The sequence below is a fragment of the Parviterribacter multiflagellatus genome (assembly GCF_056863265.1).
Map to the genome: position 1 here is coordinate 1 of NZ_JBXPIZ010000005.1, position 108,619 is coordinate 108,619.

At 74.3% G+C, this 108,619-nt stretch carries 115 protein-coding genes, 2 tRNA genes and 1 riboswitch (1 of these 118 cut by a window edge); of the genes, 56 read left to right on the forward strand and 61 right to left on the reverse strand.

Going from position 1 to position 108,619, the window contains the following annotated elements; all coding sequences use genetic code 11:
• From AC1UE5_RS11505 to AC1UE5_RS11525, 5 genes are all read left to right on the forward strand, one after another.
• Positions 1-904: LytR C-terminal domain-containing protein (locus AC1UE5_RS11505; RefSeq protein WP_482923327.1), on the forward strand; the 904-nt coding region annotated here is incomplete at its 5' end.
• 16 nt (positions 905-920) lie between these two features.
• Positions 921-1,472, forward strand: a complete 552-nt coding sequence (locus AC1UE5_RS11510; protein WP_482923329.1) for a histidine phosphatase family protein — start codon at positions 921-923, stop codon at positions 1,470-1,472.
• A complete protein-coding gene (locus AC1UE5_RS11515) occupies positions 1,469-3,289 on the forward strand; it encodes a N,N-dimethylformamidase beta subunit family domain-containing protein (RefSeq protein ID WP_482923332.1) in 1,821 nt (606 codons plus the stop codon). The genes AC1UE5_RS11510 and AC1UE5_RS11515 overlap by 4 nt, the downstream gene beginning before the upstream one ends.
• Complete coding sequence (locus tag AC1UE5_RS11520; RefSeq protein WP_482923334.1) at positions 3,286-4,761, forward strand: O-antigen ligase family protein; 1,476 nt, start codon at positions 3,286-3,288, stop codon at positions 4,759-4,761. Before AC1UE5_RS11515 ends, AC1UE5_RS11520 begins: the two co-directional genes overlap by 4 nt.
• Positions 4,758-6,185 (forward strand): hypothetical protein, encoded by a 1,428-nt coding sequence (locus AC1UE5_RS11525; protein WP_482923336.1) that lies wholly within the window; start codon positions 4,758-4,760, stop codon positions 6,183-6,185. Before AC1UE5_RS11520 ends, AC1UE5_RS11525 begins: the two co-directional genes overlap by 4 nt.
• Here the strand turns inward: AC1UE5_RS11525 and AC1UE5_RS11530 are convergent.
• Both AC1UE5_RS11530 and AC1UE5_RS11535 read right to left on the reverse strand, forming a co-directional pair.
• Positions 6,128-7,201: a hypothetical protein gene (locus AC1UE5_RS11530; protein WP_482923338.1), complete on the reverse strand. Its 1,074-nt coding sequence runs from the start codon at positions 7,199-7,201 to the stop codon at positions 6,128-6,130. The two genes, AC1UE5_RS11525 and AC1UE5_RS11530, sit on opposite strands and share 58 nt — an antisense overlap.
• A complete protein-coding gene (locus AC1UE5_RS11535) occupies positions 7,201-7,512 on the reverse strand; it encodes a hypothetical protein (protein ID WP_482923340.1) in 312 nt (103 codons plus the stop codon). Before AC1UE5_RS11535 ends, AC1UE5_RS11530 begins: the two co-directional genes overlap by 1 nt.
• Before the next feature lie 48 nt (positions 7,513-7,560).
• Here AC1UE5_RS11535 and AC1UE5_RS11540 point away from each other — a divergent pair, with 48 nt between their 5' ends.
• Positions 7,561-9,015, forward strand: coding sequence for a lipopolysaccharide biosynthesis protein (locus AC1UE5_RS11540; RefSeq protein ID WP_482923342.1), 1,455 nt, complete (start codon positions 7,561-7,563; stop codon positions 9,013-9,015).
• Here the strand turns inward: AC1UE5_RS11540 and AC1UE5_RS11545 are convergent.
• Complete coding sequence (locus tag AC1UE5_RS11545; RefSeq protein ID WP_482923344.1) at positions 8,975-9,931, reverse strand: glycosyltransferase; 957 nt, start codon at positions 9,929-9,931, stop codon at positions 8,975-8,977. The two genes, AC1UE5_RS11540 and AC1UE5_RS11545, sit on opposite strands and share 41 nt — an antisense overlap.
• Positions 9,932-10,056: 125 nt before the next feature.
• Here AC1UE5_RS11545 and AC1UE5_RS11550 point away from each other — a divergent pair, with 125 nt between their 5' ends.
• Complete coding sequence (locus AC1UE5_RS11550; RefSeq protein WP_482923346.1) at positions 10,057-11,883, forward strand: methyl-accepting chemotaxis protein; 1,827 nt, start codon at positions 10,057-10,059, stop codon at positions 11,881-11,883.
• A gap of 20 nt (positions 11,884-11,903) precedes the next feature.
• On the opposite strand, the gene AC1UE5_RS11555 is transcribed toward AC1UE5_RS11550, so the two are convergent.
• On the reverse strand, positions 11,904-13,073 hold the full coding sequence (locus AC1UE5_RS11555; RefSeq protein ID WP_482923348.1) for a phytoene desaturase family protein: 1,170 nt from the start codon (positions 13,071-13,073) through the stop codon (positions 11,904-11,906).
• A gap of 46 nt (positions 13,074-13,119) precedes the next feature.
• On the opposite strand from AC1UE5_RS11555, the gene pdxR reads away from it, so the two are divergent.
• The gene (gene pdxR / locus AC1UE5_RS11560; protein WP_482923350.1) at positions 13,120-14,508 is read left to right on the forward strand and encodes a MocR-like pyridoxine biosynthesis transcription factor PdxR; all 1,389 of its coding nucleotides are present in this window, start codon (positions 13,120-13,122) and stop codon (positions 14,506-14,508) included.
• 96 nt (positions 14,509-14,604) lie between these two features.
• Entirely contained in the window at positions 14,605-15,474 is an 870-nt protein-coding gene (locus tag AC1UE5_RS11565; protein ID WP_482923352.1) for an NAD(P)H-binding protein, read from the forward strand.
• Here the strand turns inward: AC1UE5_RS11565 and AC1UE5_RS11570 are convergent.
• A complete protein-coding gene (locus AC1UE5_RS11570; protein WP_482923354.1) occupies positions 15,461-16,771 on the reverse strand; it encodes a PucR family transcriptional regulator in 1,311 nt (436 codons plus the stop codon). The two genes, AC1UE5_RS11565 and AC1UE5_RS11570, sit on opposite strands and share 14 nt — an antisense overlap.
• On the reverse strand, positions 16,657-18,117 hold the full coding sequence (locus AC1UE5_RS11575) for an MFS transporter (protein WP_482923356.1): 1,461 nt from the start codon (positions 18,115-18,117) through the stop codon (positions 16,657-16,659). The genes AC1UE5_RS11570 and AC1UE5_RS11575 overlap by 115 nt, the downstream gene beginning before the upstream one ends.
• A gap of 185 nt (positions 18,118-18,302) precedes the next feature.
• Here AC1UE5_RS11575 and AC1UE5_RS11580 point away from each other — a divergent pair, with 185 nt between their 5' ends.
• Together AC1UE5_RS11580 and AC1UE5_RS11585 are read left to right on the forward strand one after the other, a co-directional pair.
• Positions 18,303-20,135, forward strand: a complete 1,833-nt coding sequence (locus AC1UE5_RS11580) for a methyl-accepting chemotaxis protein (protein WP_482923358.1) — start codon at positions 18,303-18,305, stop codon at positions 20,133-20,135.
• A 22-nt stretch (positions 20,136-20,157) separates the two neighbouring features.
• Positions 20,158-21,243: a glycosyltransferase family 4 protein gene (locus AC1UE5_RS11585; protein ID WP_482923360.1), complete on the forward strand. Its 1,086-nt coding sequence runs from the start codon at positions 20,158-20,160 to the stop codon at positions 21,241-21,243.
• Here the strand turns inward: AC1UE5_RS11585 and AC1UE5_RS11590 are convergent.
• Complete coding sequence (locus tag AC1UE5_RS11590; RefSeq protein WP_482923362.1) at positions 21,240-21,659, reverse strand: Fic family protein; 420 nt, start codon at positions 21,657-21,659, stop codon at positions 21,240-21,242. The two genes, AC1UE5_RS11585 and AC1UE5_RS11590, sit on opposite strands and share 4 nt — an antisense overlap.
• 108 nt (positions 21,660-21,767) lie before the next feature.
• On the opposite strand from AC1UE5_RS11590, the gene AC1UE5_RS11595 reads away from it, so the two are divergent.
• From AC1UE5_RS11595 to AC1UE5_RS11605, 3 genes are read left to right on the forward strand one after another with little or no spacing between them, the layout of a single operon-like run.
• The gene (locus tag AC1UE5_RS11595) at positions 21,768-21,977 is read left to right on the forward strand and encodes a hypothetical protein (protein ID WP_482923364.1); all 210 of its coding nucleotides are present in this window, start codon (positions 21,768-21,770) and stop codon (positions 21,975-21,977) included.
• Positions 21,978-22,021: 44 nt separating this feature from the next.
• Positions 22,022-23,113, forward strand: a complete 1,092-nt coding sequence (locus AC1UE5_RS11600) for a glycosyltransferase family 2 protein (protein WP_482923366.1) — start codon at positions 22,022-22,024, stop codon at positions 23,111-23,113.
• The gene (locus AC1UE5_RS11605) at positions 23,113-23,682 is read left to right on the forward strand and encodes a sugar transferase (protein ID WP_482923368.1); all 570 of its coding nucleotides are present in this window, start codon (positions 23,113-23,115) and stop codon (positions 23,680-23,682) included. Before AC1UE5_RS11600 ends, AC1UE5_RS11605 begins: the two co-directional genes overlap by 1 nt.
• Here AC1UE5_RS11605 and AC1UE5_RS11610 read toward each other — a convergent pair.
• The 3 genes from AC1UE5_RS11610 to AC1UE5_RS11620 all read right to left on the reverse strand — a co-directional run bounded on the left by AC1UE5_RS11610 (position 23,679) and on the right by AC1UE5_RS11620 (position 27,027).
• Entirely contained in the window at positions 23,679-25,409 is a 1,731-nt protein-coding gene (locus AC1UE5_RS11610) for an N-acetylmuramoyl-L-alanine amidase (RefSeq protein WP_482923370.1), read from the reverse strand. The two genes, AC1UE5_RS11605 and AC1UE5_RS11610, sit on opposite strands and share 4 nt — an antisense overlap.
• A gap of 81 nt (positions 25,410-25,490) precedes the next feature.
• Entirely contained in the window at positions 25,491-26,189 is a 699-nt protein-coding gene (locus AC1UE5_RS11615; RefSeq protein WP_482923372.1) for a DUF3105 domain-containing protein, read from the reverse strand.
• 13 nt (positions 26,190-26,202) lie between these two features.
• Positions 26,203-27,027, reverse strand: coding sequence for an alpha/beta fold hydrolase (locus AC1UE5_RS11620; RefSeq protein ID WP_482923374.1), 825 nt, complete (start codon positions 27,025-27,027; stop codon positions 26,203-26,205).
• An 81-nt stretch (positions 27,028-27,108) separates the two neighbouring features.
• Here AC1UE5_RS11620 and AC1UE5_RS11625 point away from each other — a divergent pair, with 81 nt between their 5' ends.
• The 3 genes from AC1UE5_RS11625 (at position 27,109) to AC1UE5_RS11635 (ending at position 31,054) form a co-directional block, all read left to right on the forward strand.
• Positions 27,109-28,980: an RNA polymerase sigma factor gene (locus AC1UE5_RS11625; protein WP_482923376.1), complete on the forward strand. Its 1,872-nt coding sequence runs from the start codon at positions 27,109-27,111 to the stop codon at positions 28,978-28,980.
• 76 nt (positions 28,981-29,056) lie between these two features.
• Positions 29,057-30,103, forward strand: a complete 1,047-nt coding sequence (locus AC1UE5_RS11630; RefSeq protein WP_482923378.1) for a GGDEF domain-containing protein — start codon at positions 29,057-29,059, stop codon at positions 30,101-30,103.
• Positions 30,104-30,166: 63 nt separating this feature from the next.
• Positions 30,167-31,054, forward strand: a complete 888-nt coding sequence (locus AC1UE5_RS11635; protein WP_482923381.1) for an SDR family oxidoreductase — start codon at positions 30,167-30,169, stop codon at positions 31,052-31,054.
• Here AC1UE5_RS11635 and AC1UE5_RS11640 read toward each other — a convergent pair.
• Entirely contained in the window at positions 31,044-31,931 is an 888-nt protein-coding gene (locus tag AC1UE5_RS11640) for a haloalkane dehalogenase (protein WP_482923383.1), read from the reverse strand. The two genes, AC1UE5_RS11635 and AC1UE5_RS11640, sit on opposite strands and share 11 nt — an antisense overlap.
• Before the next feature lie 44 nt (positions 31,932-31,975).
• Between AC1UE5_RS11640 and tkt the strand changes: the two genes are divergently transcribed.
• A complete protein-coding gene (tkt, locus tag AC1UE5_RS11645; protein ID WP_482923386.1) occupies positions 31,976-33,943 on the forward strand; it encodes a transketolase in 1,968 nt (655 codons plus the stop codon).
• A gap of 5 nt (positions 33,944-33,948) precedes the next feature.
• On the opposite strand, the gene AC1UE5_RS11650 is transcribed toward tkt, so the two are convergent.
• Entirely contained in the window at positions 33,949-34,338 is a 390-nt protein-coding gene (locus tag AC1UE5_RS11650; protein ID WP_482923388.1) for a hypothetical protein, read from the reverse strand.
• 28 nt (positions 34,339-34,366) lie between these two features.
• On the reverse strand, positions 34,367-35,812 hold the full coding sequence (locus AC1UE5_RS11655) for a transglycosylase SLT domain-containing protein (protein ID WP_482923390.1): 1,446 nt from the start codon (positions 35,810-35,812) through the stop codon (positions 34,367-34,369).
• Positions 35,813-35,823: 11 nt separating this feature from the next.
• Here AC1UE5_RS11655 and AC1UE5_RS11660 point away from each other — a divergent pair, with 11 nt between their 5' ends.
• From AC1UE5_RS11660 to AC1UE5_RS11670, 3 genes are read left to right on the forward strand one after another with little or no spacing between them, the layout of a single operon-like run.
• Positions 35,824-36,627 (forward strand): DNA-methyltransferase, encoded by an 804-nt coding sequence (locus tag AC1UE5_RS11660; protein WP_482923393.1) that lies wholly within the window; start codon positions 35,824-35,826, stop codon positions 36,625-36,627.
• Positions 36,628-36,658: 31 nt separating this feature from the next.
• Positions 36,659-37,639, forward strand: a complete 981-nt coding sequence (locus AC1UE5_RS11665; protein ID WP_482923396.1) for an ATP-binding cassette domain-containing protein — start codon at positions 36,659-36,661, stop codon at positions 37,637-37,639.
• Positions 37,636-38,406, forward strand: coding sequence for an ABC transporter permease (locus AC1UE5_RS11670; RefSeq protein WP_482923399.1), 771 nt, complete (start codon positions 37,636-37,638; stop codon positions 38,404-38,406). Before AC1UE5_RS11665 ends, AC1UE5_RS11670 begins: the two co-directional genes overlap by 4 nt.
• Before the next feature lies 1 nt (position 38,407).
• On the opposite strand, the gene AC1UE5_RS11675 is transcribed toward AC1UE5_RS11670, so the two are convergent.
• Positions 38,408-39,430: a cache domain-containing protein gene (locus tag AC1UE5_RS11675; RefSeq protein ID WP_482923400.1), complete on the reverse strand. Its 1,023-nt coding sequence runs from the start codon at positions 39,428-39,430 to the stop codon at positions 38,408-38,410.
• Between the two features lie 92 nt (positions 39,431-39,522).
• Here AC1UE5_RS11675 and AC1UE5_RS11680 point away from each other — a divergent pair, with 92 nt between their 5' ends.
• Together AC1UE5_RS11680 and AC1UE5_RS11685 are read left to right on the forward strand one after the other, a co-directional pair.
• Positions 39,523-41,409 (forward strand): AAA domain-containing protein, encoded by a 1,887-nt coding sequence (locus tag AC1UE5_RS11680; protein WP_482923401.1) that lies wholly within the window; start codon positions 39,523-39,525, stop codon positions 41,407-41,409.
• A complete protein-coding gene (locus AC1UE5_RS11685) occupies positions 41,399-42,280 on the forward strand; it encodes a phosphotransferase (protein ID WP_482923404.1) in 882 nt (293 codons plus the stop codon). Before AC1UE5_RS11680 ends, AC1UE5_RS11685 begins: the two co-directional genes overlap by 11 nt.
• Here the strand turns inward: AC1UE5_RS11685 and AC1UE5_RS11690 are convergent.
• Genes AC1UE5_RS11690 through AC1UE5_RS11715 form a run of 6 tightly spaced genes read right to left on the reverse strand, consistent with a single transcriptional unit; the run spans position 42,228 to position 47,687 of the window.
• Positions 42,228-43,289 (reverse strand): sigma-70 family RNA polymerase sigma factor, encoded by a 1,062-nt coding sequence (locus tag AC1UE5_RS11690; RefSeq protein ID WP_482923406.1) that lies wholly within the window; start codon positions 43,287-43,289, stop codon positions 42,228-42,230. The genes AC1UE5_RS11685 and AC1UE5_RS11690 overlap by 53 nt on opposite strands.
• Positions 43,290-43,302: 13 nt before the next feature.
• The gene (locus AC1UE5_RS11695) at positions 43,303-44,514 is read right to left on the reverse strand and encodes a DUF418 domain-containing protein (protein WP_482923408.1); all 1,212 of its coding nucleotides are present in this window, start codon (positions 44,512-44,514) and stop codon (positions 43,303-43,305) included.
• Positions 44,511-45,128, reverse strand: coding sequence for a TetR/AcrR family transcriptional regulator (locus tag AC1UE5_RS11700; protein WP_482923410.1), 618 nt, complete (start codon positions 45,126-45,128; stop codon positions 44,511-44,513). Before AC1UE5_RS11700 ends, AC1UE5_RS11695 begins: the two co-directional genes overlap by 4 nt.
• A gap of 54 nt (positions 45,129-45,182) precedes the next feature.
• Entirely contained in the window at positions 45,183-46,679 is a 1,497-nt protein-coding gene (locus AC1UE5_RS11705; RefSeq protein ID WP_482923412.1) for a flavin-containing monooxygenase, read from the reverse strand.
• A 25-nt stretch (positions 46,680-46,704) separates the two neighbouring features.
• Entirely contained in the window at positions 46,705-47,070 is a 366-nt protein-coding gene (locus tag AC1UE5_RS11710; RefSeq protein WP_482923414.1) for a VOC family protein, read from the reverse strand.
• A 53-nt stretch (positions 47,071-47,123) separates the two neighbouring features.
• The gene (locus AC1UE5_RS11715) at positions 47,124-47,687 is read right to left on the reverse strand and encodes a TetR/AcrR family transcriptional regulator (protein WP_482923416.1); all 564 of its coding nucleotides are present in this window, start codon (positions 47,685-47,687) and stop codon (positions 47,124-47,126) included.
• Between the two features lie 59 nt (positions 47,688-47,746).
• Between AC1UE5_RS11715 and AC1UE5_RS11720 the strand changes: the two genes are divergently transcribed.
• Positions 47,747-49,531 (forward strand): ABC transporter ATP-binding protein, encoded by a 1,785-nt coding sequence (locus AC1UE5_RS11720; RefSeq protein WP_482923418.1) that lies wholly within the window; start codon positions 47,747-47,749, stop codon positions 49,529-49,531.
• Here AC1UE5_RS11720 and AC1UE5_RS11725 read toward each other — a convergent pair.
• Positions 49,512-50,585 (reverse strand): helix-turn-helix transcriptional regulator, encoded by a 1,074-nt coding sequence (locus AC1UE5_RS11725; protein WP_482923421.1) that lies wholly within the window; start codon positions 50,583-50,585, stop codon positions 49,512-49,514. The genes AC1UE5_RS11720 and AC1UE5_RS11725 overlap by 20 nt on opposite strands.
• Positions 50,586-50,673: 88 nt before the next feature.
• On the opposite strand from AC1UE5_RS11725, the gene AC1UE5_RS11730 reads away from it, so the two are divergent.
• The gene (locus tag AC1UE5_RS11730) at positions 50,674-51,423 is read left to right on the forward strand and encodes an SDR family oxidoreductase (protein ID WP_482923423.1); all 750 of its coding nucleotides are present in this window, start codon (positions 50,674-50,676) and stop codon (positions 51,421-51,423) included.
• A gap of 16 nt (positions 51,424-51,439) precedes the next feature.
• Here AC1UE5_RS11730 and AC1UE5_RS11735 read toward each other — a convergent pair whose 3' ends face one another.
• Complete coding sequence (locus tag AC1UE5_RS11735) at positions 51,440-52,801, reverse strand: hypothetical protein (protein ID WP_482923425.1); 1,362 nt, start codon at positions 52,799-52,801, stop codon at positions 51,440-51,442.
• Between the two features lie 2 nt (positions 52,802-52,803).
• Here AC1UE5_RS11735 and AC1UE5_RS11740 point away from each other — a divergent pair, with 2 nt between their 5' ends.
• A complete protein-coding gene (locus AC1UE5_RS11740) occupies positions 52,804-53,418 on the forward strand; it encodes a YncE family protein (protein ID WP_482923427.1) in 615 nt (204 codons plus the stop codon).
• Here the strand turns inward: AC1UE5_RS11740 and AC1UE5_RS11745 are convergent.
• The 5 genes from AC1UE5_RS11745 to AC1UE5_RS11765 are packed head-to-tail and all read right to left on the reverse strand — an operon-like array spanning position 53,375 to position 56,952.
• Positions 53,375-53,827 (reverse strand): hypothetical protein, encoded by a 453-nt coding sequence (locus AC1UE5_RS11745; RefSeq protein ID WP_482923429.1) that lies wholly within the window; start codon positions 53,825-53,827, stop codon positions 53,375-53,377. The two genes, AC1UE5_RS11740 and AC1UE5_RS11745, sit on opposite strands and share 44 nt — an antisense overlap.
• Positions 53,824-55,062 (reverse strand): molybdopterin-dependent oxidoreductase, encoded by a 1,239-nt coding sequence (locus AC1UE5_RS11750; RefSeq protein WP_482923431.1) that lies wholly within the window; start codon positions 55,060-55,062, stop codon positions 53,824-53,826. The genes AC1UE5_RS11745 and AC1UE5_RS11750 overlap by 4 nt, the downstream gene beginning before the upstream one ends.
• Entirely contained in the window at positions 55,059-55,685 is a 627-nt protein-coding gene (locus AC1UE5_RS11755) for a class I SAM-dependent methyltransferase (RefSeq protein ID WP_482923433.1), read from the reverse strand. Before AC1UE5_RS11755 ends, AC1UE5_RS11750 begins: the two co-directional genes overlap by 4 nt.
• Positions 55,682-56,311, reverse strand: a complete 630-nt coding sequence (locus tag AC1UE5_RS11760) for a TIGR04282 family arsenosugar biosynthesis glycosyltransferase (RefSeq protein ID WP_482923435.1) — start codon at positions 56,309-56,311, stop codon at positions 55,682-55,684. Before AC1UE5_RS11760 ends, AC1UE5_RS11755 begins: the two co-directional genes overlap by 4 nt.
• Positions 56,308-56,952: a glycosyltransferase family 2 protein gene (locus AC1UE5_RS11765; RefSeq protein ID WP_482923438.1), complete on the reverse strand. Its 645-nt coding sequence runs from the start codon at positions 56,950-56,952 to the stop codon at positions 56,308-56,310. The genes AC1UE5_RS11760 and AC1UE5_RS11765 overlap by 4 nt, the downstream gene beginning before the upstream one ends.
• Positions 56,953-57,054: 102 nt before the next feature.
• Here AC1UE5_RS11765 and AC1UE5_RS11770 point away from each other — a divergent pair, with 102 nt between their 5' ends.
• From AC1UE5_RS11770 to AC1UE5_RS11780, 3 genes are read left to right on the forward strand one after another with little or no spacing between them, the layout of a single operon-like run.
• The gene (locus AC1UE5_RS11770) at positions 57,055-58,086 is read left to right on the forward strand and encodes an NAD-dependent epimerase/dehydratase family protein (protein WP_482923440.1); all 1,032 of its coding nucleotides are present in this window, start codon (positions 57,055-57,057) and stop codon (positions 58,084-58,086) included.
• Positions 58,083-58,808, forward strand: coding sequence for a response regulator transcription factor (locus tag AC1UE5_RS11775; RefSeq protein WP_482923442.1), 726 nt, complete (start codon positions 58,083-58,085; stop codon positions 58,806-58,808). Before AC1UE5_RS11770 ends, AC1UE5_RS11775 begins: the two co-directional genes overlap by 4 nt.
• Positions 58,805-60,037, forward strand: a complete 1,233-nt coding sequence (locus AC1UE5_RS11780; protein ID WP_482923444.1) for a sensor histidine kinase — start codon at positions 58,805-58,807, stop codon at positions 60,035-60,037. The genes AC1UE5_RS11775 and AC1UE5_RS11780 overlap by 4 nt, the downstream gene beginning before the upstream one ends.
• Here the strand turns inward: AC1UE5_RS11780 and AC1UE5_RS11785 are convergent.
• Positions 60,029-60,101 (reverse strand) — tRNA-Ala (locus tag AC1UE5_RS11785). The two genes, AC1UE5_RS11780 and AC1UE5_RS11785, sit on opposite strands and share 9 nt — an antisense overlap.
• 110 nt (positions 60,102-60,211) lie before the next feature.
• Here AC1UE5_RS11785 and AC1UE5_RS11790 point away from each other — a divergent pair.
• Both AC1UE5_RS11790 and AC1UE5_RS11795 read left to right on the forward strand, forming a co-directional pair.
• Positions 60,212-62,017 carry a diguanylate cyclase gene (locus AC1UE5_RS11790; protein WP_482923446.1) on the forward strand — a complete coding sequence of 602 codons (1,806 nt, stop codon included), beginning with the start codon at positions 60,212-60,214 and terminating at the stop codon, positions 62,015-62,017.
• An 11-nt stretch (positions 62,018-62,028) separates the two neighbouring features.
• Positions 62,029-62,502 carry a hypothetical protein gene (locus AC1UE5_RS11795; RefSeq protein ID WP_482923448.1) on the forward strand — a complete coding sequence of 158 codons (474 nt, stop codon included), beginning with the start codon at positions 62,029-62,031 and terminating at the stop codon, positions 62,500-62,502.
• Between the two features lie 453 nt (positions 62,503-62,955).
• Here the strand turns inward: AC1UE5_RS11795 and AC1UE5_RS11800 are convergent, their stop codons facing one another.
• The gene (locus AC1UE5_RS11800; RefSeq protein WP_482924226.1) at positions 62,956-64,185 is read right to left on the reverse strand and encodes a Glu/Leu/Phe/Val family dehydrogenase; all 1,230 of its coding nucleotides are present in this window, start codon (positions 64,183-64,185) and stop codon (positions 62,956-62,958) included.
• 126 nt (positions 64,186-64,311) lie between these two features.
• On the opposite strand from AC1UE5_RS11800, the gene AC1UE5_RS11805 reads away from it, so the two are divergent.
• Entirely contained in the window at positions 64,312-65,079 is a 768-nt protein-coding gene (locus AC1UE5_RS11805; protein WP_482923450.1) for a helix-turn-helix domain-containing protein, read from the forward strand.
• Between the two features lie 133 nt (positions 65,080-65,212).
• Here AC1UE5_RS11805 and AC1UE5_RS11810 read toward each other — a convergent pair.
• The 9 genes from AC1UE5_RS11810 to lipB all read right to left on the reverse strand — a co-directional run bounded on the left by AC1UE5_RS11810 (position 65,213) and on the right by lipB (position 72,643).
• Positions 65,213-65,284 (reverse strand) — tRNA-Ala (locus AC1UE5_RS11810).
• Between the two features lie 30 nt (positions 65,285-65,314).
• Positions 65,315-65,734 (reverse strand): group I intron-associated PD-(D/E)XK endonuclease, encoded by a 420-nt coding sequence (locus AC1UE5_RS11815; RefSeq protein WP_482923452.1) that lies wholly within the window; start codon positions 65,732-65,734, stop codon positions 65,315-65,317.
• 27 nt (positions 65,735-65,761) lie between these two features.
• A complete protein-coding gene (locus AC1UE5_RS11820) occupies positions 65,762-66,628 on the reverse strand; it encodes a histone deacetylase family protein (RefSeq protein WP_482923454.1) in 867 nt (288 codons plus the stop codon).
• A 90-nt stretch (positions 66,629-66,718) separates the two neighbouring features.
• On the reverse strand, positions 66,719-67,894 hold the full coding sequence (locus AC1UE5_RS11825; RefSeq protein ID WP_482923456.1) for an acyl-CoA dehydrogenase family protein: 1,176 nt from the start codon (positions 67,892-67,894) through the stop codon (positions 66,719-66,721).
• Entirely contained in the window at positions 67,891-69,120 is a 1,230-nt protein-coding gene (locus tag AC1UE5_RS11830) for an acyl-CoA dehydrogenase family protein (protein WP_482923458.1), read from the reverse strand. The genes AC1UE5_RS11825 and AC1UE5_RS11830 overlap by 4 nt, the downstream gene beginning before the upstream one ends.
• Before the next feature lie 80 nt (positions 69,121-69,200).
• A complete protein-coding gene (locus AC1UE5_RS11835; protein ID WP_482923460.1) occupies positions 69,201-70,220 on the reverse strand; it encodes a D-alanyl-D-alanine carboxypeptidase family protein in 1,020 nt (339 codons plus the stop codon).
• The gene (locus tag AC1UE5_RS11840) at positions 70,217-70,939 is read right to left on the reverse strand and encodes a rhomboid family intramembrane serine protease (protein WP_482923463.1); all 723 of its coding nucleotides are present in this window, start codon (positions 70,937-70,939) and stop codon (positions 70,217-70,219) included. Before AC1UE5_RS11840 ends, AC1UE5_RS11835 begins: the two co-directional genes overlap by 4 nt.
• Positions 70,940-70,961: 22 nt before the next feature.
• Positions 70,962-71,945, reverse strand: coding sequence for a lipoyl synthase (gene lipA / locus AC1UE5_RS11845; RefSeq protein ID WP_482923466.1), 984 nt, complete (start codon positions 71,943-71,945; stop codon positions 70,962-70,964).
• On the reverse strand, positions 71,942-72,643 hold the full coding sequence (gene lipB / locus AC1UE5_RS11850) for a lipoyl(octanoyl) transferase LipB (protein WP_482923469.1): 702 nt from the start codon (positions 72,641-72,643) through the stop codon (positions 71,942-71,944). The genes lipA and lipB overlap by 4 nt, the downstream gene beginning before the upstream one ends.
• A 59-nt stretch (positions 72,644-72,702) precedes the next feature.
• Here lipB and AC1UE5_RS11855 point away from each other — a divergent pair, with 59 nt between their 5' ends.
• On the forward strand, positions 72,703-73,308 hold the full coding sequence (locus tag AC1UE5_RS11855; RefSeq protein WP_482923471.1) for a hypothetical protein: 606 nt from the start codon (positions 72,703-72,705) through the stop codon (positions 73,306-73,308).
• An 82-nt stretch (positions 73,309-73,390) separates the two neighbouring features.
• A complete protein-coding gene (locus AC1UE5_RS11860; RefSeq protein WP_482923474.1) occupies positions 73,391-74,236 on the forward strand; it encodes a hypothetical protein in 846 nt (281 codons plus the stop codon).
• A 10-nt stretch (positions 74,237-74,246) separates the two neighbouring features.
• On the opposite strand, the gene AC1UE5_RS11865 is transcribed toward AC1UE5_RS11860, so the two are convergent.
• The 6 genes from AC1UE5_RS11865 to thiE all read right to left on the reverse strand — a co-directional run bounded on the left by AC1UE5_RS11865 (position 74,247) and on the right by thiE (position 78,390).
• Entirely contained in the window at positions 74,247-74,930 is a 684-nt protein-coding gene (locus AC1UE5_RS11865) for a 2-oxo acid dehydrogenase subunit E2 (RefSeq protein WP_482923476.1), read from the reverse strand.
• A gap of 19 nt (positions 74,931-74,949) precedes the next feature.
• On the reverse strand, positions 74,950-75,204 hold the full coding sequence (locus AC1UE5_RS11870) for a hypothetical protein (protein ID WP_482923479.1): 255 nt from the start codon (positions 75,202-75,204) through the stop codon (positions 74,950-74,952).
• A 77-nt stretch (positions 75,205-75,281) separates the two neighbouring features.
• Entirely contained in the window at positions 75,282-75,824 is a 543-nt protein-coding gene (locus AC1UE5_RS11875; RefSeq protein ID WP_482923482.1) for a DsbA family protein, read from the reverse strand.
• A 7-nt stretch (positions 75,825-75,831) separates the two neighbouring features.
• Positions 75,832-77,208 carry a dihydrolipoyl dehydrogenase gene (lpdA, locus tag AC1UE5_RS11880; RefSeq protein ID WP_482923485.1) on the reverse strand — a complete coding sequence of 459 codons (1,377 nt, stop codon included), beginning with the start codon at positions 77,206-77,208 and terminating at the stop codon, positions 75,832-75,834.
• Between the two features lie 12 nt (positions 77,209-77,220).
• On the reverse strand, positions 77,221-77,754 hold the full coding sequence (locus AC1UE5_RS11885) for a hypothetical protein (protein WP_482923488.1): 534 nt from the start codon (positions 77,752-77,754) through the stop codon (positions 77,221-77,223).
• A gap of 3 nt (positions 77,755-77,757) precedes the next feature.
• Complete coding sequence (gene thiE, locus AC1UE5_RS11890; RefSeq protein ID WP_482923490.1) at positions 77,758-78,390, reverse strand: thiamine phosphate synthase; 633 nt, start codon at positions 78,388-78,390, stop codon at positions 77,758-77,760.
• Positions 78,391-78,395: 5 nt separating this feature from the next.
• Positions 78,396-78,504, forward strand: a riboswitch (TPP riboswitch).
• Between thiE and thiO the strand changes: the two genes are divergently transcribed.
• The 5 genes from thiO to AC1UE5_RS11915 all read left to right on the forward strand — a co-directional run bounded on the left by thiO (position 78,495) and on the right by AC1UE5_RS11915 (position 82,033).
• Positions 78,495-79,574, forward strand: coding sequence for a glycine oxidase ThiO (gene thiO, locus AC1UE5_RS11895; RefSeq protein WP_482924228.1), 1,080 nt, complete (start codon positions 78,495-78,497; stop codon positions 79,572-79,574). Its footprint overlaps the riboswitch before it by 10 nt.
• Complete coding sequence (thiS, locus tag AC1UE5_RS11900) at positions 79,571-79,780, forward strand: sulfur carrier protein ThiS (protein ID WP_482923492.1); 210 nt, start codon at positions 79,571-79,573, stop codon at positions 79,778-79,780. Before thiO ends, thiS begins: the two co-directional genes overlap by 4 nt.
• 10 nt (positions 79,781-79,790) lie before the next feature.
• Positions 79,791-80,579: a thiazole synthase gene (locus AC1UE5_RS11905; protein ID WP_482923494.1), complete on the forward strand. Its 789-nt coding sequence runs from the start codon at positions 79,791-79,793 to the stop codon at positions 80,577-80,579.
• On the forward strand, positions 80,576-81,052 hold the full coding sequence (locus tag AC1UE5_RS11910) for an ester cyclase (protein ID WP_482923497.1): 477 nt from the start codon (positions 80,576-80,578) through the stop codon (positions 81,050-81,052). The genes AC1UE5_RS11905 and AC1UE5_RS11910 overlap by 4 nt, the downstream gene beginning before the upstream one ends.
• Before the next feature lie 45 nt (positions 81,053-81,097).
• Positions 81,098-82,033 (forward strand): exopolyphosphatase, encoded by a 936-nt coding sequence (locus AC1UE5_RS11915; protein ID WP_482923500.1) that lies wholly within the window; start codon positions 81,098-81,100, stop codon positions 82,031-82,033.
• Here AC1UE5_RS11915 and AC1UE5_RS11920 read toward each other — a convergent pair.
• From AC1UE5_RS11920 to AC1UE5_RS11930, 3 genes are all read right to left on the reverse strand, one after another.
• Entirely contained in the window at positions 82,030-82,680 is a 651-nt protein-coding gene (locus AC1UE5_RS11920) for an SRPBCC domain-containing protein (RefSeq protein WP_482924230.1), read from the reverse strand. The genes AC1UE5_RS11915 and AC1UE5_RS11920 overlap by 4 nt on opposite strands.
• Positions 82,677-83,027 carry an ArsR/SmtB family transcription factor gene (locus tag AC1UE5_RS11925; RefSeq protein WP_482924232.1) on the reverse strand — a complete coding sequence of 117 codons (351 nt, stop codon included), beginning with the start codon at positions 83,025-83,027 and terminating at the stop codon, positions 82,677-82,679. Before AC1UE5_RS11925 ends, AC1UE5_RS11920 begins: the two co-directional genes overlap by 4 nt.
• Positions 83,028-83,092: 65 nt before the next feature.
• Positions 83,093-83,404 (reverse strand): EthD family reductase, encoded by a 312-nt coding sequence (locus tag AC1UE5_RS11930; protein ID WP_482923503.1) that lies wholly within the window; start codon positions 83,402-83,404, stop codon positions 83,093-83,095.
• A gap of 139 nt (positions 83,405-83,543) precedes the next feature.
• Here AC1UE5_RS11930 and AC1UE5_RS11935 point away from each other — a divergent pair, with 139 nt between their 5' ends.
• Positions 83,544-83,834 carry a winged helix-turn-helix transcriptional regulator gene (locus AC1UE5_RS11935; RefSeq protein ID WP_482923505.1) on the forward strand — a complete coding sequence of 97 codons (291 nt, stop codon included), beginning with the start codon at positions 83,544-83,546 and terminating at the stop codon, positions 83,832-83,834.
• Here AC1UE5_RS11935 and AC1UE5_RS11940 read toward each other — a convergent pair.
• On the reverse strand, positions 83,813-84,517 hold the full coding sequence (locus tag AC1UE5_RS11940; protein ID WP_482923507.1) for an endonuclease/exonuclease/phosphatase family protein: 705 nt from the start codon (positions 84,515-84,517) through the stop codon (positions 83,813-83,815). The genes AC1UE5_RS11935 and AC1UE5_RS11940 overlap by 22 nt on opposite strands.
• Before the next feature lie 13 nt (positions 84,518-84,530).
• Here AC1UE5_RS11940 and argF point away from each other — a divergent pair, with 13 nt between their 5' ends.
• From argF to rlmD, 4 genes are read left to right on the forward strand one after another with little or no spacing between them, the layout of a single operon-like run.
• The gene (argF, locus tag AC1UE5_RS11945) at positions 84,531-85,409 is read left to right on the forward strand and encodes an ornithine carbamoyltransferase (protein WP_482923509.1); all 879 of its coding nucleotides are present in this window, start codon (positions 84,531-84,533) and stop codon (positions 85,407-85,409) included.
• 10 nt (positions 85,410-85,419) lie between these two features.
• A complete protein-coding gene (locus AC1UE5_RS11950) occupies positions 85,420-85,761 on the forward strand; it encodes a c-type cytochrome (RefSeq protein WP_482923511.1) in 342 nt (113 codons plus the stop codon).
• Positions 85,762-85,772: 11 nt separating this feature from the next.
• Entirely contained in the window at positions 85,773-86,297 is a 525-nt protein-coding gene (locus tag AC1UE5_RS11955) for a hypothetical protein (RefSeq protein WP_482923513.1), read from the forward strand.
• Positions 86,298-86,339: 42 nt separating this feature from the next.
• Positions 86,340-87,701, forward strand: coding sequence for a 23S rRNA (uracil(1939)-C(5))-methyltransferase RlmD (gene rlmD / locus AC1UE5_RS11960; RefSeq protein WP_482923515.1), 1,362 nt, complete (start codon positions 86,340-86,342; stop codon positions 87,699-87,701).
• A gap of 172 nt (positions 87,702-87,873) precedes the next feature.
• Here the strand turns inward: rlmD and AC1UE5_RS11965 are convergent, their stop codons facing one another.
• Positions 87,874-88,410 (reverse strand): TetR/AcrR family transcriptional regulator, encoded by a 537-nt coding sequence (locus AC1UE5_RS11965; RefSeq protein ID WP_482923517.1) that lies wholly within the window; start codon positions 88,408-88,410, stop codon positions 87,874-87,876.
• Between the two features lie 73 nt (positions 88,411-88,483).
• Here AC1UE5_RS11965 and AC1UE5_RS11970 point away from each other — a divergent pair, with 73 nt between their 5' ends.
• The 3 genes from AC1UE5_RS11970 to AC1UE5_RS11980 are packed head-to-tail and all read left to right on the forward strand — an operon-like array spanning position 88,484 to position 90,908.
• Entirely contained in the window at positions 88,484-89,047 is a 564-nt protein-coding gene (locus AC1UE5_RS11970) for a DUF2867 domain-containing protein (protein WP_482923519.1), read from the forward strand.
• Positions 89,048-89,094: 47 nt separating this feature from the next.
• Positions 89,095-89,655, forward strand: coding sequence for an RNA polymerase sigma factor (locus AC1UE5_RS11975; RefSeq protein WP_482923521.1), 561 nt, complete (start codon positions 89,095-89,097; stop codon positions 89,653-89,655).
• The gene (locus tag AC1UE5_RS11980; RefSeq protein WP_482923523.1) at positions 89,640-90,908 is read left to right on the forward strand and encodes a hypothetical protein; all 1,269 of its coding nucleotides are present in this window, start codon (positions 89,640-89,642) and stop codon (positions 90,906-90,908) included. The genes AC1UE5_RS11975 and AC1UE5_RS11980 overlap by 16 nt, the downstream gene beginning before the upstream one ends.
• On the opposite strand, the gene AC1UE5_RS11985 is transcribed toward AC1UE5_RS11980, so the two are convergent.
• Entirely contained in the window at positions 90,905-91,465 is a 561-nt protein-coding gene (locus AC1UE5_RS11985) for a helix-turn-helix domain-containing protein (protein WP_482923526.1), read from the reverse strand. The genes AC1UE5_RS11980 and AC1UE5_RS11985 overlap by 4 nt on opposite strands.
• A 40-nt stretch (positions 91,466-91,505) precedes the next feature.
• On the opposite strand from AC1UE5_RS11985, the gene AC1UE5_RS11990 reads away from it, so the two are divergent.
• Positions 91,506-92,030: a GNAT family N-acetyltransferase gene (locus tag AC1UE5_RS11990; RefSeq protein WP_482923528.1), complete on the forward strand. Its 525-nt coding sequence runs from the start codon at positions 91,506-91,508 to the stop codon at positions 92,028-92,030.
• On the opposite strand, the gene AC1UE5_RS11995 is transcribed toward AC1UE5_RS11990, so the two are convergent.
• Positions 92,020-92,934 (reverse strand): NAD(P)H-quinone oxidoreductase, encoded by a 915-nt coding sequence (locus AC1UE5_RS11995; protein WP_482923530.1) that lies wholly within the window; start codon positions 92,932-92,934, stop codon positions 92,020-92,022. The genes AC1UE5_RS11990 and AC1UE5_RS11995 overlap by 11 nt on opposite strands.
• A gap of 52 nt (positions 92,935-92,986) precedes the next feature.
• Between AC1UE5_RS11995 and AC1UE5_RS12000 the strand changes: the two genes are divergently transcribed.
• Genes AC1UE5_RS12000 through AC1UE5_RS12010 form a run of 3 tightly spaced genes read left to right on the forward strand, consistent with a single transcriptional unit; the run spans position 92,987 to position 95,078 of the window.
• Complete coding sequence (locus tag AC1UE5_RS12000; protein ID WP_482923532.1) at positions 92,987-93,976, forward strand: M48 family metallopeptidase; 990 nt, start codon at positions 92,987-92,989, stop codon at positions 93,974-93,976.
• Positions 93,977-93,987: 11 nt separating this feature from the next.
• Positions 93,988-94,641 carry a ribose-5-phosphate isomerase RpiA gene (rpiA, locus tag AC1UE5_RS12005; protein WP_482923535.1) on the forward strand — a complete coding sequence of 218 codons (654 nt, stop codon included), beginning with the start codon at positions 93,988-93,990 and terminating at the stop codon, positions 94,639-94,641.
• The gene (locus AC1UE5_RS12010; RefSeq protein WP_482923537.1) at positions 94,638-95,078 is read left to right on the forward strand and encodes a PAS domain-containing protein; all 441 of its coding nucleotides are present in this window, start codon (positions 94,638-94,640) and stop codon (positions 95,076-95,078) included. The genes rpiA and AC1UE5_RS12010 overlap by 4 nt, the downstream gene beginning before the upstream one ends.
• A gap of 8 nt (positions 95,079-95,086) precedes the next feature.
• On the opposite strand, the gene AC1UE5_RS12015 is transcribed toward AC1UE5_RS12010, so the two are convergent.
• From AC1UE5_RS12015 to AC1UE5_RS12060, 10 genes are all read right to left on the reverse strand, one after another.
• Positions 95,087-95,281 carry a hypothetical protein gene (locus tag AC1UE5_RS12015; protein ID WP_482923540.1) on the reverse strand — a complete coding sequence of 65 codons (195 nt, stop codon included), beginning with the start codon at positions 95,279-95,281 and terminating at the stop codon, positions 95,087-95,089.
• A gap of 10 nt (positions 95,282-95,291) precedes the next feature.
• Complete coding sequence (locus tag AC1UE5_RS12020) at positions 95,292-95,957, reverse strand: hypothetical protein (protein ID WP_482923542.1); 666 nt, start codon at positions 95,955-95,957, stop codon at positions 95,292-95,294.
• 49 nt (positions 95,958-96,006) lie between these two features.
• Entirely contained in the window at positions 96,007-96,612 is a 606-nt protein-coding gene (locus AC1UE5_RS12025; RefSeq protein ID WP_482923544.1) for a uracil-DNA glycosylase family protein, read from the reverse strand.
• Between the two features lie 47 nt (positions 96,613-96,659).
• Positions 96,660-98,555, reverse strand: a complete 1,896-nt coding sequence (locus AC1UE5_RS12030; protein ID WP_482923546.1) for a PHP domain-containing protein — start codon at positions 98,553-98,555, stop codon at positions 96,660-96,662.
• A gap of 74 nt (positions 98,556-98,629) precedes the next feature.
• A complete protein-coding gene (locus tag AC1UE5_RS12035) occupies positions 98,630-99,760 on the reverse strand; it encodes an inositol-3-phosphate synthase (RefSeq protein WP_482924235.1) in 1,131 nt (376 codons plus the stop codon).
• A 141-nt stretch (positions 99,761-99,901) separates the two neighbouring features.
• The gene (locus tag AC1UE5_RS12040) at positions 99,902-100,492 is read right to left on the reverse strand and encodes a CDP-alcohol phosphatidyltransferase family protein (protein WP_482923548.1); all 591 of its coding nucleotides are present in this window, start codon (positions 100,490-100,492) and stop codon (positions 99,902-99,904) included.
• A complete protein-coding gene (locus tag AC1UE5_RS12045) occupies positions 100,489-101,271 on the reverse strand; it encodes a phosphatase PAP2 family protein (RefSeq protein ID WP_482923550.1) in 783 nt (260 codons plus the stop codon). Before AC1UE5_RS12045 ends, AC1UE5_RS12040 begins: the two co-directional genes overlap by 4 nt.
• A 56-nt stretch (positions 101,272-101,327) precedes the next feature.
• Positions 101,328-102,638 carry a hypothetical protein gene (locus AC1UE5_RS12050; RefSeq protein WP_482923552.1) on the reverse strand — a complete coding sequence of 437 codons (1,311 nt, stop codon included), beginning with the start codon at positions 102,636-102,638 and terminating at the stop codon, positions 101,328-101,330.
• 182 nt (positions 102,639-102,820) lie between these two features.
• Positions 102,821-103,273, reverse strand: coding sequence for a CAP domain-containing protein (locus tag AC1UE5_RS12055; protein ID WP_482923554.1), 453 nt, complete (start codon positions 103,271-103,273; stop codon positions 102,821-102,823).
• A gap of 116 nt (positions 103,274-103,389) precedes the next feature.
• Positions 103,390-104,214: an alpha/beta fold hydrolase gene (locus AC1UE5_RS12060; RefSeq protein ID WP_482923556.1), complete on the reverse strand. Its 825-nt coding sequence runs from the start codon at positions 104,212-104,214 to the stop codon at positions 103,390-103,392.
• Between the two features lie 22 nt (positions 104,215-104,236).
• Between AC1UE5_RS12060 and AC1UE5_RS12065 the strand changes: the two genes are divergently transcribed.
• The 5 genes in view from AC1UE5_RS12065 to grpE are tightly spaced (at most 53 nt apart) and all read left to right on the forward strand, a layout consistent with a single transcriptional unit that may run on beyond the window.
• Positions 104,237-105,139, forward strand: a complete 903-nt coding sequence (locus tag AC1UE5_RS12065; RefSeq protein WP_482923558.1) for a PfkB family carbohydrate kinase — start codon at positions 104,237-104,239, stop codon at positions 105,137-105,139.
• A complete protein-coding gene (locus tag AC1UE5_RS12070) occupies positions 105,121-105,768 on the forward strand; it encodes an endonuclease III domain-containing protein (protein WP_482923560.1) in 648 nt (215 codons plus the stop codon). The genes AC1UE5_RS12065 and AC1UE5_RS12070 overlap by 19 nt, the downstream gene beginning before the upstream one ends.
• 10 nt (positions 105,769-105,778) lie before the next feature.
• Complete coding sequence (locus tag AC1UE5_RS12075) at positions 105,779-106,288, forward strand: GNAT family N-acetyltransferase (RefSeq protein WP_482923562.1); 510 nt, start codon at positions 105,779-105,781, stop codon at positions 106,286-106,288.
• A gap of 53 nt (positions 106,289-106,341) precedes the next feature.
• Entirely contained in the window at positions 106,342-108,273 is a 1,932-nt protein-coding gene (dnaK, locus tag AC1UE5_RS12080) for a molecular chaperone DnaK (protein ID WP_482923564.1), read from the forward strand.
• 2 nt (positions 108,274-108,275) lie between these two features.
• Positions 108,276-108,619 carry the 5' portion of a nucleotide exchange factor GrpE gene (grpE, locus tag AC1UE5_RS12085; RefSeq protein WP_482923567.1) on the forward strand. The gene runs 247 nt beyond the window's last position, so 344 of the gene's 591 nt are visible here — the first part of the coding sequence; its start codon is at positions 108,276-108,278; the stop codon falls past the right edge of the window.

Here is a 108,619-nt window from a genome sequence, read left to right on the forward strand (position 1 = left end):
GCCGGCGACGCCCGGCCAGCCCGGCGCCACGCCGGCCGCAGGCGACGACGCGGCCGAGACCACCACGACCGGCCCGACGCCCGCCGGCGCGACCGCGAGCGGCGCGGGCACCGCGACGCCGGGTGCGCCCGGTGCGCCCACGCCCGGTCCGGATGCCGCCCCCGGCGCGGGCGCCGCTGCCGCAGGGGCCGGTGCGGCCGGTGCCGCCGCGGGCGCCGCAGCCGGTGGCGCAGCTGGCGGCCTGCCCCCGCGCACGCCCGCCGGCCGTCCTGGCGGCAACCGCCCCCAGGCGCCGCGTCCGGTGCCCGCGCAGGCCGCCCGCGCCACGCAGGCGTCCGCGACGCTCGGGCCGCGGAGCGACCACAAGGTCGAGCGGCGCAGCCGCCTCCCGATCTTCCTCGGCGCCGGCGCGCTCGTCCTCGTCGTGATCGTCGCGCTCGTGCTCGTCCTCGGCGGCGGTGACGACCAGCCCAGCAGCGCGACCGACACGCCGACGAACGAGGTCGTTCCGCCGCCTGGCGACGATGACACCACGACGACCAAGACGTCGGAGTCGACGCCGGTCGAGCCGTCCGAGGTCACGGTCGCGGTGCTCAACGGCACCACGATCGACGGCCTCGCCGGCCGCGTCGCGACGCAGATCGAGCAGGCCGGGTTCACCAAGGGAGCGGTGGCCACCGCGACCGACCAGACGCGCTCGGCGACGCTCGTCGAGTACGCGCCGGACCAGCGCGCCGCAGCCCGCAAGGTCGCCGAGGAGATCGGCGTCGACCCGAGCGAGGCGCTCGACGAGCTCAGCGACGCCACCCGCACCGTCGCGGGCGAGGGCGCCGACGTCGTCGTGACGGTCGGCTCGGACTACCAGGACGCCGGCGCGACCGAGGGCGCCGGGACTGGGCAGTAGGCGGGAGCCGCCCGTCGTGATCGCCCTCGCCAGGCACGGCGAGACGACGTGGAACACGGAAGGCCGGTTCCAGGGGAGCCTCGACGCCGAGGTCCCGCTCAACGAGCGCGGGCGCGAGCAGGCACGCGAGCTGGCCGAGCTGGCCGCCGCGCAGCAGCCGCCGTTCGTCGCGCTCTACGCCAGCCCGCTGGCCCGCGCCCGCGAGACCGCCGAGATCGTCGGCGCGCGCCTGGGCCTGACGCCGCGCTACGACGAGCGGCTCATCGAGAGCGACACCGGCGACTGGACCGGCCGCTACAAGGCGGACATCCAGCGGGACGAGCCGAAGACCTGGGCGCGGTACCTGGAGGCCGGTGACGACTGGGTGTTCCCCGGCGGCGAGTCGCTCGAGGAGCAGATGGAGCGCGTCATCGCCGCGCTCGTCGACATCACACAGGCGCACGAGCTGCCGGCGCTCGTCGTCTGCCACCGTGGCGTCATCCGCTGCGCCCTGGCCCACACCCACAAGCGCGGGCTCGACACCTACCACGAGTGGGTCATCCCGAACGGCGAGCTCGTCCGCCTGTGACCCGCCTCGCCCAAGGCGTCTTCGCCGCCCTGGTGGTCGCGACGTTCGCTGCGTTCTTCGTCGCCCAGAACCTCAAGACCAAGCCGAACGTCCTCGCGGAGCTGGGCGTGTCGGAGCGGGTCATCTCGCCCAACAACGACAGCCGCAACGACTTCGTCGACATCGGCGTCGTGCTGCGGCGCGACGAGTCGATCGACCTCACGGTCGTCGACGGGGACGGCGACACCGTGTTCACGCTGGCCGACGGGCGCGACGTCACGAAGGGCGAGCGCGTCACCGTGCGCTGGCGCGGGGAGCGCGGCGCCGGCGGCCGCGCGCCGGACGCGACCTACCGCGTCCGCCTCGGGCTCCGCCGCGAGGGGCGCTCGCTCGTGCTGCCGCGCGCGATCCGCGTCGACACCAGACCGCCCGCGACGCGGGTGCTGTCGGTCGGTCCCAACGAGGCGCCCGGGCCCGAGCTGCTGCCGAACCCCGAGGGCAAGCCCGCCGAGATCCGCTTCTTCGCGCCCGGCACCAAGGTCGCGGTCGAGATCTGGAAGACCGACGGCGCCGTGCCCCGCCGCGTCACGCCGCTCACCGTCCCGCCGCCGGACGAGTTCCGCAACGGCATCGCGAAGACCACGTGGGACGGCACGCGCCGCGGCCGCCCGGTCTCGCCTGGCACGTACGCGGTCGTCGTCCGCTCGCGCGACGAGGCCGGCAACATCGGCTGGTCGATCCCCGAGCGCACGCTGCGCCGCGGCGCGCGGCGCGGGGAGATCGCGCCCGGCCGCGGCGGCATCACCGTCCGCTACCTGGCGGCCGCGCCGCCGGTCCTCCCCGTGCAGGCCGGCAAGACGTTCACCGTCGGGGTCGACGCGCGCGGCGCCACGTACAACTGGAACGTCCGGCGGCTGGGCGAGCCCAACGCGAACACGCGCGGCCGGCGCGCGACCGGCGGCGAGCTCACGCGTGAGGTCCGCGGCGACGAGAGCGGCGTCCAGCTGTTCGAGGCGCGCACCCGCGACCGCGTCACGCAGGTCCCCATCGCGGTCGACGACCGGCGCGACAACCGCGTCCTCGTCGTCCTGCCGATGGCGACGTGGCAGGGCCGCAACGAGCTCGACGACGACGGCGACGGCCTGCCCAACACCCTCACCCGCGGCGTGCCCGTCCGGCTCAGCCGCGTGTTCTCCAAGGGCCTGCCCGAGGGCTTCACGGAGAACGAGGCGCCCGCGCTCCTCGCGCTCCAGCGGCAGGGCCTGCGCTTCGACCTCACGACGGACGTCGCGCTCGCCGCGGGCCGGGGCCCCAAGCTCGACGGCCATCGCGGGGTCCTGCTCCCCGGCGACGCGCGCTGGCTGAGCGAGGACGTCCGCCGCCAGCTGCGCCGCTTCGTCGTCAGCGGCGGCACGCTCGCCTCGTTCGGGACGACCTCGCTGCGCGCAGGCGTCCGCCAGACGCCGCGCCGCCTGCTCGACCCGACGCCGATCGCCCGCGCGGACCTGTTCGGCGCGCGGATCGACCCCGTGCGCAGCACGCCGGTCACGCTCACCAACCTCGAGGACGCGCAGTCCGTGCAGCTGTTCGCCGGTGGCGAGGGCCTGTTCCCGGACGTCGAGCGGTGGGAGGCCACCGCCTCGGTGGGGCCCGAGGCCGAGCTCCTCTCCACCGCCGTCACGGAGGCCGACGACCCGCAGCAGGTGGTCGTCGCCGCGCGGTTCGGCGAGGGCCTCGTGATCCGCACCGGCATCCCCGGCTTCGCGACCCGGCTGGGCACCGACCCGGCCTCCGCCGAGCTGTTCGGACGCATTTGGACGCTGCTGAGGGCCGGATGAGCACCGACGTCGATCCCATCCTCGCTGCGGGCGCGGTCGTCGCGGCGCTGCTCGCCGGCGGCGCGCTCGCGCTCGTCCTGCAGCCGCGCGTGCGGGCGCTGCTGATGCTCGCCGCGCTCGTGCTGACGCCGGTCCTGCTCCTCGCGGAGATCTGGGAGTCCGACCAGATCGAGACGCTGCGCGACCGGCCCGTCGTGGCGCTCGCCGCCGCGGGGGTGGGCGTCGTCGCGGTCGCGCTCCTCGCGCTGCTCCTGCACCGCAGGCCGATGCTCCTGCCCGTCCTCGCGGTCGCCGCGCTGCCGTTCCGCATCCCGATCGCGGCCGGCGGCGTCACCGCGAGCCTGCTCGTCCCGCTCTACCTCGTCATCGCCGCGGGCGTGCTCGCGTACGCGGTGCCGCGGCTCGGCGCCCGCGCGCCGGCCGAGGAGGAGCCGCAGGGCCGCTGGGTCCGCCGCCTGCTCGCGCTGGCGATCGTCCTCTACGCCGCGCAGGCGTCGTACTCGAGCGACTTCGAGCGCGCGCTCCAGCAGGTCGTCTTCTTCTACGTCCCGTTCGCGCTGCTCGCGACGCTGCTGTGCCGCATCACCTGGACGCGGACGATGCTCGAGCGCTGCCTGGCGACGCTCGTCGCGCTGTCGGTCGTGTTCGTCTCGATCGGCTTCGTCGAGTACGCCACGCGCCACATCCTGCTCAACCCGAAGGTCATCGCCTCGAACCAGCTCGAGGAGTACTTCCGGGTCAACTCGCTCTTCTTCGACCCGAACATCTACGGCCGCTTCCTGGCGATCGTGATGCTGCTGGTCACGGCGCTGCTGCTGTGGGACAAGCGCCCGCGCGTCACGGTCGGCTGCGGCGTCCTGCTGGCGTTCCTGTGGGCCGGCCTCGTCCTCACGCTGTCGCAGTCGAGCTTCACCGCGCTGCTCGCCGGCCTGGCCGTCCTCGCGGCGCTGCGCTGGGGGACGAAGCCCGCGGCGATCGCGGCGGGCGCGGTGCTCCTCGCGGGCATCGTCGTCGTGCTCGTCACGCCCGGGACGTTCGGGCTGGATCGCGACGCCAACGACGCGTCGAGCGGGCGGCTCGACCTCATCGAGGGCGGCCTGCGCCTGGCGGGCGACGCGCCGGTCGTCGGCCACGGCTCGGGCGCGTTCCGCCGCGAGTACCGCCGGCACGAGAACGCGACGGGCGAGCGCGCGACCAACGCGTCGCACACGATCCCCGTGACCGTCGCCGCCGAGCAGGGCGTGCCGGGCCTCGTCGTCTACCTCGCGCTGCTCGCCGCGGCGCTCGCGCTGCTCCTGCGCGACGCGCGCACGTCGATCGCCCGCGCGGGTGTCGCGGCGGCGTTCGTCGCGCTCGTCGTCCACACCCTGATGTACGCCGCGTTCCTGGAGGACCCGCTGACGTGGGCGCTGCTGGGCATCGGCGTCGGCCTCGCGAAGTGGCGGCCGGAGCGCGAGCTGGAGTCGGCATGAGCCGCCGCGCCGAGCTGCTCGGCGTCGGGGTCGTCGCGCTCGGCGCCCTCGCGTTCTTCCTCCTCGCGCCGACGTACCCCAACTACGACGCGTACTACCACCTCGTCTGGGGGCGCGAGCTCGTCGACGGCCAGGCGCCGACGCTCGAGGCCTACAAGGCGCCGACGCAGCACCCGTTGGAGATCCTCGTCGCCGCGGTGCTCGGCGTCGTCCTCGGGACGGACGCCGACCGCGCGTTCGTCCTCATCGCGGTGCTGTCGCTCGTGTCGCTCGGCTGGGCCGTCTTCCGCCTCGGCTGGCGGCTGTTCGGCGTGCTGCCCGGAGTCGCCGCCGCGTTCTTCACGCTGTCGAGCTTCTCGCTGCTGCTGCTCGCCGCGCGCGGCTACCGCGACATCCCGTTCCTGGCGCTCGTCTTCTGGGCCGGCGTGCGGGTGGTGGAGAAGCGCGACGACAAGGTCACGATGCTCCTGCTCGTCCTGGCCGGGCTCCTGCGCCCGGAGGCGTGGATCCTCGCCGGCCTGTTCGCGCTGTGGCGCCGCTCGATCCCGCTGCTGGCCGCATCGGCCATCGCGCCGCTGGTGTGGGCGGGCGTCGACCTCGCGGTCACCGGCGACCCGCTGCGCTCGCTGACCGGCACGAGCGAGCTGGCCGAGGAGCTCGGGCGCGAGCGGGGCATCGGCAAGGTCCCGGGCGCGTTCGTGACGTTCGTCGTCGACGCGCTGCGGCTGCCGGTCGCCGCGATGGCCGCGGCCGGGTTCGTGCTGGCGTGGAAGCGCATCGGACCGCGCAGGCTGATCGTCCCGCTGGCGCTGCTCGGCGCGGGCGTCGTGACGTTCGTCGGGACCGGCGTCGCGGGCCTGTCGATCCTCCCGCGCTACCTGACCGTCCCGACCGTCGCGCTGACGCTCTTCGCCGGCTACGCGCTCGCGGGCTTCGTGACGCTCCCGCCCGGCCGGACGCGGCAGCTGTGGACGTACGGCGCCGCGGTGCTGCTCGCCGGCGGGTTCGCGTTCGTCGCCGTGCGCGCGCACGTCGTCACGCGCCTCACCACCGAGCTGGCCTTCATCGACGGCACGCACCGCGACCTCGACGCGATCCTCCACACGCCCGAGGTGCAGGCGGGCGCGCGGTGCGGGCCGATCACGTTCCCCAACTACCGGCTCGTGCCCGACACGCGGTGGATGCTCGACCTCCCCGCCGGCCGTGTCGGCGCGCGCTCGGCCAAGCGGCACGAGCACGGCGTCGCGATCTTCGCCGTCGGCAACAAGTCGCTGCGCCGCTACGGCTTCGCGGACGGCGCGAGCCCGTCGACCAACGCGCCCGACCCGGGGTTCGCGCCGGTCGCGCGGCGCGGGCGGTTCGTCGCCTACGTCTCCTGTCCGGACGGCGCCGGGGCGTCGGCGGGCAGCTCGACGTCGAGCTGACGCAGCCGCTCCCACAGCGGCGCGTTGACCCGCTCTGGCGTCTGCTCCAGCGCCCACCCGCGCAGCTCCAGGTCCGGCCGCTCCCGGTCGCCCGCGTGCGCGAGCAGCGCCGCCGCGAACGCCTCGGGCCCGTCGGCGAACGTCACCGCGCGGTCCCACGTCCGCGCGCCCGCCAGCGACTGCATCACCGTGCGGCGGCCGACCTTCGCGTACTTGAGGATGCGGTAGGGGAGCGCCGGGTCGTTGAACTCGCTGCGCTCGAACGGGACGATCCCGACGTCCGCGGTGAGCATCAGCCGCGCCGCCTCCTCGTCGCTGCGGCGGCCGAGCCACACGAGCGACGGGTGCGCGCGACACGCCGCGTAGTCCTCGTCGCCCCGCATCTCGTCGTCGTGCCAGTCGCCGATGAGCAGGAGCACGAGCCGGTCGCCGAGCCGCTCGGCGACGCCGCGCAGCAGCGCCCAGTCCGTCCGCCAGCCGAGGTGCCCGAGGGAGAGCGCGACCACCGTGCCGGTCGGGTCGGGCGCCGGGAAGTCGCCCGCGGCCAGGCCGACGACGGTCGCCTCGCGCCCCGCCTCGCGTTCCAGCTCCGCCAGCCGCTCGCTCGCGACGAACGTCAGCGCCGCCTTCGTCGCCGCCTCGGTGTGCAGCGCCTCCAGCCGCTCGCGCAGCTTCGGCCCGGCGTCGTAGGCGTGCTCGTAGCGGTCCCAGCGGCCGTACCAGACCTCCGCCCGCGCCCGCTCGGACAGCTCCTTGGCCAGCGGCCACTGGAGCGGGTGGAACATCACGATCACCGCGGGGCGCCCCGGCAGCCGGCGCAGCAGCCGCCGCGCCTGGCCGCGCGCGAGCCGCGTCGCCCCCGCCGGCGGGACCCGGCCGAACGCGCCGTACGGCACGGTGCCGGGCTCCACGGCGACGACGCCGGGCGCGCGCAGCAGGTCCTGCGCCTGCTCGCGGAGGATGAACTGCTCCAGCGGCCGCGGGAGCAGCAGCACGGCGATCGGCCTGCGCGCCATCAGAGGTCGTCGACCTGGGTCGCGTACCACGTGTCGCCCTCGGCCTCGTAGTGCACCCGGCTGGGCAGCCGGTCGCGGGCGTGCAGCTGCAGGTGCAGCAGGTCGAGCTCGCGCGCGTCGACGGGACGCAGGGCGAACGTGATCTCGTCGCCTTCGGCGGTGCGCAGGACGAGCTCCTCTCCGGTCACGACGGTCAGGATGCCGTCCGCCGTCCCCGCCTCCACCGGCGCGCTGGCGGCGCCGTCCTCGTCCCCGCAGGCGACGGGCGCGAGCACGAGCAGCACGCAGCAGAGGGCGACGAGGGGCTTCACGGCACCCGCACGTATACCGTGCCCGCGCCGGATAGCGTGCCTGCGCGCATGGGCGCGCTCGTCAACCGCCTGCTCGCGTCCGGCGCGAGCTACCAGGCCTCCGCCGTCGTCTCCGCCGGGCTCGGCGCGCTGATGCTGCCGCTGTACACGCGGGCGCTCACGCCGGCCGACTACGGCCTCGCCGAGACGCTGCTCACGTACATCATCCTCATCTCGATCCCGCTGCGGCTCGGCCTGGGCGAGGCGTTCGTCCGCTTCTGGTACGAGGACGACGACTCCGAGCACCACCGGCGCGTCTCGCGGATCGTCTCCGGGACGGTCTTCATCACGACGACCGTGGCGGCGCTGATCGGCCTCGTCTTCGCGGGCGAGCTGTCGGAGCTGCTGCTCGACGAGCACGACCCGGTGCTCTTCGCCTACGGCCTGCTCGGGCTGTGGGCGTTCACGAACCTCGAGGTGGCCTACGCGCAGCTGCGGGTCGAGGAGCGCATGCGCGACTACCTGCTCGTCTCGCTGACCAACGTCTTCCTGACGATCGGGCTGACGCTCGTGCTGGTCGTCGGGTTCGACACCGGCGCCCACGGCTACGTGCTGGGCAACTACGCGGCATCGGCGGTCGTGCTGCTGGCGCTGTGGTGGAACCTGCGCGAGCGGCTCGGCTTCGGTTTCCACGGCATCAGGCCCCTGCTGCGCTTCGGGCTGCCCACGATCCCCGCGGACATGGCGGTCTTCGCGCTCAACGTCGTCGACCGGGCCTACCTGCTGCAGACGCAGGGCAAGGACGAGGCCGGCCTGTACGCGCTGTCGGTGAAGCTGGCGACGGCGGTGATCGTGGCGGTGCGCGGCTTCCAGCTCGCGTGGCCGCCGCTGGCGTACTCGATCACCGACGACGACGAGGCGCGGCGCTTCTACGCGGCGGTCACCACCTGGTACGTCGCGTTCACCGGCTTCTGCGTCGCCGGGCTGGCGCTGCTGGGGCGCTGGCTCGTGCGGCTGCTGGCGGCGCCGGAGTTCTACGAGGCGCACGAGGCGCTGCCTTGGGTGGCGCTCGGGTGGGCGTGCTACGGCCTGTTCCTCGTCTTCGTGGTGATCGCCGGGCGCGCGAAGGTGACGTTCCACCAGCTGCCCGCCGCCCTCGCGGGCCTGGCGGTCAACGTCGTGCTCATCGTGCTCCTGGTCGACCCGCTGGGCATCGCGGGCGCGGGCATCGCGCTGGGCGGCGCGTACCTGGCGATGCTCGCGGTGCTGGCGACGCTGACGCGGCGGGCGTTCGCCGTGCCGTTCGAGGTCGGGCGGCTCCTCCACGTCGTCGGCGTGATGGTCGCCGTGACGGTCGCGGCCGAGCTGCTCCTGCCGACCGACGGCGTGGTCGGCTTCGCGACGCGCGCCGCGGCCTGCGCGCTGATCCCGCTGCTGCTGTGGCTGACGCGCTTTCCGACCGACGCCGAGAAGCGGGGGTTCGTCACCGCTTACCGGAAGGCGCGCCTGCGCCTCGCGCGTTGAACGCCGCAGCGGCCTCGCGGATGCCCTCGCCCCGGCCGGGGCGCAGCGTCGCCGTGACGTGGCGGGCGTAGCGGCGCGGGTCGTGGCCGGGCAGCACGAGCGCGCCGACCGCCCGGGCCGCGTACGGCAGCGCCGTCAGCCACCGCACCGCGCGGGCGGCGCCCGGCCCGTGGTGGAGCGTCACGTAGAGGTCGCGGTTGCGGGCGAACTCCACGATCCGCCGCTCGGGGACCGTGTCGGTGGAGAGCTGCTCGTGGTGGTAAGCCGCCGCTGACGGGACGTGGAGGATCGTCCAGTCCGCGTCGCGCAGCCGCTTGCAGAAGTCGACCTCGTCGGAGTAGACGAAGAAGCGCGGGTCGAGCTCGCCGACCTGCGCCGCCGCCCGCCGGCGCACCAGCATCGCCGCCGACTGCACCCAGTCGACCTCGCGCACCGCGTCGTCGCCGCCCGACTGGACGTTGCGCCCGTGGAGGAGCACGGCGGCGGCGAGCGCGGTGCGGACGGTGGGGAAGCGCCACGCCGACGGCTGCGGCGTCCCGTCCGGGCGGAGCAGGCGGGCGCCCGCCGCCGCGGCCCGCGGCTCGGCTTCGAGGGCGGCGTGGAGGGCGGCGGTCGCGCCGGGCAGCAGCTCGGAGTCCTCGTTGAGCAGGAGCCCGTACCGGCCCTGCGCGCGCCGCAGCAGCGCCGAGTCGTTCTCGCCCTTCCCGCGCCGCTCGTCGAGCGCGAGCACCTCGTCCACGGCCGGATGGGCGCGCGCCGCCTCGGCTGAGCCGTCCTCGGACGCGTTGTCCAGCACGAGCATCTCGGTCGCGAACGGGACGGCGGCCCGCTCGCGCGCGATCGCGTCCAGGCCCCGGAGCAGCAGCTCGCGCTGGCCGGTGTTGACGACGCAGTAGGTGACCTCGACCGTGCTCATCGGCGACCCAGGATGACGCGTCAGCGGTCAGCGACCGCTTGCTCTGCTGAACGAGTGTCCATAAGGCTCAAACCGGGACACCGGAGACCGATGAAAGGCGGGACCCGTCTTCTCCCACCTTAGGTATGTCCTGGTTCACCACTCACCTGCGCGCGAAGCTCCTCGGGGGCTTCGCCATCGTGCTCGCCGTCATGGTGGGCATCATCGCCCTCGGACTCTCGGCCGTCGGGTCCGCCGCTGACAAGTCGAAGGACATGGCGAAGGTCGACCTGCCGTCGGCCAACGCCATCGGCTCCATCGGCGCCAACGAGGGCAACATCCGCGTCGTCGAGCTCATGGCGATGGACGCCATCGGCCAGCCCGACTCGCTCGAGCAGCTCGGCGCGATCACCAAGGAGCTGACCGCCGAGATCGACAAGTCGTTCGCCGGCTACCAGCCGTCCTCCGCCGCCGACCGCGCCGGCTTCACCAAGGCCAAGGCGCAGTGGGAGGCCTACAAGGCCATCGACGAGCAGCTCCTCGCCGCGGTCGCCGCCGGCGACCGGAAGGCGCTCGCGACCCTCGTCCCTCAGGCGATCGAGGCGTACGAGCCGCTCGCCGTCCAGCGTGGCGAGTGGGCCACAGCCGTCCAGAAGGCGTCCGGCACCCGTGCGGCGGAGATCGCCGACACCGAGAGCAGCTCGCGCAAGGGCCTGCTCGCGCTCGGCGCCGTCGCCATCCTGCTCGGCGTCGGCATCGCCCTGCTGCTCGCCAAGATGATCGTCGGCGGCATCAGCAACGTCCTGGGCGCCGCCAAGGGCATCGCCGAGGGCGACATCGACCAGGAGATCGAGGTCAAGACCAAGGACGAGGTCGGCCAGCTCGGCGTCGCGTTCCAGGAGCTCATCACCTACGTGCACGGGACCGCCGAGGAGGCGAACCGCATCGCCGCCGGCGACCTGTCGCACCCGGTGGTGCCGAAGTCCGACAAGGACGTCCTCGGCATCGCGTTCCGCGACATGCAGACCAACCTCTCCGAGCTCGTCGGCGCCGTCCAGCGCAGCGCCGGGACGCTCTCCGCCTCGTCGCAGGAGATGGCGTCCACGTCCGAGGAGGCCGGTCGCGCCGTGGGTGAGATCGCCCAGGCCGTGTCCGACGTCGCCCAGGGCGCCGAGCGTCAGGTGCGCTCGGTCGAGGAGGCCAAGCAGGCCACCGAGGAGGTCACCTCCGCGACCGAGGCGTCCGCCGCCTCCGCGCAGGAGACCGCCGCCGCGGCCGCCGAGGCCCGGCAGGTCGCTGCCGAGGGCGAGGAGGCCGTCGCCAAGGCCACCACGGCCATGCGCGAGGTCCGCGAGTCCAGCGCGTCGGTCACCGCCGCGATGCAGCAGCTCGGCCAGAAGTCCGAGCAGATCGGCGGCATCGTCGAGACCATCACCGGCATCGCCGGCCAGACCAACCTCCTCGCGCTCAACGCCGCCATCGAGGCCGCGCGTGCGGGCGAGCAGGGCCGCGGCTTCGCCGTGGTCGCCGAGGAGGTGCGCAAGCTGGCCGAGGAGTCGCAGGCGGCCGCGGCCACCATCGCGACCCTGGTCGAGGAGATCCAGGCGGAGACCTCGCAGGCCGTCGCCGTCGTCGAGGAGACGGCGGAGCGGACCGAGGAGGGCGCCGCGACGGTCGAGCAGGCCCGCGAGGCCTTCGGCCGCATCGGCAGCTCGGTCGAGGACATGACCGGCCGCGTCGACGCGATCGCCGCCGCCGTGCAGCAGATCGCCGCCAGCGCGCAGAAGGTGCAGACGGACATGAGCGAGGTCGCCGCGGTGGCCGAGCAGTCGTCCGCGTCGTCCGAGCAGGTCTCGGCGTCGACCGAGGAGACCTCCGCGTCCGCGCAGGAGATCGCCTCGTCGGCTCAGGGCCTGGCGCGCACCGCCGAGGAGCTCGAGACGCTCGTCGGCCGGTTCACGTTGGCTTCGTAGCCGCCTCGGTCACCCCACCCTCACGACAAGGCCGCGGCCCCTCGGGTCGCGGCCTTCGTCGTTCTGGCGACGGCCAGGCGGGCCGCCTCGATCGCGCTCATCGCGGCGACCTCGGCGAGGATGCCCGGCGCGGCGGTCTGGTCGCCGCAGAGGTAGACGCCGTCGCCGCGGTCGATCGCCGGGCGGTCGCGCCAGCTCGTGCCGGGGAGGTCGAGCGCGCCGCTGCGCCCGTCCATCACCTGCCGCCGGCGCCAGGTCACGCGGTCGCGCCAGCCGTCGAACGACGCGTCGAGCAGGCGCTCCAGCCGAGCGGTCGCCACGTCGGTCGTCTCGCCGGGCACGAGCGGCATCTGCGCCTGCACCAGCTCCTCGCCCTCGGGCGCGACCGAGGGGTCCGGGGCGCTGAAGCGCTCGACCCAGCCGGCGCTGTCGAGGTCGGAGACGATGTACGGGTCGCCGCGGCGGTGCGTCAGGCCGAGGTCGAGGCAGACCGTGTGGCCGCTCGGCCACGTGAGCGTCTCGTCGCCGAGCAGCGCGCGGGCGTCGCGCAGCTCCAGCGCGACGATCACCGGCGGTGCGGGGAGCGCGTCGACGCGCTCGCCCGTGACGATCTCGACGCCCAGCGCGCGGGCGTGGCGCTCGAGCGCCTCCACGAGCCGCGACCAGCCGCCCACGACGAACCGGGCCGGCGGCTTGGCGGTCAGCAGCAGCTGCTGGTGGCGCTCCCACACGAACGCGGCCGAGAGCTCGCCCGGGTCGTGGTGGAACGTGAAGACGCCGGCGAGGCACGAGAGGAAGTCGGCGGTGCGGTCGTTGCTGTGGTCGGCGACCCACGAGCGGAAGTCCTGGTCGACCGGCGCGACGCGCCCGCGCAGCCGCAGCCCCGGCGGGATGAGCGTCAGCGGCGGCGTGCGGTGGCTGGCGCCCTCGTAGTGGAACCGCGCGCCGGTCAGGACCGGGCGCGCCACCGGCGGCAGCAGCGAGCGCTCGGTCAGCCACGCCCACAGCCCCGTCCCCTGGTAGAGCGCGTGCGGCCCGAGGTTCGCCTTGTAGGCCTTGTCGGTGCTCTGCGCGCGGCCGCCGAGCCGCTCGCGCGCCTCGAAGAGCCGGACGGCGCTGCCCGCCTCGGCGCACGTGATGGCGGCGGTCAGGCCGGCGACGCCACCTCCCACGACGGTGATCTCGCTCATGACGGCGACGCTACGGCGCAGCTGGCCTCACGTACAGTGCCAGTTCGTGGCGTCCCATGAAGGGCCAGTCGACCTCCTCGTCGCGCTCGAACGGGGCGGCGCCGCGCCGATGTACGACCAGCTCGAGCGCACGCTGCGCGACGCGATCCGCGACGGGCGCCTCGCCGCCGGCGCGCGGCTGCCGTCGAGCCGGGCGCTGGCGCAGGAGCTCGGCGTCTCGCGCGGGGTGGTCACGGCGGCCTACTCGCAGCTCACCGCCGAGGGCTACCTGGAGAGCCGCCAGGGCGCGCCGGTGCGCGTGACGCGCGGGGTGCGCGCCCAGCCGCCGGGGCCGAGCCCGCCGCCGCTGCTGGAGACGTACGCCTACGACCTCACGCCCGGCCTGCCCGACCTCGCGGCGTTCCCGCGCGACCGGTGGGTCCGCGCACTGCGCCGCGCGTGGCTCCAGGCGCCGCTCGACGCGATCGGCCGCAGCGACCCGCGCGGCGTGCCGGCGCTGCGGCAGGCGCTGGCCGACCACCTGCGCCGCGTGCGCGGCGCGGCCACGGACGCCGAGCACGTGCTCGTGTGCACCGGCTTCCGCCAGGGCCTCGCGCTCACCTGCCGGTGGATGCGCGCGATCGGGCTGCGGCAGGTCGCGCTGGAGGACCCAGGCTGGCACGCGCACCGGCTGACGGTCGAGGACGCGGGGCTGGCGGTCGTGCCGGTCCCGGTCGACGGCGAGGGCATCGACGTCGACGCGCTGGCGGCGAGCGGCGCCGACGCGGTGGTCGTGACGCCGGCGCACCAGTTCCCGACCGGGCCGATCCTCAGCGCCCGGCGCCGCGCCGCGTTGATCGCCTGGGCCGAGAGCGGCGACCGGCTGATCGTCGAGGACGACTACGACGCGGAGCTGTGCGGCGAGCGCGTCGGCGCGCTGCAGGGGCTCGCGCCCGATCGCGTGCTCTACGTGGGCTCGGCCAGCGCGCGGCTCGCGCCCGGCCTGCGGCTCGGGTGGATGCTCGCGCCGTCGTGGCTGTCGTGGTCGCTCATCACCGCGAAGGTCGTCGAGGACGGCGGCTCGGAGGTCGCAGGCCAGCTCGCGCTCGCCGACTTCATCGCGGCCGGCGACCTGGATCGCCACCTGCGCCGGATGCGCCTGCGCTACGCGCGTCGGCGGGAGCTGCTCGCGGCGGCGCTGGCGCAGGAGCTGCCGGGGTGGCGCCTACGGCCGTCGCCCGGCGGCCTCCACACGGTCGCCGACCTGCCGCCTGGGATGTCCGAGCCCGCGCTCCTCGCGTCGGCGGCCCGGCGCGGCCTGGGGCTCGAAGGGCTCTCGCTCCACAGCTACCGTGGCGACTGCCCGCCGGGCCTCGTCCTCGGCCACGGCGCGGTCCCGAACGGGGCGATCGGCCGCGCGGTGCAGCTCCTCGCGGCGGCGGCGGCGGAGGCCTAGCCGACGACCGGTCTTGTCGCCTTCCGGCAAAGCGGCGAGCGGAACTTGCCGGGATGCGGCAACGTCAAGGTCCATGCGCGTGCATACGGTGCGGGCATGACCAGCCCCCACATCCTGATCACCGGCGCCACCGGAAAGACCGGCCGCGAGGTGGCGGCGCAGCTCGCCGGCCGCGACGGCGTGACCGCCCGCGCGGCGAGCCGCTCGGCCCGCGACGTCGCCGGCGTGCCCGGCGTGCACTTCGACTGGCAGGACCGCGCGACGTGGGCGCCCGCCGTCGGGGACGCCGACCGCGTCTACCTCCTGCGGTCCGACCTCCCGGAGAGTCCCGAGCTGATCGCCGCGCTCCTCGAGGCGGCGCCCCAGCTGCGCCGGGTGGTGCTGCTGTCGGAGATCCAGTGCGGCCTCGCGGAGCCGGACCACTGGGAGCGGCGGATCGAGCGTGCCGTGACCGATCGCGCGGCGGAGTGGACGGTCCTGCGGCCGAACTGGTTCGCCCAGACCCTGACCGACGACCAGTACTTCCGCGAGACCCTCCGCACGCGGGGCGAGCTCGTGCTCCCGACCGCCGGCGCCGCGATCTCCTTCGTCGACACGCGCGACGTCGCGGCGGTCGCGGTCGCCGCGCTGCTCGAGGAGGGCCACCACGGGCAGGCCTATGAGGTGACGGGCTCGCAGGCCTGGACGCTCGCAGAGGTCGCCGAGCTGGTCGCGCGGGCGACGGGCCGGCAGATCACGCACGTCGACCCGCCGCTGGAGGACTACCTGCGCGACCTCGGGGCCGCGGGGTACGACGACACGTTCGTCGGCGCCTGGCGCCGCGCGTTCGGCCGGGTCACCGACGGATCGGACGCCCTGGTCTCGGACGCGGTCGAGCGGGTGACGGGGCGGCCGCCGCGCGGGCTCCCGGAGTACGTCGCCGCCCACGCCGACCAGTGGCGCACGGCGCCGGTCAGCGCGGCGTGACGTCGTCCAGCACGATCGGCGCGAGGCGCAGGGCGATGCCCAGCTCCTCGCGTCGGCCGAGCAGCGGCCGCCCGAGCCGCTCCTCGATCGTGCGCAGGCGGTAGACGACGGTCCGCTCGTGGACGCCGAGCGTCGCGGCCGCCGCGACGGCGTTGTGCCCGGCCGCGAAGTACGCGGCCAGCGTGGCGCGGAGGGTCGCGCTGCGCTTGTCGGCCCCGGCGAGCGGGCCCAGCTCCCGCTCGGCGAACGCGCGTGCCGCGCGCGGGTCGCGCAGGGCGAGCGTGAGCAGCGCGACGTCGTCGTGGAACGTGAGCGGTCCGCCGCCGGCCTCGCGCGCGACGCCGGAGGCCGCCAGCGCCTCCGCGTGGGTGGCGCGGAAGCCGTCGATCCCCTCCGCGGGCGCGCCGACCGCGAGGAACGTCGCTTCGGGCAGCTGCGCGGCGGCCAGCCGGCGGCGCAGGGCGGCGCGGTCGGCCGCGCCGTCGCCGCTCAGCCAGCCCCACGCCGGCCGGTCGCCGTCCGCGACGACGAGCAGCTCCAGCTCGGTCGCCGCGCCGGCGGCCTGCAGGGCCGCGCGCGGCTCCTCGCCCCACGCGACGAGCCCGACGTGCGGGACGTCGAGGCGGTGGCCGAGCGTGCCGGTCTCCACCGGGCGCCCGTCGAGCAGCGCGCGTACGAGCTCGCGGCGGCGCCGGCCGCTGTCCCGGGTCAGCGCCGCGCGCTCGCGCTCGTGCTCCTCGGCCGTCCGGACGACGATCCAGTCGAAGTACGCGAAGAGCCAGTCCGAGGCGATGCGCAGAGTCTCGGCGCGCAGGGCCGGTACGACGGAGCGGTCGACGTGCTCCAGGACGGCGTCGAACAGCAGCCGGTGCGCGATGCGGTAGCACTGCGCGAGCGCGGCGACCGGCACGCCCCGGTCGGCGCTCAGCCGCGCCTCCTCGATGGCCACCGGCGGCGGCTCGACGGCGTCGACCGGGCGGCGCTCCCCGAGCCCGTCGAGGATGAAGTGCAGCTGCGTGTCGTAGCTGCGGCGGCTCACCGCGACGAAGTGCGGGTCCTCCCGGGCGAAGAAGACCGGCAGCTCGACGTGCATCCGCTCCAGCCCCCGCTCGACGAGGGTGGGCACCTCGGCGTGGAGCTGCGCCGCGAGCTCCCGCAGGCCGGCGTCGAGGGAGGAGGCGGTCAGTGCGCCACCACGGGCTCGCCGTCGGCCGCGTCGGTCGCGAACTCCTCCGCGCCCGCGGGCAGGATCAGCCCGCAGACGATCGCCCCCACGAGGAAGATGCCGGCCGACCACCAGAACGCGGTGGTGTAGCCCTGCATCGCCGCCTCGGCGGCGACCTCGGGCGTCCTCGGCCGCGACGTCGCGTACTCGACCGCCGCGGTGTTCGCCATCGTGCTCAGGAAGGCGGTGCCGATGGAGCCGCCGACCTGCTGCGTCGTGTTGACCATCGCCGACGCCACGCCCGAGTCCTGCGACTGCACCCTGTGGATCGCCGCGACGAACGACGGCGCGAAGATCAGGCCCATCCCCACGCCCATCACGATCAGGGCCGGCAGGACGTGGCCGGCGTACGACGAGTCGACCTCGAGCTGCGCGAACAGCACGAGCGCCACCGACGCGAGCGCCATGAGCGGCTTGGGGCCGAAGCGCGGGACGAGGTTCGTGTTCCCCGCCGTCGCCGTGACCATGATCGCGGCGGTCATCGGGAGGAACGCCAGGCCCGTCTCGATCGGCGACATCCCCAGCGTCTGCTGGAGGTAGAACGTCAGGAAGAGGAAGACGCCGAACATCCCGGCGCCCGAGATGCCGACGGCCAGGTACGCGCCGCCGCGGGTGCGGTCGAGGACCACGCGCATCGGCAGCAGCGGGTGCCTGACGCGCTGCTGGAGCACCACGAAGACGCTCAGCAGCACCACACCGGCGGCGAGCGAGCCGACGGTGATCCCCGCGCTCCAGCCCTCGGTCTCGGCCTTCGCGAAGCCGAAGACGAGCAGGAACAGACCTGCACACGCCGTCACGGTGCCGGGGAGGTCGAGCTTCGGCCGGTCCGGGTGGCCGGCCTGCGCGATGAGGACGATCGCGGCGACCGCGGCCGGGATCGCGAAGAGCAGGTTCACGTACAGGCACCAGCGCCACGAGAGCGTCTCGGTGAGCACGCCGCCGAGCAGCAGGCCGATCGCCGCGCCGCCGCCCGCGATGGCGCCGAAGATGCCGAACGCCTTGCCCCGCTCGGCCGGGTCGGTGAACGTCACGCTGAGCAGCGAGAGCGCCGCGGGGGCGAGCAGCGCGCCGAAGACGCCCTGCAGCGCGCGGGCGACCACGAGCACGCCGAACGAGCCCGCCATGCCGCCGATCGCCGACGCCACCGCGAAGCCGACGCAGCCGGCGACGAACGCCCACTTGCGGCCGAACAGGTCGCCGATCCGCCCGCCGAGCAGCAGGAGCGAGCCGAACGCGAGCGCGTACGCGGTGATGATCCACTGCCGGTCGTCGTTGGAGAACCCGAGGTCCTCCTGGGCCGACGGGAGCGCGATGTTCACGATCGTCGCGTCGAGCACCACCATCAGCTGGGCGATGCCGATGACGCCGAGGATCGTCCAGCGGCGGGCGTGGTTGTGGTCGTTCGCGTGGGTCGGCACGGGGCGCTCCGGGGCAGAGGTGTTCCCCGAGGCTACGGGGCGCACACGCCGTGGCCGGTCACCGACGACTTACCGCTCGAAGTGGCACAGGCCGGCTCCTCGGCCGGATGGCCATGGTCGTCAACGTCCTGGGTGGACGACCGATCCCTTGGGGCGTTCCGTCGTATCGACCCCCTCTGATTCCCATGCTCTCCTTCCTCACCACGAGCCTCCGAGCCAAGCTGCTCGCAGGCTTCGGGGCGGTCGTCCTCCTCCTGGTGGCCGCCGTCGGCCTCGGGCTCTCCGCCACGTCCGACATCTCCGACCGGGCCGGCCAGCTCGGCAGCGTCGACCTGCCGTCGACCAAGACGATCGGCGACATCAGCACCGACGCCAACGCCTTCCGCGCCGCGCTCCTCCAGCACGTCGTCTCCACCAGCAAGCAGGAGATGGTCGAGCGCGAGGAGACGATGGAGGCGCTCAAGACGGACCTCGCCGACGAGCTCGCCGGCTACGAGAAGACCATCAGCAACGACACCGACCGCGCGGCCTGGCAGAAGACCGGCGACCAGTGGGACGCCTACCTGGCGGCCACCGAGCCGATGCTCGTCGCCAGCCGCGCGCTGCAGAACGAGAAGGCGCTGCAGGTCTTCAACGGCGAGGCCGAGACGATCTTCACCGGCCTGGCCGACCACCTCGACGGGTGGGCCGACATGAACACCAAGCTCGCCGGCGAGACCGTCGCCGCGGGCGACGACGCGTCCGACTCCGCGCGCTCGATCCTCATCGGCGTCGGCATCATCGCCGTCCTCATCGCCGGCGCCGTCGCCATCCTCCTCGCCCGCTCGATCACGGGCGGCGTGGGCCAGGTGCTCCACGCGGCCGAAGGCATCGCCGAGGGCGACCTCGACCAGGACGTCGACGTCAAGGCCAAGGACGAGGTCGGCCAGATGGCGACCGCGTTCGGGCAGCTCATCGCCTACGTCCGCGAGATGGCCGACCACGCCAACCGGATGGCCAAGGGCGACCTGACCGTCGAGATCGAGCCGAAGTCCGACCGCGACGTGCTCGGCGTGGCCTTCCGCGACATGCGCGCGAACCTCTCCGAGCTCGTCACCGCGGTGACGCACAGCGCCGGGACGCTCTCCGCGTCGTCGCAGCAGATGGCGTCGACCTCCGAGGAGGCCGGCCGCGCCGTCGCCGAGATCGCGCAGGCCGTGGGCGACGTCGCCCAGGGCGCCGAGCGCCAGGTGCGCTCGGTCGAGGAGGCCAAGCTGGCCACCGAGGAGGTCGGCGAGGCGACGCGCACGAGCGCCGAGTCCGCCGCCCAGACCGCCGAGGCCGCGCAGGCCGCGCGGCAGGTCGCCGTCGAGGGCGAGCAGGCCGTCGCGCAGGCGACCGAGGCGATGCGCCAGGTGCGCGAGTCCTCGTCGCAGGTGAGCGACGCGATGCACCAGCTCGCCGCCAAGAGCGAGCAGATCGGCGGCATCGTCGAGACGATCACCGGCATCTCCGAGCAGACCAACCTGCTGGCCCTCAACGCGGCCATCGAGGCCGCGCGGGCAGGCGAGCAGGGGCGCGGCTTCGCGGTCGTGGCCGAGGAGGTCCGCAAGCTGGCCGAGGAGTCGCAGGAGGCCGCGGCCTCGATCGCGACCCTGATCGAGGAGATCCAGGGCGAGACGACCCAGGCCGTCGCCGTCGTCGAGGAGGGCGCCGCGCGCTCCGAGGAGGGCGCCGCCACCGTCGAGCAGGCGCGTGACGCGTTCGCCCGCATCGGGACGTCCGTGGACGACATGACCGGCCGCGTCGACTCGATCGCCGCCGCCGTGCAGCAGATCGCCGCGTCGGCCGAGAAGGTCCAGGCCGACATGACCGAGGTCGCGTCGGTGGCCGAGGAGTCCAGCGCGTCGTCGGAGCAGGTCTCCGCCTCGACGCAGGAGACGAGCGCGAGCGCGCAGGAGATCGCCTCCTCCGCGCAGCAGCTCGCCACGACCGCCGCCGAGCTCGAGTCGCTCGTGGGTCGCTTCCAGGTGGCCTAGGGCCGTCTAGGGTGCGGGCCGCATGCGCGTCGATCTCGTCGACCCCGCGGCCTACACCCCGCCGTACGACCACGCCCTCGCCGCCGCGCTCGCGGCGGAGGGGGCGCGGGTGCGGCTCGTCACCGGCCCGTTCGCCCACGGCGAGCTGCCGCGCACGTCCGGCGGGTTCGCGGTGGACGAGCGCTTCTACCGCTGGTCCCCCGCGCGCGGCCGGCGGGCGGCGCGGCTGGCGCAGCACGTGCCGGACATGCTCCGCTACCGCCGCGCGGCGCGGGGCGCCGACGTCGTGCACTTCCAGTGGCTGCCGGTGCAGCCGGTCGACGTGCACCTCCTCCCGCCCGTCCACCCGCGGGTGCTGACCGCGCACGACGTGCTCCCGCGCGAAGCGCGCAGCGCGCAGCGCGACGCGCAGCGGCGGCTGTACGACCGGATGGACGCGGTCGTCGTGCACTCCGAGCACGGCCGCCGCCGCCTCGTGGACGACCTCGGCATCGACGCCGCGCGCGTCGAGGTCATCCCGCACGGCGCGTTCACCCACCTCGTCGACCTCGCCCCGGCGCCGCTTCCCCCGCACCTCGCGGCGGTCGACAAGCCCGTCGTGCTCTTCTTCGGCCTGCTGCGCCCCTACAAGGGCCTCGACGTCCTGCTGCGCGCGTGGGAGGGCATCGACGGCGCGGAGCTGTGGATCGTCGGCAACCCGCGCGGCGCGACGCTCCCCGACCGGCTGCCGCCCGGCGTCCGGCTCGAGCCGCGCTTCGTCGCCGACGCCGAGATCCCGGCCCTCTTCCGCCGCGCGGACCTCGTCGTGCTGCCCTACCGCGAGATCGACCAGTCCGGCGTGCTGTTCACCGCGCTCGCGTTCGGCAAGCCGCTCGTCCTCTCCGACGTCGGCGGCTTCCCGGAGGTTGCCGCCCACGGCGCCGCCGAGCTCGTCCCCGCCGGGGACGCCGCCGCCCTCCACACCACCCTCGCGACCCTCCTCGCCGACCCGGCCCGCCGCACCGCCCTCGCGACCGCCTCCGCCACCGCGGCCCGCACCCACTACGGCTGGGACGTCATCGCCCGCCGCCACCTCGCGCTCTACGAGCGCCTCGTCGCCGCACGCTAGGTCACCCGCTCCGCCACCCAGGCGAGGAACTCGGGCTCGGTGATCGGCGGGTTCATGTCGCCGGCGATCCGCTCCATCATCCGCAACGCCTCGCGGGGCCCGCCGGGCCCGTGCGTGAACGTCCCTCCGTTCCGCTCCACGAACTCGAGCATCACGTCGAACGCGACCCGCTTGTTCGCGTCGGGCAGCGGGTGGTACCGCGCGATGCGCGAGCAGTGCACGCCCGCCTTCTCGGCCACCGTGGGGAACAGCTCGACCTCGCCGAAACCGGAGAACGGCGCCGCCAGCGCGGCCTCGGCGAGCGCGACGACACGCGGCATCCGCGCGAGCACCCGAGCGTCTACCCCGAGGTGGTGGCCGGCGATAACGAGGAAGTCGCCGATCGACACTCGCTGGAGCGGAGTGTCACGAGACACCAAGACACCACGACGTCGAGGTGTGGTAGCGTGGCCCGACCCGAGTCGCGGTCATGCGCGGGCCTAGGGCCGCGTGCCACCGGCGACGCCCCCGCGGAGGAGCCCGAGATGCCGAAGAACCTGACGCTGCGCCTCGCCGACGAGCAGGCAGAGATGCTCGAGGTGATCGCGCGTGAGGCCGGGCAGACGCTCACCGACGTCGTGCGGAAGTCGATCGATGCGCAGATCGAGGAGGCCCGCAACGACGAGGCGTTCATGCGGCGCCTGCGCGAGCGGCACGAACGCGAGAAGGAGCTGTTCGACCTCCTCGCCGAGTAGCGCCGCGAGCCGCGTGCCGAGGCGCGGCTCGTAGGCTGCTCGCCGTGCTGCGGCGCCTGCCTGCCTTCCTCCTCGCGTACGCCCAGGTCGGCTACCCGGCCGTGCTGGCCGCGTGGGCGCGTGCCGCCACGCCCGCGCCGCTCGACGACCCGCCCGCGCCAGCGACGGACGCGCTGCCGCCGGTGACGCTCGTGATCGCCGCGCACGACGAGGGATCGGTGATCGGGCAGAAGGTCGAGAACGCGCTCGCGCTCGACTACCCGCGCGAGAAGCTGCAGGTGATCGTCGCGTGCGACGGGTGCACGGACGACACGGTGGAGCGGGCCCGGGCGGCGGGCGCCGATCTCGTGCTCGACCTCCCGCGCGGCGGGAAGGTGCGCGCGCAGGACACCGCGGTCGCGCAGGCCGAGCACGACCTCGTCGCGTTCTCCGACGCCAACGCCCTGCTCCAGCCCGACGCGCTGCGCGAGCTCGTCGCGCCGTTCGCGGACCCCGCCATCGGCTACGTCTGCGGGCAGGTCACGTTCGTCAACGAGGCGGGGACGAACCAGGAGGGCCTGTACTGGCGCTACGAGATGGCGATCCGCGCGCTCGAGTCGCGGCTCGCGTCGGTGACCGGCGGCAACGGCGCGATCTACGCGACCCGCAAGGACGCCTACGTCGTCATGGACGAGCGCATGGGCCACGACCTGAGCTTCCCGTTCACGTTCGTCAAGCACGGGTGGCGCGCCGTCTACCGGCCGAGCGCCCGGGCGACCGAGAAGATGGTCCCGTCCGTCGAGGGCGAGTGGCGCCGCAAGCGGCGGATGATGAGCCACGCCTGGCCGATCGTCGTCGAGGGCGGCCTGCTCGACCCGCGCGGCTACCCGCCGCGATACGCGTTCATGATCGCCAGCCACCGCGCGCTGCGGTACGCCTCGCCGTTCCTCCACCTCGCCGCGCTCGCGTGGAAGCCGTCCCGCCGCGCCTCGCTGCTCCTCCTCGCGGCCGCGCTGCTCGGCGACAGGGTCAAGAGCCGCCCGCTGCTCGTCGCGCGCTACTACGTGCTCACCCAGGCGTCGATCGCGATGGGCCTGCACGACTACGCGCGCCACGGCACGCCAGCGGGCTGGACGGCGCCCGAGGGCACCCGCTGATGTCGCCGCGCCGCGCGTTCGACGTCGCGGTGGCCGGCGTCGCGCTCGTCCTGGCCAGCCCGATCCTGCTCGCCGCGATCGTCGCCATCCGGCTGGAGTCCAAGGGCCACCCGATCTACCGCCAGCGCCGCGTCGGCAAGGACGGCCGCCCGTTCGACGTGCTCAAGCTCCGCACGATGGTCGCGGGCGCCGAGTCGATGGGCTCCGGCCTGGCGGTGAGCGAGGGCGACGCACGCATCACCCGCGTCGGCGCGCTCCTGCGCCGGACGTCGATCGACGAGCTGCCGCAGCTCGTCAACGTCCTCAAGGGCGACATGGCGATCATCGGCCCACGCCCGACCGTCCCGGTCCAGGTCGACAACTACACCGAGCGCCAGCGCGGGCGCCTGGCGATCCTCCCCGGCCTGACCGGCTGGGCGCAGGTGAACGGCCGCACGTCGTTGCCGTGGGACGAGCGGATCGAGCTCGACCTCTGGTACATCGAGCACCGCTCGCTGCGGCTCGACGTGAAGATCCTGCTCCGCACCGTCGCCATCGTCCTCGGCGGCGAGGGCCTCTACCGCAGCTAGCCGGCCATCGCGCCGCCGCCCGGCGAGGACGGCGCGGAGGGCGCCGCCGGCGGGGCGGAGGTGAGCTTGCGCACCGCGCGCACGAAGTGGTCCTGCTGCGTGGCGGCGTTCTTCGTGTCGCCCGCGACCCGCACGCGCAGCCGGTACAGGCCGGCGCGGCCGAGCGGGACGTTGAGGCGGAACGCGCCGCCGCGGGCGCGGACCTTCACGCGCTTGGCGAGGACGTACCGCGATCCGACCTGGCGGGAGGCGTCGACGACGATCGTCTTCTCGCGCGGCCGGACCGTCCCGCGAATCACCGCACGGCGCCCGATCTTCACCTGCCGCGCCGGCTTGCGCACCGTGATCGCGGGCGCGACCGTCACCTTCACCGGCGACGACCGGACCGCCCCGATGAGCGCGCGGACCGTCCGGTTGCGCGACGTCGGCAGCGACGCGGTGAACGTGCCGTCGGGCTGCGTCGTCGCGGAGCTGACCGCCTTGTAGCCCTTCGCCGTCAGCACCTGGATGCGGACGCGCTGGCCGCCGATCGGGACCCCGGACGCGTCGGTCAGGCGGCCGGTGAGCTGCGCCGGCTCGGGGTAGGAGAGCGCGAGCCGCGAGGCGCTGAGCGTGAGCCGGGACGTCGCGGTGACGCCCGGCTGCGGCGCGCCGATGATCGCGGGCGCGCCCGCCGCCGCGAGCTCGCGGATGCGCGGGAGCTGCGCGTAGAGCTGGTCGCCCGGGCACGCGGTGCTGTTGCCGTCGCGGTGGCCGGAGATGCGCTCGAACACGTGGGTCGTGCCCGACGCGTACTTGTTGGTCTCGCCGCCGGCGGACACGAGCGGCACGGTGCCGGTGACGGGCACGCCGTGGAGCGGCAGCTTCCACGCGATCAGCTTGGCCATCGCGCCGAGCGCCGCGTCGCTCTGCGGCACGTCCTGGTACGTGCCGAGGTTCGCGATGCCCGTCGACTGCGCGTTCCACCCCTGCGCCTGGGCGCCGACGACGGGCTGGTCGATGCCGCCCGCGCGGCCCTCGAAGATCTGCCCGTACTTGTCGACGAAGAAGTTGTAGCCCACGTCGTCCCAGCCGTTGGAGTTGCGGTGGAACCGGCAGATGCCGAGCACCATCGCGGCCGAGTCCGTCGCGGCGTAGTCGTTCGCGCTGACGGTGTGGTGGACGAACGCCATCTGCACCGTGCCCATCGTCGGCGTGTCGCGCGGCGCGCACTGGTCGCCGCCCCACTGGGCGCGGGGGATGATCGCCGGCTGGGCGCCGGCCTGGCGCGCGGCGCGGGCCGCCGGCCTGGGCGCGGCCTTGCCGGTCACGCGCACGAGGTGGAGCCGCAGCCCCTTGACGCGCTCCGACAGGCGGATCTGGACGCGGTCGGCGCCGCCCGCCCAGATCGGGTCGCTGCCGTGCTCGCCGCTGTCGGCGGTCTCGACCTCGGTCCAGCGCCGCCACGTGCCGCCCGGCTCGGCGACGCGCACCTCGGCGTGGAGGTCGTCGGGCGCCGAGTCCCACTTGAGCCCGAAGACCTGGAACGTCCGGCCGGCCCGCAGGACCTTCGACGTCCACATGGCGCCGTGCTCGTGGCCGTGTGCGTCGGCGTGCGCCGCATGCGCGGACACCGTCCCGGCCGCCGGGACGCGCAGCTCGAAGTCGCTCGCCTTCGGGGCGGCGACGGCCGTCGAGGGGATGAGCGCGCAGGCGAGCGCTGCGCAGAGTGGGGCGATCCGGCGCATCGGTTCTAGGAAACACGGTCGGCCGCGACCAGTTGCGGCTTGAACGCGATCCTGCGCGACCGATGCGCCGGACGGCCTACATCACTCGAACTCGGACGGGATCTGCTCGGGGCCCTTGTCCACGTGGTCGCGGCGGAAGGCGCGGATGGCGTCGAACACCTTGTCGTTCCACGACGGGCAGGTCAGCGCGCGCGTCCAGGCGGTCGCGGCGACCGCGTACTCCATGTTCGTCTGGTTCTGGAAGACGAGGGTCTTGTAGCCGGCGATGCCCTGCACCTCCTCCTCGAACAGCGCGGCGAGCTGGTCGATCCGCTGCTGCGGGGTGCCTGGCTTGTACTGGATGTTGATCCGGCCGTGCTCGAGCGCGTGGACGGACTGCTCGAGGTCCGGCGGGCCGTCGGGCGGGTACACGCCCTCGCGCGACGGGTTCGGGTCGTGGTCGCCCGACTCCGGGGGATTCTGCTTGTACTTCACGTCCTCGGTGACGTGGTTGGCCGACACCTCGTCGTCCTCCCGGACCGTGCAGCCGGCCGCGCGGGCGGCCTCGGAGAGGTTCTCGATCTGGACGGCCGGGAGCGATGCGGCGCTCGCGTTGGACGTCCCGCCGTCGTCGTCACCGCCGCCGGCTACGAGCACCACCACCACGGCGATCACGGCCACGACGAGGACCGCCCCGCCGACCATGCTCAGCCGCTTGCGGTTCTCCGCGCTCTTGCGCGCGGCCTGCTCGGCAGCTTCCCGCTCGCGGCGGCGCTGCTCCTTCTCCTCTGCACGAGTCATTGCGGAGGGCAGCTTACGCGACCGCGGAAACCGCCTTCGGCGAATTCCAGCACGACTCGACGAACGACGCGATCTCGTTGGTCAGCCGTTCCGGGGCCGTTCGCAGCTCGAGGATCGAGTTGGCCTGCAGCAACGTGGCGTTCGGCAGCTCGTCCGCGAGCATCCCCGCGTCCGAGAACGGATGCACCGGATCGCGCGGGTGGCCGATGACCAGCGTGCGCGTCGGGATCTGCCGCCGCTGGTAGCGGTGGGGTGCGATCCGCCCGAAGAACAGGCCCTCCAGCACCGCCGCGGACGGCCCGGGGTCCTGCCTGATCGTGTCGAGCGCGATGTTCCCCAGCACGCCGAACGGCCCACGCGGCACGGCGCGCGCCCCCGCCTGGACGACCTTCATCACCGGTTCGAGGTACTTCAGCGTCAGGAGCGGCGGCATGAACGCGAGGCCGCACGCGATCAGCGCGCCGTCGAGCACCGGCATCTCGATCACCATGCCGCGCAGGCGCTCCGGCGCGAGGACGGCCGCTTCGAGCGTCGTGTTGGCTCCCAACGACGTGCCGAGCACGACGGCCTCGTCGAGCCCGAGGTGGTCGAGCAGCGCGATCACCTGCTCGCCGAAGAACGTCATCGAGTACCGCCACATGTCGCGCGGGCGGTCCGACTCGCCGTGCCCGAGCAGGTCGAGCGTCACGACGTGGTTGCCGCGCTCGGCGAGCGCCTGGGCGAGCGGCTCGTGCATCCGCTTGCTGAGCAGGAGCCCGTGCAGCAGCACGACCGTCCGCGGGCCGGAGCCGTACTCGGCGTACGACAGCTGTTGACCGTGGTGCGTGAACGTCCCCACGAGCGGGAAGGTAGAGCTTCTCGTCACATGCCAACCGCACTCGGTCCGCCGCGTTCGGTTAGGTGTGTCGTGCCGCAGGCCATGTCCGCCACCGTCCCGACCCGCCCCGCCGGCCCGATCCGGCGGCCCCATCGCGCGCTGCGCTTCACCCGCGACGACGAGCTCGTCCGGCTGCTGCGTGCCGGGGACGAGCGGGCGTTCGAGGCGATGTACGACCGCCACCACCGCGGCATCCTCGCCTTCTGCCGCCACATGCTCGGCTCCCGCGAGGAGGCCGAGGACGCCGTCCAGCACACCTTCGCGGCAGCGCACCGCAACCTCATCGCGTCCGACCGCCCGATGCAGCTCAAGGCGTGGCTGTACGCCATCGCGCGCAACCGCTGCCTGTCGATCCTGCGCGCCCGGCGGGAGGAGCGTTCGCTCGAGGACGCGCCCGAGCCGTCCGTCGAGGGCCTCACGGCCGAGGTGCACCGCCGGCAGGAGCTGCAGGAGCTGCTCGTCGACCTCCAGCGTCTACCGGACGACCAGCGCGCCGCGCTCGTGCTGGCCGAGCTGGGGGACCTGAGCCACGAGGAGATCGCGGAGGCGATCGGGGTGCGCACGGGCAAGGTCAAGGCGCTGGTCTTCCAGGCGCGGGAGTCGCTCGCGAGCTCGCGGACGGCGCGCGAGGCGGACTGCCGCGACATCCAGGAGCAGCTCGCGGTGCTCCGCGGCGGCGCGCTGCGGCGGACGACGATCCGGCGCCATGTCGAGCACTGTCCGGCGTGCGCCGCGTTCAAGGCCGAGGTCCAGCGCCAGCGCAGCGCGCTCGCGGCGGTGCTCCCGGTGGCGCCCACGCTCGCGCTCAAGGAGGCCGTGCTCGGCGCGGCCGCCGCGGGCGGCGCAGGGGCGGCCGCGGCCGGTGGTGGAGCGGCGGCGCTCGGCGGCGCGGCTGCCGCGGGCGGCGCCGGCGGGGCGGGCGGCGGCCTCGCGGCGAAGGTCATGACCGTGGCCGCGCTCGCGGGCGGGACCGCGGGCGGCGGCGCGATGGTGGTGGACGAGATCGCCTCGGACGGACCGAGCGGCCGCGCGATCGCGGCGCAGGTCCCGAAGGAGGAGCGCGCCGTCGAGCTGGTCGGCCGGCTGCGCGAGCGCGCGCGGGTCGTCGGGCTCGAGCGCGCGGAGGACCGCCGCACGGCGGCCCGCCGCTCGTCGCCTTCCGGGTCCACGGCGCCCGCCGCCGGGAAGCGGCGGGAGGAGCGCGGTGAGCGGCCCACCGCCGCGCGCGCCACGCCCGACGGGCGGCGGGGCCGGCTCGTGCCCTCGGGCAACGCGCCGCGCCGTCGCGACGGCCGGCTCGACGCGCCGGCCGCCGGCCCCGCGCCGGTTGCGGCGCAGGAGCCCGCGTCCGCGCACGCGCCCACGCGCCCGCCCGAGGCCCCCGCGTCCGCCGGGCCGAAGCCGAAGAAGGACCAGGGCAAGGGCCACGAGCAGGGCAAGGGCAAGGGCCACGACAAGGCCGGCGGCAAGCACGGCGAGAAGTGGCACGGCGGCGCCGCCGGCGGGCGTGGCGACGACGACGAGGACCGCGACGAGGGCTCCCACTCCGGCAAGGGCCGCGAGGAGGACGACGCGCCGGAGGCCGCCGCGCCGCCGCCCACGCACGGCGGCCGCGACGACGACGGGGAGCAGGGCAAGGCCAAGGCCGAGGCGCAGGGTCAGCGCGGAAGCCGCGTCAAGCGCGACCGCCCGGGCCGCCGGCCGCGGCTCCCCTCAGCGCCCGCACTGCCGCCCGCCCCGCCGGCCCCGGCGCCGGACGGCGGCGGCCACGGGCCCGACGACGACGGTGACGCCGGCGGCGGCCGCGACGGCGCCGCCTCGCCGGATCCCGCCGCGGAGCCGGGCCAGGCCAAGGGCCGCGGCCCGCGCGCGATCGTGTCCGCGATCGCCGACGCGCTCACGCCACGACGCTGACCGCCGGTCGGACGTCCGTCCGCTGTGGCGCGCCGCACGCTTCGCGGAGCGCATGGGAGGGGATGCCGGTGGGCACATGCTCGTCGCCGTCCTCGCCCTCCTCCTGCTCGCGGCCCTCGCCGCGGCGGCCGCGCAGGCCGTGGTCGCCCGCCGCCGCGCGCGCCGGCTCCACGCCGCCGAGCGGGCGATCGTCGCCGTCGCCCGCGCGTGGTCGGAGGACGGCACGTCGCGCGGCAAGGTCTGCGCCGCGGCGCGCCTGATCGGCGGGGCGGCGAGCGCGTTCATCGCCGAGCCCAGCCGCCGTGGGGACGCGATCACGATCACCGCCGCGGACGGCGTCGAGGAGCTGTGCGGCCTCAGCCTCTCCACCGACCCGGACCGGTCGCGCGTCGCCCGCGCGCTCCTGCTCGGCGAGCCGCTCGACGTCTTCGCCTTCGACCCGCACGCGCAGCTCCTCCACCACCCGGCGGCGGTCCGGCGCGGCATCCGCGCGGCGCGCCTGCACCCCATCCGGCACGGCGAGCACGTCGTCGGCGTGCTCGGCCTCGGCTGGTCCGACGTGCGGCCGGCGCTGAGCGGCACGCGGGAGGAGCTCGTGGACGCGCTCGCGGCGGAGGCGGCGCAGGCGATCGAGCGCGACCACCACGTCGCGCTGCTCAGCCGCCAGGCGCGCACCGACGAGCTGACCGCGCTGCCGAACCGGCGGGCGTGGGACGAGGCGGTCGCGCGCGAGGTCGCCCGCGCGCAGCGGACGGGCGAGCCGCTCTGCCTCGCGCTGCTCGACCTCGACCACTTCAAGGCGTTCAACGACACGTATGGCCACCAGGCCGGCGACGCGCACCTGCGCCGCACCGCGGCGGCGTGGCGGCGCGAGCTGCGGACGATGGACGTGCTCGCCCGCTACGGCGGCGAGGAGTTCGGCGTGCTGCTGCCGAGCTGCGAGCTGGCGCTGGCCGAGGAGGTCATCGAGCGCGTCCGCGCCGCGACCCCGGGCGGCGAGACGGCGTCGGCCGGCGTCGTCCGCTACGACGGGCACGAGGCCGCCGAGCACCTGCTGGGCCGCGCCGACCGCGCGCTCTACCGGGCCAAGCACGCCGGGCGGGCGGTGACGGTTGGCGGCTGACACCGTGTCGAACGGGCTGTAAGGTGACGCCCACGTCACTCTTGGAGGAAGGGGTCCGTTCGCATGGCCAAGCAACCCAAGGTCCTGTCCGGCCAGGTCGCCGCGATCACCGGTGCCGCGCGCGGCATCGGCAAGGCGACGGCCGAGGCCTTCGTCCGGCAGGGCATGAAGGTCGCGATCGGGGACCTCGACGTCGCCGAGGCCCAGCGGGCCGCTGACGAGCTCGGGCCGAACGTCATCGCGCTCGAGCTCAACGTCACCGACAAGGCATCGATCGAGGGCTTCCTCGACGCGGTCGAGGAGCGGCTCGGCCCGGTCGACGTGCTCGTCAACAACGCCGGCATCATGCCGCTCTCGAAGTTCTGGGAGGAGGACGACGCGACCGCCCAGCGGATCATCGACATCAACCTCCACGGCGTGATCTGGGGCACGAAGGCCGCGCTGCACCGCATGATCCCGCGCAACCGCGGCGCGATCGTCAACATCGCGTCCCAGGCGGGCCTGTACGGCGCGCCGGGCGGGGCCACCTACTCAGCGTCGAAGTTCGCCGTCGTCGGCCTGACGGAGGCGATCCGCGGCGAGCTCAAGCTCGCCAAGCACGACATCCAGGTCTCCTACGTCTGCCCGGTCGTCGTCAACACCGAGCTGGGCCACGGCACGGCGCAGACCCAGGGCGTCAAGGCCGTCGAGCCGAGCGAGGTCGCCGACGCGATCGTCCACGCGCTCCAGTTCCACGTGGTCGACGTGCACGTGCCCAAGTCGGTCAAGACGATCGGCAAGGTGACCGGCCTGCTCCCGCGCCGCGCGGCCGAGGGCGTCTCGCGCGTGCTGAAGGCCGACCGCGTCCTCTTCGACGCCGACCCGAACGCCCGCGCCGCCTACGAGCTGCGCGCCGCGCGGTCCGAGCCCGGCCTCGAGCCGGCGGACGAGCAGAAGCAGCTCACGCCCTGAGCCACTCGGCGATCCGCCGGCCGATCGCCTCCCCGGCGTCCTCCTGGAGGAAGTGCCCGGCGCCCGCGATGATCTCGGGCGCCGGGGCGCCGATCGTCTCCGCGAACCGCTCGCCGACCTTCAGCGGGATGATCGGGTCGCCGTCGGCCCAGAGCACGAGCTTCGGCCAGTCGGCCTCGGCCACCGCGGCGAGGACGCGCTGGCCGGCCTCGGCGCCCGGCGCGTCGGGCCTGAGCGGGATCATCAGCGGGAAGGCGCGGGTGCCCGCCTTCGAGGCGGGCGACGGGAACGGCGCCTCGTAGGCCGCGACGACCTCCGGCGGCAGCTCGCTCGCGGCGCCGCCGTTCACCAGCATCCCGATCGGCAGGTCCTCGGTCTGCTCGACGAAGCCGCGGAACGCCTGCCACGCGTCGCTCATCTTCTGATGCCCGGTGAACAGCCCGGTGTCGAGGATCACGAGCCGCGCCACCCGACCGGCCGCCGCCTCGACCGCGGCGCGCAGCCCGACCGGCCCGCCCCAGTCGTGCACGACGAACGTCGCGTCGCGCAGGTCGAGGTCCTCGACGAAGCGCGCGGCGAACGCCGCGTGGCGGTCGTACGTGTACCAGTCCAGGTCGACCGGCTTGTCGGAGCGCCCGAAGCCCGGCAGGTCCGGCGCGAGGCACCGGAATCCGGCATCGCGCACCAGCGGGATCACGTGCCGCCACAGGAACGACCACGTCGGCTCGCCGTGCCAGAAGACCACCGGCGGGCCGTCGGCGGGGCCTTCGTCGAGGTGCGCGAGCCGCAACCCCTCGACCTCGCGATAGCGCGGCCCGAAGTCGAAGTCCGGCAGTCCGGAGAACCGCTCATCGGGAGTGCGAATGGCCTCTGGCATGGCCGCGCATACTCTCACGAGAGAACTTCCCCCGAGAGGACGGCATGGCCACGACCACCAAGGCAGACCCGCAGCTCGCCATCGACACGATCCGCACGCTGTCGATCGACGCGATCCAGGAGGCCAACTCCGGTCATCCGGGGCTGCCGCTGGCGATGGCGCCGGCCGCGTGGCTCCTGTACGCCGAGGTGATGAACCACAACCCGAAGGACCCGAAGTGGCCGGACCGGGACCGGTTCATCCTCTCCGCGGGCCACGGGTCGATGCTGCTCTACAGCGCGCTGCACCTGGCCGGCTACGACCTCCCGCTCGACGAGCTCAAGAAGTTCCGCAAGTGGGGCTCGCTCACCCCCGGTCACCCGGAGCGCGACCGCGTCCACGTCACGCCCGGCGTCGAGGTCACCACCGGCCCGCTCGGCCAGGGCTTCGCCAACGGCGTCGGCCTCGCGATGGCGGAGAAGTTCCTGCGCGAGAAGTACGGCCCCGAGCTGCAGAACCACTACGTCTACGCGATCGTCTCCGACGGCGACCTCATGGAGGGCATCGCGTCGGAGGCCGCGTCGATCGCCGGCCAGCTCGGGCTCGGCCGCCTGATCTACCTCTACGACGACAACTCGATCACGCTCGACGGCCCCGCGTCGCTGAGCTTCACGGTCGAGGATCGCGCGAAGCGCTTCGAGGCGTACGGCTGGCACACGGTCACGGTCGAGGACGCCAACGACCTCGACGAGCTGCGCCACGCGATCCACGCCGCGCAGGCCGAGCAGCAGCGCCCGTCGCTCATCAGCGTCAAGTCGATCATCGGCTACGGCTCGCCCGAGCAGGGCACGAGCGAGGTCCACGGCAAGGCGCTCGGCGAGGCGAACGTCCGCGCCACCAAGGAGAACCTCGGCTGGGACCCGGACAAGACGTTCCACGTCCCGGACGGCGTCTACGCCGCGTTCGCGCCCGAGCGCGGCGCCGAGAAGCAGGCCCAGTGGCAGGAGCGCTACGAGGCGTTCAAGGCCGCCAACCCCGAGCTGGCGGCCGAGTGGGACGCCGCGTGGGCGGGCAAGCCGGCCAAGCCGGTCAGCGAGGTCCTGCCGAAGTGGGACGTCGGCACGAAGGTCGCCACGCGCGGCGCCGGCGGCAAGGTGATGGCCGCGTTCGAGGCCACCGTCCCGACGATGGTCGGCGGCGCGGCGGACCTCTCCGAGTCCACCAAGACCGTCTTCCCGGCGTCCGACAAGTACACGAAGGAGGCCAGCGGCCGCAACGTGTACTGGGGTGTGCGCGAGCACGGCATGGGCGGCGCGGTCAACGGCCTGGCCGCGCACGGCGGCATCGTGCGCCCGTACGGCTCGACCTTCCTCCAGTTCGCCGACTACATGCGCGGCTCGATCCGCCTGAGCGCCCTCACCGGCCTGCCGGTCGCGTGGGTGTTCACGCACGACTCGGTCGCGCTGGGCGAGGACGGCCCGACCCACCAGCCGGTCGAGCACCACGCGGCGCTGCGCGCGATCCCCGGGCTGGTCTACCTGCGCCCAGCGGACGCGAACGAGACGGCCGAGGCGTGGCGCGTGATCCTCGAGGATCTCGAGGGCCCGGCCGCGCTGGCGCTCTCCCGGCAGGACCTGCCCGTGCTCGAGGGCTCCGGCCCGGGCGTCGGCAAGGGCGCGTACAAGCTGCGCGACGGCGCCGACGGCACGATCGTCGCCACCGGCGGCGAGGTGTGGGTCGCGGTCGAGGCGGCCGAGCAGCTCGCCAAGGACGGCCTGGACGTCAGCGTCGTCTCGATGCCGTCGTGGGAGCTGTTCGAGCAGCAGGACGACGACTACAAGGCGTCCGTGCTCGGCGACCGCGCCCGCACGCTGTCCGTCGAGGCCGGCGTGTCGCTGGGCTGGGAGCGCTACGCCGCGGCGCAGGTCGCGATCGACCGGTTCGGCGCGTCCGCGCCGGGCGGCGAGGTGCTCGAGCGCTTCGGCTTCACCGCGAGCAACGTCGCCGAGCAGGCCCGCAAGCTGCTCGGCTGAACGCGCTAGTCCTCCACCTGCCGCATCCGCAGCTCGGCCATCATGGTCATCCCGCGGTGGATGCGGCAGCGGGTGGAGCCCTCGGGCAGGGCGCCGGGCCCGCCCGAGCCGGGGTGTTTGGTGTGCACCCAGCGGACGCCCGCGACCTTCTGCCACTTGCCGGCGCGCGTCCGGCACCGCACCACCACCAGGTTGGCGTGCGCGTACTTCGACGCCTTGGTGTCCATGCGGATGATCATCCAGCCCGGGTCGGTGGTGAAGCTGAGGTACACCTTCCCGTAGCGGTTCGTCTTCTCGCCGACCGTCTTCGCGGCCTCGGCGGTCGGCGCGTGCGCGCCGCACAGGGCGCCCGTCACGAGCGCGGCGGTGAGCAGGCAGGCGGGGCGGCGGGACATGCCCGCGCACGGTACCTGAGCCGTACCGCTATCCCGCGTCCTGCTGCTCCTCCAGCAGGCCGAGCAGCGCCTTCGCGTCGGGCCCGGCGGTGAGGTGGATCGCGGACGGCTCGCGCACCCACGCGATGAGGTCGAGCGCCTGGAGCCGGTCGAGCATGAACTGGAACGCGAGCGCCTGCCGCCGCGAGCGGTACGTGCGCTCGATGTCCATCGCCCAGCCGGTCGTGTGCAGCGAGTAGTTGTCGGTGGCCTCGACGTTGCGCTCCGTGAGCAGCTCCTGGTAGCCCTCGTCGCGGACGGTCGAGGTGAGGATGAGCGGCGCCTGGCCGGAGATCGCCTCGGTGCCGCGGGCGAGGTAGACGAGCAGCGCGAGCGCCTCGGGCCGCAGCGCGCGGTAGCGCGACTTGGGCACCTCGAGCCGCGGCGCCAGCTCGCCCATCCCCCGGTCGATCGTGATGCCGGCGGCGCGCAGCTCGCGCGGCTGCAGCTGCGTCAGCTCGCCGGTCGAGACGGCGGTCTGGATCGACTCCGGCTCGGCGAACACCTCAGTGTCGTCCTCGGGGTGGAGCACCTCCTCCGCGGAGTTCTTGCGCGTCATCAGGATCGCCCGCTCGCCCAGCGCCTGCGGGTCCTCGCGGTAGCGGCGCATGATGTCCTTCGCCGCCAGCACGCGCCACAGGTAGGTCGAGGAGTCGTCGCCGAGCGAGGCCAGCCGGTTCCACGCCTTCGCGTGCCGCAGCGGGCTGGAGTCGAAGAAGACCTCGGCGTACGGCGTGTCGTCGTCCGCGCCGAAGTCGCGCAGCACGTCCTGGAGGTTGCCGACGCCCATGTGGTAGCTCGCGACCGCCAGGTCGTCGCGGTCGTCCAGCTCGCCCTTGGCGAACGTGAGGTAGCGCGCGGTGGCGCGCAGCGCCTTGGGCGGGTCGTAGCGCTCGTCCACGCGCCGGCGCTGCGCGCGCAGCCGCTCGGCGCGCGCCGGCTGACCCCGCCGCTCGGCCCGCGCGATCTGCCGTGTGAGCCGCTTCGAGCGCGCCGTGTCGACCTTCAGCCCGAGCAGGTTCTGGCCCGTCTCGGCGAGGATCTGCGTGAGCCCGACCGCGCCCTCGGGGTCGTCGGAGGCGCGCGCGTCCGGGCGCCCGGCGCTCTCCAGCAGGACGATCGCCTCGATCGTGTCGGCGTCGAGGTCGGCGTCGGCCGCGACCTCGTCGACGATCTCGCGGTACCGCGCGGTGCGCGCGGCGCTGGCCACCGCGCCGCCCGGCGACTTGGCGTACAGGACGTGGCTGAGCCCGGCCGCGGCGCGCCGCTCGAACTCCTCACGGCGCTCGGGGTCGTACGCGAACGGGTCGTCGCCCGCGCCCGACGGGACGAGGGGTGATGGGCGGGGGCCGTCCTCGCCGCCGCCGAGCAGCGACACGGCCGCCCAGGCGGCCAGGAGCCCCGCCGCGATGAGAGCGGCCAGCCTGAGCCTCACGTCCTCCCAGCGTGGCAGAGTCGCGCCCCGTGCGGCTCACCGACGACCTGATCCTCGAGGGCGACAACCTCGACCTGCTGCCCGGCCTGCCCGACGGCGCGTTCGACCTGATCGCGATCGACCCGCCCTTCAACACGGGCAAGGTGCAGGCGCTGCGCGGCGGCTCGTTCCCCGACCAGTACGAGGACTACGTCGGCTTCCTGATGCCGCGGCTGGAGCACGCGCGCCGGCTGCTCGCCGACCACGGGACGCTCTACGTCCACCTCGACCCGCGCGAGGCGCACTACGTGAAGGTCGCGCTCGACGGGCTGTTCGGCCGCGAGTGCTTCCTCAACGAGATCGTGTGGGCGTACGACTACGGCGCGCGCACCAAGCGACGCTGGCCGGCCAAGCACGACACGATCCTCGTCTACGTCAAGGACCCGGCGCGCTACCACTTCGACGCCGAGGCGGTCGACCGCGAGCCGTACATGGCGCCGTCGCTGCAGCGCTCCCCCGAGCGGGCGGCGCTCGGCAAGCTCCCCACCGACACCTGGTGGCACACGATCGTCACGACGACCGGGCGGGAGCGGACGGGCTACCCGACCCAGAAGCCCGAGGGCGTCGTGCGCCGGATGGTGCAGGCCTCGTCGCGACCGGGCGGCTGGTGCCTGGACTTCTTCGCCGGCTCGGGGACGCTGGGGGCCGTGTGCCGCAAGCTCGGCCGGCGCTTCGTGCTCATCGACAGCAACGCCGAGGCGGTCGCGATCGCCCGTGCGCGGATCGACGCGATACCCGGACACTTCTCGCCCGGAAAGGTTCAAACCGGTCAGTGAGTGGCCGCTTCCAACCGTTAGGTTCCCCGCCGTGTCTGGAGAGAACGCGATCGAGACCGAAGGCCTGCGCAAGGCCTACGGCGACCTGGAGGCGCTGAAGGGCGTCGACCTCCGAGTACGCGAGGGGACCGTGCTGGGCCTGCTCGGGCCGAACGGCGCTGGCAAGACGACGGCGGTGCGCATCCTCGCGACGCTCCTCACGCCGGACGGCGGGACGGCGCGCGTCGCCGGCCTCGACGTCGTGCGCGACGCCGACGCCCTGCGCGCGAAGATCGGCCTGGCCGGCCAGTACGCCGCCGTCGACGAGAACCTGACCGGCTTCGAGAACCTGGAGATGGTGGGCCGGCTCTACCACCTGGGCCGCCCCCGGGCGCGCGACCGCGCGAACGAGCTGCTGGAGCGGTTCTCGCTTACCGACGCCGGCGGGCGGATGGTCAAGGGCTACTCGGGCGGCATGCGCCGCCGGCTCGACCTCGCCGCGTCGCTGGTCGCCGAGCCGCCCGTGATCTTCCTCGACGAGCCGACGACCGGCCTCGATCCCCGCAGCCGCCTCGCGCTGTGGGAGGTCATCGAGGACCGCGTCAAGGAGGGCACCACCGTGCTCCTCACCACGCAGTACCTCGACGAGGCCGACCGGCTGTCGGACTCGATCGCGGTGATCGACCACGGCACCGTGATCGCGGAGGGCACCGCGGACGAGCTGAAGGACCGCGTGGGCGGCGAGCGGCTCGACGTGACGCTCACCGACCCCGCGCAGGGCGCGCAGGCGATCGCCGCGCTGGAGTCGATGTGCGCCGACCGGCCGACGGTCGAGGAGCACGTGCTCCGGATGCCGATGCCGCGCGGGACGGGCGCCGTCGTGGACGTCGTCCGGCGGCTCGACGCGGCGGGCGTCGGGGTGGACGACCTGGAGGTCCACCGCCCCACGCTCGACGATGTGTTCTTGACGTTGACCGGCCGCCCGGCCGAGGAGGCCGCCGAGGACGGCGGCGAGGAGGAGCAGGCGGCATGACGTTCCGCGACAGCGTGTCGGACACCCTCGTCCTCGCACAGCGCTCGCTCAAGCGCATCCCGCGCCAGCCTGACCTCCTGATCGGCTTCACGATCCAGCCGATCATGTTCGTGCTGCTGTTCGTCTACGTGTTCGGCGGCGCGATCCAGACGCCGGGCTTCGACTACGTCGACTTCCTGATGCCGGGCATCATCGTCCAGTCGATCTCCTTCGGCGGGTTCGTCACCGCGCTCGGCCTCTCCGAGGACCTGCGCAAGGGCCTGATCGACCGGTTCCGCTCGCTGCCGATGTCGCGCGCGGCGGTGCTCACCGGCCGCACGCTCTCGGACGTCGCGACGAACGTCCTGTCGCTGGTGATCCTCACGACGGTCGGCATCATCGCCGGCTTCAACTTCGACTCCAGCGTGCCGGAGATCGCCGCAGGGTTCCTGCTGATGATCCTCTTCGGCTACGCGTTCTCGTGGGTCTTCGCGCTCGTCGGCCTGACGGCGTCGTCGCCGGAGTCGGGCCAGGCGATCGGCTTCACGGTGATCTTCCCGCTGACGTTCATCTCGTCGGCGTTCGTCCCGCCGGACACGATGCCCGCGGCGCTGGAGTGGTTCGCGGACGTCAACCCGTTCACGACGATGGTCGACGCGATGCGCGCGCTGTGGCTCGGCACCCCGGCCGGCAACGACGTGTGGGGCGCGTTCCTGTGGACGTTCGCGATCATCGCGGTCTTCGCGCCGTGGTCGGTGGCGAAGTACCGCAAGGCGATCACGAAGTAGGTCAGCCGGTCCGCTGCACGAGCGCGCCGTACCAGCCGAGGCCCTCGTAGGTCTCGTAGCCGGGCGTCAGCGCGAAGCCGACGACCGTGTCGCGGTCGGTGTAGGAGCCCTGCTCCGCACCGGCCGTGCGCAGCTCGAAGCGCTCGGTCAGCAGCCCCTCGCCGTCGGAGGCCGCGAGCACGCGGCCTCCGGCGTCGAGCAGCAGCACGCGGGTGCGGTCGCGCTCGTCCTCGGCCAGGCGGACGCCCTCGACGATCGCCTGCGACTGGGCGCCCCAGTCGAAGAAGATGCCCAGCGCGCCGATCGGCTCGCCGTGCGTCGCGCCGCCCGCGCGCACCGCGGTGGCGTAGGTGGCGACCGGCGCCTGGTCGAGCTGGCCGTTCGTCGCGACGTCGCAGGCGACGAACTCGCCGCCGTCGCGGGTCGCCATGGCGCGCTCGAACCACGGCTCGCCGGCGACGCTCGTGCCGAGCACCCCGCGGTAGCGGTCGGGCCGCCCGTGGGCGATGACGCGGCCGGTCCGGTCGGCGACCCACAGGTCGAGGTAGACCGTGTACGAGTCGAGGATCACGCCGAGGCGGTGCGACGCGTGGCGGGTCAGCGCGCCGTCGCCGGGCGTGGCGGCGGCATCGACGATCGCGCTGTCGGTCGCCCACCAGCGCACGTCGCACGAGCGCTCGTAGAGGTTGCGGTCGATCAGCTCGATCGCGTTGAGCGCGAGGTCCGCGAGCCGCTGCCCGCGCACCTGGGCGACGAGCGACTGGCCGAGGTCGTCGAGCTGCGCGACGCGCGGCGCGAGTTCGCCCGTCAGCCCGGCCGAGAGGACCTTGACGTTCTCCGCGACGCGCCCGACCTCCTCGGCGACGACCGCGAAGGCGCGCCCATGCTCCCCCGCGTTGGCCGCCTGGATGAGCGCGTTCACCGCCAGCATCCTGGTCGTCTCGGCGACGCGTTCGATCTCGCGGAGCTTGGACGTGGCGAGGGTCGAGACCTCGTTGGCGATGCTGACGACGCGCTCGGGCATCGGACGGTCCTTCCAGGGATGCTGGGGGCTCGGGCCCACCTTCCTCGGCGCGACAGGGGCGAACTTGAACCGGTTCGCGACCATGTGGGTGCATGACCGACGCCGACCAGCCCACCTTCCGCGAGATCCGCGCCTCCGCCGTCGAGGCCGTCGAGGCGCGCCTGGAGCGCTACGTCCGCGAGGGCATCCGCGGCCAGCCGGTGTCCGGCGACCCGGTCGACGTGCCGCGGCTCGGCGTGCGGATCGAGGTGCGCTCCAGCCAGAAGCAGCGCTGGCACGACCTGCAGTACTACGTCGTCGACGCCGAGAAGGGCGCGGGCGCGGTCGAGGACCGGCACCTGGCCAAGCTGGTGCGGACCGAGCGGGGCAAGCTCGTGCTCGACCTCCCGCCCGACTCCAAGAAGCACCTGCGCCAGACGAAGGCAGTGCGCGTGTTCGCGATGAACGACGTGCGCGTGCGGCTCGACGAGGCGCTGCGGCGGACGCTGGAGAGCATCGACCGCGCGCCGCTCGTCGAGGGGCTGTGGCGCGACGACTCGGCGCTGCCGAAGCCGCGGCGGGCGGCGCGGCAGGGCGTCGAGCTCAACGAGGGCCAGCGCGCGGCGTACGCGGCGCTGACCCGCAAGGGCTCGGTGTTCGTGTGGGGGCCGCCGGGCACCGGCAAGACGAAGGTCATCACCGAGGCGGTGCTCGACGCGCTGGAGCACGACCGGTCGGTGCTGATCTGCTCCCACACCCACGGCGCGGTCGACAACGTGCTGGAAGGGCTGGTCGAGCAGGCCGACCTCGAGCCGGGCGACGCGATCCGGCTGGCGACGCCGATGACCGAGGAGAAGGTGTCGGCGAAGGTCATGGAGCACGACTTCCTGCTCCTGCGCAAGGCGGTCGCGACGATCACCGACGAGGTGGCGCGGCGGGCGGAGCTCGACGAGCGCCTGCAGGACGCCGACGACGCCGAGCGCCAGGAGATCGCCGCCGACCGGGAGGAGCTGGAGGAGGAGATCCGCGACACGCGCTCGCACCTGCTCAAGGAGGCGAAGGTCGTGGCGTGCACGCTCGCGTCGCTGGTCGCGCAGCGCGAGCGCAAGTTCGACGTCGTGATCATCGACGAGGCCGCCGCGGTCGATCCCGCGTACGTCGTCGTGGCGGGTGCGCGGGCGAAGCGGACGTTCGGCATCGTCGGCGACCCGCTGCAGAACGCGCCCATCGCGGACGAGGGCGCCGATCCCGATCCGGACGCGTCGCCGTGGCTGACGTCGGAGGTGTTCGCGCTCGCCGGCATCGTCGACCGCGCGTCGGCCGAGGCCCACCCCCGTTGCGTCCCGTTGCGGCGCCAGTACCGGTTCCCCTCCGTCATCGCCGACCTGGTCAACGGCTTCTGCTACGACGGGCTGCTGGAGAGCGAGCGCGCCTCCGACCCGGACGACGGCGCGACCGTGACGCTGATCGACACGTCGGGGCGGCCGGACCGGGAGCTCGTCGCGGAGGCCGGTTCGTGGCGCTCGCCGCTGGGGGTCGACCTGTTCGCGGTGATCGGCCGGACGTGGACGGCGAAGGGCGACGAGCTGGCGTACGTGACGCCGTACCGGGCGCAGCGCGAGCGGGCGCGGGAGCGGACGCTCCAGTGGGACCTGCCGATCCCGACCGGCACCGCGCACCAGATCCAGGGCCGCGAGTTCGACGTCGTGATCGTCGACCTGATGCAGGACGATCGGCCGCGCTGGGCGGGCCGGGCCGACCTGCACGGCGACGCGCGGCAGGCCAGCGCGGCGAAGCTCCTCAACGTCGCGGTCACGCGGATGCGGCGGCGGCTCTACCTGATCGGCGACTGGTCGTTCATCCGCCGCCACCGGTCGCCGGGCATGCGCGCGCTCGCGGCGCTGGAGGGGCACCCGAACTTCGCGGTGGTCGACGCGGGCACCGTGCTCGGGTTCGGCGAGCGCCAGGGCTGGCTGCAGGCGCGGCTCGATGGGTTCTGACGCGGGCGCGGACGGCCCCGCGCTCGCGTGGGTCGCGGACGTGACCGGCGGCGAGGTCGTCGCCACCGCGCCCTTCCCCGCCGCGACGTCGTCGACGGTGCTCGCGGTCGACGTGCGGACCGCCGCGGGTGTGCGGCCGCTCGTCCTGCGCCGCTACACCAACGCGGCGTGGCTGGCGGAGGAGCCGGACGTCCCGGGGGAGGAGGTCGCCGCGCTGCGGATCGCGGCCGCGGCCGACGTCCCGACGCCGCGCGTCGTCGCGCTCGAACGCGACGCGGGCGCCGAGCCGTGGCTGCTGATGACGCGCCTGCCCGGCGCGCCGCGCCCGCCGTCGGCCGACGACGCGTTCCTCGCCCCGATCGCCGCGCTGCTGCCGCGCATCCACGCCGCGCCGCTCCCCTCCCTCGACGCCCTCCGCCCGTACGACCCGTGGGAGCTCGAGGCGAGCGGCCCGCCGCCATGGACCCGCGAGCCGAAGCTGTGGCACGCGGCCTTCGCCCGCTTCGCCGCTCCGCCCCCGCCGCTTCCGCCCAGCGGCCCGGTCCTCCTCCACCGCGACTTCCACCCGGGCAACGTCCTGTGGCACGACGGCGCGATCTCCGGCGTCGTCGACTGGCCCACCGCGTCGATCGGCCATCCGCACGCCGACGTCGGCCACTGCCGGATGGACCTGAGCCGCACCGTCGGGCTCCACGCGGCCGACCGCTTCCTGGAGCTCACCGGCATCGCGCCCGGCGCCTACGACCCGTACTGGGATTTCGCGGCGGTCCTCGGCGGCTTCACCGAGGACGACTGGGAGCCGGCCGACGAGGCGCTCGTCAGGCAGGCAGTCGCTCGGGCAGGCCGTGGCGCGGGTGGAACTGCGGCGTGACGAAGCCCATGATCTCGCGCACCGCGCCCGCGTCGTCGAGCGTCAGCACCTGCAGGACGGTCGGCAGGTACGCGCCCTCCTCCTCGCTCCACGAGTAGACGCCGACCGCCGGCTGGCCGTTGGCCTGGGTGCGCAGCGCGCGCACGCGGCGGCGGCCGACCGCGTCGTACACGCGGCCGCTGAACGCCCACTCCCGGAGGAAGACGTAGACCTCCTCCTCGCGATACCAGGTGGCCATCGGCGGCATCGCGAGCACCACGTCGTCGGCGAGCAGCTTGGCGATCTGGTCGACGTCGCCGGCCTCCCATGCGTCCATGTAGTCCTCGACGACGTCGCGCAGCGCGTCGTCGCCCAGCGCGCGGAGCGTCGTCTGCTGCGACTGCGACGGGAGCTTGCCGTCGACCGCCGCGCGCGCCCGCTGCATCGCGCTGTTGACCGACTGCACCGACGTGTCGAGCATCGTCGCGACCTCCTTGGCGGAGTAGCCGAGGACCTCGCGCAGGATCAGCACCGCGCGCTGGCGCGCGGGCAGCAGCTGCATCGCGGCGACGAACGCCAGCTCGACCGCCTCGCGCTGCTCGTAGCGCGCGTCGGGCGCGGCGTAGCCGTCGGTCAGCCCCAGCTCGCCGTCGGGGTACGGCTCCACCCACACCGTCTCGGCCAGCGGCGGCCCCGGCCCGTCGGCCGCGCCGGTCGCGGGGGAGTGGTCGAACGGCAGCACGCGCGCCTTCGGGCGCTTGCCGATCGTGTCGAGCGACGCGTTGGTGGCGATGCGGTAGAGCCACGACTTCGGCGAGCTGCGCCCCTCGAACCCGTGCAGGCCGCGCCACGCGCGGAGCATCGCGTCCTGCAGCGCGTCGTCGGCGTCGTGCACGGAGCCGAGCATCCGGTAGCAGTGCGCGTGCAGCGCAGAGCGGTAGGGCGCGACGAACCGCTCGAACGCGCGCTCGTCACCCTCCTTGGCCGCTTCCAGGAGCTCCCGCTCCCCCACTTGTGACTGACCACTCACGACACGGATGATCTCACGCCCGGGCCGGTTCGGCCACCTCCGTCCGCCACGCCGGGCGCGACCAGTGCGTGAGGCCGCGCAGCGCCCACTCGACCGGGCCGTAGCGATGGCCGCGCAGCCACCAGGCGCTGAGCCCGAGCTGCGCGGCGTAGATGCCGGCGCCGACCCCGAGGACCGCCGGCGGCGGGAGGTGGCCGACGAGCCCGAGCCCGTAGCCGGTGAACACGAGCGCGCAGACGAGCGACTGGCCGACGTAGTTCGTCAACGCCATCCGGCCGGCGGGCGCGAGCGCCGCGCGCAGCCGCTCCCCGCGCGGGGTGCGGAACGCGAGCAGCAGCGCGGCGGCGTACGCCGCGGCGAGCAGCGGCGCGCTCAGCACGTCGAACGCGACGGCCAGCGTGGCCTGCGGCGTCCCGGCGTGGCCGATCGTCAGCGCGGCGTACGCGACCGCGCCGACCAGGCCGGCCGGCGCGCCCACCAGCGCGACGCGCCGCAGCTGCGGCACGAGCGCCCCCGGGTCGGCGAGCAGGCGGACCTTGCCGGCGGCGAGGCCGAGCAGGAACATCGCGAGCGCGTTGGGCGCCTGGAGCAGGAGGATCAGCGTCGCAGCCGTCGGCAGCTCGGCGATCCGCTGCGCGAGCACCTCGCCCGGCGAGCCCCGCCAGGCCGCGGTGGCGTCCGTCGCGTCGTCGATCCGCCCGGCGGTGTCGGCCGTCACCCCGCGGCCGGCCTCGTCGAGCCCCGCCAGGAGGAAGAACGCCGCGGAGAGCAGGACGAGGCCGGCGGCGACGACGATCGCGCGGCGTGGGCGCATCCGGCGCACGGCGAGCAGCACGAGCCCGAGCAGCGCGTACGTGGTGAGGATGTCGCCCTCCCACAGCAGCACGGCGTGCGCGGCGCCGATCGCGAGCAGGCCCGCGAGGCGGCGCAGGAACCGTGGCGTGAAGCGCACGCCGCCCCGCCGGGCGGACTCGAGCTGGAGCGTGAAGCTGTAGCCGAAGAGGAACGAGAAGAGGACGTAGAACTTCGACGTGAAGAGCACGTCGACGAGCCACCGCGCGGCCTCGTCGTACCACGCGTCGAACGCCGGGTCGGCGACCTCGTACAGGGTGAAGGCCGAGCCGAAGAAGGTGATGTTCACGACGAGGATGCCCAGCAGCGCGAACCCGCGCAGGGCATCGACGTCGGCCAGGCGCGCAGGCGCCGGCGCTGGGCGGGCGCTCACCGGCGGCGGCCGCGTCGCCGTCCGAGCACCTGGTCGAGGTGCGCGTCGATCGCGGCCGTGGCCGCGTCGGCGGTGGGGGCGCTCGCGTCGGCGAACAGCATCTGCGTGGCCAGCCCGTCGACCAGCGCCATCGCCGTGGTCGCGGCGCCGACGGGGTCCTCGACCTTCGCGGCCCGGAAGCCCTCGGCCAGCCCTTCGCGCAGCTCGCCGAGGTCGGCGGCGAGCGCGGCGCGCAGCGCGGGGACGGTCATCGCCCGGGCGGCGAAGGCGAGGCCGATGCGCAGCTCGGTCTCGCGGCGCGCGTCGAGCGGGAGCAGCTCGAGGAGGATCCCGCGGATCGCCGCGCGTGCCGTCAGCGACCGGCGCGCGATGCGGTCCGCCCGCGTCTCGAGGTCGGCGCCGGTCTGCCGGAAGGCGGCGAGGAGCAGGTCGTCCTTGCTCTTGAAGTGGTGCTGGACGGCGCCGATCGACACGCCGGCGGCATCGGCGAGAGCGCGGATCGTCGCGCCTTCCAGCCCGTGCTCGGCGATCAGGTCGAGCAGCACGCGGATCAGCTCCGCACGGCGCTGGGCGGCGTCGGCCACGGGGTCACAATACAGCTGTATGGCGAGCATCCGCGCTCACCATACACCTGTATGGTCCAGGTGGGCGGCCGGCGGTCTGGCGGGTCAGGCGGTCGAGAAGCGGTAGTCGCCGAGGTCGAACCGCGCGCTGCGCCACGCCGCCTCGACCGTCGTGGAGCCGCGGAACGGGACGTCGCCGTGGCGATCGAAGTAGTACGAGTTCGCGCCGTCGCACGCCGCGCGGAAGAACACCTGCCGCCCGCGCCGGGAGAGCATGTCGGCGAAGTAGCGGGCGTTGGCCTCGGGCGTCACCTCGACCGTCGTCGCGCCCGTCTTGCGCGCCCGCTTGAGGCAGCGGACGATGTGGCGCGCCTGGTTCTCGATCAGCGTGAAGTAGCTCGCGCCGTTGTAGCCGTACGGCCCGAGGATCATGAAGAGGTTGGGGAAGCCGGGGACGCTGACGCCCTCGTAGGCCTGGTAGCGATGCTCGTCCCACCACTCCCCGAGGTCGACGCCGCCGCGGCCGACGACCGGGTACGGCGGCATGTTGCCCTGGTCGAAGACCTTGAAGCCGGTGGCGAGGATCAGCACGTCAGCCTCGTGGAGCGCGCTGTCCCCCGTGCGCACGCCGCTCCGCTCGAACGCCGCGATCGGCGCCGTCTCAAGCGTCACGTTCGGGCGGTTGAACGTCGCCAGGTACGTGTTCGAGAAGCCGGGCCGCTTGCAGCCCAGGCCGTAGCGCGGCGTCAGCTTGTCGCGCGTCGCGGGGTCGTCGACCTGCTTGCGCAGGTGCGCGTGGCCGAGCCGCTCCACCGCCGCCGTGGTGGGCACGACGCCGTGGAAGTGCGCGGCGAACGGGAACGTCAGCTCGACGTACGCCTGGCTCACCGCGCGCGCCGCCTGCCGCGCGCCCGGCAGCCGGCCGAGCGCGGTCCGCAGGACCCCGTCGATCGGGCCGTCGACCTTCGGCAGGCACCAGATCGGCGTGCGCTGGAACACCGTCAGGCGGTCGACCTGCGGCGCGATCGTCGGCACGACCTGCACGGCGGAAGCGCCGGTGCCGACGAGCGCGACGCGCTTGCCGCGCAGGTCGACGCCGTGGTCCCACCGCGCGGTGTGCATCACGGTGCCGGCGAAGTCGTCGAGCCCCTCGATGTCGGGCCGCTTGGGCTCGCTGAAGACGCCGGTCGCGCCGACGACGTGCCGGGCGGTCAGCGTGCCGCTCGCGCCGTCGCCGCCCAGCTCCAGCCGCCACGCCTCGCGCTCCTCGTCGAACGTCGCGCCCTCGACCCGCGCGCCGAACCGGATCCGCCCGCGCAGCCCGTACGCGTCGACGAGGTGCTCGGCGTACGCCTTGAGCTCCTCTCCCGGCGCGTACACGCGCGACCAGTCGGTCCGCTGCGCGAAGGAGAACTGGTAGCTGAACGACGGGATGTCGACCCCGACGCCCGGATAGGTGTTCCAGTGCCAGGCGCCGCCGACGCCGTCGCCGGCCTCCAGCAGGACCCAGTCGCGCAGGCCCGCACGGTCGAGCGCGATCGCGGTGCCGATGCCGGAGAACCCCGCCCCGACGATCGCGACCAGATGATCGGGCGCGTTCATCGGGGCGATGATGGCACGACCGCGCTCAGGTCTGCGGCGCGTACCGGTGGTGGAGCATGAGGTCGTTGCCGTCCGGGTCCGTGAAGAACGCCATGTGGCACACGCCCGTGTCGAAGATGTCGCCGAAGAACTCGACGCCCTTGCCCTCCAGCTCGGCCTTCGCCGCCGCGACGTCGTCGACGTGCAGCGCGGGGTGGGCGCCCTTCTGCGCCTGGAACGGCATCCCGTGCCTCTCGGGCTCCCAGATGCTGAAGCACGTCTCGCCGACCCAGAACTCGGACGGCGCGTGCTCGTCCTGGCGAAGACCGAGCGTCTCGCCGTAGAACTTGATGGCGCGCTCGGCGTCCTGGCTCGGGATGCCGACGAAGTCGAGGCTCTTGATGCGTGACATGGGGCCGACCCTCCCACGGAATGCGGGCAGCTCCCGTCCGGTAGGCGGAGCGCTCAGGCGGCGACGGTCTTGCGCAGGCTGTGCAGGCACAGGTCGAGCGCGGTCTGCCGCGGCGTGTCGCTCGCGCGCCCGTACGACCAGCTCGTGTAGAGCAGCGCCCACAGCAGGTTGTCGATCCACTCGGCAGGCAGCGCGGGGTCGACCGAGCCGTCCGCCTGGCCGCGCGCCACGGCCGCGCCGAGGCTGCGCTCCGGCGCGGTCTCCAGCTGCTCCCACGCCTCGTCGGCGATCGCGACGGCGCCGGTGAACATCACCGTCAGCTCGCGCTCGAGCTCGAACAGCTCGCGGAACGCGCGCTCGATCGCGGCGGGGGCGGGGCCCTGGTCGAGCCGCGCTCGCTCGATCGCCTCGCCGATGCGGGCCATCGCCTCGTCGGCCACCGCCGCGAGCAGGTCGGAGCGCTCGGCGAAGTAGCGGTGGACCGTCGTGCGGCTGACCTCGGCGGCGGCGGCGACCTCGGCCAGCGAGGCGCCCGCGTCCTTGGCGAGCGCGCCGATCGCCGCGTCGAGGATCGCCCGGCGGGTGCGGGCGCGCACGGCGGTCTCGGAGGCGCTCATGTCGCGGGGCACGATACTCCGCCCTTCCATCGCGTTACATCAGTGCTACATTTTCGAACGTGCCTGCTCCAGAAACCGCTCGATTCCCCCGCGTCGCGGTCCTCTGGGCCTTCGCGCGACCGCACCGCACGACGCTCGCCGCCGGCCTCGCGCTGGCGATGGCCGGCTCCGCCGCCGGGCTGGCCAGCCCCCTGATCACGAAGTGGGTCCTCGACGCCCTCGCGGCGTCGGATCCGCTGCTCACGCCGGTCCTGGTCCTGAGCGCGCTGACCGTCGCCGGCGCGGCGACGTGGTTCTTCCAGTGGCGGCTGCTCGGGACGGTCGGCGAGCGCATCGTCCTGGACGCGCGGCGGTCGATGGTCGGCCGGTACCTGCGCGCGCGGATCGGCGTCATCACCGCCCGCCCGGTCGGCGAGCTGGTGACGCGCGTCACCTCGGACACGGTCCTGCTCCGCGAGGCGGCCTCGTCGAGCGTGATCGGGCTCGTCAACGGCGCCGTGATGCTCGTCGGCAGCCTGGTCCTGATGGGCGTGCTCGACCTCGTCCTGCTCGGGACGACGGTCGTGGCGCTCGCGATCGTCACCGCGCTCTTCCTCGTCCTGATGCCCGGCATCGCGCGGGCCCAGGAGCAGGCGCAGGAGCACGTCGGGCGGCTCGGCGGGACGCTGGAGGGGACGATCCGGGCGATCCGGACGGTGAAGGCCAGCCGGGCGGAGCCGCGGATCGGCGCGCGCATCGGCGCGGACGCCGAGGAGGCGGCGCGGCACAGCATCCGCGCGGTGCACAGCGAGGCGCTCGCGTGGACGATCGCCTTCACGGGCCTGCAGGTCGCGATCATCGTGATCCTCGGCCTCGGCGCCTGGCGGGTCAGCGAGGACGCGATGGAGGTGTCCACGCTGATCGCGTTCCTCCTCTACGCGTTCGGCCTGATGGGGCCGATCATGGAGCTGACGCAGAACGTGACGTCGCTGCAGGCCGGCTTCGCGGCGGCGGCCCGCATCCGCGAGACGGAGGACCTGGAGGCCGAGGACGAGACGCCGCCGGCGGTCGCTCGCGGCGCGGTCGCACCCGCGGACGGGTCGGCGGCGGCGATCCTGGAGCTGCGCGGCGTGACGGCCGCCTACGGACCGGAGCTCGACCCGGCGGTGCGCGGCGTCGACCTCGTCGTCCCGCGGCGCGGCCATGTCGCGATCGTCGGGCCGTCGGGTGCGGGCAAGACGACGCTGATGTCGCTGGTGCTGCGGTTCCTCGAGCCGCAGGAGGGAGAGCTGCGGCTGGCCGGCCGCGCGTACGCCGAGCTGACCCACGCCGAGGTGCGCGAGCGGATCGCGTACGTCGAGCAGGAGTCGCCCGTGGTGCCGGGCACGATCCGCGAGAACCTGCTCTTCACCCACCCGGACGCGAGCGAGGCCGAGCTGCGCGGCGTCCTGGAGGAGGTCCAGCTCGACGCGCTCGTCGACGAGCTGCCCGACGGGCTCGACACGCCGCTCAGCTCGACGTCCGTCTCCGGCGGCCAGCGGCAGCGCATCGCGCTCGCCCGCGCGATCCTCCGCACGCCCGAGCTGCTGCTCCTCGACGAGGCGACCGCCCAGGTCGACGCGCTCACCGAGTCGGCGATCCACCGCTGCCTGCGGGCCCGGGCGCGCGACGGCGCGGTGCTCACCGTCGCGCACCGGCTGTCGACCGTCGTCGACGCGGACCAGATCGTCGTGCTCGACGGCGGCACCGTGCGCGCGAGCGGCACGCACGAGGAGCTGCTCGCCGCCGATGCGCTCTACCGCGACCTGATCGAGGCGCTGAGGATCGCCGCGCCGGCGGAGGACGTCACGCTGCCACGCCCGTGAGCCGGGCGGTCAGCTCGTGCCGCGAGCCGACGTCGAGCTTGGTCAGCACGGCCTTCACGTGATCGCGGACGGTGTGCGGCGAGACGCCGAGCCGGCGGGCGATCGCGTCGGTGGGATGGGCGGCGAGGAGGAGCGTCGTCACCTCGCGCTCGCGCGGCGTGAGGCCGTGCAGGTCGAGCGTGAGCGGGAGCAGGTCGGCGCGGTCGGCCGGTCGGATCGTCACGGCGACCCGCGGCGGCGCGTCCGTCGCGCCGTGGAGCACGTCGGCGGAGGCGGTGAGCCAGCCGGCGTCGCCGACCCGGATGCGGCCGCGCGCCGGCCGCCCGGGCGCGGCGCCGCCGGCGAGGGCCTGCGCGCGCACGACGAGCAGCTCGACGGCGGGCGGCAGGTGGTCGTCGCCGTACGGGGAGGGCACGAGGCGCAGCCAGCGTCGTGCGGCGTCGGTCGCCGCCTCCAGCCGCCCGTCAGGTCCGACGATGACCGTCCCCGCGTCGCCGGCCGGCGCCGCGAGCGCCGTGCGCGCCAGCGCCCGCCGCAGGCCGTGGCCGAGCAGCGTCGCGACCGCGCCGACGTAGCGCGTCTCCTCCGCGCTGAAGGCCGGTGCGTCGTCGCCGCGCACGAGCGTCGCGGTCGCCCACGTCGCGCCGCCGCTGCGGGCGAGCGCGCGCAGCTCGTCGCCGAGGGCGCGCGGGCTCAGGACCGTGCGGTGGCGCGCGCTCGCGCCCAGGTCGCCGCCGGTCGCGACGGCCAGGCTCGCCGCCGCCTGGCCGGTGCGGTCGAGGTCGTCGAAGCGGTTGACGTCCGCGCCCGCCAGCTCGGCGGCCGCGATCTCCAGGTCGAGGAAGCAGTCCTTGTCCGGGTCCGCGACGACGGTGCTCGTCTCCAGCAGCGTCTCGGGGTCGATCGTCGTCCACGCGCCGCGGTCGTGGGGCACGATGCGGCGCACGCGGCCGGCGACCTCGTGGATCAGCTCCTCGGGGCCGGGCGGGTCCGCGACCAGCCGGAGGATCCGCTCGTGGGCGGCGGTGGCGCGGGTGCCGAGGGGCGAGCCCATGGCGGCCAGGCTATCCCGCGTCCGGCGGCGTCCCATCCCCCGCGCGGGGGATGGGCGGCACGGCCGCGCGCGTCCAGCCTCAGCGGCCATGAGCACGTACGCAGACACCACCGCCGTCGTCATCGGCGGCACGCACGGGATGGGCCTCGCGATCGCCCAGGCGGTCGTCGCCGGGGGCGGCCGCGTCCTGATCACGGGGCGCGACGACGCCCGGCTGGCGACCGCGCGGGAGCAGCTCGGCGCCGCCGCCGAGACGGTCCGCGCGGACGTCACGCGGCCCGAGGACCTCACGGCGCTCGCGGCGGCCGCGGAGGAGCGGCTCGGCCGCATCGACGCGCTGTTCGTCAACCAGGGCTACGCGAAGCTGACGCCGTTCGACGCGGTCACCGAGGAGCTCTACGACCGGCATTTCGACGTCAACACGAAGGGCGCGTTCTTCGCCGTGCAGCGGCTGGCGCCGCTCGTGCGCGACGGCGGCGCGATCGTCTTCACGTCGTCGGTGGCCGACGAGGGCGGCAACGCGGGCATGGCGGTCTACGCCGCGAGCAAGGCGGCGGTCTGGTCGTTCGCGCAGGCGTTCGCCGCCGAGCTGCTCCCGCGCGGCATCCGCGTCAACGTCGTCAGCCCCGGCTTCGTCGCGACGCCGACGTCGGGCGTCGACGCCACCGACGCCGAGCGCGCGGAGTTCGTCCGCCTGGGTGACGAGGTCACGCCGATGAAGCGCCATGGCACCGCCGAGGAGGTCGCCGCGGCCGCGCTGTTCCTCGCCTACCAGGCCACGTTCACCACCGCGGTCAAGCTCCCGGTCGACGGCGGGCTCGGGCGGCGCCTCTCCTGAGCCGCCGCGGCCCCGGTCACCACACGGTGCCGGTGAGGAGCTGGAGCGCGAGCGCCTGCGCGGCCAGGGCGGCGAGGAGCAGCCGCAGGTCGCGCAGGCGCGCGTCGCGCAGCGCGGCCGCGGCGGCGACGCAGGCCAGCGGCGCGAGGAAGAGCCAGATGCGCTCCGTCTCCGCCTTCGTGAACCCGCCGCCCGCGGCGACGGCGATGACGACGAGCGTGGCCAGCGCCGCCGGGGCGCGGAGCACGACGGTCGCGCGGAGGAGGAGCCAGACGAGCGGCGGGCCGAGCAGCACGCCCCACGCGACCGGGGAGCCGAGCACCCAGAACCAGTACGGCCGCACCTGCGCGACGCTGTCGCGGTAGACGCGCTCGGTCGCCAGCAGCGTGCCGATCGGGTCGTAGCCCCACGCCGCCGCCAGCGCCCCGTTGAACGCGAGCAGCGCCGCCGCGCAGCCCGCGGCCAGCACCAGGGCCGCGCGCACGCCCTCGCGCCGCCACACCACGACCGCCGCCCACGCGCCCACGCCGAGCAGCGCCCAGCTCATGAACGCCGCGAGCGCGAGGGCGACGGCGCCGAGCGCGCGCACGCCCGGCCGCGGCGTCACGAGCAGCGCGGCGGTCCCGGCCCCGCAGGCGGCGAACACCGCGTCGAACGAGGTCACGCCGAAGAGCAGCACGATCGGCGTCAGCGCGCACAGCGCCCCCGCGCGGCGGCCGGTGCGGTCGCCGCCGAGCACGCGCCCGAGGCGGTGGGCGAGCGGGGCGCACAGCGCCGCGCCCGCGATGCACAGCGCCGCCAGGCCGCGCGGGCCGTCGATCCCCAGGGCGTCCATCAGCAGGAGCGGGCCCGGCGGGTGGCCGGCGACGTTCACCGGCTGCGACGGGACGGTCTCCGCGAACCGGTCCAGGTAGTGCTCGACCCCGTAGCTCAGCGTCGGCAGCCCCGGCAGGTACTCGTTGCGCGCCTCGAACGAGCCGCCGGGCCCCAGGTCGAACACGAGCCACCACCCGTACGTCCCGTCGCGCGCCGCGCCGACCGCCAGCCCAGCGGCCAGCGCGGCCAGCAGCAGGACCACGTCGACCTGCCAGGGGCGCAGCGGGGCGTCCACGAGGAGCGGGAGGCCCCACACCGCCGCCGCCAGGGTCAGTCCAGCGAGCACGGCCCACGCCGGCGCCGCGTCCGGCGCCCAGCCCGCGACGAACGGCGGGAGCGCCGTCCCGAGCTCGCCCGTCGTCTCGTGCACGGCGACCCCGACGCCGATCGTCGCCAGCGCGACACCGGTGACGATCCACGAAACACGCTGCGCCAGCCGCGCACGGTTGCGGTCCGGGCTGCCAAGCTCGCGGGGTGCGCTGGTCCGCGCCGACGTCGTCATGCGTGCTCACCGCCGTGCTGGCCGGCTGCGGCTCGGCGCCGGTGGACGAGCTGCCGCCGCCCGCGGCCGCTCCGCCCGCGCCCGCGCTCACGCGTCCACCCGCCGGGGACGTGCGCGCCGCGGCGGTTGCGGCGACGCCGGCCACGACGCGGGCGCCGCTGGCCGACGGGCGGCTCGAGGCCGAGCTCGACGGCCGCGCGCGCACGCTCACGATCCGCGACGCCCGCACCGGCGAGCGCCGGGCGACCGCCGCCGCCGGGGTCGGGCCGACCGCCGTCGCGTGCCTCGGTGCCGGGCGCTGCTACGTCGCGGACACGCGCGGGGACGGGCTGCTCGTGTTCCTCGCCGAGGACGGCGGCCGGTCGCTCCGGCTCACCCGCCGCGTGCACCTGCCGGGCGGCCCGTACGGGCTCGCGCTCGACCGCGCCCGCCGCCGCCTCTGGGTCACGGCGCCGGGCCGCAACGAGCTCGCGCTGCTCCCCGCTCACGGCCGGCCTCACGTCCTCGCTCGATACCCGACGATCCGCCAGCCCGACACGGTGCGGGTCGACGCGGCCAGCGGGGCGGCGCTCGTCACGTCGCCGTCCGACGCGCGCGTGCAGCGCGTGTCGCCCTGACCGCGTACACGAGCGCGGACGCCATCAGCAGCGCGGCGGTGAGCAGCAGCCAGCGGCCGAGGTAGTCGGGCCGCTCGCGGCCGAGCGCGCGCACGGCGTTGCCCGGCTGGCGGTCCAGGATCGACGGCGCGTACACGAGCAGGACGCAGCCGGAGAGGATCGCCGGCACCCGCACGTGGTTGAGGAGCCGCGGCGCGGCGAGCCGCTGCGCCGCCCGGTCGAGCGCCGAGTAGGCGGGGACCAGGACGAAGTCGTGCAGCAGCGCGCCGCCGAGCAGCCACGCCGCGAGGTTCAGCGGCTCCGGGGCGATCCGCGCGCCGAACGCCCGCACGAGCGCGTAGCCGGCGACCGCCGCCAGCGCGAGGTGGCCGGCCAGGTGCAGCGGGCTCGCGCCGTACCAGCGCCTCACGCGAACCGCAGCTCCTTCACCCACTTCGTGCAGTGGACGCCGGGCAGCGCGGGGACGATCACGCGCGCCGGGTAGCCGTGGTCGAGCGCGAGGTCCGCGCCGCCGACCCGGAGCGCCAGCAGCGCGCGGTCGTCGCGCAGCTGGTCCCGGCCGAGCGTCGCCTGGCGGAACGCCCCGCGCTCCTGCAGCGACACCGCCTGCACGGTCGTGGCGTCGGGCGCCCCGGCGCGGGCGGCCAGGTCGCGCAGCCGCACGCCGCTCCACTCCTCGGTCGCCGACCAGCCCTCGACGCATGCGATCGGGAGCCGGTACGTGTGCTGCGGCAGGGCGAGCAGCTCCGCGCGCGTCAGCTCGGCGATCGGCGCGCCGTCCCCTTGCGCGAGCGCCAGGCGCCAGCCGGGGCCCGTCATCTCCCGCGTCACGCGCGCGGTCGCCGCCGTCTTGTTGATCGGGAACCCGGCCGCGCCGCCGACCCCCGCGCCCCGCGGCGCGAACAGCGCGAGCTCGCGGAACGGACCGCCGAGCGCCTGCCCACCGGTCGTCACGAGCAGCAGCGCCGAGGCCCCACCGACCGCGCCGAGGAACCCGCGCCGGCTGATCGTCGCGGGTGCGGGCTCCGGCGCGCGCAGGTCGTCGCCGCCGGGCAGCTCCGCGAGCGCGCGCCGCGTCCCGAGCGCGGCGCGGACGGTCGGCGCCTTGAGCCCGAGGTGGAGGAGCACCGCGCCCACCATCACCCAGGCGCCGTAGTAGTGCGCGGGGACGAACGCGAAGTGCCACGGGTAGAACAGCTGCGCGTTCGCGATCCCGGTGGCGAACTGGAAGATCGTCGCGGCGACGAGCGTCAGCGTCGACAGCCGCTCGAGCCCGTGCGCGGCGCTCGTCACCGGCGGCCACGTGAACAGCCGCGGGAAGACCGACCACAGCTTGGCCAGCAGCAGCGGCACGGCGGCGAACCCGACCGTGACGTGGAGCCCCTGCGTCAGCGCGTAGAGCCAGCTCGGCGACGTGGGCCACCCGACGACGAGCAGCTGGAGGTCCTCGTCGCGCGCGACGACCGCGTTGCGGCCGAGGTCGGGCTGGTAGGCGGCGTGGGAGAGGAAGCCGGTGACCGCGATCACGAGCAGCGCGGGCAGCAGCGCCAGGCCGAGCACCGCGGTCAGCCGCGCGCCGCGCAGCGGGCTGCGCCAGAACTCGCGGCGCGTCGGGCCCGGCGGCGGCTCGGCGAGGCGGCTCATGCCGCCAGCTCCGCGAACCAGCGCCCCTCGTCCTGCCAGCGGTCGACGGCGCGCAGGCCGGCCGCGGCGGCGAGGGACCCCAGCGCCTCAGCGCCAACCCGCGCCCACGGGATCGGCGCGGAGAGCCGGCGGCCGTCGTCGAGCCGGATCGGGCTCGTCGCGCAGCCGATGCCGGGCGCGTCGGTCTCGCACAGCAGGATCCCGCCCGGCGCCAGCAGCGCCGCGACCCGCGCGAGCAGCGCGACCGGCCGGCCGCCGATGCCGAGGTTGCCGTCGAGCAGCAGCGCCGTGCGCCACGTGCCGGGCCGCGGGACCGGGCCGAACACGTCGCCGTGGTGCACGGGCGCGCCGCCCGCCCGCGCGATCGCCACGGCCACGGCGGAGACGTCGACGCCCAGCGCCGTCGCGCCGCGCTCCACCAGCGCGCGCACATGCCGCCCGGGACCGCAGCCGACGTCGAGCACCGGGCCGACCGCCCGCTCCAGCACCCGCGCGTCCGCGCCCGCCACGGGCGCGAGCCAGCGGTCGAGGGCCAGCGGCCACGCCTCGCCGTCCGTCGTCCGCGCCACGAGCCGGCCGCGGTCCCGCAGCGCCGCGCCGTAGAGCAGGTGGGCGGGCGTCACGCCGCGACCGCCCCCAGGTCGCGGACGGCGGCGGGGAACGCGGCGCCCGGGTGGCAGGCGCGGGCGACGGCCCGCGCGTCGGCGATCGTGTCCACGTCGCGCAGGGCGGGGAGCGGGGCGACGTCCAAGCCGTGCTCGCGCAGCCGGGCCAGCTGCGCGCTGCCGGTCGTGGGGACGCTCATCGGCACCCCCGCGAAGTGGGCCCGCGCGGGCTCCCGCAGGCCGATCGCCCAGTAGCCGCCGTCCGGCGCGAGGCCGAGCGCGGCATCGGCGCCGGCCAGGCGGTCGAGCGCGTCGCGCAGCAGCCCGGGCGTGAGCTGCGGGGTGTCCATGCCGACCAGCAGCGCCGGGCCGCCGACGTCCTCGAACGCCGCGGCGAGCCGCTCGTCGAGCCCGCCGCCGCGCTGCGGCAGCACCTCGACGCCCGCGGGGAGCCAGTCGCCCGCCGCCCCGGCCAGCACGCACACGTGGCGCTCTGCGGGCGTGGCGCGCACGGCCGCGAGCGTGTCGCGCAGGGCCGCCTCGGCCAGCGCCGCCGCCTGCGCGGGCGTGCACGGCGGGCACAGGCGCGTCTTCACCCGGCCCGGCACCGGGGCCTTCGCGAGGACGATGAGCGCGGCGCTCACGCGAGCGCCTTCCGCATGTCGCGCGCCGTGCGCACCGTCCCGCGCACGGTGCCGGTCACCTTCGAGCGGCCGATGCGCGGCCGGTACGGGACGGGGATCTCGACGATCCGCCACCCCGCCGCGCCCGCGCGCAGCACCATCTCCAGCGGCCAGCCGAAGCGCCGGTCGACCAGCTCCAGCGCGAGCAGGTCGGCGCGGCGGGCCGCGCGCATCGGGCCGAGGTCGGTGAGCTGCACGCCGCAGCGGCGCTCGACGGCCCGCGCGAGGAGGCGGTTGGCGGCGCGCGCGTGCCACGGCCAAGCCGCGCGGTCGGCGCTGCCGCGGGCTCCGAGCACGAGGTCCGCACGCCCATGCTCCACCGGCCCGGCGACGTCCGGCAGGTGGCCGGGGTCGAGCGAGCCGTCGCAGTCCATGAAGCAGACGACCTCGGCGCGCGCGGCCGACAGCCCGGCGAAGCAGGCGGCGCCGAACCCGCGGCGCGGCTCGTGCACGACCTCCGCGCCCAGCTCCGCCGCGATCGCGCCGGAGCCGTCCGTCGAGCCGTTGTCGACCACGATCGGCCGGAAGCCCGCGGGCACGCGCGCGAGCACCCACGGGAGCGCCTCGGCCTCGTCCAGCACGGGGAGCACGACGTCTGCCATGGGGTGGACGTTCCCGCCGAGACGGCGCCGCGGCGATTACGAGTTGCGAACGGACGGCGGTTGGGCGCCGCGCCGCGCGTCCCCGAGGCGTACGGTGCCCGCATGGTGCTCGTCACGGGAGGGGCCGGCTTCGTGGGCTCCCACATCGTCGACGCCCTCGCGGCGCGCGGCGTGCCGGTCCGGGTGCTCGACCTGCGCCCGGCCCGCGTGGACCTGCCCGACGGCGTCGAGCACGTGGTCGGCGACGTCCGCGACGCCGAGGCGGTGCGGGCGGCGCTGCGCGGCGCCGACGCGGTCTGCCACCAGGCGGCGATGGTCGGCCTCGGCGTCGACCTGGGCGACCTGCCGGACTACGTCGGCCACAACGACCTCGGCACCGCGGTGCTCCTGCGCGAGCTCGCGCGTGGGGGCGGTGCGGTGCGCCGGGTCGTGCTCGCGTCGAGCATGGTCGTGTACGGCGAGGGGCGGTACCGCTGCGCCGAGCACGGCGTCGTGCGCCCCGGTCCCCGGCCGGAGGAGCGGCTGCGCGCGGGCGCGTTCGAGCCGCCGTGCCCCCGCTGCGGCCGCGCGCTGGAGCCCGCGCCGGTGCCCGAGGACGCGCCGCTCGACCCGCGCAACGTCTACGCCGCCACGAAGCTGCACCAGGAGCACCTGGCGGCGGCGTTCGCGCGCGAGACGGGCGTCGCGGTGACGGCGCTGCGCTACCACAACGTGTACGGGCCGCGGCTTCCCCGCGACACGCCCTACGCCGGGGTCGCGGCGCTGTTCGCGGACGCGGTCGCGGCCGGGCGCGCGCCGCGGGTCTTCGAGGACGGCGGCCAGCGGCGCGACTTCGTCCACGTGCGCGACGTCGCGGCGGCGAACGTGCGCGCGCTCACCGCGCCGGAGCCGGTCGCGGGCGCCTTCAACGTCTGCTCGGGGACGCCGCGGACGATCCTCGACCTGGCGACCGCGCTGCATGCCGCGCTCGCCCCCGACGGCCCGCCGCCCGAGGTCACCGGCGGCTATCGGCTGGGCGACGTGCGGCACGTCTTCGCCGACGCCTCCCGCGCCCGCGACGTGCTCGGCTTCACGGCGCGCGTGGACCTCGACGACGGCCTGCGCGAGCTGGCCACGGAGCTGGCGGCGGCGTGAGCGGGCGCGTTCCCCCGCCCTCGCGCGGCAACGTCCTCGTGGTGGACGACGAGCCGACGATCGCCGAGGTCGTCTGCCGGTACCTGCGCCGCGCGGGCTACCAGGCGTCGAGCGCGGCCGAGGGCCCGGCGGCGGTCGAGGCCGCGTGCACCGGCGAGCGCGTCGACCTCGTCGTGCTCGACCTGATGCTCCCCGGCATGGACGGACTGGAGGTCATGCGGCGCGTCCGCGAGGCTGCCCGGCCCATCCCGGGGATCATCCTGCTGACCGCGCGGGGCGAGGAGTCCGACCGCATCGCGGGGCTCAGCCTGGGCGCCGACGACTACGTGGTCAAGCCGTTCTCGCCCGCCGAGTTGGTCGCGCGCGTCGACGCCGTGCTGCGCCGCTCGGCCGGGGTGATCGAGCACGGGGAGCCGGTGACGGTCGGGCCGCTGACGGTCGACGTCGCGGCGCACCGCGCGACGATCGGCGACGCCGAGCTGCAGCTGACGCAGCGCGAGTTCGACCTGCTGGCGTTCCTCGCCCGCCACCCGGGCCGCGCGTTCACGCGCGACGAGCTGATGGCGCAGGTCTGGCGGTTCACGTTCTACACCGACACCTCGACGGTGACCGTCCACGTGCGGCGGCTGCGGACCAAGCTCGCCGCGCTGCCCGGCGGCGACGGCCTCATCGAGACGGTCTGGGGCGTCGGCTACCGGCTCGCGGAGCCGGCCGGGCCGTGATCCGCGCGCTCGCCGTCGCCCTGCTCGCGGCCGCGGCGCTCACGGCCCTCAGCGGCGCGGTCTACGGCGGGCACGCGGCCTGGCTCACGTTCGTCACGCTGGCCCCGATCGGCGCCGCGGCGGTCGTCTGCGCGCAGGTCCTGACGCGCCACCGCCGCCGGCTCGGCGGGCTGCGCCGGCAGGGCGCCGCGGTGGCCCTGCTCATCGCGGTGGTGACGGCGGCGGGCGTCGTGCTGTTCGTCGACCTGATGTTCGTCTCGGCCCACGACGCGTTCTTCGTCGCGGTGCTGGCGGCCTACGCGGCCCTCGTCGGCGCGCTGTGCGCGGTGGCGCTCGGGCGCGGCGCGCTGAGCGACCTGGAGGCGGTGCGGGCGACGCTGCACGCGGTGGCCGACGGGCGCCGGGACGTGCGCACCGGCGTGGCGGGCGGCGGGGAGATCGCGGAGCTGGCGGCCGAGGTCGACGCGATGGTCGGCCGGCTGGCGTCGGAGGAGCGGGCCCGGCGCGCGCTCGTCGCGTCGGTCTCGCACGACCTGCGCACACCGATCACCGCGCTGCGGCTGCTGGCCGACGCGGTGGAGGACGGCCTGGTGGACGAACGGACGTCGCGCGAGTACGCGGGACGGATGAGCACGCACGTGCAGACGCTCGGCGCGCTGATCGACGACCTGTTCGAGCTGAGCCGGCTGGAGACCGGGGAGCTGCGGACGTCGATGGAGCAGGTCGCGCTGGCCGAGCTCGTGCGCGATGCGGTCGAGGCGATGCGGCCGGCCGCCGAGGCGTCGCACGTGGCCGTCGAGGCGGCGCTCGGCGCGGACGGCCTGCCCGCGGTCCACGGCGACCCGGCGCGGCTGCGGCGCGTGCTCTTCAACCTCATCCAGAACGCGATCCGCCACACGCCGCCGGACGGCACGGTCACGGTCCGGGCGGCCCAGCGCGTCGGGGAGGTCGAGATCGAGGTCGCTGACACCGGCACGGGCATCCCGGCGGCCGAGCGCGAGCGGGTCTTCCTCCCGTTCCACCGGCTCGACCCGGCCCGGAGCGACGCGGGCGCGGGGCTCGGCCTGGCGATCTCGCGCGCGATCGTCGAGGCCCACGGCGGCCGCATCTGGATCGCCGACGCCCCGGCGGGAACGTCCGTACGCGTCGCGCTCAGCTGCGTGAACCGGGCCGAAGACGGGAAAGGGCCCGCTGGTGCGGGCCCTTCAGAGATCCTCGAGTGGAGCTAGCCGGACTCGAACCGGCGGCCTCCTGGGTGCGATCCAGGCGCTCTCCCAACTGAGCTATAGCCCCGAGGGAAGAGACAGTCTAGCTTGCCGGCGAACTACGCTCTCGGGCGGCAGCGGGACATGAGCTTCAGAAGCCGATTGACACTGTTCTTCGTCGCGATCGTGATCGTGCCGATGATCTCTGTCGCGTTCGTGCTCTTCTCGCTGATCGCCGACAACGAGAACGGCAAGGCCGACGCGCGGCTGTCGGCGCGCCAGGACCTCGCCGCGAACCTCTACGAGGCCGACCGCGAGGGCGCCGGGAAGCTGAGCGCGCGCGTGGGCGCCGACCAGGAGCTGGCGACCGCGCTGCGCAACGACGACGCCGCGGCCGCGCAGGCGCGCGCGCAGGAGCTGCTGCGGGAGCTGGGCGTCGTCCGCATCCGGATCGAGGACGCGCGCGGGGCCGAGCGGGTCGACGTCGGGCGCCAGGACGCGGTCGCGCCCGCGCGGCGGGAGCTGGTCGACGCGGACGGCTCGCGGTTCGGCGTCCTGTTCCTCTCGGATCGCAGCGGCCCGGTCTACGCGCGCGAGGTCAAGCGGCTGGTCGGCGTGGACGCGGTCGTCCGCGAGGGGGACCGCACGCTCGGCGCGACGCTGCCGGAGGTCCCCGACGGGGAGCTCCCGCGCGTGGGCGACGTGGCGGTCGGCGACGAGGACTTCCGCGTCGCGTCGTTCCCCGCGCCGGGGTTCGGGGGCGCGCGCGAGCTGCGCGTGTCGCTGCTGTCGCCGCAGGCCGAGGTCCAGTCCGACATCTTCCGCAGCCGGATGCTCGCCGCGGGCATCCTCGCCGGGTTCCTCGTGCTGGCGATCCTCTGCGCGGTGCTGGTCTCCCGCTCGCTGCAGGCGCAGATCGGCGCGTTCCTCGACGCGGCGCGGCGGCTCGGGCGGGGCGACTTCACGTCCGAGGTGCCGACCCAGGGCAAGGACGAGTTCGCGGCGCTGGGCGGCGAGTTCAACCTCATGGCGCGCCAGCTGCAGTCGCGACTCGAGGAGCTGCAGACCGAGCGGATGCGGCTCCAGAACGCGCTGCGCCGGCTGGGCGAGGCGTTCGCGTCCAACCTCGACCGCAGCGCGCTGCTGGAGATCGCGGTGCGGACGGCGGTCGACGGCGTCGACGCCGACGGCGGCCGGGCGCGGCAATGCGGGACGGAGGAGGGCTCGACGTTCGGGCAGCTCGGGCCGGTCGCCGACCTCGTCGCCGAGGCGGAGAAGGCGGCGCTGGAGCGGCAGGAGCCGCAGGCGATCCAGCGGGACGCGGGCGCCGCGCTCGCCCACCCGCTCGCGGGCGACGGCGTGGTGTCGGTGTGGCGCGCGGCGCGGCCGTTCACCGACGCCGAGCGCGACCTCTTCCACTGGCTGGCAGCGCAGGCGGCGGTCTCGCTCGACAACGTGACGCTGCACGAGACGGTGCAGCGTCAGGCGGTCACCGACGAGCTCACCGGCCTGTACAACCACCGCCGCTTCCAGGAGGGCCTCGCGACCGAGGTCGAGCGCGCGCGGCGGTTCGAGCAGGGCCTGGGCCTCGTGATGCTCGACATCGACAACTTCAAGTCGGTCAACGACACGTACGGCCACCAGATCGGCGACCGCGTGCTGGCCGACGTCGCGCGGGTGCTGAGGGAGAACTCGCGCGAGATCGACGTCGCCGCGCGGTACGGCGGCGAGGAGCTCGCGGTCGTGCTCCCGGGCACCGACCTGGAGGGCGCGTTCCAGCTCGCCGAGCGCGTCCGCGAGGGCATCGAGGCGCTGGAGGTCCCGCACCACGGCGGGGGCGTCCTGCGCGTCACCGCGAGCTTCGGCGCGGCGGCCATCCCGGAGTCCGCGGACGACCCGTCCTCCCTCATCGCGGCGGCGGACACGGCGCTCTACACGGCCAAGCGCTCCGGCAAGAACCGCACGGTGCGGGCCGAGGTGCAGCCCAGCCGACCCGGTCAGTAACCTGCTGCGCGATGGGACTGCTCGACGACGCGATCCGAGAGCACCTGGAGCTCAAGCGGCAACGCGGAGCTGATCCGGGCGAGGTCTCGCGCCAGGAGCGCGAGGCGCTTGGCGACCCGCGCAGCGGCGCCGCCCCGGAGCTGGCCGACGACGCCGCGCCGCCGGTCGCTCTCCCCGACGAACCTGCCGCTGCCGCCGCCCCGGCGCCCGAGGTGGGCCCCGAGCCGCCCGCGCCGGTTCCCGCTCCCGAGCCTGAGGCCGAGGTCGCACCCGCCCCGGCGCCCGAGCCCGAGCCTGAGCCCGCGGCCTACGAGCCCCCGCCGCCCCCCGCGCCCGCGCCCCCGCGCGAGCAGGCCCGCGAGCCCGAGCCGGGCGAGCAGCGCGACGAGGACGTGCTCGAGGAGACCCCGGACTTCCTCCAGGAGACCCCCGAGCACGACCGGCTCTGGTTCGAGCAGCGCCCCCCGCGCGACTTCGACTTCTGAGGGTTCGGCGGCGTGCCTCCCGGGGCGCGCGCCGGTTGTGAGGGGCGCCTCGCGGCCGTGGCCGCCCCCCGGTTCCTCACCGATCCAACCAGGATCGGTTTCGAAACCGTGCGCCGGCCACGACCACGAAGCGGGCCTCACAACCGACGCGCCCTTCCCGGGAGACACCCCGCCGAACCCGGGCTGCGGCGGGGCCGAGCCCGGGGCCTTGAGGCGGTCTGGCACGCAGGCGCGTGCGCTTCGCCACACAGGACATGAGTCCTCTGGACATCCGTCCGAGGCCGACCGGCCTAGGTCAGGTTGCGGGTAGGCGAGGCCGATGGGCTGTATCGACGGACGCGCGTCGATGTTGGGGAACAATCGACGCGCGACTTGCCTCCCGGAGGGCAAGGACGCACGCGTGAGCGCCCCTGAGCATCGCTCGGGGCGCTCAACGCGTCGCTCCGTCGTTCGTCAGACGTAGCCGCGCGTCTGCGTCGCCTCGATCACCCGCTCCATCCCGATCTGGTAGGCGGCGATGCGCATCGAGACGCCGTCGGCCTTCGCCCGCGCGTGCACCTCGCGGAACGCGCGCCGGATCTGCGTGCCGAGCTTGTCGTTGACCTCCCGCTCGTCCCAGCGGAAGTGCTGCAGGTTCTGCACCCACTCGAAGTACGAGACGATGACGCCGCCCGCGTTCGCGAGCACGTCCGGGACGACCCACACGCCGTTGTCCTCGAGGATCGCCTCGCCGCGGGGCGTGGTGGGCGAGTTGGCGCCCTCGACGACCATCCGCGTGTCGAGCAGGTGCGCGTTGTCGGCGTGGAGCATCCCGCCCAGCGCGGCGGGGACGAACGCGTCGCACGGCGTCGCGAGGAACTCCTCGACGGTCAGCGCGTCGCCGCCGCGGAACTCCGGCACGCGCCCGCCCTCCCGCACGTGCTGGTGCAGCGCCTCGGCGTCGAGTCCCGCGTCGTTGCGGACGCCGCCCGTCTGGTCCTGCACCGCGACGACCTTCGCCCCGAGCTGCTGGAGCAGCCGGCCGACCCACGAGCCGACGTTGCCGTAGCCCTGGATCGCGACGCGCGCCTCGGCCGGCGACAGCCCGATGTGCGGCGCCGCCTCGCGGAAGCAGTAGACGAGCCCGCGCCCGGTCGCCGCCTCGCGCCCGTACGAGCCGCCCAGCTCGATCGGCTTGCCGGTGACGCACGCGGGGTTGTGGCCGTGGAGCTTGCCGTACTCGTCCATCATCCACGCCATGACCTGGGCGTTCGTGTTGACGTCCGGGGCGGGGATGTCCCGCATCGGTCCGATCACCCGGTCGATCTGCTGGACGAAGCGGCGCGTGACCGCCTCCTTCTCCTCCGCGTCGAGGTCGGGCGGGCAGTTCACGCCGCCCTTCGCGCCGCCGTACGGGACGCCGACGATGCCGGTCTTCCACGTCATCAGCGCGGCCAGCGCGCGCACCTCGTCGAGCTCGACGTCGGGGTGGAACCGCACGCCGCCCTTGAACGGCCCGCGCGCGCCGTTGTGCTGGACGCGGTAGCCGGAGTACACGTGGATCTTGCCGTCCTTGCGGCGGATCGGGACCTGCACCTGCACCTCGCGGTAGGACGAGCGCAGGACCGCGGCGAGGTCCTCCTCCAGCCCCAGCCGGTCGGCGGCGAGCGAGAAGAAGTGGTTGACGATCTCGTAGCTCGAGATCTCCGCCGGCTTGGCGAACGCGGCGCGGTTGGCGACCCGAGGGGACAGGTCGGTGGGCTCATGGCCCTGGGACTGCTCGGTGGTGGCCACGGCTGGACGCTACCCGGCGTGTCACCATCGAGACGGATGCCTGGCGCCTATGTGGAGCAGCGACCGGTCGGGCGGTTGGCCGAAGTGGCCGAGGCGCTGTGGTGCGGGCGCGCGGAGCCCGGCGACGACGACTGGCTGGTGCTGCCCGACGGGTGCGTGGACGTCGTGCTGACGGCGGGTGCCGAGGCGCCGCGCGTGGCCGGGCCTGCGACGCAGCCGTTCGTCGTGGCGCCGCAACGCGACGCGGCGCTGGTGTCGGTCGGCGTGCGGCTGCGGCCTGGCGCGGGCGCCGCGGTGCTCGGGGTCGCGGCGCGGGAGCTGCGCGACGCCCACGTACCGCTCGCCGACGTGGCGCCGCGGCTGGCGGTCCCGCGCGCGGGGGAGGCGCTCGCCGCGGGCGACGTGCGCGGTGCGCTCAGCGCGATCGCCGGCGTGCTCGAACGCGCGGCAGCCACGCCCGCCCCGCGGGACGTCCTGGTGGAGCGCGCAGCGGCCGCGCTGCGCCGCGACCCGGCGCGCACCGTCACCCAGCTCACGTCGGACCTCGCGATCAGCCCGCGCCACCTGCGCCGCCGCTTCGACGACCACGTCGGCTACGGCCCCAAGCGCTTCGCACGCATCGCCCGCCTCCAGCACGTCCTTGCGCTGGCCCGCGCGGACCCCTCGCTCAGCCTCGCCGCGATCGCGGCCCGCGCCGGCTACACCGACCAGGCCCACCTCGCGGCGGACGCCCGCGCGCTCGCCGGCCGCTCCGCCTCGGAGCTGCTCGCCCAGCGCGCGGGCATCGCGATCGACGCGCGCTAGCGGCGCGAAACGCCGCCTCCCGACGCAGAGGACGCGGAGCACCTGGTGTTCCGCGCGGAACGGAGAGGTCGCCGACGCTCATGCGTGCGCTGAGACCCAGGTGGGGACTCGGCGCTCAGGGCGACGTCAGAAGTGGAGGCGGGGGGAATCGAACCCCCAACTCAGCCTTGCAAAGGCCGCGTGTTCCCGTTAGCACCACGCCCCCGTCGGGCCACCAACTGTAGAAGCCCGCGCGTCAGATGTCGGTGTAGCCGCGAGCCCAACGAATGCCACGCCGCTGCCCATTTGCGGCTGGCGTCAGGCGGAGCGTGAGATCGGCGCGACCCTCGCCGAGCTCGACGGCGGGCACGTAGAAGCACTGCTCCGTCGTCGCATCCCACACCGCGATCCAGTCCACCGTGGCCGCTGTGAAGTACTTCGTCGCGCGCACCTTGCCGTTCGTCAGCGAGTGCGAGCGGCAGCGGACCGTGACCGTGCGTCCGTCCGAGCGCGTGTACTTGATTTGGACGCGCTCCAGCCCGCCATCGTCGCGGCAGAGGATGAGGTCGTAGTCCCAGTCCTCCCCGAAGGGGAACGCGATCTTGTGGCCGCGGCGGAGGAGATCGGCCGCGACCATCATCTCCGCGAGGTCGCCCTTGGCCTTCAGCGGTGCCACGCCGCGATCGTGACGGCCGGCGCGTGATCAGGGAAGAGGCTGTTGCGAAGTTGGTGCAGGTCCTGCGCTGGTTCTGCGCAGGCCGTCGCACTTCTGTGACACGAGCTCGGTCGTGGCGGCGTAGATGTCGACGGTGTCGGTCACGTCGGGGGCGTAGCCGCCGGCGAGCGTGACGCAGCAGGGGACGCCGGCGCCCACCGCGCGGTCGAGGACCAGCTCGTCGCGGGTGCGGAGGCCGGCCTTCGTGAGCGCGAGGCGGCCGAGGGCGTCGCCCTCCCACGGGTCCGCCCCGGCGAGGTAGATGACGAGGTCGGGGCGGGCGGCGGGGAACGCCACGGCCAGCGCCTCGGCGAGCGCGGCGAGGTACGCGTCGTCTCCGGTCCCCGACGGCAGATCGACGTCGAGCGAGGACGTCTCGCGGTGGAACGGGTAGTTCGCCGCGCCGTGCACGCTCAACGTGTACGTGAGCGGATCATCGGCGCACAGCGACGCGGTGCCGTCGCCCTGGTGCACGTCGCAGTCGACGATCAGCACCCGCGACACCAGCCCCGCCCGCCGCAGCACGCGCACCGCGAGGACCGCGTCGTTGAACACGCAGTAGCCGCGGCCGCGGTCGGCGTACGCGTGGTGCGTCCCGCCGCCGAGGTTCATGCCCCAGCCGCCGGTCAACGCGTCCCGCGCGGCTTCGACCGTGCCCCACGACGAGTGCCGCGCCCGCTCGACCAGCTCGGGCGACCACGGCAGCCCGAGCCCGCGCACCTCGCGCACGGACAGCGTCCCGTCGACGAGCCGCGCGAGGTACTCCTGCGTGTGCACCAGCGCCAACGACGACCACGACGCCGCCGGCGCCTCGCACAGCTCCCCCAGCCAGGCCGCCTCGACCCGCTCCCGCACCAGGCCGTACTTCCGGATCGGGAAGCGGTGCCCGGGCGGGAGCGGGAAGTCGAAGCGGTCGTGCGTCCAGAAGCGCAGCGGCGCGTGCTCCTAGGCGTCCGCGGCAGACGCGGCAGCCGCTGTCGCGGCGGCGGGGTCGATCGCGCCGCCGGCCTGCCGCAGCAGGTGCCCGGCCACGCGGTCGGTCGCGCCCGACGTGCCACCCACGAGCCGCCGCGTCAGCTGCGCGCGGCGGAAGTAGAGCGGCGCGTCGTGCTCCCACGTCGCCCCGATGCCGCCGTGCGTGGCGATGTTCTGCCGCGCCGCGAACTCGATCGCCTCACCCGCCGCGCTGCGCGCCGCGTTGGCCGCCAGCCCGAACTCCGCCGGCCCGGACTCGTGCGCCCACCCGGCGTAGTAGAGGAGCGAGCGCGCGTTCTCCAGCCGCCGCAGGACCTCGGTCAGCCCGTGCTTGATCGCCTGGTACGAGCCGATCGGGCGCCCGAACGTGAACCGCTCCTTCGCGTACTGGACCGCCATCTCGAGGCAGGTCTCCACGGCGCCCACGGCCTCCGCCGCGATCAACGCCTGCGTGAGGTTCCACGCGCGCTCGATCTCCGCGGTGCCCACGCCGTCGAGCACGAGCCCGGCGGCGCCGTCGAGCCGCACGTGCCCGAGCCGCCGCGTCGGGTCGTAGCGGACGACCTGCTCGACCTCGACACCGACCCCCGACGTGGCCACCGCCACGGCCACCGGCGAGCCGTCGGACTCGCGCACGGCGACGACCACGAGCAGCCCGGCGCCCGGCGCGTCGACCACCCACGGCACGTAGCCGCTGACGGTCCCGTCGCCGCCCACCACGGGCGCCGACGCGCGCTCCATCGTCGTCAGCGCGTCGACGGTCCACCCCGGATCGAGGTCGCCGGGAGGCGCCGCGGGTACGAACGCCGCCCGCACGTCGCCGGCCGACACCGCGCCGATGTCGGTGTGCTTCGCCGCGTCGAGCAGCTCGGTCGCCGGCAGGTGCCCGATCAGGCCCAGGTCGGCCAGCTGCTTGCCGGCCTCCTGCAGCACGAGCATCGCGTCGAACGCGCCGAGCCCGGCGCCGCCGCCCTCCTCGCTGACCAGCAGTCCCGGCCAGCCCGCCTCGACCGCCGACGGCCACAGGTCCGGTCGCTCCCCGCCGTCCAGCAGCTCACGCGCCGCCTCGACGGTCTTGACGCGCGACAGCGCCTGCCGCGCCGCGTCCCGCAGGAAGACCTGCTCGTCGCTCAGCTCGAGGTTCATCGGACCGCCGCCTCCTTCTCCTTCGCGCGCAGCTCGCTGAACGGGATGCCCTTGTCGAGCCGCGGCTCGGGCGGCAGCCCCAGCACGCGCTCGCCGATCGTGTTGCGGAGGATCTCCTCGGTGCCGCCCGCGGACTTCAGCCCCGGCAGGAACGACGTGTGGTAGGCGAACGGGTTCTCCGGCACCTCGTTCAGCCCCTCGGGCCCGACCACGTCGGCGACGAGGTCGCACGCCGCGATGCCCGCGTTCACCGTCGTGATCTTCGACAGGCCCGCCTCGGGGCCCGGGATCTGGCCCTGCTGCAGCGCGCTCAGCATCCGGTATCCGGTGAACTTCACCGCGAGCAGCTCGGTCGCCACGTGGCCGAGCCGCTGGCGCACCTCGCCGTCGCGCGCAGCCGCCGGGTCCTGCGCGATCCGCTCCGCGAACCGCTCGGGCCGGTAGCCCAGGCCCTCGGAGCCGAACCCGATCGTCAGGCGCTCGAACATCAGCGTCGTCAGCGCCGTGCCCCAGCCGCCGCCGACCGGCCCGACCACCGCGTCGTCACCGATCTTGACGTCGTCGAAGAAGACCTCGTTGAACTCAGCGTCGCCGGTGATCTGCCGCAGGCCGCGCACCGTGACGCCCTCGGCGTCCATCGGCACGATGAACATCGTCAGGCCCTTGTGCTTGTGCGCCTCGGCGTCGGTGCGGGCGAGCAGCAGGCCGTAGGCGGCGAACTGCGCGTTCGTGGTCCACACCTTCTGGCCGGAGAGCGACCAGCCGCCGTCGTCGAGCTTGCGCGCCCGCGTCTGCACGCCCGCCAGATCCGAACCCGCGGCGGGCTCGGAGAAGAGCTGACACCACACCTCGTCGCCGTGGAGCATCGGCCCGAGGTAGCGCTGCTTCTGCTCGTCGGAGCCGTGGGCGATGATCGTCGGGCCGAGCATCCCGACGCCGATCACGTCGAGGATCCCCGGCACGCCCGCCTTGGCGATCTCCTGGCCGATGATGACCTGCTCGATCGGCCCGAGGCCCTGGCCCCCGAGGTCCTTCGGCCAGGTCGCGCCGGCGAGCCCGCCCTCGGCGAGCTTGCGCTGCCACGCGCGCCGCGCCGCGAGGATCTCGCCCTCGTCGGTCAGCGCGTCCGGCCCCTCCAGCACGGGCGCATCGGCCCGGTTGGCCTCGAGCCACGACCGCACCTTCTCCCGGTACGCCGCCTGCTCCGGAGTGTCGTTGAGGTCCACCCTCTCCCTCTCCCAGTCGGTTGCACGACGCACCTTACGGGAGACGACACGGCGTCGTGGACGCCGTGTCAGACACGACGTCAGCTCAGGACCTTGAAGCCCCGGTCGAGCATCTGCCGGGTCTGCTTGCCCGGGTCGGGCGAGTGCAGCACGATCGCCGCGAGCCGGACGCCGTTGCGCTTCACCGCCGCGACGAAGCAGCGGCCGGCCTCGTCGGTGTAGCCGGTCTTGACCCCGATCGTCCCCTGGTAGCCGGAGACGAGCAGCGGGTTGTGGTTGTAGAGGTAGACCTTGCCGCCCTTGATGGGGAACGGGCGGACCGCCTGGCGCGTCTTGACGATGCGGGCCAGCCGCTTGTCGTCGAGCACCGCGCGCGCCATCACGGCGAGGTCGACCGGGCACGAGCGGTTCTTGGACGAGAGCCCTTCGACGCCGGCGAACGTCGTGCACTGCAGTCCCATCGACGCGGCCTTGGCGTTCATCTTGTCGACGAACCCCTGGATCGAGCCGGCGGCGCGGAACGCCAGCGCCCGGGCGGCGTCGTTGCCGGACGGCAGCATGAGGCCGTAGAGCAGCGTCTCGACCTTCACCCGCTTGCCCTTCGGCAGGACGCCCATGCCCGAGCCGGAGTAGTTGAGCACCGCCTTGGTGACCCGCGCCTTGTCGCCTGGCTTCAGCTCGTCGACCGCCACGAGCCCGGTCATCATCTTCGTGAGCGACGCGATTGGGAGCGTGCGCTCGGGGTTGCGGCGCCAGAGCACCTCACCGGTGTCGAGGTTGACGAGCAGCGCGGCGCGCGGCGGGCGCTTGAACCTCAGCTTCACCGGATCGTCGGTGTCGGACAGGTCGACCCCGCCCTCGATCGGCCCGAGCGCCATCTGCCCCGGCGTCGGCTCGGGCGGTGCGGCGGCCTCGGCGCGGCTGGCGCCGCCACCCGGCGCGCCGCTGCCGTCCTCGCCCCACTCCCACTGCAGCGCGACGGTGCCCAGCGCGCCGAGCACCGCGACGAACGCGACGCAGAGCAGGACGGTGCGCACCCGCGCGCGGCGGCGGCGGGCGCGCGCCCGCGAGCGGCTGGAGCGGTGGGGCACGCGGCTCATACGCGGTAGGGGGCCGGGGTGGTCCCGCGCGGCTTGGCGAGCAGGCGGACGACGGCGAGCCCGAAGAGGAACCCGCCGATGTGCGCGAAGAACGCGACCCCGCCGCCCTCGCCGCCGCTGGTGTAGTCCAGCGCCCCGAAGATCACCTGCTGGACGAACCAGAAGCCGAGCACCAGCACGGCCGGGATCTCGATCAGCGTGAAGAAGATGACGATGAAGATCACCGTGATCACCCGGGCGCGCGGGTAGAGCAGCAGGTACGCGCCGAGCACCGCGGCGATCGCGCCCGACGCGCCGACGGTCGGCACGGCGGACGAGGGGTCGATCGCGGTCTGCAGCGCGATCGCGGCGACCCCACCGGCGAGGTAGAAGGCGAGGAAGACCAGGCGGCCCATCGCGTCCTCGACGTTGTTCCCGAAGATCCAGAGGAACAGCATGTTGCCGCCGAGGTGGAGCAGGCCGCCGTGCATGAACATCGCGGTCACCACGCTCAGCCACGGCCCGACGTGGCCGGCGGGCGGCTCGCCGGCGGGGCACTGGCCGGTCAGGTCGCACGGGTAGGCGGCCTCGCCGCCGAGCGACCACGTGCCGGACGTCGCGGACGTGATCTCCCATCCGCCCTGCTGCACCAGGAAGTAGATCGCCACGTTCGCGGCGATCAGGAGCAGCGTCACGAGCGGGAAGCGCTCGGTCGGGATGTTGTCCTTCAGCGGGAACAACGGCCCGCAGGGTACGCGGTGGCTACGACGCCGCCGCGAGCGGCCCCACGCCAGGCCGGTCCATCTTCACGGCCTCGTCGGCGTGGTAGCTCGAACGCACCAGCGGCCCGGCGGCGACGTGCTCGAAGCCCAGCGCGTACGCGGCCTCCTCGAGCGCCTTGAACTCGTCCGGGTGCCAGTAGCGGACGACCGGCAGGTGGCGCTCGGTCGGGCGCAGGTACTGGCCGACGGTGAGGAACTGGACGCCGTGCTCGCGCAGGTCCTCGAAGGCGGCGACGAGCTCCTCGTGGGTCTCGCCGAGGCCGACCATCATCCCCGACTTCGTCTTGACCTCGCCCTCGCCCAGCTCCAGCGCGTTGCGCAGGACGCGCAGCGAGCGCTTCCACGTCGAGCCGCGGCGCGCGAGCGGGTACAGCCGCGGCGCGACCTCGACGTTGTGGTTGAAGACGTCGGGGCGCTCGGCGAGCACGACGGCGAGCGGCATCTCGTGGCCCTGGAAGTCGGGCGTGAGGACCTCGACCTTGCAGCCGGGGGCCTGGCGGCGGATCTGGCGGATGGTCGCGGCCCAGATGCGCGCGCCCTTGTCCGGCAGGTCGTCGCGGTCGACGCTCGTCACGACCGCGTAGCGCAGGCCCATCTTCGCGACGCTGCGCGCGACGCGAGCGGGCTCCAGCGGGTCGTTCCACGTCGGCTTGCCGGTCTTGACGTGGCAGAACCCGCAGCGGCGCGTGCACGTGTCGCCGAGGATCATGAACGTGGCGGTGCCGCGCTCCCAGCAGTCGCCGATGTTCGGGCAGGCCGCCTCCTGGCAGACCGTGTGGAGCTCCTCGGCGTTGACCTGCGCCTTGAGCTCGCGGTACTTCACGCCGCCCGGGGCCGGGACCTTGAACCACGACGGCTTGCGCGCGCGGAGGTCCAGCACGTCGGGGCCGAGCACCTTCAGGACGTCCATCCCGCCGGGGTTGGCGCGGGAGCGGGTCTGGAGCTTGCGCGGCTCGTCCGTCACGAGACCGCCGAGGATATGACGGGGGAGATCTCCCGCTCCAGCCGCGCACGCGTGACGAGCCGCTGCCGCCGCCCGAGCGCCTGCGCGACCGCGTGGGCCATGCGCTTGCGGAAGCACGTCATGTCCGCGCGGCCGGTCTGCTCGAGCACCGACGTCATCGCCGCCTCGGGCAGCCCGCACGGCACGATCCAGCCCCACGGCTCCAGCGAGCCGTCGACGTTGACCGCGAAGCCGTGCGTCGTGACGCCCTTGCTGACGTGCAGGCCGATCGAGCCGATCTTCGCCTCGCCGACCCACGCGCCGGTCCACTCGCGCCCCTCGTGCATGCGCCCGCGCGCCGTCACGCCTTCCTCGGCGAGGGCGGTCACCATCGCCGCTTCGAGCGTGCGGACGAAGTCCAGGACGTCGGAGCCCACGCGCGCGATCGGGTAGCCGACCAGCTGCCCGGGCCCGTGGTAGGTCACCTTCCCGCCGCGGTCGACGTCGACGATGTCGACGCCCTTCTCCGCGTACCACTCCGCGCCGAGCGGCAGCTCCTGCGGCGTCGCGCGGCGGCCGCGCGTGTAGACGGGGTCGTGCTCGAGGAGGAGCAGCGTGTCGGGGATCGCATCCGCCTGGCGGGCGGAGCGCAGCCGGTGCTGCAGGTCGAGCGCCTCGCGGTACTCGATGCGGCCGGCGTGGCACACCCAGAGGTCCATCGCCCATCCGAGTGTACGTCGCGCCCACGGCGCGGCGCGCGGGCTTTACCCTCCGACCGATGGAGGCCGAGTCGTTCTGGCGGGCACGGCTGGCGTGGCGGTTCCGTGGGGCGCTGCTGTGGCCGCTGTTCGTCGTGCTGACCATCGGCGAGGGCATCCTGCTCACGCAGCTCCCGCTGGCCGGCGACGGCGGGACCGCGTTCCCCGCGGGCGCGCTCCTGGCGGGCGTCCTCAACCTCATCGCGGTCGCCGCGCTCGGGCCGCTGCTCGCGATCGCCCTGCGCCGGCGTCGGCGCGACCTGCCGCGGGTGGTGGCGCAGGACTACGCCGGGACCGCGATGCTCCTGGCGATGCTGGCCGTGTTCGTCACCGCGGGCGTGCTCCACGCACCCGAGCGCGCCGACTCCGAGCGCGACTTCGCCACGCAGGCCCACGCCGCGGCGGAGTACATCCGCACGCAGGCGCCGGCCGAGTACCGCGACGGCGTGGGGGCGATGACGACGCTCAAGATGGAGGACGAGCGGTACCGCACCTGCGCGCCCGGCGACGGCCCGGACAAGTGGTTCTGCGTCTTCGTCTCCACCGACACGTCGCCGCCCGGCATCACCGAGGACGACCACCACGAGGCCAACCACGTGCTCAAGCCCTACGCAGATGGCGCGTAACAGGGCTCAAGGTCCGCGGGGAGATGCCGATGCAGGTGATGTGCGGGTGACTCGTGCCTACGTGGCGAGCTTGGGTGCAGGGATGTCGCTCGTCGCTGCCGCCATCACGGCGCTCTCCATGCTGAGCGCGGTCGTGGCGGTGCGCGGCTGGCCGGGGATGAACCCCGACGACGACGTGAGCTCGATCCAGCTGACCGCCGCGCTGCCGGAGGGCGGCGCGGGCGATGCGTCGGGGAACGCGGTCCGCGTGCGCGCGGCCGTGGCCACCGATGCCGGTGCCGATGCGCCGATCGTCCTCGCGGGCGGCGCCGGTGAGGCTGCCGGCGCGCGTGCTGGCAGGACGCGGGCGCGCGGCGGCGACGGCCGGGCCACCAACCGCCGCGGCGGCTCCGGCCGCTCGGACCGCGGCGCGGCCGCGCGCGAGGGCATCGTGGCGGCGCCCGGCGCCGGCGCGGCGACCCCTGCCGCGAGCGGGGCCCAGTCGGACGCCGGCACCACGGCGTCGCAGGGCGAGCGGGGCAGCACGTCGAGCGGCTCGGGCTCCGGCTCCGGGTCGGGCTCCGGCGGCGGCAGCGACAAGCCGGGCAGCAAGCCGCCGTCACGCCCGGACCGCCCGTCCGTCCCGCAGGCTCCGTCGGCTCCATCGGGCGGCGCGGGCAACGTCACGCACGGCGTTGGGCGTGGCGTGCAGGACGCCGGCAACGCGGCCGGCGGCGCCGTCGAGCAGGTCGGCAAGGCGACCCCGGGCCCCGTCGGCGACGTGGTCACGGGCGCCGGTCAGGCCGTCCCCGAGGTCACCGACAAGGTCGGCAACGCCGTCGGCCAGACCGGCGCGGCGGTCGACGACGTCGTCAAGGGCGACGTCCCCGCCGCCGTCGACAAGGTCACCGACGCCGTCGGCGGCCTCCTCCAGAACCCGAAGAAGTAGCGCCCGCCGACTACGCCAGCGCGTCGCCGGCGCGCAGGAGCTCGGCGATCTTCGCGAGCAGCGCGGCCGCGTCGGCCGCGTGCAGCGCGCGGTGATCCGCGACCAGCGTGAGCGTGACGACCGGCCGCACCGCGGGCGCGCCGTCCACGGCGACGATCGCGTCGCGCACCGCGCCGACGCCCAGCCCCGCGGCCTGCGGCGCGACGAGGATCGGCTCCAGCGCGTCGACCGCGCTCCCGGCCGCCGTCGTGACGGTGAACGTCGAGCCCGCGTCGGTGCCCGAGACCGTCCCCGCGCGCACCTGGTCGGCCAGCGCGGCGGCCTCGGCCGCGATCTGCGCGACCGGCTTGGCGTCCGCGTCGTAGACCGTCGGGTAGGCGAGCGTGCCCTGCGCGGCGGCGACCGCGAGGCCGACGTTGACGCGCGAATAGCGCTCGAAGCGCCCGTCCCGGTACGCGCCGTTGGCGTGCGGGAGCGCGCGCAGCGCCAGGGCCGCGGCGCGGACCACGAGCGCGTCGAGGTCGGAGGACACGGCGAGCGCGGCGCTGACGTCCACGTCCGTGCGGACGGTCAGCTCCGGCACCGTGGCCTTCGCCTCGGCGACGCGGCGCACCGCGACCTGCTGAGCCCGGCTGGGCTCCTCGACCTCGACCGTGCCCTTGCGGGTCTGCTGCTCCTGCGTCGCGTCCGTCACGACGCCGAAGGTAGCGCCGCTAGAAGTCGAAGTCGCGCGCGCCGGGCGACTGCACGTCGGCGACCTTCGCCGCCGCGGCCATCGCCTCGCGGGCGGCACGGCGCGACGTCTGCGCGGCGCCGGTGAGCCGCTGGCGCGGCACCTCGTCGGCGATGCCCGACAGGCGCTCGGCGGCCTCGGCCAGCTTCAGCTGGCTCGCGGACAGGGTCTCCAGCGCGGCGGCGAGCCGGGCGAGCGGATCGTTCGAGTTGGTATCGGGGGTGCTGGCTTCCATGCTGCAGCCACCCTACCCCTGCATCCGGGGCGAGGAAAGCCCTCTTGGCGCGGCCCCGCGAAGTTGGACGCGCGCGCTCACGACGCCGCGGCGTCCAGACGCCCGTGCACGACGCCCGATCCCGTCCACAGGGCGGGCACCGACGTCACGCCCCGCTCACGCGCCAGCGCCGTCGCCTCCTCGAGCCGCCGCCGGACGGCCGCGGTCTCCGCGCCGACGAGCAGCGCGCGCGGGTGCGTCTCGACCGCCGCCGCGGCGATCATGACGTTCTCGACGACGTCCAGCGCCCGCCCGCCGCAGAACGCCTGGCGGAACGCGGCCAGCGCGAACCCGACGACCTTCCCGCCGCCCTTGAGGAACGTCGCGGCGCGGTTGGCCAGGTTGGGGTCGTAGGGGAAGGGCTCCGGCCACACGACCGGCTGGAGCCCCGCGTCGGCCGCGGCCCGCGCGAGGTCCTCGCGGAACGCGTCCTCCTCGGCGGCGCAGCGGAACGCCGCGTCGAACGGCATCGACACCGGGATCCACTCGCACGGCTGCGGCACCACCGCGAGCACCTGCTCGGCGGCGAGCCAGCACTCCGGCGAGGAGAGGTCGAAGTAGAACGCCCTCTCCTCGCTCATCGGCGCGCTACCCGTGGACGAGCCAGCCGTCGGCGTCGCGGGCGGCCTCCATGACCGCCTCGGACAGCGTCGGGTGGCCGTGGACGATCCGCGCGACCTCGGCGTAGCCGCCCTCGAGGGCGCGCACGTTGACCAGCTCCTGGATGAGCTCGGTCGCGCGCGTGCCGACGATGTGGCCGCCGAGCAGCTCGCCGTACTTGCGCTCGCCGATCACCTTGATCAGGCCGGCGCGGTCGCCGTAGACCGTGCCGGCGCCGACCGCGCCGTACTGCAGCTTGCCGACGACGACGTCGTAGCCGGCGTCGCGCGCCTGCTGCTCGGTCAGGCCGAACGAGCCGACGTTGGGCGTGCAGAACGTCGCGCGCGGGACGTCGACGTAGGCGATCGGGTGCGTGGAGCGGCCGGCGATGTCCTCGGCGGCGATGATGCCCTCGTCGGACGCCTTGTGGGCGAGCGCCGGGCCGGGGACGATGTCGCCGATCGCGTAGATGCCCTTGGCCGTCGTGCGCAGCGCGCCGTCGACCTTGATGAGCCCGCGCTCGTCGAGCTGCACGCCCGCGCCGTCGAGGCCCAGCGCCTCGATGTCCGGCCCGCGTCCGGCCGCGATGACGAGCCACTCGACCTCGTGGTCCTCGCCGCCCGCGGTGAACGTCACCGACGCGTCCTTCGACACGACGTTCTCCACGAACGTCTTCGTCGTGACCTTCATGCCCTGCTTCTTCAGCCCGCGCTCGACGAGCTTGGAGATGTCCGGGTCCTCGGTCGGGAGGACGCGGTCGAGCCCCTCGAAGAGCTTGACCTCGACGCCGAAGCGCGCGTAGGCCGACGCGATCTCCGCGCCCGACGCGCCCGCGCCGACGACGGCCAGCGACTTCGGCAGCTGCTCGAACGCCCAGGCCTCCTCGGTGCCGATCACGCGGCCGCCGAACTGCGTGCCGGGAATCGGGCGCTTGACCGAGCCGGTGGCGATGATGACGCTCTTGGCCTCGTACTCCGTGCCCGCGACGACGACGTTGCCGCCCGCGGTCAGCGAGCCCTCGCCCTCGATCACGTCGACGCCGTTCTTCTTGAACAGGCCGGTGACGCCGCCCGTCAGCGTCTTGATGACCTTGAGCCGGCGCTCGTTGATCGCGCCGAAGTCGATCGTCGGCTCGCCGGCGACGGTGATCCCGAAGTCCGAGGCCTCGCGGACCTCGGTCAGGATGTCGGCCGAGCGCAGCACGGCCTTGGCGGGGATGCAGGCGTAGTTCAGGCACCGCCCACCGACGACGCTGTCCTTCTCGACGACGGCGGTCTTCAGACCCAGCTGGGCGGCGCGGATCGCCGCGACATAGCCACCCGGGCCGGACCCGATGACGATGCAGTCGTAGGAGCTCTCGGCCATAGGCGGAGAAAGCTATCGCGCAGGCATCTGGAGCCGTGCTAGGGCGCGCACGAGCTTCCAGAAGAGCCACCCGCCGAACACGAGCACGGTGAGGCACAGCACGACCGCGAGGAGGTTCGACGCGAGGGGGAGCGAGAGGCCCGCGATGACGAGCGTGACGCCGAGCAGCGCCTGGAAGCCGATCACCGCCCAGTACTTGGCCTTCCACATGAAGTAGCCGGCCGTCCACGCGACGAGGGCGAACGCGATCGTGTCGACCCAGGGCGAACGGCCGGTGTTCTCGTCGTCGGCGACCTCGACGCCCGCGGCGAGCAGGCCGATGTTCACGAACCCGAGCGTGAACGCGACGATCGCGGCGACGGTGACCGCGCCGGGGCGCTCGCCGGGCTTCAGCGGCTCGAGCGACTGGCGGATCGCCTCGTTGCGCTGCTCCGACCGCGCGTAGCCCCGCCGCATCGCCGCGTTCCGGTCGGGCTCGGGCGGCCCGTCCGGAGTGCCGGGCACGCCGATGCCGGCCCCGCGCGGCTTGCGCGTCCGCTTGCCCATGCGTCAGGCGACCTCGTCGATCATGCGGCGGAGCGTACGCGCAGCGGCCTCGGGGTCGTCGGCTTCCGCGATCGCGCGCACGACGACGATGCGCCGCGCGCCCGCGTCGAGCACCGCGCGCGTCGTCGCGTGGTCGAGCCCGCCGATGGCGAACCAGGGGCGATCCGAGGCGGTCCGCGCCGCGTGCTCGATCGGCCCGAGCCCGACGGCCGGACGGCCCTGCTTGGTCGGCGTCGCGTGGACGGGCCCGACCGCGAAGTAGTCGACGTCCGCGGTGCGCGCGCCGTCGACCTGGACGTTGGAGTGGGTGGAGAGCCCGACGACCCGCGCCGCGCCGACCGCCGCGCGCGCCTCGTCCACCGGCGTGTCGTCCTGCCCGACGTGCACGCCGTCCGCGCCGCACGCCTCCACGAGGTCGGGCCGGTCGTTGAGGATGAACGTCGCGCCGACCTCGTCGCAACACGCGCGCGCGACCTCCGCGTGCCGCAGCACGACGTCGTCCGGCGCGTCCTTCTCGCGCAGCTGGAAGAGGTCGACTCCGCCGGCGAGCGCGGGACGCAGCACGTCCTCCAGCGCACGCCCCCCCGGCCGGGCGCCGCAGACGAAGTAGAGGCGGGCATCACGCAGATCTGGCACTACGCTGAGGGTGACACGGGAGCCCGCGACGCCGGGCTGAGAGGGCGCATCCAGCGCCGACCGTCACCACCTGATCCGGGTCATGCCGGCGAAGGGAGCAAGCCCTGACCGACACCTCGTCACCATCCCAAGACCTCGCCGTCGTCGGCGGTGGGCTGATCGGGCTCTCGATCGCCTGGCGTGCCGCGCAGGCCGGTCTGCGGACGGTGCTGCTGGAGCGCGAGGCCGAGCTGGGCCTGGGCGCGTCGTACTACGCGGCGGGCATGCTGGCGCCGGTGAGCGAGGCGGAGATCGGCCACGCCGGCCTGCTCGAGGACGGCCTCGCCGCCGCGGCGATGTGGCCGGCGTTCGCGAAGGAGCTCGGCGTGCCGCTCCACACCGAGGGGACGCTCCACGTCGCGCGCGACCTCGACGAGGCGGTCGCGCTGGAGCGCGAGCTGGCGTTCCGCGAGCGGCAGGAGCTCCCGGTCCAGCGCGTGCTCCCGTCCGACGCGCGCAAGATGGAGCCGGGCCTCGCGCCGAACATCCGCGTCGCGCTCCACGTCGCCGACGAGCACGCGGTCGACCCGCGCGCGGTCGTCGAGGCGCTCGAGCAGCAGGCCCGCGACGCGCGCGTGCGGCTCAACCTCAACGCGCCGGTCACCGCGATCGCGCACGGCAACGGGTTCGCCGAGCCGCAGACCCAGGACGGTCGCAGCCTCCGTGCGCGGATGGTCGTGCTCGCCGGCGGCGCCTGGTCGCCCGCCCTCATGCCCGGGCTCGAGGTCCGGCCGGTGAAGGGCCAGATCCTGCGCCTGCGCGACCCCGGCCACGCCACCAACGGCCCGCTGGTCACGCGCGTCCTGCGGTTCGCCGGCGGCTACCTCGTCCCGCGCGGCGACGGCCGTTACGTGCTCGGCGCGACCGTCGAGGACAAGGGCTTCGACCAGACCGTCACGGCCGGCGGCGTCTACGAGCTGCTGCGCGACGCGACCGAGCTCGTGCCCGGCATCTCCGAGCTCGTCATCGAGGAGAGCGGCGCGGGCCTGCGCCCCGGCTCCCCCCAGAACCTGCCGATCGTCGAGCGCCGCGGCCGCGTGCTCGTCGCGACCGGCCACTACCGCAACGGCGTCCTGCTCGCCCCGCTCACGGCGCAGCGCGTCGTCGAGCAGATCACCAACGACTCCACCACGGTGCACGCATGACCACCATCTCGCTCAACGGCGAGCCCAAGACGATCGCCGAGGGCACGACCGTCACGGACCTGCTCGGCACGCTCGACGTGCCGCCCGAGGGGCGCGGCGTCGCGGTCGCGATCGACGCGGAGGTCGTGCCGCGCGGCGCGTGGCCGCAGACGGCGCTGGCCGACGGCGCCGAGGTCGAGGTCGTCACCGCCATCCAGGGAGGCTGAACCCACACCCATGGCCACCACCGCCGCCGCCCCGCTCACCATCGCGGACCGCACGTTCTCCTCGCGCCTGATCCTCGGCACGGGCGGCTTCCCGTCGCTCGATCTGCTGGAGCAGGCGATCGCCACCACCGAGACGGACATGGTCACGGTCGCGCTGCGGCGCATCGACGCCGCGGGCCGCACCGGCCTGGTCGAGGTGCTCGACCGCACCGGCGTCGCCGTCCTCCCCAACACGGCGGGGTGCTTCACCGCGCGCGACGCGGTGCTCACGGCCAAGCTCGCCCGCGAGGCGTTCGAGACGCACTGGATCAAGCTCGAGGTGATCGGGGACGAGCGGACGCTGCTGCCCGACGCGGTGGAGCTGATCGGCGCGGCGGAGGAGCTGGTCGCCGACGGCTTCACGGTCCTGCCCTACACGACCGACGACCCGATCCTCGCCCGTCGCCTGGAGGACGTGGGCTGCGCGGCGGTGATGCCGCTCGGCTCGCCGATCGGCTCGGGCATGGGCATCCGCAACCCGTACAACATCGCGCTGATCGTCGAGCAGGCGAAGGTGCCGGTCGTCCTCGACGCCGGCGTCGGCACCGCGTCCGACGCCACGCTCGCGCTGGAGCTGGGCTGCGACGCGGTGCTCACCGCGAGCGCCATCAGCCGCGCGGAGGACCCGGTCGCGATGGCGCGGGCGATCAAGCTCGCCGTCGAGGCGGGCGCGCTGGCCCGCGGGGCGGGGCGCATCCCGCGCCGGCTGTACGCCGAGGCGTCCACGACGCACGAAGGGCTGCCACAGTTCGGGGCGTGACCACCGACGAGCTGCTGGACGCCTTCCAGGCCGCATGGTCGGAGCGCGACCCCGGCGCCTTCCACGAGGTCTGCACGAGCGACGTCCACTACGAGGACCCGCTCACCAAGCCGCTGACCGGCCCCGACGCGCTCGGCCGGCACGCGCAGCAGCTGTGGGCCGGCTTCCCCGACGCGCGCGTGGAGACGACCGGCCCGCGGATGGTCAACGGCGCGCACGTCAGCGCGCCGCTGAAGGTCGTGGCCACGCACCGCGGCGAGCTGGAGGGCCTCCCGCCGACCGGCAAGTTCCTCGTGCTCCAGGCCGTCGTCGTCGCCGAGCGCCACCCGGACAACGGCCTGCTGTGGCGCGTGCGGACGTTCTTCGACGCGTACGACGCGGGCGTGAAGCTCGGCGTGCTGCCCGAGCGGGGCTCGATGAGCGGCAAGGCGCTGCTCATGCTGCGCGGGTTCGGGTTGCGGGCCCGGGGGTGAGCGTTGAGCGCTAAGGATCGCCACGGTTCTGCCGAAGATCCGGTCATGGCATCCACCGCGACCACGCATCGTCTCGTCACCCGCTCCGACTTCGACGGTCTGGTCTGCGCTGCCCTGCTCAAGAAGCTGGGGATGCTCGAGGACATCCTGTTCGTGCACCCGAAGGACATGCAGGACGGCAAGGTCGACCTGCGCCCGACGGACATCACCACGAACCTGCCGTACAACCCGGGCGTCCACCTCGCGTTCGACCACCACCACTCCGAGGAGGAGCGGGTCGGGAAGGACAACCCGAACCAGGTGCTCCTCGCCGCCGACAGCGCCGCGCGCGTCGTCTACGAGTACTTCGGCGGGCGCGAGACGTTCGGCACCGAGCCGTGGGACGAGATCCTCGAGGCGGTCGACAAGGCCGACGCCGCGAAGTTCTCGCAGGACGAGATCCTCGACCCGAACGGCTGGATCCTCCTCTCGTTCCTCATGGACCCGCGCACGGGCCTGGGGCGCTTCCGCGACTTCCGGATCTCCAACTACCAGCTGATGATGCAGCTGATCGACGCCTGCACCGAGATGAGCGTCGGCGAGATCCTCGACTCCCCGGACGTCGCCGAGCGCGTCCACCTGTACCGCGAGCACGCCGTCCTGGCCGTGCGCCAGATCCGCACCCGCGCGGTGCTGGAGGGCGACGTCGTGGTGCTCGACCTCCGTGACGAGGAGGTCATCCACCCGACGAACCGCTTCGTCATCTACGCGCTGTTCCCGCAGGCCCGCGTCTCGATCCACGTCATGTGGGGCCGCGAGAAGCAGAACACCGTCTTCGCCTGCGGCAAGTCGATCATCGACCGCACCTCGCCCGCCGACATCGGCTCGCTGATGCTCGAGCACGGCGGCGGCGGCCACGAGGCCGCCGGCACCTGCCAGGTGGCGAACGACGAGGCCGAGCGCGTGTTGCCCGAGCTCGTCGCCCGCCTGCGCGGCGTCTAGACCGCCGGCAGCTCCTCGCCCGTGTAGAACGCGGCGGTCCGCGCGGCCGCCTCGCGTGCCGCGTCCGCGTCCTCACCTGACGCGGCCGCCGCGGCGCCCCAGCCCTCCGCGCTGCCGCGGATGAGCGCCTTGCCCTCGGGCGACTGCGCGAGCTGCTCCTCGCTCTGCGCCGGACGCGGCTCGCCGGACTCCAGGTGCAGGCTGAGGCCGAGCAGGCCCAGCTCCCACCCGACGCCGACCGCGCCCGGCCCGTACTGCGCCCAGTGGCCGCCGTCCTCCAGGCCCATCCGGTGGACGAGCTTCAGCTCGGTGCGGCCGTCGTCCAGCGGCGTGAAGGTCACGTCGATCCAGCTCAGCGCCGGCCCGAACTCCCACGTCGCGGCGAACGAGCGCGGCGGGTCGCAGGCGGTGATCGTGCCGCCCGCGTTGCCTTCCAGCTGGTAGCGCCCGCCCTCGCGCAGCTCGCCGCTGACGGGGAGGAACCAGCGCGGGATGCGCTGGGCGTTCGTGCACGCGTCGAACAGGTCGGCCTGGTCGGTGGCGTAGGCCCGCGTGATCGTGACGACCCGGCCGGGCTCGCCGGTGGGGATCGTCGCGCTGCCCACCCCGCGTCCGACCGCGTCGATCTCGTGGGTGACGTCCATCAGGTGCTCTCCTCGTCGCTGTTGAGCCGGCGTCGCCGCTTGCCGCGCGCGATCTCGGTCTCCAGCGCGTCGAGCGGCGGACCCCAGAAGCGGCGGAAGCGGTCGATCCACGCGTCCACGTCCTGCAGCGGCTCGGGGTCCACGGCGTAGAGCCGTCGCGCGCCCTCGGGCCGCACGGTCGCGAACCCCGCCTCGCGCAGCACCTTCAGGTGGCGCGAGACCGCGGGCTGCGTGATCCCGAACTCCTCCACCACCACCGCCGTGATCTGCCCCGCGGTCCGCTCGCCGTCGGCGAGCAGCTCGAGGATGCGGCGGCGGACCGGGTCGCCCAGGACGTCGAACGCGTGCATCGCGGCGGAGGATATCACGCTAGGCTTATATAACGCCAGACGAATTCACGCTGGCCTGGTCTGCCTCAGCCGGTGCCGTCTTGCACCGCGTAGTCGAGGACGACCACACCGCCGGTGGCGTAGTTGGCGACGTCCGCGGCCACCCGCCGGCCCTGCGGCGACGCCCGCGCGGCGGCCAGGGCAGCGGCGTCCTCGAAGTCGCCTTCGAAGACCGCGAAGTACGGCGCTTCTCCCTCGGTCGCTGCCACGTCGAAGCTGTAGCGCCACGCGAGCAGGCCGGGCATGTCCATCACCAGCGGCAGGTGGGTGCGTACGTAGTGGTCGCGGAAGTGCTCTGGGTCGGCCGGCTCGGGATACAGGACCAGCAGCTTGTGCATGACGACCTCCGTTCGGTGTTTCGGAATAAGAAACAGGAGGGGCCGATGCTAGTGTTTCGAATAACGAAACGCAAGGAGGATCATGCCGACTCCGCGCCCAGGAACGCCGGTTCGTGGATCGACCACCGGCCGTCCGATCATGGCCGCGATGGATCTCCTCGGCCGCCGGTGGGCGCTGCGCATCCTCTGGGAGCTGCGTGCGGGCCCCCTCGGTGCGCGTGCGCTGCTGGCGCGCTGCGAAGGTCTGTCGTCCAGCGTCCTCTACCAGCGGCTGCGCGAGCTCACGTCGAGCGGGATCATCGCCCCCTCCGCCGAGGGATACGAGCTCACGCGGCTGGGGGCCGCCCTCGGAGACGCCCTCCGACCGCTCGACGAATGGGCGGACGCCTGGGCACAGGAGCAGCACGATCAGGGCCCTGCGAAGGCATGACGGTCGACCCGCTCGAGCTCCGCCAGCACCGGCCGGTGGTCCGACAGCGGGCCGGCGTCGAGCACCTGCCCGCGGCCCGCGCGCGCCAGCCCGCGGGCGTAGAGGTGGTCGACGCCGTGCCACGAGATGTGCGTGAGGTCGGGCAGGACGGCGTCCGGGTCGGGGATGTTGAGGTCGCCGCCGAGCACCGCGGCCGGGGCGCCGGTGGACCAGCGCGCGAGCGCGCGGGCGGCGATCCGCAGGTCCTCCTCCGTCCGCGCGCGCGGCTCCTGCTTGGAGGCGTGGAGGTTCATCACCCAGGTCCCGTCGGCCAGCTTCACCGCGTGCGCGACGCGGCGCTCGGGCGTGCGCGTCAGCTCGACGTGCTTGTGGTCGAGCGGCGGGGCGCCGCCCCGGACGAGGATCGCGTTGCAGCCGCCGCCCTCGCTCTTCATGAGGTCGGGGAAGCGCTGCGCGAGGAGCCTGCGCAGGGGCAGGAGCTGGTTGCGGCTCGTGAGCGCGCTGCGGGCGGAGGCCTGGCACGCCCGGCCCAGCGGCGCCGGCCACCAGGGCGGCACCTCCTGGAGCAGCGCGACGTCCCAGTCCCATCCGGCGAGCGCGGCGGAGAACTCCGGCAGCAGCTCGCGCGCCGCCGGCTGCGAGGCGTACCGGCCGTGGAAGAGGTTCCAGGTGAGCACCTTCATACTCAGGCGCACCTTGCCACGTCACTTCCTCACCGGCGACGAGCTCACCCGCGACGAGCTCCTCGCCCTGCTCGACCGCGCCGCGCAGCTCAAGCGCGAGCCGCTCGCCTCCCGCGCGCTGGAGGGCCGCTCCGTCGCGCTCCTGTTCGAGAAGCCGTCGACCCGCACGCGCCTGTCCTTCGAGGCGGGCGTCTTCGAGATGGGCGGCCACCCGCTGATCCTCAAGCCGGGCGAGCTGCAGATCTCGCGCGGCGAGTCGATCCGCGACACCGCGCTCGTCTTCTCCCGCCACGTCGCCGCGATCGGCGTCCGCACCCACGCCGACGCGATGCTCGAGGAGCTGGCCCAGCACGCCGGCGTCCCCGTCTTCAACATGCTGTCCGAGCTGCACCACCCGGTGCAGGCGCTCGCGGACCTGCTGACGCTGCAGGAGACGTTCGGCCGGCTGGAGGGCCTGAAGGTCGCGTACGTCGGCGACGGCAACAACGTCGCGCGGTCGCTGGCGGTCGTCGGCGCGAAGGCCGGCGTGGACGTGTGGATCGCGTCGCCGGCGGGCTACCAGCTCGAGGACGAGGTTCCCGCGACGCTCGTGTCCGAGCCGGAGGCGGCGGCCGACGGCGCGCACGCGATCTACGCGGACGTGTGGGTCTCGATGGGCGACGAGGAGACCGCCGACGAGCGCCGCCGCGCGCTCGCGCCGTTCCAGATCGACGACGCGCTGCTCGACCGCGGCGCCGAGGGCTGCGTGGCGCTGCACTGCCTTCCGGCGCATCCCGGCGAGGAGATCACGGCGGAGGTCCTGTACGGCCCGCGCCAGCGCGTCTGGGACGAGGCGGAGAACCGCCGCCACGCCCAGAAGGCGCTTCTCGAACTGCTCCTGGCAGGGGAGTAGGGTGCGGTCCATGAGCGGGTCCTCGAAGGCAGCAGCGTTCTTCGCGTGCGCCGCGCTCGCGTTCGGTGCGGCGGCGTGCGGCGGCGACGACAACGGAGACGGGGGAGGCGGCGGCGGGAACGCGGCGTCCGACCCGGCCGGGACGTTCGCGTCGACGTGTGGGAACTGCCACACGCTCGGCGCGGCGAACACGAGCGGCCAGGTCGGGCCGAACCTCGACGACCTCGGGCCGGACAAGGCGACCGTGCTGAAGGCCATCGAGGAGGGCCCCGGCGTGATGCCGAACGGGCTGCTGACGGGCGCCGACGCGGACGCCGTCGCGACGTACGTCGCGGACAACGCGGGCAAGTAACCTCCGGCCGCATGGCCCAGCCACGCCAGCCCGCGGCAGGCGCCTCCACCCCGGACGAGGACGCGCGCTCGACGCTCGCGTCCGTCCGGGAGCTCCTCGCCAAGTCGCTGATGCTCCCGAGCGATCGCATCCGCGAGACGCTCGACGACGCGGTGACGCGCGGGCGCATCACGCGCGACGACGCGGAGGAGCTGGTCGACCGGCTCGTCGCGCTGGGGCGCCAGCAGACCGAGGACGCGCTCGCGCGGCTCGAGGGGCTCGCGGGGGCGCCGGTGCGCGCGTCGGACAAGGCGCGCGGGGCGGTGCGCAAGCCGCCCGGCGCCGACCGCGTGCTGCGCGAGGTCGACAAGGTGCGCCGCACGGCGGGGCTCGGCTCCGCGTTCCCCATCAGCGGCTACGACGACCTGACGGCCGCGCAGGTCGTCGCGCGGCTGGCGGACCTCGAGGCGGGCGATCTGCGGCTCGTCGCCGACTACGAGAAGCGCAACGCGAACCGCAAGTCGGTGCTCGCGGCGGTCGAGAAGCAGCTGCGCTGAGGCGCACAGTCGCCGCGGCTCCCGGCGCTACCGTTGGAAGCCATGTCTGCACCAGCTGCCACGAAGCGCCCTGAGCGGGGCCAGGAGCTCGACCTCCGGGTCGAGTCGCTCGCCTACGGCGGGGCCGGCGTCGCGCGGCTGGAGGGGTACGTCGTCTTCGTGTCCGGCGCGGTCCCGGGCGACCGCGTCCGCGCGGTCGTGACCAAGCGCAAGCGCGGGTACGCGGAGGCGCGGACGGTCGAGGTCCTGGAGCCGTCGCCCGATCGCGTCGAGCCGCAGGCGCCCGGCCACCCGGGCGCGTCGTGGCAGGTGCTGCCGTACGAGCAGCAGCTCCGCGTGAAGGCCGAGCAGGTCGAGGACGCGCTGCGGCGCATCGGCAAGCTCGACGGCTTCGAGATGGAGCCGATCATCCCGGCGGTCGACCCGTGGCGGTACCGCAACAAGCTGGAGTACTCGTTCGGGACGTCGGACGACGGCGAGCTGATCTGCGGCTTCCACAAGCCGGGCTCGTGGGAGGACATCGTCCACGTCGAGGACGACCTGCTCGCGTCGGAGGCCGTCAACGCCGCGCGCCGCGAGGTGCTGGAGTGGTGCCGTGCGCAGGGCCTGAGCGCGTACGACCGGCGCTCGCAGGAGGGCTTCCTGCGGAACCTCGTGATCCGCGAGGGGCGCCGGACGGGCGACCTGCAGGTGCGGCTCGTGACGTCCGAGGGCACCTTCGACGACGACGCGTTCGCGGCGGCGGTCAGCGCCGCCGGGACGTTCTGGACGCGCATGCAGGACGTCGGCGAGACGACCGCGGGCGGCGAGACCGACCAGCTCGGCGGCGCGCCGCAGCTGCGCGAGGAGCTCGCCGAGCTGGACTACCGCATCTCCCCGCAGGCGTTCTTCCAGACGAACACCGAGATGGCGGAGAAGCTGTACGCCGTCGCGGTCGAGTACGCGGGCCTGAAGGGCTTCGAGCGCGTCTACGACCTGTACTGCGGCATGGGCACGATCGGCCTGACGCTCGCGCCCCGGGCGGGCGAGGTCTTCGGCCTGGAGGTCGTCGAGGCCGCCGTCGGCGACGCGATCGCGAACGCCAAGCGCAACGGCATCGGCAACGCGAAGTTCTTCGCCGGCGACGTCCGCCTGGCGATGCGTGAGCTCGTCGAGACCGCCGGCAAGCCCGACGTCATCGTCCTCGACCCCCCGCGCGCGGGCCTCTCGCCCAAGATCGTGCGCCGCGTCATCGAGGCCGCGCCTCGCCGGATCGTCTACGTCTCCTGCAACCCGACGACGCTCGCTCCCAACGCGGCGCAGCTCGCCGAGGCCGGGTACGTCCTGAAGAAGGTCCGCCCGGTCGACATGTTCCCGCAGACGCACCACATCGAGTGCGTCGCGGTCCTCGACCGCGCCGACTGATTCGGAGCCCGGCCCGGCCCGCGTCGGCCAGGGCCCGACGGAAACCGACACCTCGTCGTCGCCGTCGCTTCGAGATGACACCTACCGTCGCTGGGCGACGGTCATCGTCATCTCGGCGCCGGCGGATGGTCGAGATGACGGCTTCCGTCGCCCGCGGCGCGGGCCGGCGCCCCTAGGCGTCGAGCAGGCGCTCGAACGCGCGCTGCGCGACCTCGCGGCGGCCGGTGGCCACGAACGGGTGGCCGACGAAGAGGGTGAAGGCGGTGAGCGCGCGGGCCTCGACCTCGTCGCGGTCGGGGACGAGGTCGCCGAAGAGGGCCTGGAGGTAGGCCATGCGGCGCTCGTCCACGCGGCGCAGGCGGCGGCGGACCGCGGGGTCGCGGCGGGCCCAGTCGCGGACGGCGAGGTCGATGCGGAGGATGCGGTCGCCCGCCGACGCGATCGCGAAGAGGCCGCGGAGCCTGGCGCGCGCGTCGCCGCCGCGCTCCTCCACGCGCTGGATGACGTCGTCGACGCCGACCTGCTCCCACGCGTCGAGCATCTCGTCGAGCAGGGCGCGGCGGTCCTTGAAGTGCCAGTAGAAGCCACCCTTGGTGACGCCGAGGGCGGCCGCGAGCGGCTCGATCTTGACGGCGTCCGGCCCGCCGCGCGCGAGCGCCTCGAACCCCTCCTCGATCCAGCTGGTGCGGGGCGTGCGGGGCGCGGCCATGGCGCACATCTTGACGACGCGCCATACGGAAGCGTATGGTGGTCCATACGGCACCGTATGGAAGGAGGGCCGAGTGAGGCTCCCGAGCACCGCACACACGACCCGGCCCTGGCGCATCCACGCGGTCGCCCCGGACTTCCGCGTCGAGGACGTCTGGGCGCTCCCGACCCCCGGCGGAGCGGACGACTTCCCGCTTCTCGTGCAGCGCGCGACGTCGCTCGAGCCCGAGCACGGCGCGGCCGGCCTCGGGCAGCTGCTGTGGGCGATCCGCTGGAAGGTCGGCGCGCTGCTGGGCTGGGACGACGAGGACGCCGACCGCCCGTCGCTGCGGGACCGCGTGCCGGCGGACCTGCGCGGGACGGCCCCGGCGCCCGGCTCGGCCGCGTTCCCCTTCACGCCGCTCTACGTCTGCGACGACGAGTACGCGGCGGAGATCGCCAACGCGACGATGCACGGCGTGCTGCACCTCTCGTGGGTGCCTGACGGCGACCGCTACCGCGGCCAGATGGCCGTTCTGGTCAAGCCCAACGGCGTGCTCGGCCGGCTCTACATGGCCGCGATCAAGCCGTTCCGCTACGCGATCGTCTATCCACAGCTCCTGCGCCGCGTCGAGCGCGACTGGCAGGCCGCGACCTAGGCGCGCGTCGCCGTCACAGGATCCGGCGCCGCGCGCACTTCTCACCAGTGGACGCGCTGGAGCCGATCGACACCGCGGCGGGGTTCGTGGCGCTGTACCGCGCGGAGTCCGAGCGGGTGCTGCTCTTCTGCGCGCGCCGGGTGCTCGACGCGGAGGCCGCGGTCGACCTGACGGCGGAGACGTTCGCGCAGGCGTACCGCGGGCGCCGGCGGTTCAAGGGCACCACGCGGCCGGAGGTGCAGGCGTGGCTCTTCACCATCGCGCGGCGGCAGATCGCGCGGTACCTCGAGCGCGGGCACCGCGACCGGGCGCTGGTCGAACGCGTCGGCATCCACGTTCCGCAGATCGACCCGGGCGAGATCGAGGAGGTCGAGCGGCGGGCCGGCGTGCCCGCGCTGCGGGCGGCGCTCGTCCCCGAGCTGGCGCGGCTGAGCGCCGAGCAGCGCGAAGCGCTCCGGCTCCGGGTCGTCGAGGAGCGCTCGTACGAGGAGATCGCGCAGCGGCTCGAGATCAGCGAGCAGACCGCCCGCGCGCGGGTGTCGCGTGGACTGCGCGCGCTGCAGGAGGCGCTGACGCGCGAGGGGGAGCCGGCATGGCAGAGCCGCTGAAGGTCCTCGACGCGCTCGGCGACGAGCTGGAGCGCATCGCGCTCGCGGACGAGCGGGGCAGCCGCTGGCACGCCGCCCGCCGTCACCGCCCGCGCCGCCGCACCGCGCTGCTCTCGCTGCTGGTCGCGACCGTCGTGAGCGGCGTGGCGATCGCCGCGTCCGGACTGCTGGAGCAGGGCGACCCGGTCCGCCCGCCGCTGTGGACGACGATGAACCCGCAGGCCGGGTACGGCGTCCCGATCGAGCGCACGGCGCGCCTGACCGAGATCCGCGTCGTCGACCCCGACGGCGGCCCCCCGTGGGGCCTGCGCACGGTCACCACGACACGTGGGTTCGGGTGCGTGCAGGTCGGGCGCGTGGTCGACGGGCAGCTCGGGGTGCTCGGCACGGACGGGGCGTTCGGCGACGACCGCCGGTTCCACCCGCTCCCGACCGGCCAGCTCGCGCAGGCGCACTGCGAGCGCCCCGACGACGCGGGCCAGACGTTCATCGCGATCAGCGCGCGCGGCGTCCCTGCGAGCGGCTACCAGGGCGGCTGCTGGTGGCGCGGCTCCACGAGCGCGCCGCCCGGCGCCGCGACCTGCGGTCGCGCGCGGATGCGCGTGCTGTACTTCGGCCTGCTCGGCCCGAAGGCGCGCGCGGTCACGTACCGCGACGATCGCGACGAGATCGCGGTCACGCCGACGGCCGGCCGCGAGGGCGCGTACCTCGTCGTGGTGCGTCCCGACGCGAGGCGCCCCGCCAGCGGCGGCTGGGTCCCGACGTCCTCGCCGGGCAGCGGTCTGACGAGCGTCGAGTACGACGGCGCGCCGACCTGTCGCATCCGCTCCCCACGGTCGATCGGCGGTGCGAAGCTCTGCCCCATGGTCGGCCGCGTCGACCGGCCGCTCGGCAAGGTCACCACCGCCGATGTCGCGTCGCCGATCCTCGTCCGGCGCGGCGGCGAGTTCATCACGCTCACCTTCACCGCCCGCGTCCCGTCGTCGCGCCGCCGCATGTACCTGGCGGAGACGCGCGAGACGGAAGGCGGGGCCCGGTGCCGCGGGAGCGCAGTCCTCAGCCCGGTCGTCGAGGACGTGCGCGCCGGCCAGCAGGTGACGATCCGCGTGGGCGTCAACGGCGTGTGCCGCGGCGCGAAGGCGGGCCGGATCGTCCTCGCGTCGAGCCGGCCGGGCGAGAGCATCGGGATGATGTCGCCGATGCCGGGCGATCCTCTGGTCGGGCGCTTCCGCGTGCCACCCGCCCCGCGCTAGTGGAAGCGGCGCGTCAGCGCGACGAGGTAGCGGACCGGCGCGTCCGTCGGGTTGACGAAGGTGCAGGGCTGTGGGTCGGGCCCGACCTGGAGGCAGTCGCCCACACCGAGCTCGTGCACGGAGGAGCCCTCGACGAACCTCAGCGTGCCGTCGAGGACCCAGAGCTGCTGGTGGATGAACGCGTAGGACTCGGCCGGCATCGGGACCTCCGCGCCGGCGGGCAGGGTGACCTCGATCAGCTCCAGGGGCCGGCCCGCGGGTGGGGAGACCGCGCGGCGCACATAGCCGGTGTCCGGATCGGTCCACGCCGGCTGTTCGTCCCGGCGCACGAGCCGCCCTCCGTCGCCCTCGGCGCGGGCGATGAGGTCGCTCAGCGTCAGGCCGAGCGCCGCCGACAGCTTGCCGAGCAGCGCCGCCGTCGGCTGCGCCTCGCCGCGTTCGACCTTCGAGATCATCGCCCGGGACACCCCCGACAGCGACGCCAGCTCGGCGGTGGAGAGGCCGCGCTCGGTGCGCGCGGCGCGGACGGTCTCGGCGAGGGCGGTGGTCAGATCCACGCGACCACCATAGTGGACGAGGTGGCTACTATCCGACCGCATGCAGATCCGCGACGCCACCCCCGCCGACGCCCCCGCGTGCGCCGCGGTCTACGCGCCGTACGTCACGGACACCGCGATCTCGTTCGAGCTCGAGCCCCCGACGGCCGGCGAGATGGCGCAGCGCATGACCAGCGCGCACGAGTGGCTGGTCGCGACCGACAACGACGGGCGCGTCTTCGGCTACGCGTACGCCGGGACGTTCCACCCCCGCGCCGCGTACCGCTGGGCGTCGGAGGTGAGCGTCTACCTCGAGCCCGGCCGCCGCCGCACGGGCGCCGGCCGCGCGCTGTACGAGGCCCTCTTCGCGCGCCTCGAAGCGCGCGGCTTCCTCACCGCTATCGCCGGCATGACCGAGCCGAACCCGGCGAGCGAGGGCCTGCACCGCGCGCTCGGGTTCACCCCGGTCGGCACCTACCGCGACATCGGCTTCAAGGGCGGCGCCTGGCACGACGTCACGTGGTTCCAGCGCCAGCTCGGCGACGGACCGCACCCGGGCACGCCGCCGCGCGAGCCTACGGCGTGAGGACGATCTTCCCGAGCTTCCCGCCGGCCTTGAAGCGCTCGTAGGCCGCGGCGGCCTCGTCGAGCGGGAACGTCTCCAGCACCGGCACGGTCAGCAGCCCGTCCTCGAAGTGCGGGAGCACCTCGGCCTCCAGCCGCCGCGCCGTCAGCGCCTTCTCCTCCAGCGGCCGCGCACGCAGCGTCGACGCGCGGATCGTCCCCCGCTTGCCCATCAGGGCGAGCAGGTTGACCTCGGCCTTGAAGCCGCCGCCGACGCCGATGACGACGATCCGGCCGCCGACCTCCAGCGCCTTGAGGTCGGCCCCGATGTTCGGCGCGCCGACCAGCTCCAGCACGACGTCGAACGGGCCGTGCTCCTCGAAGCCCTCCGGGTCGATCGCGCGGTCCGCGCCCAGCTCCTCGACCCGCTCACGGACGGCGTCATTGCGCACGGTGGCCGTCACCCGCGCGCCCGCCATCGCCCCGAGCTGGACGCCCGCGGACCCGACGCCGCCGGCGGCCCCGTGCACGAGCAGGCGCTCGCCGGGCCGCAGGCCGCCCTGGGTGAAGAGCGCGTCGTGCGCCGTCGTGAACGCCTCCGGCACGCCGCCCGCCTCGGCCCAGTCCAGCGCGTCCGGCACCGGCATGAGCTGCCGCTCGTGCACCACGCACAGCTCGGCCTGGGCGCCGCCGCCGACGATCGCCATCACCCGGTCGCCCTCGGCGAAGCGCGCAGACCCCGGCCCCAGCCCGACGACCTCGCCCGCCAGCTCCAAGCCGGGGATGTCCGGCGGCGACCCCGGCGGCGCCGGGTACCCGCCCGCCAGCTGCAGCATGTCGGCGCCGTTGAGCCCGGCGCCCCGCACGCGCACGAGCACCTCGCCCACGCCCGGCTTCGGATCAGGATGCTCCTTTATCTGGAGCATTCCGTCCACGATGGTTGCGGCTCGCATGACGGCCCATCATGCTGCATCGGACATGTCACTGCCGGTCGAGGGCTACCAGCTCACCCAGATCTCCCCGAAGGCCTACGAGCACCCCGCCGACCGCGCCGCCACAGCGGCGCTCGCGTCGGTGCCGATGCTCGACCAGGTCGTCCGCAAGCTCATCGAGCTGGGCTACGAGCGCGCCCTGCGCCAGGCGTATCTCGGCTCGTCGGTCCGCATCGGGCCGAACCAGCTCCCGGACCTCTACCGGCTCTACGAGCAGGTCCTCGTCACGCTCGACATGCCGGACGAGTACGCGCTCTACATCACCAACGAGCCGGTCACCAACGCGATGGCGATCGGCGCCGGCCGCCCGATCATCGTCCTCAACTCGGGCCTGGTGAACATCGGCGACGACGAGACGCTGAAGGTCGTCCTCGCCCACGAGTGCGGGCACATCCTCTCGGATCACGTCCTGTACCGGACCGCGCTGCTGATCCTCCTGCGGCTCGGCATGGGCGTCGGCGGCCGCCTGCCGCTGCTCGCCGGGCTGCCGCTGATGGCGATCCGCTTCGCGCTGCTCGAATGGGCGCGCGCGGGGGAGCTGACGTGCGATCGCGCCGCGGCGCTCGTCGTCCGTGACCCGCTGCCGGTCTGCCGCACGCTCATGCGCTTGGCCGGGGGTGCGGCGACCGACAAGCTCGACCTCGACGCGTGGCTCAGCCAGGCCACCGACTACGACGAGGGTGGCAGCGGGATGGAGAAGCTGACCCGCCTGTGGCTCGACCTCGGCCTCACGCACGGCATGCCGGTCCGCCGCGCGCGCGAGGTCATGGACTGGGTGCGCTCCGGCGACTTCAACCGCATCATCGACGGCGAGTACCCGCGCCGCGGCGATCCGGTCGACACCCGCAAGCACGTCGACGACGCGACGCAGTTCTACGCCGAGCGGTTCCGCAAGACCGTCAACGACGCCAGCGACGCGCTCTCCTCCGCCGGCGACCAGCTCGCGGACTGGCTGCGGCGCGAGCCCCGCGAGTAGCCTCCCGGCCCGTGTCAGCCGACCTCGAAGCGGAGAAGCTCCGCGCCTCCGTCGCTGCCGCCGAGCTCGTCCAGGACGGCATGACCGTCGGGCTCGGGACCGGCTCCACCGTCGCCCACTTCCTGCGCGCGCTCGCCGCCCGCCATCTCAACGACCTGCGCTGCGTCGCCACCTCGGTCGCGACCGAGCAGCAGGGCGCGGAGCTCGGCATCCCGGTCGAGCCGTTCGAGCAGCTCAGCCGCCTCGACCTCGCCGTCGACGGGACCGACCAGGTCGACCCCGACGGGTGGCTCATCAAGGGCGGCGGCGGCGCGCACACGCGCGAGAAGATCGTCGCCGCGGCCGCGGACCGGTTCATCGTCATCGCCGACTCGACCAAGGCGGTGGAGCGGCTCACCGCGCCGGTGCCGCTCGAGCTGCTCCGGTTCGGCCTGCCCGCGACGCTCCAGGCGCTCACGCCGGTCCGCCTGCGTGACGGCGCCGCCGCCAGCCCGGACAACGGCGTGATCGCCGACTACCACGGTGAGATCGACGACCCCGGCGTGCTCGCCGCACGGCTGTCGGGTACTCCCGGCGTGGTGGACCACGGCCTGTTCGCCCCCGCCCTCGTCAGCGACGTCCTCATCGCCCGGGGCGACGAGGTCGAGCACCGCGTGATCGGATGAGGCTCCTCGACCTGCTCGGCGACCGCGTCGACGTGCCGGACGTCGTCCGGGACACGGTCGCCGCCGGGCAGGTCGGGACGCTCACGTGCGACGCGAGCCGGGTGTTCGACGCCAACGACCACCTGCTCGACCTGCTCGGCTTCACCCGCGCCGAGCTGGAGGCCGGCGGGATCTCGTGGCTGCGCGTGACCGTGCCGGGCTTCATGGCCGACGACGCGCGGGCGATCGGTCAGCTGCGCGCCACCGGCCGCGCCGACGTGTACGAGAAGGAGTTCTTCCACGCCGACGGCTCGAAGGTGCGCGTCCGCCTCGCGGACGTGCTGCTCGAGCTGGAGCCGCTGCGGATCTTCGCGCTCATCGCCGGGGTCGACGACCCGGTCGCGGTCGCGGCCGTCGACGCGCTCGACGCGGCGACGCGAACGTCGGTCCGGCGCTGAGCGGCGGCCTACGCCTCGGGGCTCGGCGCGCCCCCGGCCTGCTGCTCCTCTTCCAGCGGCGGCACCTCCGCCGCGTGGATGGAGCAGAGCGGCGGCGAGCCGGACTCGAGCACGGCCTGCTGCTCGGACGGGATCAGCTGGGCCCCGCACACCTCACAGCGCTCCGGGACCACCGGATCGAGCGTCTTCTCCTCGAGGTCCATAGGGCCGAGCCTACCCCTCGCTGCGCAGCAGATGCGGGATCTTCCGCGCGGCGGGCAGGAGGAGGGCGAGCGCGAGGAGCGGGAGCGCCGGGAACGGCCGCTCCAGCTCCACCATCAGCACCGCGGCGGCCGCCAGCGCGAGGGCGAGCAGCGGGAGCGTGACCCGCGGCGCGAGGTCGTAGCGCAGCGCCCACGCGCCGTACAGGCCCGCGAACACCGCGTCGAGCAGCCCGAGCCGCGCCGCGTCCAGCCCGCCGCCCCACGCGGGCAGCGCGAGCGTCAGCACGGACGGCTCGTCGCCCGGCTGCACGACCGGCTCGGACGCCGCCCCCAGCGCGGTCGCGAGGTCGATCCCGCCGACCACGAGGGGCACCGCGACCACCGCGCTCGGGAGGGGGAACGCGATCGCGAACAGCAGCCCCGCGCACGCGCCGAACACCGCCTCGACCGGGGTCGCCGCGGCGCCCACGTCCTCCATCGCGAGCGCGACGGCCAGCACCGCGGCGCCGCCCCCGAGGACGAGCAGCGCGACCGCGTCGTCGCGGCCGCTCAGCGGGGCGAACGCGCAGACGCCCGCGCACGCCGCCCCGACCGCCGCCGCGAGCCACTCCGGCGCGCCGTCGGGGAGCGAGGGCGCGACGAGGAAGTACGCGACCGCGGCCGCGAGGCCTAACAACGCCCCAAGCCTTCGGCTTCCGGCGATGCTAGGCATCGCTAGCGCTCGCCTAGTACGGCGGCAAGTCGGCGTACCACGAGCCGAGGACCCGGAAGGCCGACCAGAACCGCCGCTTGGCGTCCTCCTCGTCGAGCGCCTCGTCGATCGTCGGCACGTGCAGCACGTCGATGGACGGCGTGAACGGCTGGACCTCCCCGATCCGCGCCTCGAGCGGCCGCGCGAGCGGGACCTGCAGCTCGTCGAGCGTGCGGAGGGCGTCGTCGCCCATCGTCACGATGATCTTCGGCTGCACGATCGCGATCTCCTCGACCACGCGCGCGACGCACGCGGGGTCGGCGAGGACCGGGTCGTCGACCGGGCACTTGACGCACAGCGTCCCGTACACGGCGAGCGGGTCGATCTGGAGCCGCTTGAACGACTTCATCAGCGCCGTCCCGGCGCGGCCGTAGAACGCGACGCCCTCCTCCACCTCGCTGGTGGTGGGGGCGTACTTCAGCAGCATCACGTCCGCCTGCGGGTGACCGGAGCCGAGGACCGGCATCAGGTTCCCGCGCGGGCACAGCTCACATCCCTGGAGCTCGCGGGTGAGGGCGTTGAGCTCGCGGATGGCGCGCTCCAGGTACTTCTCGCGGATCTCGTCGTCGGTGGCGGGCATGCGCACCGTGGATTTCGGCTGGGAGCGGGTCTCTCCCTGCCCCTGCATCAGCCCTTGCGCGAGGCGCGTTGCACGCGGCGCCGGCGGACCGCCGCGCGGGCGCTCGGCGGGGTGGCCTTCGTCTCCAGGAACTTGAGCGCCTGGACGTACAGCAGCGACGACGGCTTGGTGAGGATCTCCGCGTCCCGCAGGCCTTCCAGGAACTCCTCCGGCCCGTCGAAGTCGGGCATCCGGACGCGGACCGAGCCGAGCCCCTGCGCCACGTGGGAGTCCGAGCCGGCGCCCGCGAGGATGCGGTACTTGGCGGCGAACCGCTCGGCCTCCTCGTTGAACGAGCCGATCGCGACGCGCGGGTTGTAGATCTCGATCGCGTCCACGTCGTCGACGATCGCCAGCAGGTGCTCGTAGTCGGGCACCGCGTGCATGCGGTCGAACGGGTGCGGCACGTAGACCACACCGCCCTGGCGCTTGATCTCGGCGACGGTCTCCTGAAGCGTGAGCCCGCGCGGGATCTTCTCCTGGATGAAGAGGCCGATCACCTCGCCCTGGGAGGCGGTCTTGACCTCCTCGCCGATGATGATCTTGATGCCGTAGGCCTCGGCCTTCTCCAGCGCCTCGTAGGCGCCCGACACCTCGTTGTGGTCGGTCACCGCGATGGCGCCCAGCCCCTGCGCGCGGGCGGTGTCCAGCAGCACCTCGACCGGCGTCGCGCAGTCCGACGAGTGGTCCGTGTGCATGTGCAGGTCGACGTCGATGCGCTTGCGCTTGCGCAGCCGCGCGGCGATCTCGGGGTTGCCCTCGGTCGGATGCCGCTTGGCGACGAGCGAGGCGTAGATGCGCTCGTAGTCGTCGGCGACGCGCTCCCACGACAGCTCGGCGCGCAGCGGCGCGGCCGCGCCGGCCAGGCGGGCGCGCAGGTCGGCGTCGGCGACGATCTGGTGCAGGCGCGCGGTGAGCGTCTCGGGCTCCTTGGCGGCGAACAGCAGCCCGCGCTCGCCCTCGGCCAGCAGCTCCTCGTAGATCGCGAGCGAGCTGCTCACCGGCACCGCGCCCGCGGCCAGCGCGCGCAGGACGACGCCGGGCGCGGTGACCGAGCCCTCGGACGCGGTCACGACGACGTCGGCGGTCGCGACCGGGTCGTGGTCGGCGGACGGCGCGACGAACCGGACGCGCTCGCGCAGCGCGGCACGCAGCGGCGTGGAGGAGGAGGGGCCGCGGTCGGAGACGACGGTCGCCTCCCAGGCCGGTTCGAGCGGGAGGCGGCGCAGCGCGCGGAGGAAGAGCCGCAGCGCGCCGCGCTCCTCCTCGTCGACGAAGACGATCTGCACCGGCGCGCCGTCGGCGCCCGCCTGCGGGCGGAAGCCCTCCAGCGGGTCGGCGCCGGGCAGCACGACGTCGTACTGGGCGCGGAAGTGGCGCCCGACGAGGTCGGCGGTCGCCTGGTACGAGGCGACGCGCGCGTCGAGGCGGCCGAGGACGAGCTCGACGACGCGGCGCGCGAGCTGCGTGGAGACCAGCCGCTCGGCCGGCGCGTGGAACGTCCCGACGTTGAGCGCGCGCGAGTGACGCAGCGCGGCGGACGCGACCGAGGGCGCGAACGGCTCGTGGACGTGGACGAGGTCGAACGTGCCGCCGGTGAGCAGCTCCTCGACCGTCCGCGCGACGTCGACCGGCAGCCCCGGTGCGCGGCGGCGCGTGGCCCCGGGCAGCTCCGGCAGCACCTCGCCCACGGCGAGGACGTCGGTGTCGAACGGGTCGCGGCCGGCGCGGATGTGCGCGCGCGAGGTGCGGACACGCTCCTGGTCGCGCGACGGCGCGACGGTGACGACGTGGTGCCCGCGGTCGCGAAGGCGGCTCCCGAGCCGCTGCACGAGGCGGTTCACCTCCCCGCTGGCCTCCCACGCGTACGGCGTGACCTGCGCGATGCGAAGCGGCTCGGTCATGACCTGGAGACTAGAAGCACGAAGGGCCCGCACGTGGCGGGCCCTCCGGAAACGGCGATGCGGTGCGGCCGGTGCTAGTGCGCGACGGCCGAGCCGGAGGCGCTGGCCTCGCTGGCGGCCTTCTTCGCGCGGTCGGCGGCGGCCTTGTCGCGCGAGTTGCCGGCGATGAACTGCTCGGTCGCCTCACGCGCCAGGTGATCCGGGCGCTGCGTGTACGGCGACTTCATCAGGTACGACGACGGGCCGTCCAGCTGGCCGGCGACGCCGTTGTTCAGCGCCAGCTTGCAGCAGCGGACCGCGTCGATGACGATGCCGGCCGAGTTCGGCGAGTCCCAGACCTCGAGCTTGAGCTCGACGTTGAGCGGCACGTCGCCGAAGGCCTGGCCCTCGACGCGGATGTGCGCCCACTTGCGGTCGGTCAGCCACGGCACGTAGTCCGACGGGCCGATGTAGACGTCGTTCGGCGGCAGCTCGTGGCCCATGATCGAGGTCACGGCCTGCGTCTTGGAGATCTTCTTGGACTCCAGGCGCTCGCGCTCGAGCATGTTGTAGAAGTCCATGTTGCCGCCGACGTTCAGCTGCGACGTGCGGAGCATCTTCACGCCGCGCTCGTGGAAGAGGCGGGCGAGCGTGCGGTGCACGATGGTCGCGCCGACCTGCGACTTGATGTCGTCGCCGACGATCGGAAGACCGGCCTTCTTGAAGCGGTCGTTCCAGTAGTCCTCGGAGGCGATGAACGACGGGATGCAGTTCACGAAGCCGACGCCGGCCTCGAGGATCTGCTCGACGTACCACTTGGTCGCCTGCTCGGAGCCGACCGGGAGGTAGGAGACGACCACGTCCGTCTTGGTCTCCTTGAGGATGCCGACGATGTCGTCGGTCTGCCCCGGAGCCTTGGTGATCTTCTCCTTGAGGTACTTGCCGAGGCCGTCGTGCGTCATGCCCCGGTAGACCTTCGCGCCGAGCTTCTGCGGCACCTCGGCGAACTTGATCGTGTCGTTCTGACCGGACCAGATCGCCTCGCCGAGGTCCTTGCCGACCTTGTCCGCGTCGATGTCGAACGCGGCCGTGAACTCGATGTCGCTCACGTGGTAGCCGCCGAGGTCCACGTGCATGAGGCCCGGGACGTCCTCGGTCGTCGACGCGTTCTTGTAGAAGTGCACGCCCTGGACGAACGCGTTGGCGCAGTTGCCCACGCCGATGATGGCGACGCGGACCTTGTCCTGCTGCCGGCCGGCGCCGTTGCCGTTGCCGTTGGCGGCGCCGTTCTTCGCGCCGTTGGTGGTGCTCAAGGTGGTAGTTCCTCCTGAAGTGACGTAGTGAGAGACCCCGCGCCGGGGCGTTGGTTACGCGTCGCGGAGCTGGGAGCGGACGAAGAAGATCCGCTGGAAGACCGTGACGATGCTCAGCGCGGCGAGGACGTAGACGGCGGGCTCGAGCAGCTCGAAGTCGCCGAGCCCCGCGCCCTTGGCGAAGAGCAGGCCGATCGAGAGGATCACGACGCGGATGGCCCGCGGCGCGATCCCGACGTCGCCCTTGATGCCCAGCGCCTCCGCGCGTGCGCGGGTGTAGGACACCATCACGGAGCTGAGCACGGCGGCGAGCGTGACCGCCACGCCGATGTCCTTGCCCTCGACCGAGAACTGGTAGGCGACGGCCGTGAGCACGATGCCCTCGGACGCGCGGTCCAGCGTGGAGTCGAGGAACGCGCCGAACGGCGTGCCCTTGCCCGACATGCGCGAGTAGCGCCCGTCGAGGGTGTCCATGATCGAGCCGACGATGAAGGCGATGCCGCCCAGGAAGTAGTAGTCGGCGAAGACGAGGACCGCGGCGACGACGTTGAGCGCCAGCCCGGTCAGCGAGATCGCGTTCGGGGTCAGGCGTGACTCGATGAGCCGGTTGCGAGCCAGCTCCCGTCGGGTGGCAGGTGTGCTCATGAGAGGGCGGGCCGGGGACCGAACTGCCACGCGGCCGGACGGACGCGACCGAGCTCGCGCGCCGCGAGCGCCGCGAGGCCGGCGACGCAGGCGCCGAGGATGGCGTCCATCAGGAAGTGGTTGGCGGTCGCGACGATCACGAAGACGACGAGCAGCGGGTACAGGCGCCAGACGAGCTTCGCGACGGGGTGCTTGACCAGGCGTGCGAGCGACCAGCCGATCATCAGCGAGAACCCGACGTGCATCGAGGGGATCGCCGCGTACGGGTTGAAGAGCGTGTCCACGCGCGTGTCGCCGGACTCGACGCCGAACATCGAGGAGACCGAGTCCTCGAAGCCCCACTCGGGGAAGAAGCGCGGCGGCGCCGTCGGGAAGAGGATGTAGCCGCAGATCGCGATGCCCATCGCGACCATGAACATGTTCCGCACGAAGTAGAAGCTGCTGTTGCGGAACAGGTAGATGAAGACGAGCGCGCCGAGCGTGATCGACGTCTGCGCGTTGACGTAGAGCCACGACGAGACGTCGATGAGGAAGCCGGAGCTGGCCGCCCAGGCCTGGACGCTCGGCTCGACGAAGATGCCCAGCGTCTGCTCCAGCGAGATGACGCCGCGCGCGTTGTCGAACGCCGCCTCGGCCGCGCCGGGGTTGTCCGCGACGCCGCGCGCGAGGCTGTACGCGTAGTACGTCAGGTAGAAGAGCCCGATCTGCCGGGCGAGGTCGATCGGACCGTGCGGGAGGTACCGGCGGAAGGCGTTGAGCAGAGGCTGGAGGCGCTGCACAGCCGGGCGATTCTACCGTTCGGCGCCTGGGCGCTCGCAGGATCCGCACAAGCGGATCACCGACAGCGGGCGCCTTTCGCCCGGATGCGTCCGGGTGCGAACCGGGTCGTCACGCGGATCGGCGCGCCGTCGTCGACGCGCACGCGCGTCCAGTCGCCGGGGGCCTGCTCGACGCACCCGCGGCCGCTCGTGACGGCCCAGTACGGGCTCCAGCGGACCTTCACGATCCCGCTGCGGGAGGCGGTGAAGGCGTCGGGGTCGAGGCGGTCCGCGCCCGTCCGCTGGGCACCCGCAACCGCGAAGACGCGCCATCCCGCCGGCCGCCCGGCCTCGGCCATCGTCGCCGCCGCCAGCTCGGCCTCCTCCTCGCCCGCCGCGTCGAGCGGGACGCCCTGCGGCACGGCGACGTAGGTCACGGCGTTCTCGCGCAGCCAGTCGCGGTACGCGGCGGGGTCGAGGACGTCCTCGTAGAACAGGGCGGCGCGGTCGCGGTCGACCTGCCGTTCCCACCCGCGCGCGAGCGCGACCGCGCGCGCGAGGTGGTTCGCCTCGCCGTGGTTCTGGGTGAGCGGGACCTCGATCCGCACCCGCCGCGCCTCGCCGCGCTCCTCCAGCCAGTCGATCAGCGGCTGGTGGAACGCGGCCTCGGTCGACGGGTCGTCGTGCGCGCGCAGGACGTCGCGGGCCGGCGCCTGGAGGACGAAGTAGGCGAGCGGGAGCGCGAGCAGCGCCACCGCCGTGCGCGAGCGGGACCAGACGAGCAGCACGACCACCGGGGCGGCGACGAGCGTGCCGAGGCGGGCCGCGTTCCCCCCGATCGGCGAGGGGACGACGAACACCGCCAGGCAGATGAGCGCGTAGAGCGCCGCGCCGAGCCGCAGCGGGCCGGGCGGCGCGAGCCACGCGACGGCGAGCGCCATGGCGAAGACCGGCACGAACGAGCTGGCGACGAACGGGAACGTGCCACCCTCGGGGAACGCGACGACGAGGAAGAGCGTCGTGGCCGCGGCGCCCGCGCCGAGCGCGAAGCCCGCCTGCCGGCGCGCGCGGTCGCTGCCGCGGTCGAGGACGTACGCGGCTCCCGCGATCCCCGCGAACAGTGCGGCCACGGGCGACGCCAGCGCCGTGAGCGCGCCTCCGAGCGCCGCGAGCGCGATGCGCCGGTGCTGGACCGCGAGCACCGCGCCGAACCCCACCGCCGCGCCGAGCGCGAACGTCGTGCGCCCGCTCACCACCGTCGCCAGCAGCGCCGGGACGAGCAGGTATGCGGCGGTGCGGCCCGCGAGCAGGCCGAACAGCCACGTCGCGAGGACGACGGCCAGCGCACCCGTCAGCTCGACGCCCAGCCACGCGCCGAGCGGCGGCACCAGGACGCTGTACGCGGGCGTGTGGTGCCCGCCGTACCAGGCGGTGCTGAGGACGGTGAAGCCCTCGCGCGCGAACAGGTCGGCCCGGAACGCCTGTGCGGCGAGGTCCGCGCTCGGCGGCGCGACCGCGACGTAGACCGCCGCGCCCGCGGCCGCGAGCGCGACGGGGCCGAGCCGGTGCCTCAGCGGCGGCTGGCCAGGTCGACGGCGATCACGGAGCGACCGCCGTGGCCGTAGCGGCGACCGACGCCGACGCGGCGGAACTTCGGTGACAGCAGCGCTGCTCGGTGGCCGGGCGAGTTCATCCACGCCCGCACGATGATGGCCGCCTCGCCGCGGCCGCGCGGGGTCGTGCCGAGCGTCTCGCCGACGGCGCGCGCGTTCACGTAGCGCTGGACGCGGCCCATCATCGACGTCCCGTCGGGCGACGAGTGGCTGAGCAGGTTGGTCGCGGCGATCTCGCGCGCCTTCACGTCGGCGGCGCGGGACAGCCCGCGGGAGCGGCGCAGCTTGCCGAGCCCGTGCTGGGCGCGGATGGCGTTGACCTTCTTCACGATGGCGCGCTCGACGCGGTCTTGGCGCGAGCTCGCCGCACTCGCCGGCGCGGCCGGCACGGTGCACACAACGGACAGCACGGCAGCGCAGAACGCTACGCGCGCAGCGGGGAACGACATGGTCCTTAAGTCCCTTCGTCTCGGCGGATCGGGGCGAAGGCGGCATCAGGGCCACCAGGGCGGAATCGGGCTGGACCCTAGCGAACGACGTCCGGACCTTCGACCGCCAACCAGCTGGCGACGAGGTCGACCACCGTCGGGTCGTCGATCCACGGCCAATGGCCGGAATCCGGTCTCATGACGACCTCCGCGCCGCCTGCCGCTGCCGCGATCTCGTGCGCGAACGTCGCCGGGATGTACGGGTCGCGCTCGCCCCACAGGACGAGCGTGGGAACGTCCTTCAACGCGGCCATCCGGGCTCCTGCCGCGCCGAGCCGCGGCGGGTCGGCCGAGCGGTACAGGCGGAGGATCGCGCGCTGCGTCCCCTGGTCGAAGACCTCGGCCGCCTGGCTCCCCAGATCGGCTGGGAGCGCGCGCCGCAGCACGGCCGGGCCGCTCAGCCCCATCGCCAGCTCGCCGAGACCGCGCGTGCGCCAGATCCGGGCGACCCGGTGCCAGCGGTACGTGCTCAGCAGCGGGACGGCGTTGACGATCACCAGCTTCTCGATCCGCTCCGGGTGCGCTGCCGCCCACTGCACCGCCGCGCCGCCCCAGTCGTGGACGACGAGGCGGATGCGGTCGAGCTGCAGCGCGTCCGTGAACGGCCCGAGGAAGCGGCCGTAGCCGTCGAGGCTGTAGTCGCCGTCGCCGCGCTTGGAGGAGCGGCCGAAGCCGGGCAGGTCGGGCGCGTAGCCGCCGCTGCGCGCGAGGAACGGCTCCCAGTCCCGGCCGCTGGTCGGGACGCCGTGGACGTAGACGACGGGCGCCCCGCCGTCGGTCGCCGGCGCCGTCCGGACGTGGACGGGCCAGGGCTCGTCGTGCCATCCGGGCACCGTGACGCTCTCCACGCGTGTCTCGCTCACCGCGCGGCATGATGCTCGGTCCATGCGGACCCTGCTTCTCGGCGACGCGCTCGTCGATCTCATCTGCGAAGCCCACGTCGCGTCGATCGCCGACGCGCGCAGCTTCGTGCCGCACGTCGGCGGCGCCGTCGCCAACGTCGCCGTGGGCGCCGCACGCCAGGGCGCGGACGTCGCCCTGGCCGGTGGCGCGGGCGCCGACGCGTGGGGCGGCTGGCTGCGCGACCGGCTCGAGGCCGAGGGCGTCGGGCTCGGCTCCTTCGCGCTCCACGACCACGTCGCGACGCCGGTCGCGTTCGTCACCGTCGGCCCCGACGGCGCGGGCGCCTCGACGCTGTACGGCGACGCGCTCCCGGCCGTCGTCGAGGCGCTCGGCGACCGGCTGGTCGCGGCGGTCGAGCAGGCCGACGCGTTCTTCCTCACCGCCAACACGCTGGCCGCCGAGGGCGCCCGCGCGGTGACGCTCGCGGCCCGCGACTGCGCGCTGGCGCTCGAGCAGCCGGTGATCGTCGACCCGCGGCTGGAGCTGGACCGGTGGCCGTCGCCGGGCGCCGCGGCCGGGGAGGCGCGCGAGCTGGTCAAGGGCGCGTTCCTGCTGACCTGCACGCGCCACGAAGCGCGGTTGCTGTCGGGCGAGGACGACCCGGTGGCCGCGGCCGAGGGGCTCGTCGCGATGGGCGCCCAGCACGTGCTGGTGCGCGGCGCGGGCGGCGGGGCGGTCGTGCGCGGCGGCGGCCTGCGGCTCGACGTCCGGGCGCGGCCGGTGGAGAAGGTCGTGAGCGCGGTCGGCGCCGAGGACGCGCTCGTGAGCGTCGTGCTCGCCCGGCTCGCGGAGACCGGCTTCTACCCGCCCGCGATCGTCGCGTCGGTGCCGGACGCGGTCGAGGAGGCCGCGCGCTCCGTGGGGCGATGGGGCGCGCTCGCGTAGCCCGCATCCGCGCGCGGCTGCAGGAGGTGTACGGCGTGCCCGTGCAGCCGCCGCACCGCGCGCCGCTCGACGAGCTGGTCCTGACCGTCCTGTCGCAGTCGACCAACGACCGCAACCGGGACGTCGCCTACCTGCGGCTGCGGGAGCGGTTCGCCGGGTCGTGGGAGGCGGTGCGCGACGCGCCGCTGGAGGAGGTCGAGGAGGCGATCCGCCCCGGCGGCATCTCGAAGGTCAAGAGCGTGCGCATCAAGGCGATCCTCGATGCGGTCGGCGACCCGCTCTCCCTCGACCACCTCGAGGGGATGACGGTGCCGGAGGCGCAGGCCGAGCTGTGCGCGCTGCCGGGCGTCGGCCGCAAGACCGCCGCCTGCGTCCTGCTCTTCGCCTACGGGATGCGCGACGTCCCGGTCGACACCCACGTCTCCCGCGTCGGCCTGCGCCTCCAGATCCTCCCCGACACCAAGAACTTCGACCGCCTCCACGACGCGATGCTCGACCTGACGCCCGGCGGCGCGGAGCTCGAGCTCCACGTCAACCTCCTCCGCCACGGCCGCCGCACCTGCTTCGCCCAGCGCCCCGCCTGCGAACGCTGCGCGCTGCGCCGCATGTGCCCCTCTCGCCGGGTGTGACACTGGGTCGGTGAAGATCACCGACCCGCAGCCCACCACCGTCTGGTACCTGCAGCTCGACGAGCTGAAGCCGTCGTCCAAGACCGCCGACGTGCGGCGCGCGGAGGTCCCGTTCGGCCCGTTGAACAAGCTGTTCTACGACGAGATCGGCAAGGACTTCCACTGGACGAACATGCGCGGGCAGAGCGCCGCCGAGTGGCAGTCCTGGGCCGAGTCGGTGGAGACGTGGATCGCGTACGACCGCGGCACGCCGGCGGGCTACGCGGAGATCGCGCCGTTCGCCGGCGGGATCGACCTGCGGACGTTCGGGCTGCTCGAGCCGTTCCGCGGCCGCGGGATCGGCGGCGCGTTCCTCACGCGGGTCATCGAGCGGCAGCTGGAGCTGGCCGCGGCGGAGGGCCTGCCGGTCACCGTCAACACCTGCGAGCTGGACGGTCCGCACGCCCGTGCGAACTACGAGGCACGCGGGTTCGTGCTGGCCCGTGAGACCACCGAGATGCGCCCACGGTTCGCCGCGTGAAGATCTTCTACACTGAGGCTCAGATTTCTTCCGCAACGAATCCGTAGGAGACCATGGGCAAGACGATCGGCATCGACCTGGGCACCACGAACTCGTGCATGGCCGTCCTCGAGGGCGGCGAGCCCACGGTGATCCCCAACTCGGAGGGCGGCCGGACCACCCCGTCGGTCGTCGCGTTCACGCAGGGCAACGACCGGCTGGTCGGCACCGTCGCGAAGCGGCAGGCCGTCACCAACCCGGGCCGCACCATCTTCTCGATCAAGCGCTTCGTCGGCCGCAAGGAGGCCGAGGTGCGCGAGGAGGAGTCGATGGTCCCGTACAAGGTCGTCAGCGGACCTGGCGGCGACGCGCGCGTCGACATCGACGGCAAGCAGTACTCGCCGCCGGAGGTCAGCGCGATGATCCTCCAGAAGCTGAAGGCCGACGCCGAGGCGTACCTCGGCGACACCGTCGACAGCGCGGTCATCACCGTCCCCGCGTACTTCAACGACGATCAGCGCCAGGCGACCAAGGACGCCGGCAAGATCGCCGGCCTCGACGTCAAGCGCATCATCAACGAGCCGACCGCGGCCTCGCTCGCGTACGGGCTCGACAAGGAGGAGGATCAGACGATCCTCGTCTTCGACCTCGGCGGCGGCACGTTCGACGTGTCGGTGCTCGAGATCGGCGACGGCGTGTTCGAGGTCAAGTCCACCGCGGGCGACAACCACCTCGGCGGCGACAACTTCGACAAGGCGATCGTCGACTGGCTCGTCGCGGAGTTCAAGAAGGCGCAGGGCATCGACCTCGCGTCCGATCCGATGGCGCTCCAGCGCCTGTACGAGGCGGCCGAGAAGGCGAAGATCGAGCTCTCGACGGCGCAGGAGACCCAGATCAACCTGCCGTTCATCACGGCGGACCAGTCGGGCCCCAAGCACCTCGACGAGCGCCTCACCCGCGCGAAGTTCAACGAGCTGACCTCCTCGCTCATCGACCGCGTGGTCGCCCCGGTGCGCCAGGCGCTCGACGACGCGAAGGACAAGGGCGTCACCGACGTCCAGCACGTCGTCCTCGTCGGCGGCATGACGCGCATGCCGGCCGTCCAGGAGAAGGTCAAGGAGCTCACGGGCAAGGAGCCGCACCGCGGCGTCAACCCGGACGAGGTCGTGGCCGTCGGCGCGGCCGTCCAGGCGGGCGTCCTGTCGGGCGACGTCAAGGACGTCCTCCTGCTCGACGTCACCCCGCTCACCCTCGGCATCGAGACCAAGGGCGGCGTGATGACCAAGCTCATCGAGCGCAACACGACGATCCCGACCCGCAAGTCGGAGGTCTTCTCGACGGCCGAGGACAACCAGCCGTCGGTGGAGATCCACGTGCTGCAGGGCGAGCGCGACATGGCGACGTACAACAAGTCGCTCGGCAAGTTCCAGCTCACCGGCATCCCGCCGGCGCCGCGCGGCGTGCCGCAGATCGAGGTCGGGTTCGACATCGACGCCAACGGCATCCTCAACGTGTCCGCGAAGGACCTGGGCACCGGCAAGGAGCAGAAGATCGAGATCCGCGCGGGCGGCGGCCTGTCCGACGACGAGATCAAGAAGATGGTCCAGGACGCCGAGTCGCACGCCGACGAGGACAAGCGCCTGCGCGAGCTGGCCGAGGCCCGCAACAACGCGGAGAACGCCGCGTACCAGGCCGAGCGCCAGCTGAAGGACCTCGAGGACCAGATCGACGAGTCCTCCAAGTCCGACATCGAGCAGCGCATCAAGGACGTCCGCGAGGCGCTCGCCGGCGAGGACGCGGCCGACATCAACGCGAAGGCCGAGGCGCTGCAGACGGCGTTCCACGCGGTCTCCGAGGCGATGTACCGCAAGGCGCAGGAGCAGCAGGCCGCGCAGGCGGGCGACGGCCCGGCCGGCGGCGCCCCGAACGGCAACGCGGGCGCCCAGGCGGCCGACGACGCCGAGGAGGACGTCGTGGACGCCGAGGTCGTGGACGAGGGCCGCTAGCAGTGAGCGACGAGACCCGGAAGACCGAGGTCGCCGAGGAGGAGGGCGCGCCGGAGAGCGCGCCCTCGCCCGAGGCTGCCGCCGACGCGGAGGCGCAGGCCCCCGCGGGCGACGGCGCGGCCGAGGTGGAGGAGGACCTCGCGCAGCTGCAGGCCAAGGCGGCCGAGCGCGACGAGTTCCTCCAGCTCGCCCAGCGCACGCAGGCGGACTTCGAGAACTACCGCAAGCGCGCCGCGCGCGAGCAGAGCCTCGCCGAGCAGCGCGGCATCGCCAAGGTCGTCAAGGAGCTGCTGCCGGCGCTCGACAACCTCGAGCGCGCGCTGGCCGCGTCGCAGTCCCAGCCGGA

Excerpts from the sequence above, each read along its gene's own strand:
- AC1UE5_RS11685 (WP_482923404.1), top strand. The coding sequence starts at position 41,399 with ATGGGTTCTGACGCGGGCGCGGACGGCCCCGCGCTCGCGTGGGTCGCG.
- AC1UE5_RS11565 (WP_482923352.1), top strand. The coding sequence starts at position 14,605 with ATGACCAGCCCCCACATCCTGATCACCGGCGCCACCGGAAAGACCGGC.
- AC1UE5_RS11605 (WP_482923368.1), top strand. The coding sequence starts at position 23,113 with ATGTCGCCGCGCCGCGCGTTCGACGTCGCGGTGGCCGGCGTCGCGCTC.
- AC1UE5_RS11885 (WP_482923488.1), bottom strand. The coding sequence starts at position 77,754 with ATGGGCAAGCGGACGCGCAAGCCGCGCGGGGCCGGCATCGGCGTGCCC.
- AC1UE5_RS11990 (WP_482923528.1), top strand. The coding sequence starts at position 91,506 with ATGCAGATCCGCGACGCCACCCCCGCCGACGCCCCCGCGTGCGCCGCG.
- AC1UE5_RS11835 (WP_482923460.1), bottom strand. The coding sequence starts at position 70,220 with ATGAGCCGCGTGCCCCACCGCTCCAGCCGCTCGCGGGCGCGCGCCCGC.
- lpdA (WP_482923485.1), bottom strand. The coding sequence starts at position 77,208 with ATGGCCGAGAGCTCCTACGACTGCATCGTCATCGGGTCCGGCCCGGGT.
- AC1UE5_RS11670 (WP_482923399.1), top strand. The coding sequence starts at position 37,636 with ATGACGTTCCGCGACAGCGTGTCGGACACCCTCGTCCTCGCACAGCGC.
- AC1UE5_RS11555 (WP_482923348.1), bottom strand. The coding sequence starts at position 13,073 with ATGAGCGAGATCACCGTCGTGGGAGGTGGCGTCGCCGGCCTGACCGCC.
- AC1UE5_RS11750 (WP_482923431.1), bottom strand. The coding sequence starts at position 55,062 with ATGAGCCGCCTCGCCGAGCCGCCGCCGGGCCCGACGCGCCGCGAGTTC.
- AC1UE5_RS11930 (WP_482923503.1), bottom strand. The coding sequence starts at position 83,404 with ATGCACAAGCTGCTGGTCCTGTATCCCGAGCCGGCCGACCCAGAGCAC.
- AC1UE5_RS11540 (WP_482923342.1), top strand. The coding sequence starts at position 7,561 with ATGGGCGCGCTCGTCAACCGCCTGCTCGCGTCCGGCGCGAGCTACCAG.
- thiS (WP_482923492.1), top strand. The coding sequence starts at position 79,571 with ATGACCACCATCTCGCTCAACGGCGAGCCCAAGACGATCGCCGAGGGC.
- AC1UE5_RS11875 (WP_482923482.1), bottom strand. The coding sequence starts at position 75,824 with ATGAGCGAGGAGAGGGCGTTCTACTTCGACCTCTCCTCGCCGGAGTGC.
- AC1UE5_RS11525 (WP_482923336.1), top strand. The coding sequence starts at position 4,758 with ATGAGCCGCCGCGCCGAGCTGCTCGGCGTCGGGGTCGTCGCGCTCGGC.
- AC1UE5_RS11630 (WP_482923378.1), top strand. The coding sequence starts at position 29,057 with ATGCTCGTCGCCGTCCTCGCCCTCCTCCTGCTCGCGGCCCTCGCCGCG.
- AC1UE5_RS11635 (WP_482923381.1), top strand. The coding sequence starts at position 30,167 with ATGGCCAAGCAACCCAAGGTCCTGTCCGGCCAGGTCGCCGCGATCACC.
- AC1UE5_RS11805 (WP_482923450.1), top strand. The coding sequence starts at position 64,312 with ATGCCTGGCGCCTATGTGGAGCAGCGACCGGTCGGGCGGTTGGCCGAA.
- AC1UE5_RS12015 (WP_482923540.1), bottom strand. The coding sequence starts at position 95,281 with ATGGACCTCGAGGAGAAGACGCTCGATCCGGTGGTCCCGGAGCGCTGT.
- AC1UE5_RS11965 (WP_482923517.1), bottom strand. The coding sequence starts at position 88,410 with ATGGCCGCGCCCCGCACGCCCCGCACCAGCTGGATCGAGGAGGGGTTC.
- AC1UE5_RS12065 (WP_482923558.1), top strand. The coding sequence starts at position 104,237 with ATGCGGACCCTGCTTCTCGGCGACGCGCTCGTCGATCTCATCTGCGAA.
- AC1UE5_RS11955 (WP_482923513.1), top strand. The coding sequence starts at position 85,773 with ATGGCCCAGCCACGCCAGCCCGCGGCAGGCGCCTCCACCCCGGACGAG.
- rlmD (WP_482923515.1), top strand. The coding sequence starts at position 86,340 with ATGTCTGCACCAGCTGCCACGAAGCGCCCTGAGCGGGGCCAGGAGCTC.
- AC1UE5_RS11770 (WP_482923440.1), top strand. The coding sequence starts at position 57,055 with ATGGTGCTCGTCACGGGAGGGGCCGGCTTCGTGGGCTCCCACATCGTC.
- AC1UE5_RS11625 (WP_482923376.1), top strand. The coding sequence starts at position 27,109 with ATGTCCGCCACCGTCCCGACCCGCCCCGCCGGCCCGATCCGGCGGCCC.
- AC1UE5_RS11710 (WP_482923414.1), bottom strand. The coding sequence starts at position 47,070 with ATGTCACGCATCAAGAGCCTCGACTTCGTCGGCATCCCGAGCCAGGAC.
- AC1UE5_RS11795 (WP_482923448.1), top strand. The coding sequence starts at position 62,029 with ATGGGACTGCTCGACGACGCGATCCGAGAGCACCTGGAGCTCAAGCGG.
- AC1UE5_RS11790 (WP_482923446.1), top strand. The coding sequence starts at position 60,212 with ATGATCTCTGTCGCGTTCGTGCTCTTCTCGCTGATCGCCGACAACGAG.
- AC1UE5_RS11650 (WP_482923388.1), bottom strand. The coding sequence starts at position 34,338 with ATGTCCCGCCGCCCCGCCTGCCTGCTCACCGCCGCGCTCGTGACGGGC.
- AC1UE5_RS11735 (WP_482923425.1), bottom strand. The coding sequence starts at position 52,801 with ATGACGACGTCGGCGCGGACCAGCGCACCCCGCGAGCTTGGCAGCCCG.
- AC1UE5_RS11580 (WP_482923358.1), top strand. The coding sequence starts at position 18,303 with ATGCTCTCCTTCCTCACCACGAGCCTCCGAGCCAAGCTGCTCGCAGGC.
- AC1UE5_RS12030 (WP_482923546.1), bottom strand. The coding sequence starts at position 98,555 with ATGACCGAGCCGCTTCGCATCGCGCAGGTCACGCCGTACGCGTGGGAG.
- AC1UE5_RS12025 (WP_482923544.1), bottom strand. The coding sequence starts at position 96,612 with ATGCCCGCCACCGACGACGAGATCCGCGAGAAGTACCTGGAGCGCGCC.
- AC1UE5_RS11705 (WP_482923412.1), bottom strand. The coding sequence starts at position 46,679 with ATGAACGCGCCCGATCATCTGGTCGCGATCGTCGGGGCGGGGTTCTCC.
- dnaK (WP_482923564.1), top strand. The coding sequence starts at position 106,342 with ATGGGCAAGACGATCGGCATCGACCTGGGCACCACGAACTCGTGCATG.
- AC1UE5_RS11860 (WP_482923474.1), top strand. The coding sequence starts at position 73,391 with ATGTCGCTCGTCGCTGCCGCCATCACGGCGCTCTCCATGCTGAGCGCG.
- AC1UE5_RS11980 (WP_482923523.1), top strand. The coding sequence starts at position 89,640 with ATGGCAGAGCCGCTGAAGGTCCTCGACGCGCTCGGCGACGAGCTGGAG.
- AC1UE5_RS11715 (WP_482923416.1), bottom strand. The coding sequence starts at position 47,687 with ATGAGCGCCTCCGAGACCGCCGTGCGCGCCCGCACCCGCCGGGCGATC.
- AC1UE5_RS11950 (WP_482923511.1), top strand. The coding sequence starts at position 85,420 with ATGAGCGGGTCCTCGAAGGCAGCAGCGTTCTTCGCGTGCGCCGCGCTC.
- AC1UE5_RS11680 (WP_482923401.1), top strand. The coding sequence starts at position 39,523 with ATGACCGACGCCGACCAGCCCACCTTCCGCGAGATCCGCGCCTCCGCC.
- AC1UE5_RS11530 (WP_482923338.1), bottom strand. The coding sequence starts at position 7,201 with ATGGCGCGCAGGCCGATCGCCGTGCTGCTGCTCCCGCGGCCGCTGGAG.
- AC1UE5_RS11995 (WP_482923530.1), bottom strand. The coding sequence starts at position 92,934 with ATGCTCCAGATAAAGGAGCATCCTGATCCGAAGCCGGGCGTGGGCGAG.
- AC1UE5_RS11550 (WP_482923346.1), top strand. The coding sequence starts at position 10,057 with ATGTCCTGGTTCACCACTCACCTGCGCGCGAAGCTCCTCGGGGGCTTC.
- AC1UE5_RS11675 (WP_482923400.1), bottom strand. The coding sequence starts at position 39,430 with ATGCCCGAGCGCGTCGTCAGCATCGCCAACGAGGTCTCGACCCTCGCC.
- AC1UE5_RS11640 (WP_482923383.1), bottom strand. The coding sequence starts at position 31,931 with ATGCCAGAGGCCATTCGCACTCCCGATGAGCGGTTCTCCGGACTGCCG.
- AC1UE5_RS11700 (WP_482923410.1), bottom strand. The coding sequence starts at position 45,128 with ATGCTCGCCATACAGCTGTATTGTGACCCCGTGGCCGACGCCGCCCAG.
- lipB (WP_482923469.1), bottom strand. The coding sequence starts at position 72,643 with ATGGACCTCTGGGTGTGCCACGCCGGCCGCATCGAGTACCGCGAGGCG.
- AC1UE5_RS11585 (WP_482923360.1), top strand. The coding sequence starts at position 20,158 with ATGCGCGTCGATCTCGTCGACCCCGCGGCCTACACCCCGCCGTACGAC.
- AC1UE5_RS11610 (WP_482923370.1), bottom strand. The coding sequence starts at position 25,409 with ATGCGCCGGATCGCCCCACTCTGCGCAGCGCTCGCCTGCGCGCTCATC.
- AC1UE5_RS11915 (WP_482923500.1), top strand. The coding sequence starts at position 81,098 with ATGGCATCCACCGCGACCACGCATCGTCTCGTCACCCGCTCCGACTTC.
- AC1UE5_RS11615 (WP_482923372.1), bottom strand. The coding sequence starts at position 26,189 with ATGACTCGTGCAGAGGAGAAGGAGCAGCGCCGCCGCGAGCGGGAAGCT.
- AC1UE5_RS12070 (WP_482923560.1), top strand. The coding sequence starts at position 105,121 with ATGGGGCGCGCTCGCGTAGCCCGCATCCGCGCGCGGCTGCAGGAGGTG.
- AC1UE5_RS11545 (WP_482923344.1), bottom strand. The coding sequence starts at position 9,931 with ATGAGCACGGTCGAGGTCACCTACTGCGTCGTCAACACCGGCCAGCGC.
- AC1UE5_RS11730 (WP_482923423.1), top strand. The coding sequence starts at position 50,674 with ATGAGCACGTACGCAGACACCACCGCCGTCGTCATCGGCGGCACGCAC.
- AC1UE5_RS11925 (WP_482924232.1), bottom strand. The coding sequence starts at position 83,027 with ATGCACGCGTTCGACGTCCTGGGCGACCCGGTCCGCCGCCGCATCCTC.
- AC1UE5_RS11765 (WP_482923438.1), bottom strand. The coding sequence starts at position 56,952 with ATGGCAGACGTCGTGCTCCCCGTGCTGGACGAGGCCGAGGCGCTCCCG.
- AC1UE5_RS11825 (WP_482923456.1), bottom strand. The coding sequence starts at position 67,894 with ATGAACCTCGAGCTGAGCGACGAGCAGGTCTTCCTGCGGGACGCGGCG.
- AC1UE5_RS12000 (WP_482923532.1), top strand. The coding sequence starts at position 92,987 with ATGTCACTGCCGGTCGAGGGCTACCAGCTCACCCAGATCTCCCCGAAG.
- AC1UE5_RS11595 (WP_482923364.1), top strand. The coding sequence starts at position 21,768 with ATGCCGAAGAACCTGACGCTGCGCCTCGCCGACGAGCAGGCAGAGATG.
- AC1UE5_RS11725 (WP_482923421.1), bottom strand. The coding sequence starts at position 50,585 with ATGGGCTCGCCCCTCGGCACCCGCGCCACCGCCGCCCACGAGCGGATC.
- AC1UE5_RS11870 (WP_482923479.1), bottom strand. The coding sequence starts at position 75,204 with ATGGAAGCCAGCACCCCCGATACCAACTCGAACGATCCGCTCGCCCGG.
- AC1UE5_RS12040 (WP_482923548.1), bottom strand. The coding sequence starts at position 100,492 with ATGAGCACACCTGCCACCCGACGGGAGCTGGCTCGCAACCGGCTCATC.
- AC1UE5_RS11520 (WP_482923334.1), top strand. The coding sequence starts at position 3,286 with ATGAGCACCGACGTCGATCCCATCCTCGCTGCGGGCGCGGTCGTCGCG.
- AC1UE5_RS11855 (WP_482923471.1), top strand. The coding sequence starts at position 72,703 with ATGGAGGCCGAGTCGTTCTGGCGGGCACGGCTGGCGTGGCGGTTCCGT.
- AC1UE5_RS11905 (WP_482923494.1), top strand. The coding sequence starts at position 79,791 with ATGGCCACCACCGCCGCCGCCCCGCTCACCATCGCGGACCGCACGTTC.
- AC1UE5_RS11935 (WP_482923505.1), top strand. The coding sequence starts at position 83,544 with ATGGCCGCGATGGATCTCCTCGGCCGCCGGTGGGCGCTGCGCATCCTC.
- AC1UE5_RS12010 (WP_482923537.1), top strand. The coding sequence starts at position 94,638 with ATGAGGCTCCTCGACCTGCTCGGCGACCGCGTCGACGTGCCGGACGTC.
- tkt (WP_482923386.1), top strand. The coding sequence starts at position 31,976 with ATGGCCACGACCACCAAGGCAGACCCGCAGCTCGCCATCGACACGATC.
- AC1UE5_RS11940 (WP_482923507.1), bottom strand. The coding sequence starts at position 84,517 with ATGAAGGTGCTCACCTGGAACCTCTTCCACGGCCGGTACGCCTCGCAG.